Raw genomic sequence first — 114738 nt, 5'->3', positions numbered from 1 at the left:
TGAACGACCTCAACAGCGAACGGAGCTACGGCCGCTGGCAGGCGTACGGCGCCTCGAAGACGGCCAACCTGCTCTTCGTCCGCGAACTCGCCCGCCGCGCCGACGCCAAGGGCCTCGACCTGCGGGCCACCGCGGCACACCCCGGCTACTCCTCGACCGAGCTCCAGACCAAGGGGCCCCGCCTGGAGGGCCGCCGCGGCAGCGAGCGGTTCATGCGGCTGGGCAACGCGCTGGTCGGCTCCTCCCCCGAACTCGGCGCGGCCCCCGTGCTGTACGCGGCGACGGCGGCCGGGGCGCGCAGCGACTCCTTCTCCGGGCCGCGCATCCTCGGCGTCCGCGGCGGCCCCGGGCCGTCCTGGCGCGCGCCGTGGACCCGGAACGACGTGGCGGCCGAACGGCTGTGGGGCGCGTCCGAGCATCTGACCGGCATCACCTTCAAGGAGCTCTGACCCTCCCCCGGCGCCCCCGGGCGGCCGTGTCCGCCACGGGCTCCCGGCTGACACCCCGGGGGCGCCCCGGGGTCCGGCCCCCGGGAGACGTGGGTCATAGTGGGTTCACCCGTTCCCCCGCCCCGTTACCGCCGGACACCCAGAGGAAGGCAGAGGCAGACGTGATCCGTGTTCTCGTCGTCGACGACGACTTCATGGTCGCCCGTCTGCACAGCACGCTGGTGGAACGCGTCCCCGGCTTCACCGTCGCGGGCGTCGCGCACAACGGCACCGAGGCGCTGGCCGCGGTACGGGAGCTGGCGCCCGACCTCGTCCTGCTGGACATCTACCTGCCGGACATTCCGGGCATCGAGGTGCTGCGCGAACTGCGCGGCGGCGCCACGGCGGAGGGCGGCGGGCCCGACGTCCTCGTCGTCACGGCCGCACGGGACACCGAGACGGTGCGGGGCGCGCAGCGCGGCGGCGCGGTGCAGTACATCATCAAGCCCTTCGAGGGGCAGCTGCTCCAGGACCGGCTGCGACGGTACGCGGAGGAGCGGCGCGAGCTGGACTCCCTGACGGCGCCGGACCAGGACGACGTCGACCGTCTCTTCGGCGGCACCCGCGAACCCGGGACCGCCGCGCAGCCCACCACCGCCCCCGAGAGCGCGGCCCTCCCCAAAGGGCTCACGCCGCAGACGGCCGCGCTGGTGCGGGGCACCCTGGAGCGCAGCGAGGACGGCGAGGGGCTCTCGGCCTCCGAGTGCGCGGAGCGCAGCGGCATCTCCCGGGTGAGCGCCCGGCGTTACCTGGAGTACTTCGTCAGCCGGGGCAGCGCCCGGGTCACCCTGCGGTACGGCACCACGGGCCGGCCGGAGCGCCGCTACCACCCGGTGACCGCGACCGGGGACGCCTGACATGCCCGTTTTCGCATGAATTGCTGACGCCCTCACCAGGCGCCGCACGGCGACCAGTTGACAGGCTCACGACGGGCACGGGTGTCTGACGATGCTCCAACTCGCGCTCACGGCGACCACTTAGGGAAAAGTGGATCAGCGCAGTGGATCAATGAACGGGAATTCGATCTTCCCGAATCGCGTGAGTCACGACACAGGAATTCCGTGAGCGGCGTCACAGAGAAATGAGCGGCCCGGATGACGCCATATCAGATTGCCTGTTCAGCGGCCTTGTTTGAGTATTCATTCCGTTACCCGCATGTCCCGGTGTGATCTCTGCCAATCGGTCATACCCACCTTTTCTTTGTCCTCCGGATTTCCTTCTGATTAGTGTGCACTCGCCACCGCGGCGCCCCGCGGAGGTCCACTGCCGGGACGCCGAGTCCTGCCGCCCGGCCAGCGGAAAACACGAATCCCGTACGGCAGGAGTGGGGGAACCAGGTACGTGCCGTGCCCTGCGTCACACGCAGGAAGCGGCTTGGGGTGAAGCCATCCCGGACGCGGCGCAATTCGCGCCGCCAGGAATGGCCGGGCATCTCCAGCCCGAATCCGACAGCTCACCTCGCAGGCGTAGGAGAGGAAGACAGCTTTATGTCCCGACTCGGGCAGCAGCGCCGTCACGCCAACAACCGCACCGCACGCCGCATTTCGCGCGCCTCCCTCGTCCTGACCGTCGGCGGCGCGGGCATCGCCCTGCCGCTGATGGGCGCGGGCAGCGCCCAGGCGGCCTCCGTCGACACCTGGGACAAGGTCGCCCAGTGCGAGTCCGGCGGCGACTGGTCCATCAACACCGGCAACGGATTCTCCGGTGGCCTCCAGTTCACCCAGAGCACCTGGGCCGGCCACGGCGGCACCCAGTACGCGCCGAGCGCCGACCAGGCCACGAAGGACCAGCAGATCGCCGTCGCCGAGAAGGTCCTGGCCAGCCAGGGCCCGACCGCGTGGCCGAACTGCGGCCCCAAGGCCGGTCTGACGCAGAACAGCGGCTCGCCCGACGTCAACCCCGACGGCCAGGCGGACTCCGGCGCCCAGCAGGAGCAGGCCCCGGCGCCGAAGAAGGCGGAGCCCGAGCAGAAGCCCGCGCCGAAGCAGCAGGGCGGCACCACCACGTACAAGGTCGTGCGCGGGGACACCCTGGCCAAGATCGCCGACGCGGAGCACGTCGACGGCGGCTGGAAGAAGCTGTACGAGACCAACCGCGACACCGTCGGCGGCAACCCGGACGTCATCATCCCGGGCCAGAAGCTCTCGCTGTCCGCGAAGGCCGAGTCCGGCGTCGCGCCGCAGGGCGGCGCGGAGAAGACCGCGAAGACCGAGAAGCCCGCGAAGAAGGCCGCGCCGCGGCAGGAGAGCAACGCCTCCGGCTTCGTCGCCCCGGTCGACTCCGGCACGAGCACCCCGTACGGCGCCTCCGGCGGCAGCTGGTCCAGCGGCAGCCACACCGGTGTCGACTTCTCCGCCTCCTCCGGCACCCCGGTCAAGGCCGTGACCTCCGGCACCGTCGTCAACGCCGGCGACGGCGGCGCGTACGGCAACCAGGTCGTCATCCGGCACGACGACGGCAAGTTCAGCCAGTACGGCCACCTGACCTCGTCCTCCGTCCAGGTGGGCCAGAAGGTCGACGCCGGCGACCGCATCGGCCTGTCCGGCTCCACCGGCAACAGCACCGGCCCGCACCTGCACTTCGAGATCCGCACCGGCCCCGACTACGGCTCGGACATCGACCCGGTCCAGTACCTGAAGCAGAACGGCGTCGCCCTCTGACGAGGACCCCCGCCCACGCCGATGCCCGGCACCCCCTCGAAGGGGTGCCGGGCATCGGCCGTTCCCACGCCCCCGCGCGGGCCCGCCGGTAGGCGGAGCGGGCCGTCCGTACGCGCGGGGGCGTGGGCGTGTGAAGGGGGCGGCGCCTCCGCACAGGCACCGCCCCCTTTCCGGGATCCCGGACAGCGCCGCCGCCGTGAGGGTAGGGGTGCGGCGGCACGGCCCCGGAGGTGTGCGGCCCGGCCGGGGAGGACGGCCGGACCGGGGACTCAGCCCTGCGGCTTCGCCGCCGCGCGGCCCGACTCCAGCCGGGCGACGGGAATCCGGAACGGCGAGCAGGAGACGTAGTCCAGGCCCGCCTCGTGGAAGAAGTGCACCGAGTCCGGGTCACCGCCGTGCTCGCCGCAGACGCCGAGCTTCAGGTCGGGCCGGGTGGCCCGGCCGGCCTCGACGGCGTTCCGGACGAGCGAGCCGACGCCGTCCTTGTCGATCGTCTCGAACGGGGAGACACCGAAGATGCCCTTCTCCAGGTAGGCCGTGAAGAAGCTGGCCTCCACGTCGTCCCGGGAGAAGCCCCACACCGTCTGGGTGAGGTCGTTGGTGCCGAAGGAGAAGAAGTCGGCGGACTCGGCGATCTGTCCGGCCGTCAGCGCCGCGCGGGGCAGCTCGATCATGGTGCCGAGCGCGAGCTTCAGCTCCACCCCGTGCTGCTTCTCGACCTCCGCGATGACGCCCTCGGCCTCCTCGCGGACGATCTCCAGCTCCTGCACCGTGCCGACCAGCGGAATCATGATCTCGGCACGCGGGTCGCCGCCGGCCGCCTTGCGCTGGGCAGCGGCCTCGGCGATGGCCCGCACCTGCATGGTGAACAGGCCCGGGATGACGAGTCCGAGACGTACGCCGCGGAGGCCGAGCATCGGGTTCTGCTCGTGCAGCCGGTGCACGGCCTGGAGCAGCCGCAGGTCGTTCTCGTTGCCGTCCTTGCGGGACTCGGCGAGCGCGACGCGGACGGACAGCTCGGTGATGTCCGGCAGGAACTCGTGCAGCGGCGGGTCGAGCAGGCGCACCGTGACCGGCAGCCCGTCCATCGACTCGAACAGCTCGACGAAGTCGCCCTGCTGCAGGGGCAGCAGCGCGGACAGCGCCTGCTGCCGCTCCTCGGCGGTGTCGGCCAGGATCAGCCGCTCGACGAGTTCCCTGCGCTCACCCAGGAACATGTGCTCGGTACGGCAGAGGCCGATGCCCTGCGCCCCGAACCGGCGGGCGCGCGCGGCGTCCTCGGCGTTGTCGGCGTTGGCCCGTACGCGCAGGCGGCGCACGCCGTCCGCGTAGGACATGATCCGGTGCACGGCCTGGACCAGCTCGTCGGTCTCCCCGGCCTCGGGGCTCACCCGGCCCTCGAAGTACTCGACGACGGGGGACGGCACGACGGGCACCTCGCCCGCGTAGACCTTGCCGCTGGAGCCGTCGATGGAGACGACGTCGCCCTCCTCGACGACCGTGCCCTCGGAGGTGGTCATCCGGCGGCGCTTGGTGTCGACCTCCAGCTCCTCGGCACCGCACACACAGGTCTTGCCCATGCCGCGGGCGACGACGGCGGCGTGCGAGGTCTTGCCGCCGCGCGAGGTGAGGATGCCCTCGGCGGCGAGCATGCCGTCCAGGTCGTCCGGGTTGGTCTCCCGGCGGATGAGGATGACCTGCTCGCCGGAACGCGACCACTTGATCGCGGTGTACGAGTCGAAGACGGCCTTGCCGACGGCGGCGCCCGGCGAGGCGGCGATGCCCCAGCCGATCTGCGTGACGCCCGCGCCGCCGCCGTTGCTGTCGAAGCGGGGGAACATCAGCTGCGCGAGCTGGTTGCCGTTGACCCGCTGAAGGGCCTCGGCCTCGTCGATCAGCCCCTGGTCGACCAGCTGCGTGGCGATCCGGAAGGCAGCGGCGGCGGTGCGCTTGCCGACGCGAGTCTGCAGCATCCACAGCTTGCCGCGCTCGATGGTGAACTCGATGTCGCACAGGTCCTTGTAGTGCGTCTCAAGAGTTTCCATGATCCGCATCAGCTCGTCGTAGGACTTCTTGTCCAGCGACTCGAGCTCGGCGAGCGGCACGGTGTTGCGGATGCCGGCGACGACGTCCTCGCCCTGCGCGTTCTGCAAGTAGTCGCCGTACACGCCCTGCTGGCCGCTGGCCGGGTCACGGGTGAAGGCCACGCCGGTGCCGGAGTCGGGGCCGAGGTTACCGAAGACCATGGAGCAGATGTTGACCGCGGTGCCCAGGTCGTGCGGGATGCGCTCCTGGCGGCGGTACAGCTTGGCGCGGTCGCCGTTCCACGATTCGAAGACCGCGCGGACGGCGAGGTCCATCTGCTCGCGCGCGTCCTGCGGGAACTCCCGCCCGGTCTCCTTGAGCACCAGGGCCTTGAACTCCTCGACCAGGGAACGCAGATCGGCCGCGTCCAGCTCGACGTCGGTGGTGACGCCCTTGGTCTTCTTCGTCTCCTCTATGGCCTCCTCGAAGGGCTCGCCCTCGATGCCCAGCACGGTCTTGCCGAACATCTGGACCAGGCGGCGGTAGGAGTCCCAGGCGAAGCGCTCGTCACCGGAGATGGCCGCGAGCCCGTGCACGGACTCGTCGGAGAGGCCGATGTTGAGGACGGTGTCCATCATGCCCGGCATCGAGAACTTCGCCCCGGAACGGACGGACACCAGAAGCGGGTCGTCGGCCTGGCCGAGCTTCTTCCCCATCTTCCGCTCCAGCGCGGCGAGATGAGCGCTGACCTCGTCGCGCAGCTCGGCCGGCTCCGAACCGGAGTCGAGGTAGGTCTTGCACGCCTCGGTGGTGATGGTGAAACCGGGAGGAACCGGGAGACCGAGGTTGGTCATCTCGGCAAGGTTCGCGCCCTTGCCTCCCAGGAGATCCTTGAGCTCCTTGTTGCCTTCCGTGAAGTCGTAGACGAACTTCTGCTGTTCTGCGTTCACTGCGTTCTCTGCACGAACCGGCATGGGACTCGGCTCCTCGTGGACGGCTGCCCTGACGGCGGAGAACATACCCAGATCGAAGGGCCGCAGGGAGGTGCAGCAGCACGCCATGAGGCTGCAACCACCCGTCCGCCACGTGATCGAAAGTGACGGCTCCCGCCGCCATCCATGCGGCCCGCATTCAGAAGGCGAACCCAAGATCCGCAACAGTGCCGGGAGTTCGCTAAGAACTCGGACACCTGACACCCGGTGCCTTCGGAAAGTGAATCTAGGCTCGGTAAAGTTGCGCGTTGCTCGTTCGCTGCCCGGAGTTCACATTTGAGCGCTCATCTGAGCACACCTCTGATCAGGGTGGCGAGAATCACGCGCTCAGAATCCGGAGAATCCCAACATGCGGACAGTTGCGTGACGTTGAGGATTTGCGATCTCACTCAGAGTGCGCGATTTCGGCAGAGGCACCGGGTGCCGTGGCTGATACGCACCGGGCTCCCGGCGTCGGCCGCTCATGTGAGCCGGAACCGCCGTCCGGGGGCGCCCTGTTCGCGATCACGGGTGCGGGAGGCGGGCACACGAAACCGGGGCCCGGTGAGACCGGGCCCCGGAGAGGCGTCAGAGGTGCGGGCGCGGGTCAGCCGCGGGCCCTGCCCATGGTTTCGGTGAACTCGGCGGGTGCGACGTCGTATCCGCGGAGCGCGGGCTGGAACTCCCACACGCCGCCCTCGCCCCGCACGAACTCGGCGACGACCGCCGCCGTCGACTCCCCCACGCCGGCGAAGTCGTTCTCGGCCAGCTCGGTGATGCCGTCCAGCACCTTCACGCTGCTGCCCGTCACCTGGCCGAACGTCCGTCGGCCCTCGTCCTGCTGTATGGCGACGCCCACGACCACGCGGGCGTAGGTGTCGGCCAGGCGGTACAGCTCCAGGGTCATGGCCTCGTCGGCGCCGAAGCCCTGGCCGTTGCGGCTGTCCCGGTCGAGGGTGATGGTGCCGTCGGGCGCCCGGTTGTCGAAGTGGACAAGGTAGTCGGGGCTGCCGTACGGGTCGTCGGCGGTGTAGGTGGCGGCGACGATGTCGAGGTCGTTGTCCGGCTCACCGGAGGGACTGGGGTCCCACTTGAGGGTGACCTGGACCTTTTCGAGCCCCTTGGTGAATCCGCTCACGGACGAATCTCCCCCTTCTCGCGGACGTGCCCACGGACGTGGCCACTGGCGTTCCCGCGGCGTTTCCCGCGGGCTGTCCGCGCGCCTTCGTGCTGCTCGCGATTCCCCGCTGCCGGTCAGGCGCACGGTACGTGCGACGCCCAAGTGTACCGGCGCCAGGGCGAGTTGTGCCGGGGCGCGAGGGGCGTACGGGATCATGCGCGTACCCCCGGGCGCACGTTTTCGGCCCCGGCGGCCACCGGTCCGCCGTACCCGTACTTCCGGCGCGATCCGGCCGATTCCGCGCGGACGGGCCCTGTCGTCCTCGCGCCGTGCGGGAAACGGCAGAACAACGATCACGTCACGGTCGATCGGGGTGCGGGGCGGGGCCGTGGCCCGTGTACCCGCGTGACCGGGCCGTTGGCGCGGGGCCGCGCGGGTCCCCTAGGGGAGAGGGGCGTCCAGGGGTGGATGAGGAGCCCCGGCCTCTCCTGGTAAACAAGTGTTCCGCCCACCGCCCGTGGTAGGCAGGGGGACCAAACCACCAGCGAGGAGACGGCAGTTGATCGTCCAGCCCGTGCCCGACCGTACCCCGTGCGAGAACATCGCCGCGCCGGAGCGGAAGCGGGGAGTCCGTTGATGCGTACGCTCCGCAGCCGTCTCACGTCATGGATCGGTGGCGCCTATCTCGCGCGCCGGATGAAGCAGGGTGGCCAGGGCGGGATCGACGCCTCGACGCTCGCGCTGCTGCCCGAGGAGCTCCTCACCCACTTCCGGCGTGACGGCCTCGACCCCGAACCGCTCGGCGAGGACGACCGCGAGGGACCCGGCCTGCGCAAGGTCTCGCTCCCGCTCGGCCTCGACGCCTGGATCGTCACCGGCTACGACGAGGTACGCCAAGTCCTCGGCACCGTCGACGCATTCAGCAACGACTTCACCTCCTTCTCCGGCACGCCCGCCGCGCTGCGCAAGCACAACCCCGGCGGCCTCGGCTTCAGCGACCCGCCCGAGCACACCCGGCTGCGGCGCATCCTCACCCCGGAGTTCACCGTGCGGCGGCTGCGCAGGCTCCAGCCCCGCATCCAGGAGATCATCGACGAGCAGCTCGACGCGATGGAGGCGGCGGCCGACGCCGATCCCACCGCGCACATCGACCTCGTCTCCGCCTTCGCCTGGCCGATACCCTCGCTCACCATCTGCGAGCTGCTCGGCGTCCCGACCGAGGACCGGCACGAGTTCCAGCGGCTCAGCACCGACCGCTTCGACCTGCTCGCCGGGGTGGAGGCCGGGCTCGGCACCGTCTCGGACTCGCTGTCCTACCTGGAGGGCATCGTCGCCGAGCAGCGCCGCGACCCCGGGGACGGGCTGCTCGGCATGATCGTGCGGACGCACGGCGACGAGGTCAGCGACCACGAACTCCTCGGCCTCGCCGACGGCGTGCTCACCGGCGGCCTGGAGACCAGCGCCAGCATGCTCGCGCTCGGCTCCCTGATGCTGCTGCAGAACGGGACGGCGCACGAGCGGATGCGCGACGGGGACGCCGGGGACGTGGACGCCCTGGTGGAGGAGCTGCTGCGGCATCTGTCCGTGGTGCAGATGGCCTTCCCCCGTTTCGCGCGCCGGGACGTCGAGATCGGCGGGCGGCGGATAGCCAGCGGCGACATCGTGCTGTGCTCGCTGCTGCGCGCCGACCGGGACGAGGGCCTGGGCAAGGCGCTCGACGCGTTCGACCCGGAGCGCGGGAAGCTGCCGCACATGGCGTTCGGGCACGGCATCCACCGGTGCGTCGGCGCCGAGCTGGCCCGGATGGAACTGCGCGCGGCCTACCCGTCGTTGCTGCGGCGCTTCCCGGACATCCGGCTGGCCGTGCCGCAGAGCGAACTCTCCTTCCGCAAGCTGTCCATCGTGTACGGCATGGAGTCCATGCCGGTGACGCTCCGCTAGGGCGCGTCCCGCGCGTGGCTGCCCGCGCCCCGGCCGGGGCGCGGTTCACCACTCCGCGTGCGAACCGTCCTCGTGGCGCCAGACCGGGGAGCGCCAGCGGTGGCCCTTCTCGGCGGCGGCCGCGACGGCCTTCTCGTCGATCTCGATGCCGAGGCCGGGGCCGGTGAGCCGGGCCATGTGGCCGTCCCGGAAGTCGAAGACGGAGGCGTCGAGGAGGTAATCCTCCAGGTCGGAGCCGACGTTGTAGTGGATGCCGAGGCTGGTCTCCTGGATGAAGGCGTTCGGGCTGGCCAGGTCGACCTGGAGACAGGCGGCGAGCGCGATCGGGCCGAGCGGGCAGTGCGGCGCGAGGCCGACGCCGTACGTCTCGGCGGCCGCGGCGATGCGGCGGGTCTCGGAGATGCCGCCCGCGTGCGAGAGGTCGGGCTGCGCGACGGCGATGCCGGATTCGAGGACGGGCCGGAAATCCCAGCGGGAGTAGAGCCGTTCGCCGGTGGCGATGGGGACCGTCGTTCCCGAGCAGATGTCACCGAGGCGGTGGGAGAGCTCCGGGAGGACGGGCTCCTCGACGAACAGGGGGTGCAGCGGCTCGAGTTCGCGGCAGAGCTCGCGGGCGAGCGCCGGGGAGACGCGGCCGTGGAAGTCGACGGCGACGTCCCGTTCCGGGCCGATGACCTCGCGCACGGCGGCGACCCGGTCGACCACGGCCTGGACCTCGCGGCGCGATTCGAGCAGCCGCATCCGTCCGCCGACGTTCATCTTGACGGCGGTGTAGCCCTGTTCGAGGCGTGCGGTGGCGTGTTCGCGGGCCTCGCTGGGCTCGTCGCCGGCGATCCAGGCGTACATCCGCATCCGGTCCCGTACGGCGCCGCCCAGCAGGTCGTGCACCGGGACGCCGTGCAGTTTGCCCTTGATGTCCCACAGCGCCTGGTCGATGCCGGAGACGGCGCTGGAGAGGACGGGGCCGCCGCGGTAGAAGCCGCCCTTGGTCATGACCTGCCAGTGGTCCTCGATGCGCAGCGGGTCCTGGCCGACGAGGTGGTCGGCGAGTTCGTCGACGGCGGCGGCGACCGTGTGCGCCCGGCCCTCGACGACGGGCTCGCCCCAGCCGGTGATGCCCTCGTCGGTCTCGACCTTGAGGAACAGCCAGCGCGGCGCGACGAAGTACGTGGTCATCGAGGTGATCTGCAAGATTGCTCCTTCGGTCGGTCCGGCGGGCGGGGGCGGTGCGCGGTCGTTCAGGCGGCGGGTCCGTTCCGCGGTGCGGGGTGCGGGGCGGCGGCGCGGGCGGCGAGGACTTCGGCGAGGCGGTCGACCTGGGCCGGGTCCTCCAGCGCGGAGCCGACGGCGACGACGCGGGCGCCCGCGTCGAGGTAGGCGTCGGCGTTCGCCGCGTCGATGCCGCCGGTGGCGACGAACGGGACCCCGGGGAACGGGCCCTTCATGGCCCGGAACCAGCCGGTGCCGAGGACGGTGGCGGGGAACGCCTTGAGCCAGGTCAGGCCCAGCGCGCGGGCGTGCTGCACCTCGGTCGCGGTGGCCACGCCGGGGAGGTGGGGCATCCCCGCGGCGAGGGAGGCGCGCGCGACCTCCGCGTCGAGCCCCGGCGCGACGGTGAACGCGGCCCCGGCCTCGGCGGCCTGCGCCACCAGCTCGACGGAGGTGATCGTTCCGGCGCCGACGGCCCGGCCGCGCTCCGCGCCGGCCGCCACGACGGCCTCCAGGGAGCGGCGCGAGCGCGCGTCCTGCAACGGGACCTCGACACAGCCGAGCCCGAGATCCCAGGCCCGCCCGGCCAGCCGGACGCTGTGCTCCACCTCCATGCCGCGGAAGATCGCCATCATCGGCGAACCGGCGAACAGCGCGTCGAACGTGGGGTGTTCGGGCCCCTCGTCCTGGCTTCCGGGGTGTCCGGCGGGGGGTGTCAGGGGCGCCATCCCAGCTCCTTCGAGATCGTCGAGGTGGTGGCCAGCAGGTCGTCGAGGACGCCGGTGCGCAGCGCGTCCAGATCGGCCTTGACCTTGAGCGCGGTGACCGAGACGGCGGCGACGACCTCGCCCGTCGCGTCCCGCACGGGCGCGGCGACGCAGTTGACGTAGTCCTCGAACTCGCCGTCGTCCCGGGCCCATCCGCGCTCCAGGGCCTCGTCGAGGACCCTTTCGTACTCGGTGAGCGAGGTGTGGGTGTGTCCGGTGTGCGCGACGAAGTCGCAGTGGCCGAGCAGGCCGCGGGCCCGGTCGCGGTCGAGGTGGGACAGGATCGCCTTGGCCACGCCCGCCGTGTGCAGGGTGACGGGGCGGCCGATCTGCGAGTACAGCCGGACGGTGCCGACCGGCTCGACCTTGTCCGCGTACACGATGGAGTCGTCCTCCAGCACCGCCAGGTGCACGGTGTGCCCGCAGCTCTCGCCGAGCGCGCGCAGATGCGGGCTCGCGACCTCGCGCAGCCCGAACTGCTCGCGGGCCAGCTGGGCCATCCCGGCCAGCCGGTGGCCGAGCGCGTACTTGCCGTCCGGCAGCCGCCGGGCCAGGCCGCCCTCGACCAGCGGTTCCAGCAGGCGCAGCGCGGTGGAGCGGTGCACCCCGAGGTGTTCCCCGAGCTCCATCTGGCTGCGCGGGGCCTGGCTGAGGTGTTCGAGGATCTCGACAGCCCGGCGCACGGTCTGGGACATGGTCAGTGTTCTCCCGTCGGAGGTTCGTCGCGGTGCGGCGGCGGGCCCCGCTCCGCGGCGGGGACCGGGACGTAGTCGTCCAGGCTCCGCAGCGTACGGGCCGCCAGCCGGTGCCCGAGGAGCAGCCGTTCGCGGGAGGGCAGGCCGCGCAGCGCCCCCGAGAGATACCCGGCGGCGAACGCGTCCCCCGCGCCGACGGGTTCGACGACGTCCACGGCGGGCGCGGGCACGAAGACGGGCTCCGACGCGGAGGCGGGCACGGGGAACTCCGTGGCGCCGACCGCCCCGTCCTTGACGACGAGGGTGCCGCGCGGGCCGAGGTGTTCGCGCACCGCCTCGGCCGTCGTCGTGCCCCACAGCTCCTCGGCCTCGTCCCGGCCGACGAGCACCGTGTCGGCGCGCGCGGCGAGTTCGCGGAGCACCGGCGCGGCGCGGCCCGGTTCCCACAGCGCCGCGCGGTGGTTGACGTCGAAGGAGACGGGCACGCCGGCCTCGGCGGCGCGGGTGAGGAGGGTGTCGACCAGCTCGGCGCAACTGGCGGACAGGGCCGGGGTGATGCCGGTGAGGTGCAGCAGGCGCACGCCGTCCAGGGGCAGGGCGCGCGCGTCGGCGGCGGACATCCGGGAAGCGGCCGAGCCGCGCCGGTAGTAGTGCACCCGGGAGCCCTCGGGTGCGGGGTCCTTGAAGTAGCAGCCGGTGGGGGCCTGTTCGTCGTAGCCGACGAGGGTGGTGTCGACGCCGCTGCCGGCGAGCGCGGCGGCGACGCGGGCGCCGAACGGATCCCGGCCCAGCCTGCTCGCCCAGGCGGTGCGGTGCCCGAGGTCGCTCAGATACTGCGCGACCGTCGACTCGGCGCCGGCGACCCGCAGCCGCAGCAGCTCGGCCCGGGCCAGCGGGCCGCCGGACTCGGGCGCCATGAGCGCCATCGTCTCGCCGAGACAGATCACTTCAGGCGGCACGTCGCCCTCCTCGCGGCGGTGGAAACCGGTGTCGTCCGAACCGTTGACATCCGGATGCTCCGGCTGAAAGAACGGTAGCACATGCGCAACACGCGTGCGCATGTTGCAACACGCCATCGCTACGCCCTCCCGCCCGGTCCGCCCCACGAGGAGCCCGATGAGCCCAGCGGCGAGCACGCCCCCGTCCCCCGGTCCGCCCGCACATCCGGAATCGCAGCACCCCGCGCCCGCCCCGCCGATGAGCAGACGCAGCAGGCAGCGGCGTACCGCCGCGGCGAGCGTCGTCGGCTCGGTCCTGGAGTGGTACGACTTCTTCCTCTTCGGCGCCTCGGCCGCGATCGTCTTCCACAAGGTGTTCTTCCCGGACGTCTCCCAACTGGCCGGAACCCTCGCCTCGTTCGCCACCTTCGGCCTCGGCTTCGCCGTCCGCCCCATCGGCGGCCTGCTGCTCGCCCACCTCGGCGACAGGATCGGCCGCCGCCCCGTCCTGATCCTGACCGTGGTCCTGATGGGCGTCGGCACGCTGCTGATCGGCTTCCTGCCGACCTACGGGCAGATAGGCATCTGGGCGCCCGTGCTGCTGGTGTGCTGCCGGCTGCTCCAGGGGTTCGGCGTCGGCGCCGAACTCGGCGGCGCGTACGTGATGTCCAGCGAGGCGGCGGAGCCACGCAGACGCGGGTTCTACGCGGCGCTGCCCGGCGCGGGCGAGTTCATCGGCGTCGTCATCGCCTCCGGCGCCGTCGCCGCCGTCTCCTCGCTGCCCGAGGAGGACTTCCTCGGCTGGGGCTGGCGCATCCCGTTCCTGGCCAGCTTCCTCGTCGTGGTCGCGGCGCTGCTGATCCGGCGCGCGGCCCCGGAGACCGAGCAGTTCGAGGCCACCCGGGCCGGCGGGAAGCGGGAGAGGATGCCGGTGTGGACGGCGATCAGGAGCCGCCCGAGGACGATCTGCCTGCTCATCGGCACCGGCTGCGCGACGGCCATCGCCTCGTACTCGATCCAGGGCTATCTGCCGAGCTATCTCACCAACCAGCTGGACATGCCCGCCAACACCTCGGTGCTGGGCATCACCCTCGCGTCCGGTGTCTCGATCCTGACGATCCCGCTCGCGGGCGCGCTGTCCGACCGGATCGGGCGCCGGCCGGTGATGATCGGCGGCGGGGTGGCGATCGCGCTGTTCGCGTACCCGTTCTTCCTGCTCATCGACACGCGCCAGCCGTGGATCATCTATCTGGCGATCACCGTCGGCTTCGCCTTCATGCTCAACTCGGTGTTCGCGGTGACGGGTTCCTTCTACGCCGAGTCGCTGCCGACCGAAGTGCGGTACAGCGGGCTGGTGTTCGTCCGCGAGATCAACGGCGTGATCTTCGCGGGCACCGCGCCGTTCGTGGCGACCCTGCTGGTGAACGCGGGCGGCGACCGGCCCTGGTACCTGGCGGGTTACATGGCGCTCGCGGGCCTCGCCACCGCCGTGTGCACCTGGCTGCTCCCCGAGACCGCCCCGGCCAGAACGGGCACGGCGGACGAGGAGATATGAGCCGGCCGCCCGCTCAGCCGCCCGAGGTGTCCAGCTCCGCGTCGGCGCCGACGCCCGCGAAGTCGTACGGGTCGTCCAGCCAGCCGTCCGGCAGGACGACGCGGTCGCGCCCGGAGGTGCGGCCGCGCGGGCCGTCGGCGCCCTCGGGCCAGGGCTGGTCCAGGTCGAGCCCGTCCAGCAGCTCCGACAGCTCCGCCAGCGAGGACGAGACGGCCAGCCGCTTGCGCATCTCGGAGCCGACCGAGAAGCCCTTGGTGTACCAGGCCACATGCTTGCGGAAGTCGATGACGCCCCGCGCCTCGTCGCCCAGCCACTCCCCGAGCAGCGTCGCGTGCCGCACCATCGTGCGGGCGACCTCGCGCAGCGTCGGCCTGGCCCGCTCCTCGGAGCCCTCGAACGCCGCCACCAGATCGGCGAACAGCCACGGGCGGCCCAGGCAGCCGCGCCCGACGACGACGCCGTCGCAGCCGGTCTCGCGGACCATCCGCACCGCGTCGTCGGCGGACCAGATGTCGCCGTTGCCCAGCACCGGGATCTCCGGGACGGCCTCCTTCAGCCGCGCGATGGAGTCCCAGTCGGCCGTGCCGCTGTAGTGCTGCGCCGCGGTGCGCCCGTGCAGCGCGACGGCCGTGACCCCCTCGTCGACCGCGATCCGGCCGGCGTCCAGGAAGGTCTGGTGGTCGTCGTCGATGCCCTTGCGCATCTTGATCGTGACGGGCAGTCCGCCCGCGTTGCCCACGGCCTCGTGCAGGATCGCGCGCAGCAGCGGCCGCTTGTACGGCAGGGCCGAACCGCCGCCCTTGCGCGTCACCTTGGGCACGGGGCAGCCGAAGTTGAGGTCGATGTGGTCGGCGAGATCCTCGTCGACGATCATGCGGACGGCCTTGCCGACGGTGACCGGGTCGACGCCGTACAGCTGGATCGAGCGCGGGCGCTCCGTCTCGTCGAAGTGCACGAGCTGCATGGTCTTCTCGTTGCGCTCGACCAGGGCGCGCGTGGTGATCATCTCGCTGACGAACAGCCCCTTGCCGCCGGAGAACTCCCGGCACAGGGTCCGGAACGGGGCGTTGGTGATCCCCGCCATCGGTGCCAGGACCACGGGCGGCGTCACGGCGTGGGGTCCGATGGGCAGCGGACCGCCGGGGAGCAGTCGCGTCATGAGCGAGGCGTCCTCACAAGTCGTACGGGAAGGGGCGACTCCCCATTGTCCCCCATCGCCGCGCGCCCCCGACTCCCCTGTGGACAAGCTCTCACCGTCCGCGAAACCGCAGGTCAGCTGCGGGCGCCGTCGAAGAGGGCGGGGAGCGTGGGCCCGGCGGACAGCTTCGTCAGGAGCCGGTGGAGGGTCTTCCGCTCGGCCGGCGTGAGGTCCGCGAGGGCGCGGCCGTCGAGCTCGTCGAGCGTCCCGTTGACCCTGCTCAGCGCCTCGCGGCCGGCCGCCGTCGCATCGACGACGTAGCGGCGGCGGTCCTGCGGATCGCGCTCCCGGGCCGCGAGGCCCGCGCGCTCCAGGTCGTCCAGGCTGCTGACCATGGTGGCCGGGTCGATGCGGAGGAAGGCGCCGAGCGCGAGCTGCGACATGGCGCCGTTGTCGGCGAGCGCCTGGAGGATGCTGTAGTGCCGTACGCGCAGCCCCTCGTCGACGAGTTCGGCCTCCGACAGCCGGAAGACGACCTGTCCGAGCTTGAGCAGCAGGCAGCTCGCGTGCTCGCCCACCGTCCCCGGGACCAACGGCACATCCGACACTGTTCGCCCTGCCCATCATTAGCGCTGCGTACGGTCGCAGCAGCGTACAGCAGCCGCCGGCGGCGGGGCATTGCGCGATCGCATCCGTACGTGCAGCATATCGTTCGCACCACAAATCATTTGCGGTACTGCGCGTACCTCCGCGCGGGCCGCCCACCTGGGAGGTCGACCGATGGCCGGAGTGCTCGCGAACCGCACGATCGTGATGTCGGGAGGGAGCCGCGGCATCGGACTGGCGATCGCGCTCCGCGCCGCCAGGGACGGAGCGAACGTCGTCCTCCTCGCCAAGACCGGCACCCCGCACCCGAAGCTCGACGGCACCGTCCACACCGCCGCCGAACAGATCGAGGCGGCCGGCGGCAAGGCCCTGCCCGTGGTGGGCGACGTCCGCGAGGAGAAGGACGTACGCTCCGCCGTCGACCAGGCCGTCGAACGCTTCGGCGGCATCGACGTCGTGGTGAACAACGCGAGCGCGATCGACCTCTCCGGCACCGAGCAACTCGACATGAAGCGCTACGACTTGATGCAGGACATCAACACCCGCGGCACCTTCCTGCTCAGCAAGACCGCGCTCCCCCACCTGCGCTCCGGCACCAACCCGCACATCCTCACGCTCTCGCCGCCGCTCAACCTCGCCCCGCACTGGATCGGCAAGCACATCGGCTACACCCTCGCCAAGTACGGCATGAGCCTGTGCACCGTCGGCCTCGCCGAGGAGCTCGCCGGGGACGGCATCGCCGCCAACTCCCTCTGGCCGCGCACCCTCATCGACACCGCCGCCGTACGCAACGTGGTCGGCGGCGCCGACCGCGCCCGCACGCCGGAGATCGTCGCCGACGCCGCCCACGCGATCCTCACCCGCCCCTCCCGCGAGTGCACCGGCAACCACTTCATCGACGACGAGGTCCTCGCCACCGAGGGCGTCACCGACCTCAGCCCGTACCGCCCCACCGGCGCCACCGGGCCCCTGGAACAGGACATCTTCCTCGATCCGGCGTGACCCGGGGCGACCCGCGGAACACGACGAGGCCCCCGGGACGGAGATCCGTCCCGGGGGCCTCGCTTGTGCGAACTCCTCGGCCGCAGGCGTCAGTCGCGCCCGGTCAGCACCCGATCAGGCGCGACGCGAGGTAGCCCTCGATCTGGTCGAGGGAGACGCGCTCCTGCTTCATGGTGTCGCGCTCGCGGACCGTCACGGCGTTGTCGTCGAGGGTGTCGAAGTCGACGGTGACGCAGAACGGGGTGCCGATCTCGTCCTGGCGGCGGTAGCGGCGGCCGATGGCGCCCGCGTCGTCGAAGTCGATGTTCCAGTGCTTGCGCAGCGTCTCCGAGAGGCCGCGGGCCTTCGGGGAGAGGCGCTCGTTGCGCGAGAGCGGGAGGACGGCGACCTTGATCGGCGACAGGCGCGGGTCGAGGCGCATCACCGTGCGCTTCTCCATCTTGCCCTTGGCGTTGGGCGCCTCGTCCTCGACGTACGCGTCGAGCATGAAGGCCAGCATGGCGCGGTTGACACCGGCCGCGGGCTCGATGACGTACGGCACCCAGCGCTCGCCGGCCTCCTGGTCGAAGTAGGAGAGGTCCTGACCGGAGGCCTTGCTGTGCGCGGTGAGGTCGAAGTCGGTGCGGTTGGCCACGCCTTCGAGCTCGGAGAACTCGGTGCCGCCGAAGTTGAAGCGGTACTCGATGTCGGCGGTGCGCTTCGAGTAGTGCGAGAGCTTCTCCGCCGGGTGATCGTACCAGCGGATGTTCTCCTCGCGGATGCCCAGGTCGCGGTACCAGGACCAGCGCTGCTCCATCCAGTACTGGTGCCACTGCTCGTCCTCGCCCGGCTTGACGAAGAACTCCATCTCCATCTGCTCGAACTCACGGGTCCGGAAGATGAAGTTGCCCGGAGTGATCTCGTTCCGGAAGGACTTGCCCATCTGCGCGATGCCGAAGGGAGGCTTCTTCCGCGAAGTCTGCTGCACCTGGGCGAAGTTGGTGAAGATGCCCTGGGCGGTCTCGGGGCGCAGGTACGCGACCGAGCCCGCGTCCTGGGTCGGGCCCAGGTGCGTGGAGAGCAGGCCGGAGAACTGCTTGGGCTCGGTGAAGCCGCCCTTGTTGCCGCAGTGCGGGCAGTTGATGTCGGCCAGGCCGTTGGCGGGCAGCCGGCCGTGCTTCGCCTCGTACGCCTCCTCCAGGTGGTCCGCGCGGAAGCGCTTGTGGCAGGAGGTGCACTCGGTGAGCGGGTCGGTGAACGTGGCGACGTGTCCCGAGGCCTCCCAGACCTGGGGGGCCAGGATCACCGACGAGTCGATCCCGACCACGTCGTCGCGCGAGGTGACCATGGAGCGCCACCACTGACGCTTGATGTTCTCCTTGAGCTCAACGCCGAGCGGCCCGTAGTCCCACGCGGCCCGCTGGCCTCCGTAGATCTCGCTGCACGGGTAAACAAAGCCTCGGCGCTTGCTCAGGCTGACGATGCTGTCGATCTTGTCGGCGGCCACGGTGCTCTCTTCATCAACGACGACGGAATACCTCAGATTACCGGCGACAGAGGGGGCCATATCAAATCGGTTGGCGTGATGGGGCCCGTATGACGAGGAGATGGCCGGGAGACGCGGGGAAGGAGTCGACACCTCCGGACATCCCGGGCGCCGACCCCGTGCTCGTCGGCCACGGACCACCGGTGGACCGCACGCAGGTGACCATTTGACAATCGTTTCCATCTAGTCTGAAAATGACTGTCATGAACGCTCTGCGACGCTCTCCCCTCAGGTCTCGACGACTCATACGCTCGACCGCCGCCCTCGGCGCCCTCGGTCTGGGCGCGGTCGCGCTCACGGCCTGCGGCGGGGACGCGGGCGGCGGGGACGACGGCAAGGTCAAGGTCGTCGCGTCGTTCTACCCGATGGAGTTCCTCGCCGAGGAGATCGGCGGCGAGCACGTCGACGTGCAGGGGCTCACCAAGCCCGGCGTGGAGCCGCACGACCTGGAGCTCTCCCCGCAGCAGACCGGCGAGCTGAGCGAGGCCGACCTCGCCGTCTACCTCAAGGGGCTCCAGCCCGCCGTCGACCAGGCGGTCAAGCAGTCCGAGGTGAAGAACGTCGCCGAGGCCACCTCGTACACCTCGCTGGAGAAGCACGGCACCGACGTGCACGGCGAGGAGGGCCACGAGGGCGAGGAGCACGCGGGGCACGGCCACGAGGGCCACGACCACGCCGGTGAGGACCCGCACCTCTGGCTCGACCCCGTGCGGTACGCGCAGGTCGCCGAGGGCGTCGGCAAGGAGCTGGCGAAGGCCGACCCGAAGCACAAGGCCGACTACGAGAAGAACACCGAGAAGCTCGTCGAGCGCCTGGAGGGCCTGGACAAGAAGTTCGAGGACGGGCTGGCGAAGAAGAAGACCGACACCTTCATCACCACGCACGCCGCCTTCGGCTACCTCGCCGAGCGCTACGGCCTGCACGAGGAGGCCATCTCCGGCCTCGACCCCGAGGCCGAGCCGAGCCCGGCCCGGATGAAGGCGCTGCACAAGGTCGCGAAGTCCGACCAGGTCGACACGGTCTTCTTCGAGGACAATGCGAGTGACAAGACGGCGTCGACCCTCGCGAAGGACCTGCGGCTCAAGACCGGCGTCCTCAGCCCGCTGGAGAGCGTCAAGGACCCGGCGAAGCAGGACTACTTCTCCGAGATGGAGAAGAACCTCCAGGCCCTGCAGGACGCGCTCGGCGCCCGCTGACGCCGCGTCCCCCGCTCTCCCGCGCCCGTCCCCCTCTTCTCTCCCCACGAGGAAGGCCCGTCCCATGCCCTCACCGGAGACCGCCACAGCCGAGAAGGCCGCCGCGGCACCCGCGATATCGCTCCGCGGCGCCACCGCGACGCTGGGCGCGCGCCCCGTGCTGCGCGGAATCGACCTGACCGTCGGCCGCGGCGAGGTCGTCGCGCTGCTCGGGGCCAACGGCTCGGGCAAGTCGACGACCATCCGCAGCGTCATCGGGCAGGTGCCGCTGACGGGCGGCGAGCTGGAGATCTTCGGCACCCCGCTGGCGCGCTTCCGGGACTGGAAGCGCGTCGGCTACGTGCCGCAGCGCTCCACCGCGGCCGGCGGCGTCCCGGCGACGGTCCGCGAGATCGTCTCCTCCGGGCGGCTGGCCCGTACGCGGCTGCGTCCGCTCGGCCGGGAGGACAAGGCGGCGGTGAGCCGGGCCCTGGAGGTGGTCGGCCTGGCCGACCGCGCGAAGGACTCCGTCAACGCGCTCTCCGGCGGCCAGCACCAGCGGGTGCTGATCGCCCGCGCCCTCGCCGGTGAGCCCGACCTGCTGATCCTCGACGAGCCGCTCGCCGGGGTCGACCTCGCCAGCCAGGACGTCCTCGCCGAGGCGCTGCGGGAGCAGGTCGCGCGCGGCAGCTCCGTGCTGCTCGTGCTGCACGAACTGGGGCCGCTGGCCCCGCTGATCGACCGCGCCGTCGTGCTCCACGACGGCCTCGTCGAACGCGTCGACCACCCCGAGCGGCTGCACGACCTGGCCTGCCACCCGCACGACACCCCCGAGGCGGAGCCCGCCTCGAAGATCGAGACCGGACTGCTGTCATGACCGACATCCTCGACATGCTCGACTACGCGTTCATGCAGCGCGCCCTGCTGGCCGCGCTGCTGGTGGGCATCGCCGCTCCGGCCGTCGGCATCTACCTCGTCCAGCGCCGCCAGGCGATCATGGGCGACGGCATCGGGCACGTGGCGCTGACCGGCGTCGCGCTCGGCTTCCTGCTGAACGCCAACCCGGTGTGGACGGCGGTGCTGGTCTCGGCCGCGGGCGCCGTCGCGATGGAGCTCATCCGCTGGTACGGCAAGGCACGCGGCGACCTCGCGCTGGCGATGCTGTTCTACGGCGGCATGGCGGGCGGCGTGATGCTGATCAACCTGTCGCCGAACGGCTCCAGCGCGAACCTCACCACGTACCTCTTCGGCTCGATCACCACCGTCTCCGACTCCGACGTGATCGCCATCGTCTGCCTGTCCGCGTTCGTGCTCGCGGTCTCGCTGGGCCTGCGGCGGCAGCTGTTCGCCGTCTGCCAGGACGAGGCCTTCGCGCGGGTGACGGGCCTGCCCGTGCGGCTGCTGAACCTGCTGCTGGCCGTCACCGCCGCGGTGACCGTGACGGTGGCCATGCGCGTGGTCGGCCTGCTGCTGGTCAGCGCGCTGATGGTGATCCCGGTGGCCGCCGCGCAGCAGGTCACCCGCGGGTTCGCGACGACGCTGGGGCTGGCCGTCGGCTTCGGCGTGCTCGTCACCCTCTCCGGCACCACCACCTCGTTCTACGCGGACGTGCCGCCCGGCGCGAGCATCGTCGTGCTGGCCATCGGGCTGTTCGTCCTCGTGACCGCGCTGGCGGCCCCGCTGGCACGGCGCCGGGCCAGGGCTGTCGCTCAGGACGGCGCAGGGGGCACCCTGGAGGCGGGAGAACGCGAAGGCGCCCGGGTGTAATAACCGCTCCCGGCGTGCGCCTGGCACAATGTCCGGGCAGGTCCCGGCGAGCGAGCGGCAGGAGCACGGTTCCATGTCGTCCAGCGAGCAGCGCCGAGGGAGTACGACGAGCGAAGGAGACGGTGTGACGACCGCAGGCCCCCCTGTCCGCGGCCGGTCGACCCGACAGCGCGCCGCCGTATCGGCGGCGCTGGCCGAGGTCGAGGAGTTCCGGAGCGCGCAAGAGCTGCACGACATGCTCAAGCACCGCGGGGACTCGGTGGGTCTGACCACCGTCTACCGCACCCTGCAGTCCCTCGCCGACGCGGGCGAGGTCGACGTGCTGCGCACCGACGAGGGCGAGGCCGTCTACCGCCGCTGCCACAGCGACGACCATCACCACCACCTGGTGTGCCGTCACTGCGGCAAGGCCGTGGAGGTCGAGGGCCCGGCGGTGGAGAAGTGGGCGGAGTCGATCGCGGCGGAGCACGGCTTCGTCGACGTCGGCCACACCATCGAGATCTTCGGCACGTGCGGGGAGTGCGCGCAGGCGCGCGAGAAGAAGTCCTGAACCGCACCGCGGCAGCGCGGAGTCGAGGCCGGGTCCCGTCCACACGGACGGGGCCCGGCCTCGTTTCGTACGGGGTGTGTCAGCCCTGCGGGGGAACGTCCTCGGCCGCCGGGGCCTGCTGGACCGCCGGGGTGTCCTGGGCGCCGCCGAAGCGGCGGTCGCGCTGGGCGTACTCCAGGCACGCCTCCCACAGGTTGCGCCGGTCGAAGTCCGGCCACAGCACGTCCTGGTACACCATCTCCGCGTAAGCGCTCTGCCACACCAGGTAGTTGGAGGTGCGCTGCTCGCCGGAGGGGCGCAGGAACAGGTCGACGTCCGGCATGTCCGGGTAGTACAGGTACTTGGCGAAGGTCTTCTCGCTGACCTTCGACGGGTCCAGCCGGCCGGCCTTCACGTCCTCCGCGACGGCCTGCGCGGCGTCCGCGATCTCGGCCCTGCCGCCGTAGTTGACGCAGAAGTACAGCGTCATCGCGTCGTTGTCCTTCGTCTGCTCCTGGGCGACCTGGAGCTCCTGGACGACGGACTTCCACAGCTTCGGCATCCGCCCGACCCAGCGGATGCGGATGCCCAGTTCGTCCATCTCGTCGCGGCGGCGGCGGATGACGTCCCGGTTGAAGTTCATCAGGAAGCGGACCTCCTCGGGGGAGCGCTTCCAGTTCTCGGTGGAGAAGGCGTACAGCGAGAGGTTCTTGACGCCCATCTCCAGGCAGCCCTTGAGAACGTCCATGACGACGCCCTCGCCGACCTTGTGCCCCTCCGTACGGGCCAGGCCGCGCTCCTTCGCCCAGCGGCCGTTGCCGTCCATGACGACCGCCACATGGCCCGGGATCAGCTCACCCGGGATCTTCGGCGGGCGGGCACCGGAGGGGTGCGGTTCGGGCGTGACGTACTCGCGACGCTGCCGGGACAGCATTCCGCGACGTGCCATGGGTTCAGCTCCATCAGGGACGGGGGCGGGGTCGGTACGGCGAGCGTAGCGGACGCGCACGGGGGCGCTTTCCCGAGGAATCCCCCGAGGGGCGACTACCGGCCGCCCGGCGCCGCGGCGCCGCCGCCGGCCGCCTCCCGCCGCGCCTCCGCCTCGCGGGCGCGGGCGTCCCGTTCGGCCTGCTCGACGTAGCGGAGCGAGCGCAGGCCGCGCTCCAAGTGCCAGTGCAGATAGGCCGAGACGAGCCCGGTGCCCTCGCGCGCGTGCCGGTCCTCCGCCGCGTCGGCCGTCGCCCAGTCGCCGGTGAGCAGGGCGCCCAGCAGCCGCAGCGCCTCCGGTGACGGAACGACGCTGCCCGGTACCCGGCAGTCACCGCAGACGACGCCGCCCGAGCCGACGGAGAAGAACCGGTTGGGGCCCGGCAGCCCGCACTTGGCGCAGTCCGAGAAGCTGGGCGCGTACCCGCCGATGGCGAGGGAGCGCAGCAGGAAGGCGTCGAGCACCAGGCCGGGCGCGTGCTCGCCCGAGGCGAGGGTGCGCAGCCCGCCGACGAGCAGCAGGTACTGCTGGACGTTCGGCTCGCCCTCGTGGTCGGTGAACCGCTCGGCGGTCTCCAGCATCGCCGTACCGGCCGTGTACCGGCTGTAGTCGGTGATGATGCGGCGGCCGTACGGGGCGATGGTCTCCGTCTGGGTGCACAGCGGCAGCCCGCGGCCGACGAGTTCGCTGCCGCGCGCGAAGAACTGCACGTCGACATGGCTGAACGGTTCCAGCCGGGCGCCGAACTTGGACTTGGTGCGCCGCACCCCCCGCGCGACGGCCCGCACCCGGCCGTGCCCGCGGGTGAGGACGGTGATGATCCGGTCGGCCTCCCCCAGCTTCTGGGTGCGCAGCACGATGCCGTCGTCGCGATAGAGGGCCATGGGCCCAGTATCTCAGCCGCGCTCCCGGTGGCTGTGGCGGAGGCCGAGGATCTCCGCGACGGCCTCCAGCCAGCGGGCCACCGTCTCGTCGCCCTCGATGCCGCGGCCGAGCGGGGCCGCGGCCTCCAGCCAGGAACGCACCCGCTCCGCCGCCGCCTCGCCCGGCACCGGCTCGGCCAGCCCGGCGGCGTACCGGACGCCGCCGCGGCGGACCACCTGCGCGAGGAAGGCGACGGCGCGCGGCCGGACGCCCTCGCGGTCGAGGAGCACGGAGGCGCCGACGGCGCCGTCCCCGAAGAGCGCGGTGCGGTGCGGCCCGGCGAAGGAGAGGCCGTAGCGCAGCATGGCCGGGATGTCGGAGCCGGCGAGCTCGTCGTCGGTGCGGGTGGGCCGCCGCGGGTGCGGTGCGGTGCTCATGGCTGCCTCACGGTCACGGTGTAGGTGTGGACGGTGGCGCGCTCGTCCGCCGGTGGCGAGGGACTGCCGCTGGGGACGGGCGAGGCGGTGACGGGCCCGCCCGCGGTACCGCCGCCGGCGCAGGCCCGGTGGGGGCACTGGATGAGGCGGATCTTCGTGGTGCCGGTGCCGACGGCCTTGAAGGTGAAGCGGTGGGTGCCCTTGCCGGCGCCGTCCGCCTCCCCGCTGTCCTCGGCGTCCTCCTCGTCGCCGGTGCCGCGGACGACGGAGGCGTCCGGCTCCGGCGAGGTCGTGGACCAGTGCTCCCCCATCGCGATGTCGACGGGGACGGACAGCGTGAACTCCTCGCCCTCGTCCACCGTCACGGCCTTCTCGCCGAGTGCGTACTCCTCGGGGCCCGAGAGCCCGCAGCCGCTGAGCGCGGCCGCCAGCACGGCGGGGAGGACGAGCCGGGCGGGGACTTGGCGCATGCTGCTGCTCACTTCTCGGTCGGGGGCGGTCAGTCGGCGGGTACGTGGACGGCGTAGGCGTCGGAGAGGCTGCCGCGGGACGCCTTGCCCATCTCGCCGTTGACGAAGTCGTCCTCGCTGACCCAGGTCGTGGTGCCCCAGGGGTTGAAGATCTGGAGCTTGTCGCCCTCCTGGCCGACCACCATCATGGAGTGCCCCACGCGGTCCCCCTCCTCCTGGCCCTCCACGCCGATCGGCACCGGCTTGCCCTCGGCGACGGACCTCTCGATCTCCGGCAGGACGTCCCGGCGGGCGTCCGGGGTGCCGGTCTCCTGGAAGTCGTACTTGCTGCCGGTGTGCGGGCTGACCTCGTCGTTGGCGATCGTGGTCTTGCCGTCGTTGTCCATGCCGTCGGGGGTGTCGGACCACGGTGACGTGTAGTCGCCGTCGCCCGCCTCGTGCATCCGCATCTGCTCGTCGGTGAGGCGCTCGCGGAAGGCGTCGGGGTCGTTCTCCTGGCCGGAGGGCCCGCCCGTCAGCTCCAGCGCGTACACCGGGTCGACGTGCGCGCGGGCGGCCACCACGGTGGACGGCACGCAGGTGTCGCCGTCCTGCGACCACGCCTTGTCGCCGAACTCCTGGTCGTCGGTGTTGACGTTGGAGCCGTCGTCGTTGAGCCCCTCGTTGTTCTTGCTGTCCCCGGCGGTCACGATCGGGGTGAGGTGCTGCTGGAGCCACTCCGGGTCCTTGCCGTGGATCTTCTGACGGAACTCGGCGACCTCGTTCACGTCGTGCCCGGCGGCCAGCGCCTTCACCAGATAGGCCCGTTCCTGCGGTGACTCGGCGTCGGCGAGCATCCGCTCGTAGCGGGCCTGGTCGCGTTCGTTCATCCGCTCCAGGTAACGCCCCGAGCGCTCCAGGTCGTTGGCGCTGAGCAGCTCGTTCTGTTCCCTGGGGCCGCCGTGCACCCCGACGTCGGCGAGGACGAGCCGGTCGGCGGCGGAGATCTCGTCCGTCTTCATCTGCCCGGCGCGCGCCTCGGACGCGTACTTGTTCAGCTCGCGGGCCGCCGCCCGCGCGGCCTCGTCGGCCGTCGAGGCCGCGCTGTAGAGGTAGTTGGCGCCGGTGCCCGCGGTCTCCTGAGCGCGTTTGCGCTCGGCCTCCTCGGCGTCCTTCTCGACCATGTCGTCGAAGAAGCCGTCGTCGCCGCCGAGCATGCTGAGAGCCTTGCGCAGCTGCGTCCGGCCCTCGCTGTCCCGCGACTTGGCCTCGGTCAGCGCGTCGGACAGGTCGTACAGCGCGCCGGACGCCTTGCGGAACGCCTCCTCCATCTGCTCGGCCGCGCGCTTGGCCGCGTTCACCACCTCGGCCGCCTTCGCGCCGGTGCTGCCCACCCAGACGCTCGGCAGCCCCTTCGTGGCGACGTTCCCGACGCGGGTGTGCACGTCCCCTGCCTCGTCCGCCTGTTCCTTGTAACGCTTGGCGATGCCGTCCAGGACGTCGGGCGAGCCCTCGGGCGGCGCGACGCCGAGGAGATTGTTGATCGCCTCGATCACGTCGTTCTTGTTGTCGGCGACGGCGAGGGATTCGGTGTGCCGGTCGATCTGCTGCCTGCGGTCGGTCGTGGATTCCCCTGCGGCCATGAGTGGACCCCCGTCGGTGATCAGTGGTGAAGGCGAACACGCGGGCTCCGCCGCCGAGTCGGGGGCGGCGGGCGGACGCGTCAGTCGAAGTCGGCGAGGCCGGGCGGCGGCGTGCCCGGGGTCGGCCGGGTGCCGACCGGCGGGGTGTCGCCGAGGGCGGCGGGACGCTCGCCCGGGGCGGGCCCCGTGGTGATCCCGGAGCCGGGGCCCGGGCCCGGCGCGGGCATGGTGGTCAGACCGTCACCGGAGGCGGCGCGCAGGCCCGCGCGCGCGTCGTCGTCGGCACCCGCGTAGTTGCGGCTGGAGACGCGGACCTTGTCGGCGAGTTCGTGCAGCGCCGCCTCCAGGGTCCTGGCCTCGGCCTGCCAGGCCGCCGAGAAGCGTTCGTACGCGGGGCCCGAGTCCGGGCCGCCGAGCGTCTCCGGCGTGTAGCACGCCTCGTCCTCCACGGCCTTCCGGATGCGGCCGACGTCGTCGCCTGCCCGGTCGAGGCGGCCCGCCTCCTCGGCCATGCCGCCCTTCTGCACCTCGTACCCGCCCGCTCCAGCACTGGACACGGTCGCTCCTCCCCCGTGAGCCGACAACCGTCGCGCCATGTCTCCCGGCACGCTCCGCTCTCGCACCATACCGTCGAACTGGCATGCACATGAAGCCAGTTGGGCCGCACACAGCACGCTCGCCCACCCGTCTCTCCGATACTGCCCGCGCCCGCGGGGAGACCCACCTCCGACCTCAGTCCACTCCCCTGATCCGCTGCACCAGCAGGGAGCCGAGGAGGACGATCGCGGCGGCGGTGAGATAGAGCGCCGGGTAGCCGCCGACGTGGGTGACGAGGGGGGCCGCGAGGGCCGGGGCGGCCACCTGGGGCAGGGAGTTGGCGATGTTGACCAGGCCGAGATCCTTCCCCCGGTCGGCGGCCGCGGGCAGGACGTCGGCCATCAGCGCGAAGTCGACGGAGGTGAAGACGCCGAAGCCGACGCCCAGCAGCGCCGCCGCGACCACGGCACCGGGCCAGGTCTGCCAGACGGCCAGCAGCGCCGTCGCCGCCGCCATCAGCACACCGGCCCACCGCACGAACGGTTTCCGCGCCCCCGTCCGGTCCGAGAGCACGCCCCCGGCCACCACCGTCGCCAGCAGCAGCGCGCCGTTGACCGCGGTGAGGACGAGCACGCCCCGCTCGGGGTCGGCGGCGCCGAGCGCGTCCCGGAGATAGAACAACAGGTAGAGCAGGGCGAGGGAGTTGCCGAGGTTGACCAGGAACCGCGTGAGCCAGGCCCAGCCGAAGTCCGGGTGGCGGCGCGGGTCGAGCCGGAAGCCCCGGACGAAGGCGCGCACGCCGCCCGCCGGCCGCTGCCGCAGCGGGGCGTCCCGCGCGCACAGGGCGTACGGGAGGACGGCGGTCACGGTGAAGACCGCGCACGCCAGATAGCCGCCCGTGACGCCGCCGGCGAGCGTGGCGAGGCCGGTGCCCAGCAGCACGCCGAGGGTCTGCGCGACGCCGAGCCAGCCGCCGACCGCGGCGCGCTGCCGCACCGGCACCCGGTCGGGTACGGCGGCGACGACGGCGGCGAACGTCGCGTTCAGCGCGAGCTGCACCAGGCACCAGCCCGCCGTCATGGTGGCGAGATCGTCCGCCCCCGAGAGCACCACCAGACCGGCCGCGCCACCCACCGCACCGGCCAGCGCCCACGGCCGGCGGCGGCCGAAGCGGGAGACGGTGCGGTCGGAGAGCGCGCCGCACAGCGGGTTGGCGACGAGAGAGACAGCGGCGCCCGCGCCCGTCACCCACGCGAGGACGGACTCCTTCGCCATTCCGGCGGGCGCCAGTTGGGCCGCCTGGAGGGCGAGCAGCACCTGGAGCGGCCCGTACCAGCCGACCCACACGGCCGACGCGGCCAGCGAGAGCGACGCCGTCCAGTGGCCCGGTACGCGGGCCTCCGGTTCGGCGAGCGCGTCCGCGTGCGGTCCGCCCGGCGAGGTCACCCGCGGGGCCGGCCGGACGGGCGGGCGGCGGCCTGCGCCCGCAGCACCTCGCGCAGCCAGTGGTACGAGGCCTTGGGGGTGCGGCGCTGGGTCTCCCAGTCGACGTGGACGAGGCCGAAGCGCTGGGTGCGGCCCTCCGCCCACTCGAAGTTGTCCAGCAGTGACCAGACGAAGTAGCCGCGCACGTCCGCGCCGTCCCGGGTGACCGCCCCGTGCAGCGCGCGCAGATGGCTCTCCAGGTACGCGATGCGCCGGTGGTCCTCGTGCTCCTCCGGGTAGGCGCAGCCGTTCTCCGTGACGAGCAGCGGCGGCAGCGCCTCGCCGTACCGCTCCCCGAGCACGCGCAGGGTCTCGGGCAGCCCCTCGGGGACGACGGGCCAGCCGAAGCCGGTGCGGGGGACGCCGGGCATCTCGTGGACGGAGAAGGGGAGTTCGGCGGGGAGGGTGACGCCGCCGGTCGTCGTCTCCTCGGCACGGGGCGCGCCGACCAGGGTGGGCTGGTAGTAGTTCACCCCGTACCGGTCCAGTGGCTGAGCCACTTGCGCCAGATCCTCGTGCACCGGGCCCGGCATCAGCTCACCGAAACCGTCCGGGTAGCGGCCGAGGAGCACGGGGTCGGCGAACAGCCGGTTGGTGAGCGTGTCGTACAGTCCGGCCGCCGCCACGTCCTCCTCCCGCTCCGACAACGGGTGCACCGGACCGTGCGAGTTGGCCGTCCCCACCGACCGCGCGCCCCTGGCCCGCAGCACGCCGACGGCGAGCCCGTGGGCGAGCAGCTGGTGGTGCGCGGCGGGCAGTGCGTCGAACAACAGCCGTCTGCCCGGGGCGTGCTGGCCCAGCCCGTACCCGAGGAGGGTCACCTCGGCGGGCTCGTTGAGCGGTATCCAGTGGGCCACCCGGTCGGCCAGCCGCGCGGCCACGGCGTCCGCGTACTCGGCGAACCGCAGCGCCGTCTCCCGCACCAGCCAGCCGCCGCGCTCCTCCAGCGGCAGCGGGGTGTCCCAGTGGTAGAGCGTGACGACGGGGTCGATCCCGGCCGCCACCAGCCGGTCCACGAGCCGGTCGTAGAAGTCCAGGCCCGCCGGGTTGACCCGCCCCTCCCCCTCGGGCACCACGCGCGGCCACGCGACGGAGAACCGGTAGGCGCCGACGCCCAGTTCCCGCATCAGCCCGACGTCCTCCCCCACCCGCCGGTAGTGCCCGCCCGACCCCGCCCCCGTACTCCCGTCCCGCACCCGCCCCGGCTCCCCCGCGAACACGTCCCACCCCGCCGGCCCCCGCCCGTCCACCTCCGCCGCCCCCTCCACCTGGTAGGCGGAGGTGGCCACACCCCAGCTGAACTCATGGGGGAACAGGGGGAGTTGGGGACTCACCGGAATGGAGGGCGTCATGCGCCGGAGCCCAGCAACCCCCTCCACAACTGTCAAGAGAAACCCACCCCCGACCCCGACAGAAACCGACAACCCCACCCCTCCCTCCACCCCGGCCGTCAAGGATTCGTAAAATCTTCGGAGCATCTTGCCCATCAGCACCCAGGGGGGACCGGCCGTGGCCGAGTCGTACACGGACGCGCAGGCGTGATCAAACCGGACCGCACCCGTACCCCCCTCTGGCTGGTGGCCTGGGTGGCGTTGCTGTTGCTGGCGTGTGTGGGGGTCCTCCGGAGTGTCGGGGCCTATCCGCGCTGGGACTTTCTGGGGCTTCTCGCGCTGGCGGGGGCCGGTGCGGTGGCCTGGTGGGTGCGGGTGCGCGGGGGCGGCGTGGGCGCGGGGCGTCCTCGGCGGGGCTGGTGGCCTGCGCGGCGGCAGGCCGTGGCCTACCTCGGGCCAGGGCTGGCCGGTACGGCCGCGCTCGTGCTCACCCTGTCGGTGACCAGCGCCTCGGAGCAGCAACAGGCCATCCTCTCCGAGGGGTTCGAGACGTCACGGGTGCAGATCCTGAGCGTCGAGGACGTCGAGCGGGTCGACTCGAAGCAGCTCACGCGGTATTACTCCAAAGCCACCGTGGCGCTGCCCGAAGGTGAGCAACCTGCCTCGGCAACCGGCGACCTGGTCACGGCCCGGCCTCCCGCCCCCGGCGACACCACCTGGGCCCTGCACGCCCCGGACGACCCGTCCCTGGGCGTCATTCTGGGCAGCCGGTCCGAGGTCGACGCGTTGACGGGCGGTCCGCTCCCGCTGAACGTCCTCTGGACGGTGCTGTTCCCGCTCCTGCTGTTCGCCGGGCTCGGGGTGCACGAGTTCCGGCAGCCCTCCCCGCGCAAGCGCCTCACCGGCTGGTGCGCCTCCGGCGGGTGCGCGTCGGTGCCGCTGCGGGTCGGCTCGGTGAGCGCGGGGCGCTACTGGATCCGGGCGCCCAAGACCCGCTCGGGCTACCGGAGATCGGACGTCCGGCCCGCGCTGGTACTGACCAGCCAGGGCGGCAACCGGGTCTCCTTCTTCGTCGAACGCTGCCTGCCGCCCGACGCCCTCGCCTCCGACCTCGGCGCGGCACCGGGACGGCTGTACTGGCCGACCGGCGAGGCGGACGGCCCGTCCGAACTCGGGGTCCCGGCCGTCCTGCTGCTCGACGACGGGCGCTACCTCTACGGCACGGTCCCGGCCTCCGGGCTCGGCGGCGACCGGGAAGGAGTGGTCCGGCACGAGCACGTGCCGGAGGACATCGACCGCTTCCGGGCCGTCGGCCCGTACACCGTCCACCGGCCCGGGCTGCACAGGCCGGGCGTGGCGGGCGCCGTGCTGGGCTTCGGCTGCGCGGTGCTCCTCGCCACCGGCCTGGGGTCCGGCGGCGCCGACTGGCTGCTGACTCCCCTGCTGGTGCTGCTTTTCGCCGCCCCGGCCACCGGCCAGTGGCTCACGGCGCGCAACCGCACCCGTGCCCTGCACGCGCTGCGGGAGGAGACGGACGGTTTCGATCCGGCCGACCCGGAACGCGTCGCGCGCTGAAAGACACTGGAGGGCAACGGAGTTGAGACACCGGGACGCGGGCTTCGTCGGTGCCGCCGTCGTCGGCTGGGCGGCCGTGTGCTGGCTGACGGTACGGCTGGTGGCCCGGCCGCTGGCCCCGTACCCCCGCTGGGACCTGCTCGTTCCACTCGGACTGGCGGCCGTGGCCGCGGGCGTCTGGGTGTGGCGGGCCGCGGCGGGGCGCCGTCGGCACGTCGTCCCGCCGGCCGACGCGGGCCGGACGCGGGGATGGTGGCCGGCCCGGTCGACCGCGTGGGCCTGCGGCGCCATGGCGGTGCCGCTGGTGCCGCTGTGGCTGCTGATGCAGGCGGCGTGGAACAGCAGCCCCTGGATGGAGTCGGTGCAGGAGGGCGACCCGACGGTGGCGCGGGCCACCGTCCGTCAGGTCCACGGCGTCGAGGAGAAGCACGGCTCCAAGGGCAGCACGTACCACCTCTCCGAGATCACCGCCGCACTGCCGGACGACGGGACGCGCGCGACGTACCGGGTCACGGTCCGGGCGAACGACCCGCTGCGGAAGGGCGGCACGGTCTGGGCCCTGTACGACGGGCAAGCGCCCGACGGCGGGGCCAGGTTCGGCACTGGCGAAGGCGAACTCCGGTCGTTCGTGGGCGAGTCGGCGGCGCCGGGCCAGCTGGCCCTGGTGGTCACGGCCGCGGTGGTCTCCGTCGTCACCGTCACCGGCGCCATCGCGCTGACGGGGCCGACCGGTATCAGCGAGAGCCTCAGGACGGCGCCGCGCGGCGTGCTGCGCAGGCGCGTACGCGTTCTCGGGGCTCCCGGGGAGAACGCAACTCCGGGAACGCTCCGGCTCATCGCGCCGGAGGGCGGCCTCGTCGAACTGACCATGGACCGGGGCCTCGACGCGCACGCCCTGTCCGTGACGCTCGACGGACGGACCGGCCACCTGTACTGGCCGCGCCAGGCGGACGACGAGGCCCCGGACCGCGACGTCACGGCCTTCCTCCTGCTCGACGGCAAGCGCTACCTGCGGGGCACGGCCCCGGCCTCCGCGCTGACGGACGGCGAGGAGGCGTCCGACCCCTTCGCCTCGCCGCACGGCCTGCGCGCGGTGGGACCGTACGTGTCCTGGCGCTGGACGGACCACCGCCCCGCACTGCTCGGCTTCGCGACAGCCGGGGTGTGCGCGCTGCTCCTGGCAACCGGCGCGGGCTCCCCGGCCGGCTACGCCGAGGGAACCGCAGGCTGGCTGGCCGCGGCAGGCGCCTTCGCCGCCCCTGCCGGCGTCATGACAACCCACGTCCGACTGGGCCGCCGCCGCACAGCGGGCCGGAGCACCACGTAGACCTGCGTCCGGCCCCCTCCCCACCTGCGAGCCCCCCACCCCCGTGGTGTGCTCGAAGGGGACGTCGCGAGGATCGGAGGAGCCATGCGAGCCAGGGACATCATGTCTGCTCAGGCGCGGTGTGTCGGGGCGCATTCTTCGTTGCGGGAGGCGGCGAGGTTGATGCGGGATCTGGGGGTGGGGGCGCTTCCGGTGTGCGGGGACAACAACCGTCTGGTGGGGATGGTGACCGACCGCGACATCGTGGTGCTGTGCTGTGCGGAGGGGATCGATCCGGCGAGCGTGCAGGCGGGGACGCTGGAGCGGAAGGTGTACTGGGTGGACGCCGAGGCGGACGCCGGTGAGGTGCTGCGGACCATGGAGGAGCACCGGATCAAGCGGCTCCCGGTGATCGACACCAGGGGCGGGCACCGGCTGATCGGGATGATCACGGAGGCCGATCTGGCCAGGAACCTCGGTGACGCGCAGATCGCCGAGTTCGCCTCCCGGGTCTACGCGGGGGCCTGAGACCCGTACTCGGGCCCGTTCAGGACGGGGTGCGGGCCGCCTCGGTGAGGAGGCGGCCGACGTCGGCGGCGGGGAGGTTCAGGGCGACGCCCGCCGCGCCCAGGACGTCCCGTTCGGCCTCCTGGTAGGGCCCGTCGGCCAGGGCGATCCGGGCACCGGCGAGGAGCAGGCCCTCGCGGCCCTGGCGGGCGAGGTGCGGGGCGAGCGGGGCCAGCGCCTCGTGCAGCTCGATGCCGACCGCGGCGGCCGGCTCGCCGCCGCCCGCGCCGTCGAACCCGTCGCAGCCGCCGAACGCGGCCAGCAGGGCGAGGAGTTGCTCCTCGGAGCAGCCGGGGAAGCCCGCGCCGCGCACGGCGTCCACGGCGGCCTGGCGGGTGGCGGCGGAGGCGGCGCCGTCGATGGCGAGGACGGCGAGGGCGACGGCGTGCACCCCGTCGCGGAGCATGGCCGACAGGCGCCTGCTGGTGGGGTGGTGCTGCGCGTCCGTCGCGAAGTGGCCGCGGCAGGCGGCGCATTCGAGGACCGGGCCGGTGCGGCCGCGGGACATCAGGGGCAGCCCGAGCAGCACGTACCGGCGCTGTCCTTCGCGGCGGCGGTAGTTGCGGTCACCGCCGCAGGCCGGGCAGAAGAACTCGCCGTCCCCCGTGGTGCGCCAACTGGTGCGCGTGCCTGCCACGCGCGCATCGGGGCTCTGACCTCGCCGGTCTCCCCGCCGGGAGCCGTGGGAACGCCTCACGCCGCACCTCCGTCACGATCCGGCAACGCTGCCGGGTGAACGTGATGTTAACCACAGCCGTGACGCCACGTCAGCACCTCTGCCGGGATTCGGCCGGTTCCGCACCGCACCGGCCCGCCACATCGCCCCACCGTTCCGTCCACATGCGGCCGGCCCCCGCCCGCGCGCCCGAAGGCACGGCGGACGGGGGCCGGTTGGGCCTCTCGGACGCGGTCACCCGCGCCGGCGGCCGGGCGCGCGGCTCAGCGCCGGGCGCGGTTCACCGCGGAGATGACGGCCTTGATCGAGGCGCGGACGATGTTCGCGTCGATGCCGACGCCCCACAGCACCTTGCCGTCGATGGCGCACTCGATGTACGCGGCGGCCTGCGATCCGGCGCCCTCGCTCATCGTGTGCTCGACGTAGTCCAGCAGCCGTACGTCCACGTCGACGGCGTGCAGCGCGTCGAAGAAGGCGGCCAGCGGGCCGTTGCCGACGCCCTGGAGCACGGCGTCCTGCCCGTCGACGACGGCCTCGACGGTCAGGGCGTCCTGGCCCGCGCTGGTGGTGGAGGTCTGGGCCGTGCGCAGCGCGATGCGGCCCCAGCTCTTCTCCGGCGTGGGCAGGTACTCGTCCTGGAAGACCTCCCAGATGTCGGCGGGGGTGACCTCGCCGCCCTGGCTGTCCGAGCGCTCCTGGATGATCCTGGAGAACTCGACCTGCATCCGGCGCGGCAGGTCCAGGCTGTGCTCGCCCTTGAGGACGTAGGCGATCCCGCCCTTGCCCGACTGCGAGTTGACGCGGATGACGGCCTCGTAGGAGCGGCCGACGTCCTTGGGGTCGATGGGCAGGTACGGGACGGCCCACTCCAGCTCGTCGACGCTCCGGCCCTGCTCCTCGGCGCGGACCTCCATCGCCTCGAAGCCCTTCTTGATGGCGTCCTGGTGGGAGCCGGAGAAGGCGGTGTAGACCAGGTCGCCCGCGTACGGGTGGCGCGGGTGGACCTCCATCTGGTTGCAGTACTCGTAGGTGCGGCGCACCTCGTCGATCTGCGAGAAGTCGATCATCGGGTCGACGCCCTGGGAGAAGAGGTTCATGCCCAGCGTCACCAGGTCGACGTTGCCGGTGCGCTCGCCCTGGCCGAACAGGCAGCCCTCGACGCGGTCCGCGCCCGCCATGACGGCCAGTTCGGCGGCGGCGACGGCCGTGCCACGGTCATTGTGCGGGTGAACGGACAGGCAGACGTGCTCGCGGCGGGACAGCCTGCGGTGCATCCACTCGAAGCGGTCCGCGTGCGTGGACGGCGTCGAACGCTCCACGGTGGCGGGCAGGTTGAGGATGATCTCGCGCCCGGCCTCCGGCTGCCAGACGTCCATGACGGCCTCGCAGACCTCCAGCGCGAAGTCCAGCTCGGTGTCGGTGAAGATCTCGGGGCTGTACTGGTACCCGAACGCCGTGCGCTCGTCGAGCAGCTTCTCCGCGTACTCCATCACCAGGCGGGTGCCGTCGACGGCGATCTGCTTGACCTGCTCGCGGCTGCCGCGGAAGACGACCTCGCGGAAGACGGGGGCGGTGGCGTTGTAGAGGTGGACGGTGGCGCGGCGGGCGCCCTTCAGCGACTCGACGGTGCGCTCGATCAGTTCCTCGCGGCCCTGCGTCAGCACCGAGATGGTGACGTCCTCGGGGATCGCGTCCTCTTCGATGATGGAACGCACGAAGTCGAAGTCCGTCTGCCCCGAGGAGGGGAAGCCGACCTCGATCTCCTTGTAGCCCATCTTCACCAGCAGATCGAACATCTCCCGCTTGCGCGCGGGCGACATCGGGTCGATCAGGGCCTGGTTGCCGTCCCGCAGGTCCGTGGACAGCCAGCGGGGCGCCTTGGTGATGCGCTGCTCGGGCCAGGTGCGGTCGGGGATGTCCACGGCCTCGTACCGGCCGTACTTGTGGACCGGCATCCCCGAGGGCTGCTGCCGGACGGTGTCGGCGGTGACGGGGGTGGGGCGTCCGATCATGGAGTCGGAGGAAGTCATGATGCGTGGGCTCCTGTGTGCGGAGGGGCTCCGCTGGTGGGCTTCGAGGGCCGACGGTGGCAACACCGGACTCCGCGGGGAGGGGGTCGGCCGAACGACTACAGACCCTCGCCGCGGCAGCTAAGAAGAAGCAGCCCGAAACGCATGATGCCTACACCTTAACCGAGCACCCCCGACTGCCAAGTCCCGTATCACTATGCGGGATCACGGAGGATCCGGCACGCCCGCGAGACTGTGAGATCAACCGTTCCTGCCCCCGCCCCCTTCGAGCCAAATTCCCACAGCGGGGAGTGACAAGGTGCCTACCCAGTGCCACATTGCGGGACATGGACTCACACCGCGCTCACCACCCGGTCTTCTGCACCATCGTTCCGCCCCACATCCTCGACCGGATCGCCCGGTCCGAGGACCCGCTGCTGTACGAGCCCGCCCGCCGCACCCTCGAACGCGACGCCCGCGAGCGCACCCGCCGCCGGATCACCACCGTCCGCATGCCGCTCGGCCCGGCACGCGCCGCGGCCGGCGACGCGGCGGACAAGAAGCCGCAACGCGCCATCCACGACGCGGAGAACACCGAGACGCTGCCCGGCACGAAGGTCCGCGAGGAGGGCGAGGAGCCCGTCGACGACGGCAGCGTCAACCGCGCCTACGCCGGCCTCGGCGCCACCTTCAAGCTGTACCTCGACGTCTACTCGCGCTGGTCCATCGACAACGCGGGCATGCCGCTCGTCGCGACGGTGCACTACGGCGAGAAGTACGGCAACGCCTTCTGGGACGGCGACCAGATGGTCTTCGGCGACGGGGACGGCGAGATCTTCCGCGACTTCACGCTCCCCGTGGACGTCATCGGCCACGAACTGACCCACGGCGTCACCCAGCACACCGCCAACCTCGACTACTTCGGCCAGCCCGGCGCGCTCAACGAGTCCGTCTCCGACGTCTTCGGCTCGCTCATCAAGCAGTACGGGCTCGGCCAGACCGCCGACCAGGCCGACTGGCTGATCGGTGACAGCCTGCTCACCGACCGCGTCCAGGGCGAGGCCCTGCGCTCGATGAAGGCCCCCGGCACCGCCTACGACGACGACCAGCTCGGCAAGGACCCGCAGCCCGCCACCATGGAGGACTACGTCGAGACCGGCTCCGACAACGGCGGCGTGCACATCAACTCGGGCATCCCCAACCACGCCTTCTACCGCCTGGCCACCGCCCTCGGCGGCCACGCCTGGGAGCGCGCCGGACAGATCTGGTACGACGCGCTGACCTCCGAAGCACTCACCAAGGACGCCGACTTCGCGGCCTTCGCCGGCGTCACCCTCGCCCGCGCCGCCGACCGCTACGGGGCGGACAGCGACGAGCACGAGGCCGTCACCAAGTGCTGGTCCCAGGTGGGGGTCACGCCAGCGGAGGCGGCGCACGGGCGGTGACCCGACACTGGTGAGGAGCCCGGTGCCCCGCGTGGGTGACGAGCCGGGGCGCCGGGCCCTTCACTCCGCACCCGCCGCACCTTCAGGATGAGCCCATGCGTATCACCGTGACCCGCACCGGCGGCTTCGGCGGCCTCACCCGCCGCGCCGTCCTCGACACCTCCGGCCGGCCCGACGCCGACGAACTCACCACGCTGGTACGGGACGCGCTCGCGCAGTCCCACGAGGAACGCCCCGTGGGCGTGCCCGACGGCTTCTCCTACGAGATCGAGGCCGACGGCGCCCCCGGCTACTGCGCCGACCCCCGGCTCACCGAGGCCCAGTCCACGCTGATCAGCCGCGTGCTCAAGGAGGGCTCGGCGTAGGCCCGTTCACCCGGCGGAGCCGCGGCGTGACGCTCAGAAACCGAGGCGGCGCAGCTGCTTCGGGTCGCGCTGCCAGTCCTTGGCGACCTTGACGTGCAGGTCCAGGTAGACCGGGGTGCCCAGCAGCGCCTCGATGTGCTTGCGCGAGGTCGAGCCGACCTCCTTCAGGCGCTTGCCCTTCGGGCCGATCACGATGCCCTTCTGGCTGGGGCGCTCCAGGAAGATGTTGGCGTGGATGTCCAGCAGCGGCTTGTCCACCGGCCTGCCCTCGCGCGGCAGCATCTCCTCCACCACCACCGCGATGGAGTGCGGCAGTTCGTCCCGGACGCCCTCCAGCGCGGCCTCCCGGATCAGCTCGCCGACCATGACCTGCTCCGGCTCATCCGTGAGGTCGCCGTCCGGGTACAGCTGCGGGCCCTCGGGGAGCAGCGGGACGAGCAGGTCGGCCAGCAGCCCCACCTGGTCACCGTGGGTCGCGGAGACGGGGATGATCTCGGCCCACTCGATGCCGAGTTCCCTGCCGAGCTGGTCGATCGCCAGCAGCTGCGCCGCCAGCGCCTGCGAGTCGACGAGGTCGGACTTGGTGACGACGGCGACCTTCGGCGTCCGCTTCTTCAGCTGCGCCAGCTCACCCGCGATGAACCGGTCACCGGGGCCGATCTTCTGGTCGGCCGGGAGGCAGAAGCCCACCACGTCGACCTCGGCCCACGTCGTGCGGACCACGTCGTTCAGCCGCTCGCCGAGCAGCGTGCGCGGCTTGTGCAGGCCCGGGGTGTCGACGAGGACGAGCTGCGCCTCCTCGCGGTGCACGATGCCGCGCACCGTGTGCCGGGTGGTCTGCGGGCGGTTGGACGTGATCGCGACCTTCGTGCCCACGAGCGCGTTGGTCAGGGTCGACTTGCCCGCGTTCGGGCGGCCGACGAAGCAGGCGAAACCGGAGCGGTGCGGCCTCTCGTCGGCAGCGGCTTCGGGGGCGGGTGAAGGTGCGTTCATGGCCACCATTGTCCCTGATCCGCGCGGGGCCCCGGACCAGCGTCCCGGGGCCCCGCGCGGGCGGGTACGCGGGTCAGCCCGCGTCGAGCGTGCTGCGGAGGGTGCCGTCGGGGCCCGCGAGCAGTACGGGGGTGCCCGCGCCGCCCAGGTCGCGCACGGCCGCCAGGTCACCGGCGGGCAGTTCCGCGGCCTCGCTGACGACGGCGGCGGCCTCCAGCGACTCGGCTCCGGAGGCGACGGCCATGGCGACGGCGGTCTGGAGCGCGCTCAGCCGGAGCGACTCCAGCGCGACGGTGCCCGCGACGTAGGTGCGCCCCGTCTCGTCCCGCACGGCCGCGCCCTCCGGCACGGAGTTGCGGGCGCGGGCGCTGCGGGCCAGCGTCAGGATCTTGCGGTCTTCGGGGTCAACGGACTCCGGGGCCTGGTCAGTCATGCCAGCGAGCATATGCGGTGCGTCACCGGGGCCCTCAGGCGCGGTCGAGGCGGAGCCGTTCGGTCCGGGGCAGGCCGGCGACGACGAGGTCGTAGGAGTCCTCGATCATGTCGCGGAGCGTCCGGTCGTCGAGGGAGCCGTCGAGGGTGACGGTGTTCCAGTGCCGCTTGTTGAGGTGGTAGCCGGGGACGACGGCCGGGTGCGCCTCGCGCAGCTGCGCCGCCAGCTCGGGCTCGCACTTGAGGCTCACCCGCAGCGGCTCCCCGTCCAGCGCGCTGATCGCGAAGATCTTCCCCCCGACCTTGAAGACGGACATCTCGGGGGTGAACGGGAAGTCCTCGTACGCGCCGTTGAGTTCGAGGCAGCTCGCGCGCAGCTCGTCCGGTGTCATGCCCACAGGATGACACCGGCGGCCCGGGCCGGACGCCCGGGCCGCCGCGCCGGAGAACTCAGGCGCGGGACTCCGGCCCCTCCTCGCCGGGCTCCCGCCGCTCGCCGTCCGGCTCGTCCTCGGGGGAGGCGCGCACCGGCTCGACGAGGACGGTGACGATCCGGTTCCGCCGGCCCGCCGGGGCCTCGGCGGTGAGCCGGAGCGCGGTCAGCGTCGGGTCGGAGCGGTCCTCGGTGACGTCGACCGTGGCCCGCGCGCCCGCGATCGGCACCCGGCCGAGGGACTTCGCGAGCAGCCCGCCGACCGTCTCCACGTCCTCGTCGTCCAGGCCGACCAGGTCGTACAGCTCGCCCAGATCGCCGATGTCGAGGCGGGCGGTGACGCGGTAGCAGCCGTCGCCCAGCTCCTCGACGGGCGGCAGCTCGCGGTCGTACTCGTCGGTGATCTCGCCGACGATCTCCTCCAGGATGTCCTCGATCGTGACGACGCCGGCCGTGCCGCCGTACTCGTCGACGACGACCGCCACGTGGATGCGGTCCTGCTGCATCTCGCGCAGCAGGTCGCCCGCGTTCTTGGTGTCCGGGACGAAGGCGGCGGGGCGCATCGCGGTGGACACCAGCTCGCTCTCGGCGTCCCGGCTGATGTGCACCTTGCGGGCCAGGTCCTTGAGGTAGACGACGCCGACGACGTCGTCCTCGCTCTCGCCCACCACCGGGATGCGGGAGAAGCCGGAGCGCAGGGCCAGCGTCAGTGCCTGGCGGATCGTCTTGAACCGCTCGATGGTGATCAGATCCGTACGCGGGACCATCACCTCGCGCACCAGGGTGTCGCCGAGCTGGAAGACGGAGTGCACCATCTTCCGCTCCTCCGCCTCGATCAGCGACTCCTGCTCGGCGAGGTCGACCATGGCGCGCAGCTCGGCCTCGCTCGCGAACGGGCCCTTGCGGAAGCCCTTGCCGGGCGTGAGCGCGTTGCCCAGCAGGATCAGCAGCTGCGGAACGGGGCCGAGGATGCGGGCCAGCGGCACCAGCACATAACTCGCGGCCGTGGCCGTGTTCAGCGCGTGCTGGCGGCCGATGGTGCGCGGCGAGACGCCGATGGCCACATAGCTGACCAGCACCATCACCGCGATGGCGACCGTCAGCGCCTCCCACGTCTCGGCGAAGACACCCAGGAACGCGTACGTGACGATCGCGCCCGCGGCCACCTCGCAGGCGACCCGGACCAGCAGCGCCAGGTTCAGATAGCGGGTCGGGTCGGCGGCGACGACCGCCAGCCGCTCGGCCCCGCGCCGCCCCTGGCGCACCGCCTCCTCCGCGCGGTAGCTCGTCGTACGGGCCAGGCCCGCCTCCGCGGAGGCGGCGAGCCAGGCCACCACGACCAGCAGGACCGCGGAAGCGATCAGCTGGACGTTCACGAGGTCGTCGTGGGGGCCGGTGACGGACCCTCCAGGCCGTGCTCCGCACGCCAGCCGTCGACGATCGCCGACTGGAGGCCGAACATCTCGGCCTTCTCGCCCGGCTCCTCGTGGTCGTACCCGAGCAGGTGCAGCACGCCGTGCACGGTGAGCAGCTGGAGCTCCTCGTCCATGGAGTGCTGGGTCGGTGCGTCGGCGCCCTGCCGCTCGGCGACCTCGGGGCACAGCACGATGTCGCCGAGCAGGCCCTCGGGCGGCTCGTCCTCGTCCCGCTCGGGCGGGCGGAGCTCGTCCATCGGGAAGGACATGACGTCCGTGGGGCCCGGCAGGTCCATCCACTGGATGTGCAGCTGCTCCATGGCGTCGCTGTCGACGACGATCACCGAGAGCTCGGAGAGCGGGTGGATGCGCATCCGCGTCAGCGCGTAACGGGCGATGTCGAGGATCGCCTGCTCGTCGACCTCGCGGCCGGATTCGTTGTTGACGTCGATCGCCATGATGTTCTTGTCTTCAGCGCTTTCCGTTGCTGGGACCGGCACCGCTGCCGGTTCTCTTGTGGCCGTCGGACCCGGAACCGGCCGGTGCGGCGCCGTTGGACGTGCCGTGGCTGTCGTCGTACCGGTCGTAGGCGTCGACGATACGGCCGACGAGCTTGTGCCGGACGACGTCGGTGCTGGTCAGCTCCGAGAAGTGGACGTCCTCGACGCCCTGCAGGATCTCCCGCACCTGACGCAGGCCGCTCTTGGTGCCGCCCGGCAGGTCGATCTGCGTCACGTCACCGGTGACGACGATCTTCGAGTCGAAGCCGAGCCGGGTGAGGAACATCTTCATCTGCTCGGGGCTGGTGTTCTGCGCCTCGTCGAGAATGATGAACGCGTCATTGAGCGTGCGGCCCCGCATGTACGCCAGCGGCGCCACCTCGATCGTGCCCGCGGCCATCAGGCGCGGGATCGAGTCGGGGTCGAGCATGTCGTGCAGCGCGTCGTAGAGCGGGCGCAGATACGGGTCGATCTTCTCGTAGAGGGTGCCGGGCAGGAAGCCCAGCCGCTCCCCCGCCTCGACCGCGGGGCGGGTCAGGATGATGCGGTTGACCTGCTTCGCCTGGAGGGCCTGCACGGCCTTCGCCATCGCCAGGTACGTCTTGCCCGTACCGGCGGGGCCGATGCCGAAGACGACGGTGTGCTTGTCGATGGCGTCGACATAGCGCTTCTGGTTGAGCGTCTTGGGGCGGATCGTCCGGCCGCGGTTGGACAGGATGTTCTGGGTGAGCACCTCGGCCGGGGTCTCCTGCACGGCACCCGAGCCGCTCTCCTGCTCCCGCAGCATCGCGATGGACCGCTCCACCGCGTCCTCCGACATGGGCTGGCCGGTGCGGAGGACGAGCATCATCTCGTCGAACAGGCGCTGGATGAGGGCCACTTCCCCGGCCTCGCCCGTCGCGCTGATCTCGTTCCCCCGGACGTGGATGTCGGCGCCGGGGAAGGCCCTCTCGATCACGCGCAGGAGAGAGTCTCCGGAACCCAGCACCGTCACCATCGGGTGCTTGGCGGGGACAGTGAAGCGGGCTGTCGCCTGCGGCGATTCCGCCTGGTTCGTCGTTGTCTGCGTCATGGGCGGCCTGAAGGCCCTGCTCATCCCTCTCTCACTCGAGGAGCCGCGTCGCGTTCGGCGCCTGGGCCATCCAGCCTACGACGCGCCTGTGACACAGCAGAACGCAATTCCCGCTCCCCGTATGCCCGCCCGCGCCCGGGCGCACCGGGGAGCGCGGGTCAGGAGTGGCGGAAGCCGATGGTGGGGACGGCCCGGCGGAGCGGCGCGGGGCGGGTGCAGCCCCGCAGGAGCGCGTCGAGGAAGGCGTACCGGGCCCGCTCCCCGGGCGGGAGGCCGCCGCCGCCCTCCCCGGTGCCGTACCACCAGCCCGCGATCTCCGCCCAGCCCGGAGCCGACTGGGAGCCGCCGAACTCCTGCACCGAGAGCGAGGCCGTGAGCCCCGCGAAGGCCAGCCGGTCCGCGAGCGGCCAGCCCGCGAGGGCGCCGGTGACGTAGCCCGCGACGAAGACGTCCCCGGCGCCCGTGGTGTCCAGCGCCTCGACCGGGACGGCGGGGACCTCGGCGCTCTCGCCGGTGCGCCCGTCCACGGCGTAACTGCCGCCCGGGCCGAGGGTGACGACGGCGACGGGGACGTGCCGGGTGAGCGCGTGGGCGGCGGCGCGGGGGCAGTCGGTGCCGGTGTAGCGCATCGCCTCCTCCGCGTTGGGCAGGAAGGCCTCGCAGTGCGCGAGGTCGGGCAGCTCGGCCAGGTCCCAGCGGCCGGTGTCGTCCCAGCCGACGTCGGCGAAGACGCGGCTGCCCCGGCGGGCCGCGGTGGCCACCCACTCCTGGGTGTCGCCGGGGACGAGCGAGGCGACGCAGGCACGGGCCGGCGGCGGGCAGCCGGGGGCCTGCGGGTCATAGGCGGTGGCGGCCTCCCTGGGCGGGGCCGCGTGCCCGTGCGAGACCATGGTGCGCTCGCCCTCGTACGCCATGGAGACGGTGACGGGCGAGTGCCAGCCGGGGACGGTGTGCGAGGCGGCGAGGTCGATGCCCTCGCCGCGGCCGAGCGCCTCGCGGCAGAAGTCGCCGTACATGTCGTCGCCGAAGGCGGCGGCGAGCGAGGTGCGCAGCCCGAGCCGGGAGAGCGCGGCGGCCATGTTGGCGACGCCGCCGGGGCTGGAGCCCATGCCGCGCGCCCAGGACTCGGTGCCGCGTACGGGGGCCGAGTCGAGGCCGGTGAAGATGATGTCGAGGAAGACCGTTCCGGTCAGGTAGACGTCGCAGGCCGGGTCGCCGGGGCCGCGCACGGCGGCGAGCGGGTCGAACCCGGCGTGCGGCGCCCCGCCGCACTCCGGGGAGCCGCCGTCCGTGGGGTTCCCGTCCCGGGGTGTCCTGCCGTTGCCCGTGCTCACCGTGCGCTCCCGTTCCGTGCCACGCCTGGCCGCCACACACCTGGCCGCCACACCTGAGGACAGGTGTACCCCGTCCGGCCACCGGCGGGCCAGCACCGGCCGGGAGCCGGGCCGGTGCCGGGCGGCGGCTCAGCGGGTGGGACGGAGGACGAAGGCGCCCCAGCCGAGGACGTCGCGCCCGTGCGCGAGGTGGGAGGAGCGGGACTGGCGGAGGAAGGTGCGCATGTCGGCGGCGTCGGGCGAGTCCGGGTTGGCGAGCAGCCAGTCGCTGATGGTGCGCCACTGGGAGGCGACGTACCGGTCCCAGCTGTCGCCGTCGGCGAGGACCATCTCGATCAGTTCGAAGCCGGCGGCCTCGAACCGCGCGTCGGTGCCGATCAGGTCCGCGTAGTCGTCGCGCTCCAGGCCGAGGGTCTCGCACGCCTCGTCGGACGGCTCGGCCTTCCAGTAGACCTCGCCGACGACGACTGTCCCGCCTGGGCGGAGGGAGCGGCGCATCAGGTCGAGGGTGCCGCTCAGGCCGCCGCCGATCCAGGTGGCGCCGAGGCAGGTGACCAGGTCGAAGCCGGCGGCGTCCGGGCCGGTGGCCCGGTACTCCCCCGCGTCGCCGCGCTCGAAGGCGAGCCGGCCGGCGACGCCCAGCTCGGCGGCGCGCGCCGCGGCCGCGTCCAGGAACACCTTGCTGATGTCGACGCCGACGCCGCTCGTCCCGTACTCCTGTGCCCAGCGGGCGCCCAACTCGCCCTTCCCGCAGGCCAGATCGAGGTGCCGCTGTCCCTCGCGGGGACGGACGGCCTCGCCGAGGGTCCGCAGCTTGTCCTCGGTGAGCGGGTTGAGCAGACGGCTCCGGGCTTCGGCGATCTCGTGGTGGCGCAGGGACACGCGGGGTTCCTCTCGGCGGCGGACGGAACGGGGCGGACGCGGGCACGCCCCCGCCCACCCCAGCACAGCACGGCGCCCCGGCACGCGGCGGGGCGGCCCGTACCCGACGGACCGCCCCGGTTTCCTGCCGCGCCCGGCTGTCAGTGCCCGCGGTCCAGCCACTCCTGGACGTGCGGGGCCTCGTCCCCGATCGTCGTGGAGTCGCCGTGCCCGGTGCGGACGACCGTCTCGGGCGGGAGGGTGAGCAGCCGTTCGCGGATGGAGCGGACGATGGTCGGGAAGTCCGAGAAGGACCGTCCGGTGGCCCCGGGGCCGCCCTGGAAGAGCGTGTCCCCGGTGAAGACGGTGCCGAGCCCGGGCGCGTAGACGCTGACGGCGCCGGGCGCGTGGCCCGGGGTGTGCAGCACCGAGAGTTCGGTGCCCGCGATGTCGATGACCTGGTCGTCCTCCAGCGAGGCGTCCGGGGAGCGGTCCGGGTGGGTCAGCTTCCACAGCGGCAGGTCGTCGTCGTGCAGCAGGACGGGGGCCCCGGTGCGGTCGGCGAGCGCGGGTGCGGCGTCGATGTGGTCGTCGTGCCCGTGCGTGCACAGGATGGCGCGCAGGGTGCGGCCGTCCAGGGCGCGGTAGATGAGCTCGGCGTCGTGCGCCGCGTCGATGACGATCGCCTCGTCGTCGTTGCCGACGATCCAGACGTTGTTGTCGACCTCCCAGGTGCCCCCGTCGAGGGAGAAGGTGCCGGAGGTGACGAGCTGGTCGATGCGGACGGCCATCAGAGCATCACCACCGAGCGGAGCACGTCGCCCTCGTGCATGCGCGCGAACGCCTTCTCGACGTCCCCGAGACCGATCCGCTCGGTGACGAAGGCGCCCAGGTCCAGGCGTCCCTGGCGGTAGAGGTCGATCAGCATGGGGAAGTCCCGCGAGGGCAGACAGTCGCCGTACCAGGAGGACTTGAGCGCTCCGCCGCGGCCGAAGACGTCCAGCAGCGGCAGTTCGAGCCGCATGTCGGGGGTGGGTACGCCGACGAGGACGACCGTGCCGGCCAAGTCCCGTGCGTAGAAGGCCTGTTCGTAGGTCTCGGGGCGGCCGACCGCCTCGATGACGACGTCCGCGCCGAAGCCCCCGGTCAGCTCCCGGATCGCCGCGACGGCGTCGGTGGCGCGGGAGTTGACGGTGTGGGTGGCGCCGATGGAGGCGGCGGTCTCCAGCTTCCGCTCGTCGATGTCGACGGCGATGACCCGCGCCGCGCCGGCCAGCCTGGCCCCGGCGATCGCCGCGTCGCCGACGCCGCCGCAGCCGATGACGGCGACGGTGTCGCCGCGGCCGACCTCACCGGTGTTGATCGCGGCGCCGATGCCCGCCATCACGCCGCAGCCGAGGAGCCCGGCGACGGCCGGGTCGGCCTCCGGATCGACCTTGGTGCACTGCCCGGCGGCGACCAGCGTCTTCTCCGCGAAGGCGCCGATGCCCAGCGCCGGCGAGAGCGCGGTGCCGTCGGTGAGCGTCATGGGCTGCCGGGCGTTGTGCGTGTCGAAGCAGTACTGCGGGCGGCCGCGGCGGCAGGCGCGGCACTGACCGCACACCGCACGCCAGTTGAGGACGACGAAGTCGCCGGGCGCGACCTCGTCCACGTCCTCGCCCACGGACTCCACGACGCCCGCGGCCTCGTGGCCGAGGAGGAAGGGGAACTCGTCGTTGATCCCGCCCTGCTTGTAGTGCAGGTCGGTGTGGCACACCCCGCACGCCTGGATCTTCACCACGGCCTCGCCCGGCCCCGGGTCGGGGACGACGATCGTCTCGACCCGTACCGGTTCGTCCTTGCCCGGCGCGATGACGCCCCGTACCTGCTGTGCCATTTACGGTCCTCCGTCTTCCGGCTGTACCTGCTGCGATCGCGGGCCGTGCGTCACCCCGCCCGGGCACGGGCCGTGGGTCCGGCGTGCTGCCCGGCGCCGCGGGTTCCGGTCCGGCACGTCCGGAACCCGGCGGCGCTTCGGCGACCAGCGCTTTCGCTGCGACCACTCTGCCGCCCGACGGGCCGTCAGTCGACCGACCTACCGCGAAAGATGACCTTTTGCAGGAAAGTACATCTCCGCGCGTAGACCCCGCTCGTGACCCCTGCTACGTTCCTCGGCGGCGCCCCGCGCCACACGTTCGGAACAGACCGTCTTCCCCGCACAGGAGCGCGCATGTCCCCTCGTACGTCCCGCCGCCCGCTGTCCGCACTGCCCCGCCGCGGCCGGATCGCCGCGGTCGGTGTCGCGGCCGTCCTCGCGGGCGGCGGGCTCTTCGGGGCCGGCCAGGCGACGGCCGGGAACGCCGTACCGGCCACCGACCGCGAGATACCGAACCTCGACACCGTCAAGGACCGCATCGAGGCGTACTACGGGGACGTCGAGACCGGCGACGGCGAGCACCACGCCTCGCCCCGGAGCAACTACGCGAAGCAGGTGCGCGGCATCGCCGACCGGGCGCGTACCGAGCTGGCGGGCGAGCTCGCCGCGCGCGGCGAGAAGCGGGACGACCGTCCCGCGATCGTGCTCGACGTCGACGACACCACGCTGCTCACCTACAACTTCGAGCGCCGCGTCGACTACGCCTTCTCCGACGAGGCCCAGGACGAGTACCTGCGCACCACCGACATGCCCGCCGTCTTCGGGATGCCGGAACTGGTCAACTGGGCGCACGACAAGGGCGTCGAGGTCTTCTTCCTCACCGGCCGCAAGGAGCACCAGCGCGACTGGAGCGTGCGGAACCTGAAGAACGCGGGCTACGAAGTGCCCACCGACCGGGGGCACTTCTTCCTCAAGGACGAGAAGAACCCGCCGCCGTACCTGGAGTGCGGCACGGACTGCACGACCGTCGAGTACAAGTCCGGCACGCGGGCGCACATCGAGTCCGGCGGCTACGACATCGTCGGCAGCTTCGGCGACCAGCACAGCGACCTGCGCGGCGGCCACGCCGAGCGGACGTACAAGCTGCCGAATCCGATGTACTACCTGCCCTGACGTCGGGTGTACTGGGTGCCGCACCTTCCGGCACGGCCCGCCGGGCCGTGCCGGGCACCGCACGTCGGAAGAGATGAAGGAGCACCCCGGCCCATGAGCAGCCCCACGCCTCCGGTCACGCTGGACGACGTCCGCGACGCCGCCGCCCGCCTGAAGGGCGTCGCCCACCGCACCCCGGTTCTCCAGTCCCGCACGCTGGACCGGCTGGTGGGGGCCGAGACGTTCCTGAAGTGCGAGAACTTCCAGCGGGTCGGCGCCTTCAAGTTCCGGGGCGCGTACCACGCCATTTCCCGGCTCTCGCCGCGGGAGCGGGCGCGCGGGGTCGCCACGTACTCCTCGGGGAACCACGCGCAGGCCGTCGCCCTGGCCGCCCGCGAGCTGGGCAGCAAGGCCGTCATCGTGATGCCCGAGGACGCCCCGCAGACGAAGCTCGACGCGACGCGGGGCTACGGCGCCGAGGTCATCACCTACGACCGGTACGCCGAGGACCGGGTCGCCATCGGCGAGCGGATCGCCGGGGAACAGGGCCTCACGGTGATCCCGCCGTACGACGACCCGCACGTCATGGCGGGCCAGGGCACGGTGGCGCTGGAGCTGCTGGAGGAGACGGGCGAACTGGGCGCGGTGCTGGCCCCGGTGGGCGGCGGCGGGCTGCTCGCGGGGACGGCGACGGCGGCGAAGGGCCTGCACCCGGACATCCGGGTGATCGGCGTCGAGCCCGAACTCGGCGACGACACCGCCCGTTCGCTGGCCGCCGGGCACCGCGTCTCGCTCGACGGGGTGCCGAAGACCATCGCGGACGGGCAGGGCGCGCTGACCCCCGGTGCGCTGACGTTCCCGGTCAACCAGCGGCTCGCGGAGGGGATTTCGCTGGTGAGCGACACCGAGATCCTCGCGGCGATGCGGCTGGCCTTCGAGCGGCTGAAGATCGTGATCGAGCCGAGCGGCGCGACCGCGCTGGCCGCCCTCCTCGCCGGCCACATCGACCCGCTCCCCGACCGCGTCGGCGTCATCATCTCCGGCGGCAACATCGGCATGACCCGCTTCACCGAACTGACCGCCTGACGGCGTTCCCCGCGCCCCGCAAAGGGGCGCGGGGAACGGCGCGAACAACCACGGTGCACCCCGCACCCCGCGACGCGCCCCTAGCCGACGACCTCGCGGACGCGCCCCCGCGCCTCGTCCCACGGCAACGGCGCCGCCACCACGCCCCGCAGGGCCCGCGTCACCCGCGGCGGAAGCCCGACGCCGACGACGCCCGTGGCGAGCCCGTCCCGCCCGTGCAGCGCGACCGCCCGGAGCGGGTCCTCGCCGAGCCGGAGCAGCTCGGCCCCGTCCCCGGCCAGCTCCCCGTACGCCTGGATCTTGAGCGCGTACTGGTCGGACCAGAAGTACGGCACGGGTGCGAACTCCCGCCGGGCGCCGAAGCGTTCGCCGTCCAGCTCGGCCAGCAGGTTGCGGGCCGCGGCCATGCCCTGCTCGGTGGCGTTCATCCGGTGCTCGACGCGCAGCGCGCGCCCGTGCACGGGGTGGTGCCAGCGCGCCACGTCGCCCGCCGCGTACAGGCCGGGCGCGGCGGCGCAGTACGCGTCGCAGCCGATGCCGTCGGCGAGGTCGAGGCCGTCCTCGCCGTCGAGCCAGCCGGTGGCGGGTTCGGAGCCGACGGCGACGAGCACGGTTTCGGCCGGCAGCGTCGTGCCGTCGTCCAGCCGCACGCCGGTGGCCCGGCCCCGCTCGGCCAGGACGGCGGCGACGCGACTGCCGGTGTGCAGGGCCACGCCCCGCCGCCGGTGCTCCTCGGCCAGCAGCCGTCCGGTGTCCTCGCCGAGGGTCCGCGCCATCGGGTGCGCGTCGGGCCCGACGAGGGCCACCTCGTGGCCCGACTCCCTTGCCACGGCCGCCGCTTCGGTGCCGAGGACGCCGGTGCCGACGACCACCAGGCGGTGCCCGGGGCCGGCCAGCCGGGCCCGCAGGCCGAGCGCGTCGTCGAGGGTCCGCAGCAGGTGCACGCCCTCGACGTCCGCTTCCCCGTCGCCGGGGAGCGTCCTGGCGCGCACGCCCGTGGCGGCGACGACGCCGGCGCAGTCGAGGACCGTCCCGTCGTCCAGCGCGAGGCGCCAGCCCGCACCGTCCGCGGCGCGGGTCAGGCGTTCGGCCCGGACGCCGAGGCGCAGGTCGAGGTCGAGCGTCCCGAGCTGTTCGGCGGAGCGCAGCGCCGTCCGCTCCGGCTCCCAGGCGCCGGAGAGCACCTGCTTGGACAGCGGCGGCCGGTCGTACGGGAGGTGCCGCTCGTCGCCGACGAGGGTGAGCGCGCCGTCCCAGCCGGTGCGGCGCAGGGTCTCGACGGCGGCGAGCCCGGCGGCCGAGGCGCCGACGACGGCGATCCGGCCCGTGCCGGGAGGCGCAGCCGTCATTCGCGCACCTCGATGACCGCGGCGGGGCAGAGGGCGGCGGCTTCGCGGACGGCGTCGTGCTGCTCGGCCGGCGGGGCGGCGTCGAGCAGTTCCACGACGCCGTCCTCCTCCCGCTGGTCGAAGACCTCGGGGGCGACGAGCACGCACTGACCGGCGGCGCAGCACTTGTCGGCGTCAAGGGTGATCTGCACGGTGAACTTCCTTACGGAATCAGGTGGTTGATGCTTGGACGTGAAGGGTTGTCACCAGGTGACAGGCAGTTCGTGGCAGCCGTAGATCGCCATGTCGGTGCGGAACGGTACTTCCTCCAGCGGGACCGCGGGCCGGAGTCCGGGAAGTCGTCGCAGCAACGTCCCGATGACGACCTGGAGTTCGGCGCGGGCCAGCGCCTGGCCCAGGCACTGGTGTATGCCGTAGCCGAACGCGACGTGGTGCTGCGCGTTGGGGCGGCAGACGTCGAGCCGGTCCGGGTCGGCGAAGGTCTCCCCGTCCCGGTTGGCCGCGGGCACGGCGACGACGACGCCCTCGCCCGCGCGGATCAGCTGCCCGCCCACCTCGACGTCCTCGGTGGCGGCGCGGCGCGGGCCGTTGCGGATGATGCTGTGGAAGCGCAGCAGTTCCTCGACGGCGCCCCGGATCAGCGAGGGATCCTCGCGCAGCCGGTCCGCGGTCTCCCGGTCGAGCATGAGGCTGAGGGCGCTGAGGCCGATCATGTTGGCGGTCGTCTCGTGCCCCGCGATGAGCAGCAGCGCGGCGAAGGAGACGACCTCCTCGTGGCTGAGCCCGCCCTCGTCGTACTGGTCGGTGAGCAGCCGGCTGAGGATGTCGTCGCCGCGCTCGGCCTCCTTGGACTTCACCAACGCACTGAGGTACGCGACGAGTTCACCGCGGGCCGTGGCGCGCTCCTCGTCCGGGACCTCGCGGGAGAGCAGCTTGCCGGTGAGCCGCTGGAACAGCTCGTGGTCCTCGTAGGGGACGCCGAGCAGCAGGCTGATGGCGAGCGAGGGCAGCGGCAGCGCGAGGGCCTCGACGAGGTCGACGGGGCGGTCGGCGGGCGCGGTGCGCTCCATGGCGTCGACCAGTTCGTCGGTGAAGCGCTGGAGCGTGGGGCGCAGCGCCTCGACCTTCTTGACCATGAACTCGCGGGTGACCATCCGGCGCAGCCGGGTGTGCTCCGGCGGGTCCATGCGGATGAAGCCGCGCGCCGCTCCGGAGACGGGCGCTCCGCCGGTCATGCCGCTGAGCGGGTATCCGGGACGGGTGGTGTCGGAGCTGAAGCGCTGGTCGCCGAGGACGGCGCGGGCGTCCGCGTACCGGGTGACGAGCCAGGCCCGGCCGCCGTCGGGCAGCGAGATCCGCGAGACGGGCTGTTCGGCGCGGAGGGCGTCGAGCCCGGCGGGCGGTTCGAAGGGACAGCCGGCCGGAGGCTCCACGGGCAGGGGCGCGGGGGCGAGGGCGTTCATGCCGCTCCTTGCGAGGCGAGGTTGAACTTACAGGCGTTAGCTTACGACTGTATCTGTAGGGCACACGTAAGCGGGGGCGGGTGAACTCCCGCCCCCGGAAAGGGAACAGCGCACGGTGTGCGGACACATCGGGCCGGGCCACACCCGTCCCGGCCGGGCGCTCAGCGCTCCAGCAGCAGGCCCAGCAGCTCGTCGACGTAGCCGTCCAGCCGCCCGGTGTCCTTCTGCCGCGGCATGACCTGCCACAGCGACACCCGCCCGTGCACCCCGGCCCACAGCACGTACGGCGCCTCGGCGCGCGTCCCGCGCACCCGCCAGCCCGCGTCCTCGCAGCGCTCCAGCGCCCGGTGCCAGCCGCGCAGCAGCATCCCCGCCGGGTGGTCGTGCAGCCGCTCGGAGTCGACGGGGGTCTGCCGGGTGTCGAACAGCAGGCGGTACTTCGCCGGGTTCTGCGCCGCGTAACGGCAGTACGTCCGCAGCTGCGCCCGCAGCCGCTCCACGGGCTCCTCCGGCGGCGCCGCGGCGCCGGCCTCCTCCATCGCGGCGGACAGCCGCTCGTAACTCAGCGCGAGCGTGGCCCACACCAGCTCGGTCTTGTCGGAGAAGTGCCGGTAGATGCTGGGCGCGGCGATCCCGACCTCGCGGGCGACCGCGCGGAGGGAGAGCGCGTCCTCGCTGCCGACCTGCTCCAGCAGCCGCTCCGTGGCCTGCAACAGCTCCTCGCGCAGCCGCTCCCCCTGGCCCCGCGGGTTCCTCGTACGCGGGGTCAGGGACGCGCCGTCCCCCTTCGGGGAGACCCGTCTGGTGCGCGGGGCGCCGGCGGCTTGTGTACGCTCGGTCACTCCCTCTCCTCCTCTCGCTCCGCGTCCACCGTATCCGCAGGCCGCGCGGGGTCCCGAGGCGTGCGGACGGCTCGGCCCAGGAACCCGGCGACGGCGCGGGCGACGCCGTCCGGGTCGTCGTCGTGCAGCCAGTGCCCGGCCCCCGGGAACTCCACGAGCCGGGTGCCCGGCCTGCGTCCGGCCATCTCCCGGGCCAGCGGCGCGGGCAGCAGCGTGCTCCGCCCGCCGCGCAGCACCAGCGCCGGGCAGCGCGAGCCGAGCCAGTCCGCCCACCAGTCACCGACGCCGCCCGCCTGCACCGCCGTCATCTCGTCCCAGTCGAACAGCAGCCGCACCCCGCCGGTGGCCTCGTCCCGGACCGCGCTCAGCAGGAAGTACCCGGCGTCCGGCACACCCCGCTCCGCCAGCGCCCCGGCGAGCGCCTCCCGCGAGGCGGCGGTACGGGGCCAGCCGCGGACGTCGAGCACCGGGTGCGCGATCTCCGGGCGGCGCATGACGGGGCCGACGTCCTCCACCACCAGCGCCGCGACCAGCTCCGGGTGCCGGGCGGCCAGCTGGTAGGCCGTGATGCCGCCCAGCGAGTGGCCCAGCACCGGCAGCGCCGCCCCGCCCGCCAGGTGCCGGAGCAGCGCGGCGGCGTCCGCCACGAAGGCGTCCCGCCCGAAGTCCCCGGCCGGTGCGCTCTCGCCGTGGCCGCGCTGGTCCGGGGCGAGGAAGCGGACGCGGCCGGCGAGCCGGCGCGCGAGCCCGTCGAAGACGGCGCCGCGGCCGAACGTGCCGTGCAGCGCGAGCAGCGGCACCCCCGCGCCGCCCGAGTCGTGCCAGACGAACCGGCGGCCGCCGATCCGCGCCTCGTTCCGGCCGGGTACGGAGGTGAGCGCGGGACCCATGGGGACGACCGTAACTCCCCCGGCGTCAGCGGCGCTTGGGCACCGGGACGCGCATCAGGTCCTCCGCGACGGTCAGTTCGCCCTCGAACCCGGCCTCGCGCGCCTGCGCGGCGAAGACGGCCATGTCGGAGTAACGCTGCGAGAAGTGCGTCAGCACCAGGCTCCGCACCCCCGACTCGGCCGCCACCCGCCCGGCCTGACCGGCCGTCAGGTGCCCGTACTCGCGGGCCAGCGGCTCGTCCTCGTCGGTGAACGTCGACTCGATGACGAGCATGTCGCAGCCCTCGGCCAGCGCGTACACCCCGTCGCACAGCCGGGTGTCCATCACGAACGCGAACCGCTGCCCCCGACGCGGCTCGCTGACCTCCTCCAGCCGCACGCCCCGCAGTTCGCCCTCGCGCTGGATGCGGGAGATGTCGGGCCCTGTGATGCCGCGCGCGGCCAGCTCCCCGGGCAGCATCCGGCGCGCGTCGGGCTCGGCCAGCCGGTAGCCGAACGCCTCGACGGGGTGCGAGAGCCGCTCGGCGGAGAGCGTGAACGGCGGCGCCTCCGGCTGCCCCGGGGAGGCCAGCACGCCGGGGGCGGCGACCGGTTCCTCCCGGATGTCGGCCGTCTCCCGGTAGGCCGTCGAATAGCGCAGCCGGTCGAAGAAGCGCTGACCGCTCGCCGGGTAGTGCGCGCGGACCGGATGCGGCACCCGGTCCAGGTTGATCCGCTGGACGACGCCCGCGAGCCCGAGCGAGTGGTCGCCGTGGAAGTGCGTGACGCAGATCCGCGTCAGGTCGTGCGCGGCGATACCCGCACGCATCATCTGCCGCTGCGTCCCCTCGCCGGGGTCGAAGAGCAGCCCCTGGCCGTCCCAGAGCAGCACGTAGCCGTTGTGGTTGCGGCGCCGGGTCGGGACCTGGCTCGCGGTGCCGAGGACGGCCAGTTCGCGTACGGACACAGGCTCAACCCGCTCAGCCGGGAGGCCAGTTGAGGCCGCGGCCGCCGAGCACGTGCGCGTGCACATGGAAGACGGTCTGGCCCACACCGGCGCCGGTGTTGAAGACGACGCGGTAGCCCGTACCGGGGTTGCCGTCCGCCGGGTCGAGCTTCTCGTCGTCCGCGACGTGGCCCGCCTCGCGCAGTATGTCGGCCATCAGCTGCGGGTCGGCGGCGGCCAGCGACGCCGCGTCCCGGTGGTGCGCCTTCGGGATCACCAGGACGTGGGTGGGCGCCTGGGGGTTGATGTCGCGGAACGCGACCGTCGTCTCCGTCTCCCGGACGACCGTCGCCGGGACCTCACCCGCGACGATCTTGCAGAACAGGCAGTCGGCCTGCGGTTCTCCAGCCATGCAGGGGATGCTACCCGCCGCTCTCCGACGGGCCGTTGCCGCACCGGGCCCGCGCGCCAGGGCCGCGGCCCGTCAGTTCCAGCGGCCCGTGCGCCCCAGCAGCAGGGCCGCGGCCGCGGTGCCCGCCGTGGACGTCCGCAGCACGCTCGGGCCCAGCCGGTACGGGCGTGCCCCGGCCTCGGCGAAGGCGTCCAGCTCCTGCGGCGCGACCCCGCCCTCGGGGCCGACGACGAGCACGATCCCGCCCTCGGCCGGGAGTTCGGCGGTGGCCAGCGGCTCGCTGCCCTCCTCGTGCAGCACGGCGGCGAGGCGGGCGCCGGACAGCAGCTCGGCCACGTCCTTGGTGGAGGCCGGTTCCGCGACCTCGGGGAAGCGCAGCCGACGCGCCTGCTTGCCCGCCTCCCGCGCCGTCGCGCGCCATTTGGCAAGGGACTTGAGCGCCCGCTCGCCCTTCCACTGCGTCACACAGCGGGACGCCTGCCACGGCACGATCGCGTCGACGCCCGTCTCCGTCATCGTCTCGACGGCCAGCTCGCCCCGGTCCCCCTTCGGCAGCGCCTGGACGACCGTGATGCGCGGGCGGGCCTCCGGCTCGCTCAGCAGCTCGGAGACCTCGACCTCCATCCGGTCCTTCCCGGAGACCGCCGCGACGGTGCCCCGCGCGCCCGCGCCCGCGCCGTCGGTGAGGACGACCTCCTCGCCCGCGCGCAGCCGCCGCACCGAGACCGCGTGCCGCCCCTCGGGGCCGTCCACCAGCACGGCGCCCAGGGCCAGTTGATCCGTACCGACGAGGAAGACCGGCGCCGTCACAGCGGGCCCCCGGCCGACATCGTCTTGCGCGCCACGGCCAGCTCGGCCACCAGCACCTCCATCAGCTGCCCGGCGGGCAGCTCCCTGGCCAGCCGGTGGCCCTGGCCCGCCCACAGCGCCATCGCCTGCGGGTCGCCGGCCTTCGCCGCGGCCTTGCGCAGCCCGCTCGTCAGGTAGTGCACCTGCGGGTACGCGACCGGGGCGTACGGGCCGTGCTCGCGGAGGAAGCGGTTGACCAGGCCGCGCGCGGGACGCCCGGAGAAGGCCCGGGTCAACTCCGTGCGGGTGTAGAGCGGGTCGGTCATCGCGCGCTTGTGCAGCGCGTTCGCCTTGGACTCGGGGCAGACCAGGAACGCGGTGCCCAGCTGGGCCGCGTCGGCGCCCGCGGCCAGCACCGCCGCGATCTGCCCGCCGCGCATCAGCCCGCCCGCCGCGATGATCGGCAGCTGCACGGCCTCCTTGACCTGGGTGACCAGCGACAGCAGACCGATGCCGCTGCCCGGGCCCTCGGTGTTCGGGTCGTTGCGGTGCGTGCCCTGGTGTCCGCCGGCCTCGACGCCCTGCACACAGACCGCGTCCGCGCCGACGAACTGCGCCGACTCCGCCTCGGCGACCGAGGTGACCGTCACGACCGTGTACGTGCCCAGCTCGCGGAAGCGGTCCAGCACCCCGGGCTCCGGCAGGCCGAAGGTGAAGGAGACGGCCGGGACCGGGTCGTCGTACAGGATGGCGAGCTTCGCCTCGTACGCGTCGTCCAGCGAGCCCTCGGTGTCCCCCAGCTCCGTCTCGTACCAGGCGGCCTCGCCGGCGAGCTGCTCGCGATAGACCTCGACGGCGGAGGGGTCGGCGGTGGGGGCCTGCGGCATGAAGAGGTTCACGCCGAACGGCCGGTCCGTCAGCCGCCGCACGGCCTTGATCTCCTCGTACATGGCCTCCGGCGTTTTGTACCCGGCGGCGAGGAAACCGAGGCCGCCCGACTCGCTCACGACGGCGGCCAGCTCGGGACAGGAGGCCCCGCCCGCCATGGGGGCCTGGACGACGGGGTGCTCGGCGAGCGCGGAGAGCCCGGAATACGGGGTAGACGCGGGAGACGGGGAGGACATGACCACATCCTGTCACGGTTCACTGACAGCGGGCCGCACGGCCCCGGGCCCCTCGGCCACATCCCACCGGACCGTTCCCGGACCTGTACGGGACGCGCACACGGCGGCCGGCGGCGCCCCCGCGGCCCGCACACGACGACGCCCGCAACAGCCGCCGCGAGGCGGGCCGTTGCGGGCGTGACGACCGTGGAAGGCGGCCGCTCAGCGGCCGTTGAAGGCGTCCTTCAGCCGGGAGAACAGGCCCTGCTGACCGGGCTGGAACTGGCCGGTGGGCCGCTCCTCGCCGCGCAACTGCGCGAGCTTGCGGAGCAGTTCCTCCTGCTCGGGCTCCAGCTTCGAGGGCGTGAGCACCTCGACGTGCACGATCAGCTGGCCGCGGCCGCCGCCGCGCAGATGCGTGACACCGCGGTCGTGCAGCGGGATCGACTGGCCGGACTGGGTACCGGGCCGGATGTCGACCTCCTCGGTGCCGTCCAGCGTCTCCAGCGGCACCTTGGTGCCGAGCGCCGCCGCCGTCATCGGGATGGTGACCGTGCAGTGCAGGTCGTCGCCGCGGCGCTGGAAGGTCGAGTGCGCCTTCTCGTGGATCTCGACGTACAGATCGCCCGCGGGGCCGCCGCCGGGGCCGACCTCGCCCTCGCCGGAGAGCTGGATGCGGGTGCCGTTGTCGACACCGGCCGGGATCTTCACCGTCAGGGTGCGGCGGGAGCGGATGCGGCCGTCGCCCGCGCACTCCGGGCACGGGGTCGGGACGACCGTGCCGAAGCCCTGGCACTGCGGGCAGGGGCGGGAGGTCATGACCTGACCCAGGAAGGACCGCGTCACCTGGGAGACCTCACCGCGGCCGCGGCACATGTCACAGGTCTGGGCCGAGGTGCCGGGGGCCGCGCCCTCACCGGTGCAGGTGTTGCACACGATGGCGGTGTCGACCTGGATCTCCTTCGTGGTGCCGAAGGCGGCTTCCTCGAGGTCGATCTCCAGTCGGATCATGGCGTCCTGGCCCCGGCGCGTACGCGAGCGCGGTCCGCGCTGCGAGGCGGTGCCGAAGAAGGCGTCCATGATGTCGGAGAAGTTGCCGAAGCCGCCCGCGCCGCCGAAGCCGCCGGCCCCGCCGCCCGCGGCACCCGAGTTGGGGTCGCCGCCGAGGTCGTAGACCTGCTTCTTCTGCGGGTCCGAGAGCACCTCGTAAGCGGTGTTGATCTCCTTGAACCGCTCCTGGGTCTTCGGATCCGGATTGACGTCCGGGTGCAGTTCGCGCGCCAGCCTGCGGAAGGCCTTCTTGATCTCGTCCTGCGAGGCGTCGCGCTGCACGCCGAGGACCGAGTAGTAATCCGTCGCCACTTACGACTCCGCGAGGATCTGTCCGACGTACCGTGCCACTGCGCGTACAGCTCCCATCGTTCCGGGGTAATCCATGCGGGTCGGTCCGACCACACCGAGTTTGGCGACTGCCTCGTCGCCTGAACCGTAGCCGACCGACACGACCGATGTGGAACTCAGCCCCTCGTGGGCATTCTCATGCCCGATCCGTACCGTCATGCCCGAATCCGTCGCCTCGCCGAGCAGCCGCAGCAGGACGACCTGCTCCTCCAGCGCCTCCAGCACCGGGCGGATGGTCAGCGGGAAGTCGTGTCCGAAGCGGGTCAGATTGGCCGTGCCGCCGATCATCAGCCGCTCCTCGGTCTCCTCGACCAGGGTCTCCAGGAGCGTCGCCAGCACCGCCGAGACGGAGCCGCGGTCGTCGGACTCGAAGGACTCGGGCAGGTCCTGCACCAGTGAGGGGACCTCGGTGAAACGCTGGCCCACGACCCGGCTGTTCAGCCGCGCCCGCAGGTCGGCCAGGGTGGCCTCGCCCATCGTCGTGGGCAGGTCGATCAGCCGCTGCTCGACGCGTCCGGTGTCCGTGATCAGCACCAGCATCAGCCGGGCCGGCGCCATCGACAGCAGCTCCACGTGCCGCACCGTCGACCGCGTCAGCGACGGGTACTGGACGACGGCGACCTGCCGGGTCAGCTGCGCCAGCAGCCGGACCGTACGGCCGACCACGTCGTCCAGATCGACCGCGCCCTCCAGGAAGTTGCTGATCGCGCGGCGCTCCGGCGAGGACAGCGGCTTCACTCCGGCGAGCTTGTCGACGAAGAGGCGGTACCCCTTGTCAGTCGGGATGCGGCCCGCGCTGGTGTGCGGCTGGGCGATGAACCCGTCCTCCTCCAGCGCCGCCATGTCGTTACGGACCGTGGCCGGCGACACCTTGAGGTTGTGCCGCTCGGTCAGCGCCTTGGAGCCCACCGGCTCCTCGGTGCCCACGTAGTCCTGGACGATGGCGCGCAGCACTTCGAGGCGTCGTTCGTTGAGCACGGGCGCACCTCCTGTCCGTCTGTTCACCGCCGTCCGTGAGGACCGCCGGGGCTGGTTCTCCCTGGCACTCTCACCGAGTGAGTGCCAAATCGCTTGTGCCAGTGTACGGCCGGTGACCACCACCGAGGCAAGGGCGGTGCCCGTCCGGCACCGCAGCGGGCGGGCACGCGCGCGGCGGGACGGGGCCCGTTAGCGTCGAGACATGCAGGCACATCACGCGGGTCCCGGCCCGTCCCACCGGTGGGAGCGGCTCGCTCCCGGAGTCGTCCGCCGCAGGCTGCCGCAGTGGGACGCGACGGTCGGCGCCGTCGGCGGCACCGAGGGCGTGTTGCTGATCGACACCGGCTCCACCCTCGCCGAGGGCGCGGGCATCCGCTCCGAGCTGCGCGAACTGTTCGGCCGGGCGGTGACGCACGTGGCCCTCACCCACCCGCACTTCGACCACGTCCTGGGCACGGCCGCCTTCTCCGGGGTGCAGGTCTACGGTGCCGTCGGCGCGGCCGAGGTGCTGGAGCACTCCCGGGACACGCTGCGCGCCGACGCGGTGACGCACGGCGTCGCGCCGGACGCCGCCGCCGAGGCCGTCGACGTGCTCGTCCGGCCGCGGCACCCCGTCTCCGGCGAGATCACGCTCTCGCTCGGCGGCGGACGGCGGGCCACCCTGGCGAACGTGGGCCCCGGCCACACCGGGCACGACCTGGCCGTCCTGGTGCCGGGCGGCGCGGAGGACCCGGCGGGGCCGGCGCCCGACGTGGTCTTCTGCGGCGACCTGGTCGAGGAGTCCGGCGAACCGCAGGCCGGCCCCGACGCGCACACCGCCCGCTGGCCCGACGCGCTGGACCGGCTGCTGGCGCTCGGCGGCGAGGACGCGCTCTACGTGCCGGGGCACGGCGCGGTCGTCGACGCGGACTTCCTGCGGGCCCAACGCGACACGCTGGCCCGCCGGTTCACCCTGTCCTGAGCGGTCCGGTACGGGCCCGCGCGGGTGCGCCGTGAAGAATGGGCGCATGCGCAGCCGCCGATACGACAGCGATCTCACGCCGCCCTGGAAGAAGCCCACGGCCGTCCCCGAGGTCCCCGCCGACCCGGATCTGGTCGTGGAGGAGGTCACCACCGGTTTCTGCGGTGCCGTGATCCGCTGCGAGAAGACCACGATCGGGCCGACGGTCACCCTGGAGGACCGCTTCGGCAAGCACCGGGTGTTCCCCATGGAGCCGCGCGGCTTCCTGCTGGAGGGCCGCGTCGTCACCCTCGTCCGCCCCGCGGCCCCGGCGCCCGGCGCGGGTGCCGGGGCAGGCGCCGCGGGGAGCGGGCAGCGGCTGACGGCGTCCGGCTCGGTCGCCGTCCCCGGGGCGCGGGCGCGGGTCGCCCGCGCGGGGCGGCTGTACGTGGAGGGGCGGCACGACGCGGAGCTGGTCGAGAAGGTGTGGGGCGACGACCTGCGCATCGAGGGCGTCGTCGTGGAGTACCTGGGCGGGGTCGACGATCTCCCGGCCGTGGTGCGGGAGTTCGGCCCGGCGCCGGACGCGCGGCTCGGCGTCCTCGTCGACCACCTCGTCCCCGGCTCGAAGGAGTCCCGGATCGCGGCCGAGGTCGGCGCGGCGCACGAGGGGGACGTGCTGGTCGTCGGGCACCCCTACGTCGACGTCTGGGAGGCGGTCAAGCCCTCCTCGCTCGGCATCGACGCCTGGCCCTCCGTACCGCGCGGCCAGGACTGGAAGACGGGCGTCTGCCGGGCCCTCGGCTGGGAGGAGAACACCGGCGCCGCCTGGCAGCGCATCCTCGCCGCCGTCCACTCCTACAAGGACCTCCAGCCCCAGCTCCTGGGCCGCGTCGAGGAACTCATCGACTTCGTGACGGCTCCGGGGGAGTGATACGGAGGTCAGGTCAGCGTCGGGAAGTCGGTGGTGTCCAGCGTGATCCCGAGCGACTCCAGCGGCACCGGCAGCCCGAAGGCGCTGGTGCGCTCGACTCGGTAGTCGGCCCGCTCCCCCGCGCCAGAGGGTTCGGTCAGCAGCACGCAGACGGCGGCCAGCGGATCCACGATCAGGTATGCGGGAATCTGCCCCGCCGCGTAGACCGACCGCTTGACCAGACGGTCACGATGGACGCTGCTCTTGGACACAACCTCGACGACGAGGGACAGCGCCGGCGACGGAATGAGCCGCCCACGCCCCTGAAACGCCTCCGGTTCGAGCACCACGAGGTCGGGCTGGGGCTCGCTGGCCTCCCCCGGGACGGCGATGTCCTGGGCCTGGAGCCGGTCCCAGCGGGACGGGATCCGGTCCGACACGGACCTGGCGATCCCGTTGTGGACCCGGTCGGCCTCCGCCGTGATCCGGATTTCCCCGCGCAGGAGTTCGGCCCTGAACCCCTCTGGCACCGCAAGCTGCCCGAAGACCGTCACGGTCCGATCGTCGACGGCCGTCATGGTCACCCCCTCCATCGACTCCGGCCACCCAGCGTAGTCACCCCGCACCCCCGCCGAAGGGGCGCACAGGGGTGCGGCCGGAGGGTGCGGCAGCGTGCCGGACAATGGGGGTATGCCCTCCGCCCTCCCCGATGGTGAACCCGTGCCCGACGACGGTGCTCTGCCCGCGCATGCGCTGCGTGAGCGGGACGGTCGTCCGCTGGGGTTCTATCTGCACGTTCCCTACTGCGCGTCACGCTGCGGCTACTGCGACTTCAACACCTACACGGCGAGCGAGCTGCGCGGCCGCGGCGGGGCGCTGGCCTCGCGGGAGAACTACGCGCGCACCCTGGCCGAGGAGGTGCGGCTGGCGCGGAAGGTGCTGGACGGGGACGGGCGCCGGGTGGAGACGGTGTTCGTCGGCGGCGGCACCCCGACCCTGCTGCCCGCGGCGGACCTGGGGCACATGCTGTCCGTGATCCGCGAGGAGTTCGGACTGGCCGAGGACGCGGAGATCACCACCGAGGCGAACCCGGAGTCCGTGGACCCGGCGTACCTCGCCGAACTGCGCGAGGCCGGGTTCAACCGGATCTCGTTCGGCATGCAGAGCGCCCGGCAGCACGTCCTGCGGGTGCTGGAGCGCTCGCACACCCCGGGCCGCCCGGAGGCGTGCGTGGCGCAGGCGCGCGCCGCCGGTTTCGAGCACGTCAACCTCGACCTGATCTACGGCACCCCGGGCGAGTCCGACGACGACTGGCGGGCCACCCTGGAGGCGGCCCTCGGCGCACGCCCCGACCACATCTCGGCGTACGCGCTGATCGTCGAGGAGGGCACCGCGCTGGCCCGCCGGATCACCCGCGGCGAGATCCCGATGACCGACGACGACGCGCACGCCGACCGCTACCTGATCGCCGACGAGCTGCTCACGGCCGCCGGGATGTCCTGGTACGAGGTGTCCAACTGGGCCACGGCGGGCGTGGATTCGGCCCGCTGCCGGCACAACGAGCTGTACTGGAAGGGCGCCGACTGGTGGGGTGCCGGGCCCGGCGCGCACAGCCACGTCGGCGGGGTCCGCTGGTGGAACGTCAAGCATCCCGCCGCCTACGCGCAGGCGCTGGCCGAGGGCCGCTCCCCCGGCGCGGGCCGGGAGGTGCTCGCCGGCGAGGACCGTCGGGTCGAGCGCATCCTGCTCGAACTCCGGCTCGCCGAGGGCTGCCCGCTCGGCCTGCTCGCGCCCGAGGGGGCGCGGGCGGCCGAACGCGCCCTGGCGGACGGGCTGTTGGAGCCCGGCCCGTACGAGGCGGGCCGGGCCGTGCTGACGCTGCGCGGGCGGCTGCTCGCCGACGCCGTCGTCCGCGACCTGGTGGACTGAGGCGGCCGACGGGCGGCCCGCGGGCTCAGGCCTCGCGGGACCCCGCGTACATCTCCTCGATGAGGTGGCCGAACTCGCGCTCCACGACGGGGCGCTTGAGCTTGAGGCTCGGCGTCAGCTCGCCGTGCTCGATGTCGAGGTCGCGGGGCAGCACCCGGAACTTCTTCACCGTCTGCCAGCGCTGGAGCCCGGAGTTGAGCTCCTCGACGTACCCGTCGATCAGCTTCCGGGTCTCCTCGGAGGCGACGACCTCCTCGTACGGCCTGCCCTTGAGCGTCTCCTGCTCCTCGGCCCAGCCCATGAGGGCGGGCTCGTCGAGGGCGATCAGCGCGGTGCAGTAGTTCCGGTCGGCGCCGTGCACCAGGATGTTGGAGACGTACGGGCAGAGCGCCTTGAACTGGCCCTCGACCTCGGCGGGGGCGATGTACTTGCCGCCGGAGGTCTTGATCAGGTCCTTCTTGCGGTCGGTGATGCGCAGGTAGCCGTCGTCGGAGAGCTCGCCGATGTCGCCGGTGTGGAACCAGCCGTCGTCCTCCAGGACTTCGGCCGTCTTGTCCGGCAGGCCGTGGTAGCCCTGCATGATGCCGGGGCCGCGCAGCAGGATCTCGCCGTCCTCCGCGATGCGCACCTCGGTGCCGGGCAGCGGCTTGCCGACGGTGCCGGTGCGGTACGCCTCGCCGGGGTTGACGAAGCTGGCCGCGGAGGACTCGGTCAGCCCGTAGCCCTCCAGGACGTGGATGCCGGCGCCCGCGAAGAAGTAGCCGATCTCGGGCGCGAGCGCCGCCGAGCCGGAGACGCAGGCGCGGAGCCTGCCGCCGAACGCCTCGCGCAGCTTGGCGTAGACGAGCCGGTCGGCGACGGCGTGCTTGGCCTTGAGCCCGGCGGGCGCGGCCGCGTTGCCGGTGCGCCGGAAGTTGTCCTGGGTGACCTTGGCGTACTCGCGGGCCACCCCGGCCGCCCACTGGAAGATCTTGTACTTGGCGCTGCCGCCCGCCTTCGCCTTGGCGGCGACGCCGTTGTAGACCTTCTCGAAGATCCGCGGGACGGCGGCCATGTAGGTCGGCTGCACCACCGGCAGGTTCTCGATGATCTTGTCGACGCGGCCGTCGACGGCGGTGACGTGCCCGACCTCGATCTGTCCCGCGGTGAGCACCTTGCCGAAGACGTGCGCCAGCGGCAGCCACAGGTACTGCACGTCCTCGCTGGTCACCAGCCCGGTCTGGGCGATGGCGCGGGCCATGTAGGACCAGGCGTCGTGCGGCAGCCGCACGCCCTTGGGGCGGCCCGTGGTGCCCGAGGTGTAGATCAGCGTGGCCAGCTGGTCGGAGCGCAGCGCGGCCACCGTCCCGCGGACGCTGTCCGGGTGCTTCTCCAGGTACGCGGCGCCGCGCCGCTCCAGCTCGGCGAGGCCGAGCACCCAGCCCTCGGGGTCGCCCTCGGCCGGGGCGGCGGCGGCCTCGTCCATCACCACCACGTGTGCCAGCTGCGGCAGTTCGGCCCGCCGCTCGCGCACCTTGGCGAGCTGTTCGGCGTCCTCGGCGATCAGCACCCGGCTCTCGGAGTCGGCGAGGATGAACGTCGTCTCCTCGGTGTTGGTGCTGGGGTAGACGGTCGTGGTGGCGGCGCCGGCGCAGAGGATGCCGGTGTCGGCGAGGATCCACTCGACGCGGGTGCCGGAGGCGATCGCGACCCGCTCCTCGGGGCGGACGCCGAGGTCCATCAGCCCGGCGGCGATGCCGAAGACGCGGGTGGCGGCCTCGCTCCAGGTGTAGGACCGCCATTCGTCCGGGCCTTCGCCGGAGGCGGGCGGAACGGGGTAGCGGTAGGCCTCCGCACGGGGAGTCGCCTCGACCCGCTCCAGGAAGAGCGTCGCCACGGAGGGCGGCCGATTCTCGATCAGGGACTGTGTGTCGCTCACGACATCCTCCGGGGCCCGCACATTGCTTGTTGACTCACGAGTAACCATCGAGCAGCGATCAGCCTAAGGGCCGGGGCGCGGCTACGTAAGGGGGTTGCAGCGCCCGGGAGGCGTTCGCCCCGGGTTCGTCACACGCCGCCGCTCACCGGCGCCGTTCCCCGGCCGCCGCCCCGCGAACAGCGAAGAGGCGGCCGGGGAACGGCTGTTTCCAGCCGTCCCGGCCGCCTCCCGGCACCGGATTCGGGTGCGCTACTTCTTCTTCGCGGAGTCGCCGCCGCCGTCGTCCGTCGACAGGACCGCGATGAACGCCTCCTGCGGGACCTCGACCGAGCCGACGGCCTTCATCCGCTTCTTGCCTTCCTTCTGCTTCTCCAGCAGCTTCCGCTTACGGGAGATGTCACCGCCGTAGCACTTGGCGAGGACGTCCTTGCGGATGGCGCGGACCGTCTCCCGGGCGATGACCCGGGCACCGACGGCGGCCTGGATCGGCACCTCGAACTGCTGCCGCGGGATGAGCTCGCGCAGCTTGTTCGCCATCCGCGTGCCGTACGCGTACGCCTTCTCCTTGTGCACGATGGCGGAGAACGCGTCGACCTTGTCGCCCCGGAGCAGGATGTCGACCCGGACGAGGTCGGACGCCTGCTCGCCGGTGGGCTCGTAGTCGAGCGAGGCGTAGCCGCGGGTCTTGGACTTCAGCGCGTCGAAGAAGTCGAAGACGATCTCCGCGAGCGGCAGCGTGTACCGCAGCTCCACACGGTCCTCGGACAGGTAGTCCATGCCCTGCATGCTGCCGCGCCGGGACTGGCACAGCTCCATGATCGCGCCGACGTACTCGCTGGGCGCGATCAGCGTCGCGCGCACCACCGGCTCGTGGACGATGTCGACCTTGCCCTCGGGGAACTCGCTCGGGTTGGTGACGACGTGCTCGCTGCCGTCCTCCATCACGACGCGGTAGATCACGTTCGGCGCCGTGGCGATCAGGTCGAGCCCGAACTCCCGCTCCAGCCGCTCCCGGATCACCTCCAGGTGCAGCAGGCCGAGGAAGCCGACGCGGAAACCGAAGCCCAGCGCGGCCGAGGTCTCCGGCTCGTACGTCAGCGCCGCGTCGTTGAGCAGCAGCTTGTCGAGGGCGTCGCGCAGCTCCGGGTAGTCGGAGCCGTCCATCGGGTACAGGCCGGAGAACACCATCGGCTTCGGGTCCTTGTACCCGGCCAGCGGCTCCTCGGCGCCCTTGGACAGCGCGGTGACGGTGTCGCCGACCTTGGACTGGCGGACGTCCTTCACACCGGTGATCAGATAGCCGACCTCGCCGACGGCGAGCCCGTCGGCCGCCGTCATCTCCGGCGAGTTGGTGCCGATCTCCAGCAGCTCGTGGGTGGCGCCGGTGGACATCATCCGGATCCGCTCACGCTTGTTGAGCTTGCCGTCCACGACCTTCACGTACGTGACGACGCCGCGGTACGCGTCGTACACCGAGTCGAAGATCATCGCGCGCGCCGGCGCTTCCTGGACGCCGACCGGCGACGGGACCTGCCGCACGACCTCGTCCAGCAGCGTGTCCACGCCCTCGCCGGTCTTGGCCGAGACCTTCAGCACGTCCTCCGGCTCGCAGCCGATGAGGTGCGCGAGCTCGGCGGCGAACTTCTCGGGCTGCGCGGCGGGCAGGTCGATCTTGTTCAGCACCGGGATGATCTGGAGGTCGTGCTCCATCGCCAGGTACAGGTTGGCGAGCGTCTGCGCCTCGATGCCCTGCGCCGCGTCGACCAGCAGGATGCAGCCCTCGCAGGCCGCGAGGGACCGGGAGACCTCGTAGGTGAAGTCGACGTGGCCCGGGGTGTCGATCATGTTGAGGACGTGCGGGGACTTCCGGTCCTCGGCCGGTGCCCAGGGCATGCGCACGGCCTGGGACTTGATCGTGATGCCCCTCTCCCGCTCGATGTCCATGCGGTCGAGGTACTGGGCGCGCATCTGCCGGTCCTCGACGATGCCGGTCAGCTGAAGCATCCGGTCGGCGAGCGTCGACTTGCCGTGGTCGATGTGCGCGATGATGCAGAAGTTACGGATCAGCGCCGGGTCGGTACGGCTCGGCTCCGGCACGTTCGAGGGGGTCGCGGGCACGCAGGGTCCTGTCGGGTCTGTCGGATGGAAGCTCTCGGTCGATCTGGTACCCCATGGTCCCATGAGCCCGGGCCAGGACCGGATCGGGAGGGGCCGCCGGGACGCGATTGGGAGGGCGTCGAGCCCCGCTGGTAGGCTGGCTCACTGTGCCTGATGCACCTGCGCCCGCCGGAGCGCGGCCCCCTTCACCGGGTCCCCCTCCCGCAGCGGCCGTACGGAGCGGCTCGGGCACGGAACGGAAAATCATCGAACCGTAAAGGCTCTTTCGTGGCGAACATCAAGTCCCAGATGAAGCGGATCAAGACCAACGAGAAGGCGCGCCAGCGCAACAAGGCGGTCAAGTCCGACCTCAAGACCGCGATCCGTCGCGCCCGCGAGGCCGTGGCCGCCGGTGACGCCGCCAAGGCCGTCGAGGCCCAGCGCGTCGCCGCCCAGAAGCTGGACAAGGCCGTCAGCAAGGGTGTTCTGCACAAGAACAACGCGGCCAACAAGAAGGCTGCCCTCGCGCAGAAGGTCGCCTCCGTCCAGGGCTGACGCTCCGCTTCACAGCCGGTACACCCGCAGCGGGCCCTCTCTCTCCGCTGACGTACCGGCCGAGTGACACCACGCGTTGTACGCGTTGATGCGCCGCACGCGGCCTGCGTTCGCCACGCGGGTGCGGCGCGAGTGACCGCCTCGCGGTCATGGACCACCAGCGGCCCCGTCACACACTTCCCCAGGTGTGACGGGGCCGCTGCCGTTTTGAGGGTCAGTACGCGGTGCGGGAGCGGGCCGCGCGGGAGATGGTGATGACGGCCTGCTCCAGCGCGTACTCCGGATCGTCCCCGCCGCCCTTGACGGCGGCGTCGGCCTCGGCGACGGCGCGGAGCGCGGCCGCGACGCCGTCCGCCGACCAGCCGCGCATCTGGCGCCGCACCCGGTCGATCTTCCAGGGCGGCATGCCGAGTTCCCGCGCGAGGTCGCCGGGGCGCATGCCGCCCGGCGCGGAGGCGAGCTTGCCGATCGCGCGGACACCCTGCGAGAGCGCGCTCGTGACGAGGACCGGCGCGACGCCGGTGGCCAGCGCCCAGCGGAGCGTCTCCAGCGCCTCGGCCGCGCGGCCCTCGACCGCGCAGTCCGCGACCGTGAAGCTGGACGCCTCGGCGCGGCCCGTGTAGTAGCGGGCGACGACGGACTCGTCGACCGTGCCCTCGATGTCGGCCGTCAACTGCTTGCAGGCGGAGGCCAGCTCGCGCAGATCGCTGCCGATCGCGTCCACCAGGGCCTGGCACGCCTCCGGCGTCGCCTTGCGGCCCAGGGTGCGGAACTCGCCGCGCACGAAGGCGAGACGGTCCGCCGGCTTGGTCATCTTCGGGCAGTCGACCTCGCGGGCGCCGGACTTGCGGGCCGCGTCCAGCAGGCCCTTGCCCTTGGCGCCGCCGGCGTGCAGCAGGACGAGGGTGATCTCCTCGGCCGGGTCGGCGAAGTACGCCTTGACGTCCTTGACGCTGTCCGCCGAGAGATCCTGCGCGTTCCGCACGACGACGACCTTGCGCTCCGCGAAGAGCGAGGGGCTGGTCAACTCCGCGAGGGTGCCCGGCTGGAGATCACTGGAGGCGAGATCGCGGACGTCCGTCTCCGGGTCGGCCGCGCGGGCCGCGGCCACGACCTCCTGCACGGCCCGCTCCAGCAGCAGCTCCTCCTGCCCCACGGCGAGGGTGAAGGGCGCCAGCGGGTCGCCCGCGGAATTCTCGGATGTCTTCTTACGCGTACCGGCCATCGCTCACCAGCATCCCATGTGCCGCCGACAGTCCCGCACGGAGACAATGGCGGGGTGAGCGAGACGAACCATCCGACCGCGGCCGGCCAGACGCCCGGCCCCCTTGTCCTGGTACTCCCCGACCGCGAGGCCGCCGAGGAGGTCGCCGAGGAGCTGGCCGAGACCTACGCCCTGGCGCGGGAACCGCAGCTGGTGCGCGAGGCGCTGGCCGGTGAGGACGACGCCGAGGACGCGCAGTGGCTGGTGGTGCTGGAGGACCCGGCGCTGCCCGGCGACGAGGCCACGGCGGCGGCGCTGGACTCCCTCGCCGCCGAGCACGAGGGCTGGCTGGAACGCTCCTGAACCGGACGCGGCGGCCGCCGACGCGCCTGCCCCGCACGGCTGTTGAGCGGGCGGGGGCCGTACCGCCGCGGAACCGGGCGGTATCGCTTCAGGACTAAGATTTCCGTGACCGTCGACGTACGAACGGCGGGGGCCGCCGTGTGCGGCGCACCGTTCGCAGGGAGGAACGCCGTCATGCCCCAGAAGCGCACCCCGGCAGCGCGCCGCGATGCCGTCACGTCCATCGTCGAGGACTGGCGGAGGGAACGCCCGGAGCTGGACACCTCCCCGCTGGAGGTCTTCGCGCGGCTGCACCGGACGTTCCTGCGCTACCAGTCGCAGATATCCCGGCCGCTGGAGAGCTACGGCATCTCGATGGCCGGGTTCGACGTGCTGACCGCGCTGCGCCGGGCCGGCGCCCCGTACCGGCGGACGGCGGGTGAGCTGGCGGACTCCGGGCTGATCTCCTCGGCCGGGGTGACGCTCCGCATCGACCGGCTGGAGAAGGACGGCCTGATCGTGCGCGAGCGCGGGCCGGAGGACCGGCGGGTGGTGCACTCCCGGCTGAGCGAGGAAGGGCTCCAGCGGATCGACGAGCTCTTCGCCGAACACCTGGAGAACGAGCGGCGGATGCTGAGCGGGCTCAGCCCCGCCGAGTGCCGCCAGCTGGCCCGGCTGCTGGCCAAGCTGGAACGCTCGGTGGAGGCGGCCGAGCAGGAGGACGCCAAGGAGGACGCCGAAGCGGAGAGCGGGGCCGGCGGCGCGGACTGATCCGCGCCGCCGCTCCCTCCCCCGTGCGGGCGTCAGGCGTGCAGGGCCGCGGCCTGGCGTTCCGCCTCGGCCCGGTAGAGCCGCCGCAGCCGGACGACGCCCAGGTCGTGCTGGTACAGGTTCTCCGCCTGGTCGGCGTCGCGGGGCATGCCCTCCAGCATCACGCGGTCCTGCTCCAGCACTGCCCAGTGCCGTTTCTCGATCAGCGTCCGGTAGAGGAAGCGCCAGCTGTCCCGCTCCCAGCCCTGCACCCGGCGGTAGCGCCAGAAGAAGACGCCGCTGCGCTCCGCGTCGACGGGGCAGACCATCCCGACGATGCCGAACGGACCGCCGGGCCCGGCCGACGGCGGGTACGGGATGGACAGGTCGACCCAGTCCACGCCGGTGCGGCACAGCTCGACCCAGTCGAAGTTCACCCCGCGCTGGTCGGTCTTCTCGAAGAAGTAGCCGCGCTCCGTCTCCCGGATGCGGAACTTGGCGGTGGTGTCCCCGTCGTACATGGTGTGCGACTCGTGGTGCAGGAAGGCGCCGTGCATGGGGTCCAGCAGGTTCTCCATGCCGTACCGCCAGGGCGCCTGCCACTCCGCGTAGCACAGGAACGCGTCCACGTCCGGGTCGGTGAGCGGCTCGGGGAGCGTCAACTCGCAGGGCTCCGGGTGCTGTTCGTCGCCGAAATAGGCGAGGATCGCGCCAGAGACCTCGCGCACGGGGAGGCTGCTGACGAGCCGCTTGCCCTCCAGGTTGCAGCCCGGCAGGCCCGGGACGGAGGTGACGGTTCCGCCACCGTCGACCTCGACCCCGTGGTACCAGCAGGCGATCCGGTCGCCCAGGTGCTTGCCCAGCGACAGGGGCGCGCCGCGGTGCGGGCAGCGGTCGGCGAGCATGTGCAGGGTGCCGTCGGCGCGGCGGAACAGCAGCCACTGCTCGCCGAGCGCCATCACCTTGCGCATGCCGCCGGGGGCGACGAAGTGCGAGGGGACGACGGGGTGCCACTGGTTGCGCAGGCCGGTGGCGTAGAGGTGCGCCGCGTGCTCGGCGACGGTGGTCGTCGTGGTGGTGGTCACTGGTCTCACGCTCCCAGGCGGTGCATCTCGTCGCGGAACGACTCTTCGGTCCAGGGCTGCCCGTCGGGGGCGTGCACCTGGCGGGAGTTGAGCCCGGCCACGACGGCGGCCAGGTCGTGCCCCTCCTGGGTGAACACCTCCTCCAGGGTGGCGGCGAGCTTGTACTCGTACGCCGTCGGCTCGTGGGTGCGGGACTGGTGCACCTCGAGGTACGGCTGCTGCTGCGTCATGGCGGCTCCAGGTGGATCAGCGGTGGTTGCGGGCCCGAGGGGGCGTGCTCACAGGTCGAGGACGAGACGCTTCGAGGAACAGCGCGAGACGCAGACCATCATCGTGGCGTTCTGCGCGTGTTCGGCCTCGCTGAGCACGAAGTCCCGGTGCTCCGGCGTGCCTTCGAGGACGCGGGTCTCGCAGGTGCCGCAGATCCCGTCCCGGCAGGAGCTGGGCACCTGGATGCCGGCGCCGTCCAGCGCGTCGATGACGCTGGTGCCGGCGTCCACCAGGACGGTGCTGCCCGAGCGGCGGCACTCGACCTCGAACGCCGTGTCGTCACCGGCGCGTTCGACCACGGGCGCGGCGAACCGTTCGACGTGCAGCCGCTCGCCGAGGCCGAGCTCGGCGCAGCGCTCCTCCACGGCGGCGAGCAGCGGCTCGGGGCCGCAGCAGTAGACGTGGGTGCCGGCGTCCAGCCCCGACAGCGCGTCGTCCAGGTCGATGTGCCCGAGGCGGTCCTGCGGGTGCAGCACCACCTCGCCGGAGGCGGCGCCCGACAGGCCGGTGAGCCCGGTGAGTTCGGCGAGTTCGGTGCCGAAGGCCATCGCGGCGCGGTGCCGGCCGCCGTGCACCAGCCGCCAGGGCATGCCCCGGCGGGCGGCCTCGCGGGCCATCGGCAGCAGCGGGGTGATGCCGATGCCGCCCGCGACGAACACATAGCCCTCGGCCTCGACCAGCCGGAACGCGTTGCGCGGGCCCTGCACGGTGACCCGTGCGCCGGGCCGCAGCGCGGTGTGCACGTACCGGGAACCGCCGCGCGAGGCGGGCTCGTTGAGGACGCCGACGCGGTAGCGGCCGCTGTCGGCCGGGTCGCCGCACAGCGAGTACTGCCGTACGTGGCCGCCGACGTGCAGATCGAGGTGGGCGCCCGGCTCCCAGGCGGGCAGCGGCTTGCCCTCCGGGTGCACCAGGTCGACGGAGAGGACGCCCTCGGCCTCCCAGGTCATCCGGTGGACGAGCAGGTCGAGGCGGGCCTCGGCCTCCGTGCCGTCACTCTCCGGCGCGGGCACGCGCGGGCTGGTGGTGCGGTGGTCGGTCATCGCGTCCTCCTCACTGGGCGGGCAGCTTGACGGGCGGGGTGAACGGGTTCTTCATCGGGCCGAGCGCGGCCAGGTCGACCTCGACCAGCGTCGGCCCGTCCGCGGCGCAGGCCCGGGCCAGCGCGGGCCCGGCCTCCTCCTCGGCGGCGACCCGCGCGTAGTCCAGTCCGCAGGCGCGGGCCAGCAGCGCGAAGTCCGGGGTGGCCAGGTCGACTCCGGAACGGCGCGCGAAGTGCGCGTCCTGGGTGTTGCGGAGGACGCCGTAGCCGCCGTCGTTGAAGACGACGAGGGTGAGGCGGGGCCGCTCCTGGGCGAGGGTGAGGAGTTCGCCGAGGTGCACGGCGAGCCCGCCGTCCCCGGCGAGCACGACGACCGGCTCCTCGGGACGGCCCAGCGCGGCGCCGATGCCCATGCCGAGCCCCTGGCCGATGCCGCCGCCGCGCGGGAAGACGTTGTCCCGCGGGTCGTACAGCTCCAGCAGCCGGTTGCCCCAGCTGCTCGACGGGATGGTGACGTCCCGGGCGACGACGGCCCGGCGCGGCAGCGCGGCCCGGATCGCGTCGCACACCGCGGCCTGCGGGCCGACGGACTCCCGCAGCCGCTCCCGCACTTCGGCCCGTACGGCGGTGACGCGCTCCGTCCAGCCCGGCTCGCAGGTGGCCGCTCCCGCTCCCCCGCTCTCCAGGCGGGTGAGGAGTTCACCGAGGACGGCGGGGGCGTGGCCGTGCAGGGTGTGCGCGGCGGGGTAGACGCGGCCGAGCGCGGCGGCGTCGATGTCGGTCTGGATGTGCGCGGCGGGGAGGGCCAGTTCGTAGTCGGCCGTCTCGTTCGAGCGGAAGTGGGTGCCGACCGACAGCAGGACGTCCGCCTCGGCCAGCAGCGCGCGGCCGCCCGGGCTGGTGGCGAAGTTGCCGACCACGCCGGGGTGGTCCTCGGGGACGCCGCCGCGGCCCGAGTTGCTGGTCAGCAGCCCGGCGCCGGTGCGCTCCAGCAGCGCGGCCAGCTCGCCGCGCGCCCGGTTGGCGCCGCCGCCCGCCCAGATCAGCGGGCGGCGCGCGGAGGCCAGGAGCGCGGCGGCGGCGTCGAGTTCGGCGCTCGCGGGGTGCGGGAGGGCCGGCTGCTCCGGCAGCGGCTCCCCGGCCGGCCGCTGGGCCGCGTACTGGAGGTCGACGGGCCACTCGACGCTGGCGGGGCCGCCCGGGTCGGTCAGCGCGTGCCGCGCCGCCTCGCGCAGCAGCCGGCCGGCGTCGCCGGCGCTGGTGACGGTCTCCGCGTAGGAGGAGACGGCGCGCAGCATGCCGAGCTGGTCCTTCGTCTCGTGGATGAAACCGCGCCCCCGGCCCAGGTGTTCGCTGTCGATCTGGCCGGTGACGTGCAGCACCGAACTGCCCGCGGCGAGCGACTCGATCAGCGAGCCCGCCGCGTTGCCCGCACCGGTGCCGGTGCTGGTCAGAGCGCAGCCGATGCCGCCCCGGGCGCGCCCGTAGGCGTCCGCCGCGTTGACGGCGCTCGCCTCGTGCCGCACGGGCACGAAACGCAGGTCGCGGTCGACGGCCTCGACCAGCGGCAGGTTGTGGACGCTGACGATGCCGAAGACGACGTCGACGCCGAGTTCACGGAGAACGGCGACGAGGAGGTCACCGCCGTTGGGCGGGGCGCCTGTCGGGGGCTGGGTCATGAGGTGAGCTCCGGTTCGGGCGGAAGAACGGATCGGGGAAGAGCGGGAGTCGCGCGCGGATCAGGCGATGCCGCGGCCGACTCCGCCGCAGACGTCGACGCTGGTGCCGGTGATGTAGGAGGCGCGGGGCGAGAGCAGCGTCGTCACGGCGTAGGCGACCTCCTCGGGGCGGCCCAGCCTGCCGAGCGCGATGCCCCGGTCGGCGGCGAGCTCCGCCTGCCACTCGGGGTAGCCGCGGGGCGCGTCGGACTCCTCGGCGTACCGCGTGTACCGGCGCTCCCACTGGCCCGTGTCGACCAGGCCGAGGCAGACGGAGTTGACGCGGATGCCGTCGGGGGCCAGCTCGTCGGCGAGGGACTTGGAGAGGTTGAGGATGCCGGCGCGGGCGGCGCTGGTGGTGATCAGCCGCGGCTCGGGCTGCTTGGCCAGCACCGCGTTGACGTTGACGACGGAAGCGGATTCTTCGGGGGTGGCCGCCGCGCGGAGCAGGGGAAGTGCGGCGCCGAGCGGGTTGAGGACCCCGGCGAACTTCAGCTCCAGCTCGTCGCGCCAGTCCTCGGGCACCGTCTCGGGGTAGCGCTTCATCCGGGACTGGCCCGCGTTGTTGACCAGCCCGTCCAGCCGCCCGAAACGCTCGCCGGCCCGCCGCACGAACGCACCCACCGCCGCCGCGTCCCGCACATCGCACACCCCCGTCAGCAGCCGGTCCTCGCCGGCGCCGAGCCGCTTCGCGGCGGCCGCGAGCCGGTCGGCGTCGCGGCCGCAGGTGGCGACCTTGGCGCCCTCGTCGAGGAGCAGCCGGACCGTGGCCAGGCCGACGCCCGAGCTGCCGCCGGTGACGAGTACGGTGCGGTCGGCCAGGCCGAGGTCCATGGGAACTCCTGAGTGAGACACGTGCGGGATACGGGGGTGTGCGGTGGGCGGGCGGACGGTCAGTGCATCGTGAACCCGCCGTTGACGGCGATCACTTGGCCCGTGACGTAGCGGGACTCCTCGCTCAGCAGGTAGGCGATGATCCCCGTCAGGTCGTCGGGCCGCTGGGGGCGGGAGATGGCCCGGTTCAGCCGGTACAGCTCGTGCCGTTCGGCCGGGACGCGCTCGGTGGACTCGCCCTCGGTGATGCCGGGCGCCACCGCGTTGACCGTCACCCCGTGGTCGCCGGTCTCCCGGGCCATCGCCCTGGTCAGCGCGATGACGGCGCCCTTCGAGGCGATGTAGTGGGCCAGCCGCGGGGAACCGTAGAGCGCCGCGTCCGAGGCGAGGTTGACGACGCGCCCGCCGCCGGAGGCGATGAGCTGCGGCAGCAGGGCCCGCGCCACGAGCCACGGCCCGCGCGCGTTGACCGCCATGATGCGGTCCCACTCCGCGACGTCGATCTCGTGGAACTCCTTGCCGCCCACCGCGTCCGCCAGCCCCGCGTTGTTGACCAGCCCGTGCAGCGGGCCGAGCGCGGCCACCTCACGGGCCATGGCGGTCACGGAACCGGGGTCGGCGACGTCGGCGCGTACCGCGTGCGCGTCGAGGCCCTCGGCGCGCAGCCCGGCCGCGGCCTTCTCCCCGCGCTCGGCGTCCAGTTCGGCCACGACCACGCGGTAGCCGTCCTCCCCGGCCCGGCGGGCCGTGGCCAGTCCGAGGCCACGGCCGGCGCCGGTGACGACGACGGTGCGCGTCCCGGCTGCCGTGCTGCCGCGGGGCGCCATCAGTCGCGGGTCACGCCGTGCATCGGCGAGTGCTCGGGGTAGGTGGGGACCTGCGGCTTCTGCGTGCCGATGACGACGCAGAACAGGGCGTCCGTGTCGCCCTCGTTCTTCAGGCTGCGGGCCACACCGGCCGGGACCACGATCATGTCGCGGTAGCCCAGCGTCCGGTACTCGGCCTCCCCGTCACCCCGGTGGATGCCGACGCGGACCTCGCCCTCCAGGACGAAGAACGCCTCCTCGACGTCGTGGTGGGTGTGCTCGGGGCCCTCGGCGCCGGGCGGCAGCAGCATGTTGGAGAAGGTGAAGCCGCCCGAGGGCAGGACCCGGCTGTCGCCCTCGTGGTTGCCCGTCGCGCCGGAGCCGACGTAGCGGATCTGCGCGCGGCGGTACTGGTCACCGGCCTTGGCCTGGAAGGCGAGCGTGTCCCAGTCGGGCTTGCGGGAGTCCCTCGTCGCGATCAGCGAGTCGGTGTACGAGGCGAGGTCGCCGCCGTTGTCGTACTCGGTGGTGGTGAGAGGCATGCCAAACGCTCCTTCTCCGGGACGGGGCCCGGGAGTTGGGGATCGGGGGGTTGCTGGGGTGTGCGGCCCGCTACTCCGGGATGCGGGCCGTGATGCGCAGGTGGGACAGCACCCACGCGTTGAAGGCCGCGGGCCGCTCCTGGTTCGCGAGGTGACCGGCGCCGTTGACGATCACGAACACGGACTTGTGGAGCGGGCCCGCGAGCGACTGGCTCGCCTCGACGCCCGTCACGGTGTCCCGGTCACCACAGAGCACGAGCGTCGGCGCGGTGACGGACGGCAGTTCGGGTCCGAGGTCGGTGTCCGCCATCGAGGCGGCCGCGTACCCGTACCCGGGCAGCCGTACCGAGTCCGCCATGGTGTCGGTGACCCGCCGGACCAGCTCCGGCGGCGCCTCCGGGGACACCAGCCGCGGACCGCGGCGTTCCGCGAACGCGCGCGGCCCCGACGCGGCCAGCTCGTCCGCGCGTTCCCGCATCGCGGCCGCCTTCGCCGCGTCCGTGCCCGAGCCGCGGCTGCTGTCGGCGACGACCAGGCCGTCGACCAGATCCGGGTGCCGGGCGGCGAGCCGGAGCGCGATCACGCCGCCCCAGGACACCCCGAGCACGTGCGCCCGGCCGCCGTGCGCCCGGATCAGCGCGGCCGCGGTGTCCGCGTAGCCGTCCAGGTCCAGCGGGGCCTCCGGGTCGGCGGACCGGCCGTATCCCGGCGCGTCCCAGGCGAGCAGGCGCACCCGCGCGGACAGCTCGGCGAACTGCGGCGCGAACGCCGCCGAGGACGAGCCGATGCCGTGCAGACAGAGCAGCAACGGGCCCTCGTCACCGGCCTGTTCGACGTGCAGCTTGCCGAGGTCGAACGGGGCGGCCGTCACAGGATCTGCCCCGTCCGCCCCGCGAGGGCGCCGAGGCTGCGGAGCACCGCGTACGGGACGACCTGGCTCGTCGCCGGGTTCGCCGCGTCCGGCAGGTGCCGCACCTCGAAGCGGTACGCGCCGTGCGCGCCGGACGCCTCGACGGCGTGCCGGGTGTGCGTGGCGTCCGGGTCGGCGACGACGCTGACCCGCACCAGATCCGGGTCACCCACCGCCAGCGCGACGGACGCCGCCACGTTCGTCGACCTCGGGAACCGGACGGGGACGTCCCGCGCGGTGCCGCTCATCACCTCCACAGGCCCGGTCGCCGTACGCATCCGGTGCAGCAACTCCTCGTCCATCCAGGGCTGTTCGAGGGTCGAGGGCAGCTTGGTGGTGGTCAGGCGGACCTCGGTGAGCGGGCCCAGCGCCGTCACGGCCTGCAACAGGTCGAGGCCGCCGACCGCGCCGCCCGTGAAGTAGACCCGGCCCGGGCCGGTCTCGCGGAGGGTGCGGGCGAGCGCGTCGTCGGTGAGGGCACCGGTCGAGGCGATCAGCAGATCGGTGCCGGAGCGGAGAATCCGCTCACCCCACTCGCGCACCACGCCCTGACCCGCGGCCTCCACCAGCAGATCGCAGCGCTCCAGCGCGTCCTCCAGGGCGAGCTGCGGCGCCGGGGTGCCGGTGCCCAGGTCGCGGTTCTCGACCACGCAGGCCAACTCGGCCCCGGGCACCCGCCCTTCGGCCACGGCCAGCCCGACGACGCGCCCGATGGCGCCCCAGCCGATCAGCCCGACCCGCCGGGGTGCGCGCTCCCGCGTACCGGCAACGGTCTCCGCGGTGACGGGTTCTGTCATGGTCCGGGCGGTCATCGTGCTGCCTCCTCGGGCTGCGGTTTCGTCGCCTGCACGGCTTCCTGCGGGGATGCGTCCGGGGCTCCGGCTGCCAGCGGGCCCGGGTCCGGTTCGCCCGCCATGTGGCAGCGGATGGTCTGCGAGGGCGGGCCCGCCGTCCCCCACAGGTCGGACAGCTCGGGAACACGGCGCCACACGCGGGCGATCCACTGGTCCTCGACGATCTGCGCGACCTCGGAGGTGTACTCGCACACCAGCCCCGCCGGGTCGGTGAAGTACGAGAAGGTGTTGTTGCCGGGCCCGTGCCTGCCGGGCCCCCACTGCGGGACGACGCCGTGGTGCCGGAGCCTGCCGAGCCCCCGCATGAAGTGGTCCACGGAGGTCATCTCGTACGCGACGTGGTTCAGCGAGGCCCACTCCGCCTGGTTGAAGGCGATGCAGTGGTGGTCGGCGTTGCAGCGCAGGAAGGCCATCTGGTGCTCGGACCAGTCGGAGACCCGCAGGCCCAGCACCTCGCAGTAGAAGGCCACCAGCGCGTCGATGTCGGTGGTGTTGAGGACGGCGTGCGTGACGCCCACGGGCACGGCCGCGTCCCGGCCGCGCGGCGGCACCGCCTCCACCTGGGCGCTCAGCTCGATCAGCCGGCCCTCGGGGTCGGTGAAGCGGAGCCCGTACCCGCCGCCGACCTGGTCCAGCGGGCCCGGCCCCGCGACGGGCTCGATGCCCCGCGCGAGCAGCGCCCCGGCCGCCTGGTCGATCTCCGCCGGGGTGCCGACGGCGAAGCTGATCCGGCCGAGCCCGTTCCGCTCGGCCCGGCTCAGGGACAGCACGTGGTGCTCCTCGCCCGTACCGCGCAACCAGCTGCCGTGCGTGTCCCGTTCGACGACTTCGAGGCCCCAGACCTCGGCGTAGAAGTCGGCCGCGCGGGTGAGTTCGGGGGTACGGAGTTCGACGGACCGCAGGGCGCGCAGCCGGGCCACGGGGCCCGCCTGGTGGTGCGGGGCGACGGCGTTCGTCGGCATCGGATGCTCCAGCTTCCTCGCTGCGTGGGCGGATGGGGTGGCCGGGGTTCCCCGGCGATCTCGTGCGTACGGTCCGGCGGGCGGGTCAGCCGGCCCAGGGCAGGGGGCTGTCGTCGGTGCCCCAGTAGAGGGACTTCTGGCGCTGGTAGCCGCGGATCGCGTCGCGCCCCTTCTCCCGGCCGAGGCCGCTGTCCTTCATCCCGCCGAAGGGCGTGGCGATGCTGAACTGCTTGTAGGTGTTGATCCAGACGGTGCCCGCCTCGACGCGGCGGGCGAACCGCCAGGCCCTGCGGTGGTCCCGGGTCCAGATCCCGCAGGCGAGCCCGTACACGCTGTCGTTGGCCTGGGCGACGAGATCGTCCTCGTCGTCGAAGGGCAGCGCGACGAGGACGGGGCCGAAGATCTCCTCGCGGCAGACGCGGGCCGAACCGGGCAGCCCGTCCAGGACGGTCGGCAGGTAGTACGCGCCGTCCCGGTACTCCTCGCCCTCCGGCGCCGCGCCGCCGCACCGCACCCGCGCGCCCTCGCTCCTGGCGAGGTCCACGTAGGCGGCGACCGCGTCCCGGTGGCGGTGGTGGACCAGCGGCGCGACCTGCGTGTGCGGGTCCGTCCCGGGGCCGATCCGCAGCTTGCGGGTACGGGCGACGAGTTCGCCGAGGAACTCCTCGTACCGGGAGCGCGCGACGAACAGGCGCGAGCCCGCGATGCAGGACTGGCCGCTGGAGGAGAAGATCCCGAACAGCACGCCGGCCAGGGCCTGTTCGACGTCGGCGTCCTCGAAGACGACGGTCGGCGACTTGCCGCCCAGCTCCAGCGAGACCGGCATGATCTTCTCCGCCGCGGCCCGGCCGATGGTCCGCCCGGTGGCGGTGCCGCCGGTGAACGTGACCTTGCCGACCCGCGGATGCCGCACGATCGCGTCCCCGACGACGGAGCCCGCGCCGGGCAGCACCGAGAGCAGCCCCGCCGGGAGCCCCGCCTCCGCGAGGGCCCGGCTCACCAGCCGGCCGAGCGCGAGCGCGACCAGCGGTGTCCACTCGGCGGGCTTGAGCAGGACGGCGTTGCCCGCGGCGAGGGCCGGCGCGATCTTCTGCGCGTCGCTGGCGATCGGCGAGTTCCAGGGCGTGATGGCCCCGACGACGCCGACGGGCTCGTACACGCTCATCGTCACGTACGCGCCCCGCGACGGGGTGACCGTCTCCTCCGCCGTCTCCAGCGCGGCGGCGGTGTACCGGAAGGTGCCCGCGGCGCTGTGCACGAGGGCGAGCGTCTCGGTGCGGCACTTGCCGGTGTCGGCGGTCTGGAGGGCCGACAGGTTCTCGGCTTCCGTCTCGATCAGTTCGGCGACGCGGTGGAGCAGCCGGGCCCGCCGGTGGGCGGGCAGTTCGCGCCAGGCCGGGTCGGCGGCGGCGCGGGAGGCGCGTTCGGCGGCCTCGTCGACCTCGTCGGCCGTGACGGCGTGAACGGTGGTCAGCGTATGGCCCGTCGCCGGGTCGACGGTGTCGGCCGCCGGGCCCGCCCCGCGCCGCCACTCACCCGCGATCAGCGCCTCGTCGAGGGGGAGTTGAAGCATCCGAGGACCTCCGTCCGGTTGCCGGCTTGAGCAAGTGGCAAAAATCTAAGGGCTTAAGTTTTTCTCCGCAAGACCCCTGGGCGAGGGAAGTGATCGGGGGTGAAAGCCGCGCGGGGGCACGGGGGTTGCGGGGATTCCCCGGCGGGACGGGGGCTCCGGATCCGGGACCTCGCGGGCCCGGGGCGGCCTCGGGCGCGGGCCCGTCGTCCGGTTCGCACGTACTTCCCGCGCGGCACCCCCGCGTGGAGTTCCTGCGCTCCACCTCTTGACGGGGACCACCCCGCAGTCGATAGAACTTAAGCGCTAAGACACTTGGCCCTTACGCACACTCCGGAGCCACCTCCCCCACGGTCCGCTCCACGCCCTCCCCTGCCCGCCCCGCGCGCCGCGGCACCCCGGGACGCCAACCGCCCGGGGCGGCCACGTTCAGCAAACCCGCACGTTCCGCAGCACCCCCTTCAGCACGAAATCGGCTTCGCCGTACCTACCGCCTCGCTCCGAGCGTTGCGCTTTCTGCGTTTTTCCCTCTCCCCCCTTCCCCCCCGGGGGCCCTCCCCCCTCCCCACCCGCCCCACTCCACCCACCCCCGACCTGCCCCGAACCCGCCCCGCGCCCGCCCGGCGTGGAGCCGGAGGACACCTGGATGACTGTCGACACCTCCCCGGGCCATGCCGCCCGGGCCGATATCGCCGCCAGATTCGAGCGGCTGCCGGTCTCCCGCTGGCATGTCACCGTGCGTCTCGTCGTCGGCGTCGTGACCTTCTTCGAAGCCTTCGACCAGCTCCTGATCGCCTACGCGCTGCCCGAACTGCGCCAGGAATGGCACCTGTCCGACACGGACACCACGACAGTCCTCACCATCGGCTCCCTCGGCATGCTCGTGGGCGCCCTCCTCTCCGGGCGGCTCGCCGACCGGATCGGCCGGGTCAAGGTCATCGCGCTGTGCGTGGGCATTTCCGGACTCTCCAGCCTCGCCCTCGCCGCCTGCGAAACCGTCACACCGTTCATGGCGCTGCGTTTCGTGCAGGGCCTGGCGATCGGCGGTGAAGTGCCCGTCGCCGCCACGTTCATCAGCGAGATCACCCGCAGCTTCAAACGCGGGCGCTTCGTCCTCCTCTACGAGCTCGTCTTCCCCGCCGGCCTCACCGTCGGGGCCGTCGTCGCGGCCTGGGTCGTGCCCGCGCTGGGCTGGCGCTGGATGTTCGTCATCGCCGCCGTGCCCGGCCTGCTGTGCTACCTCGTGCAGCGCACCGTCCCCGAGTCACCCCGCTGGCTCGCCGAACACGGCCGGGAGACGGAAGCCGCCGCCGTCATGGCCGACATCGAGGCCAAGGTCGAGCGCAGCACCGGCCGCCCCCTTCCCCCGGTGCCACCCCCTGCGGCACCGGCCACCCCGCACGTTCCCGAGCAGGCCCGCGACGAGTCGGCACCACCCAAGGCGTCCTCGCCGGCCACGGAGGCCGAACTGGCCGCCACCGGGCTGCGCGCCCTGTTCACCGGCCGCTACCGGCGGCGCACGCTGATGGTCTGCGCCCTGTGGTTCACCGGCTATTTCGTGAACTACGGCATCACCTCCTGGCTGCCGACCATCTACGAGAACCACTACAAGCTGTCCCTCTCCGACGCCCTGCTGTACTCGACCGTCACCTCCAGTGCCGGACTCGTCGGCTGCGTGATCGTCGCGCTGACGGTGGACCGGCTCGGGCGCCGCGCCACCGTGTCCGTCTTCCTCGGCGGCGCCGCCGCGATGCTGGTGACGCTGGCCCTCCTCGGCGCCAACACCCCCGTGCAGGTACTGGTGTGGAGCTCGCTGGCCGCCATGTTCAACTTCGGCGCCAACATCTGCCTGTACCTGTACACACCCGAGCTGTACCCCACCCGGAGCCGGGCGCTGGGCAGCAGCATCGGCGGTGCCCTGAACCGGCTCGGCATCATCCTCGGCCCCCTGTTCGTCGGCATGGTCTACGCGAGCGGCAGCATCCCGTGGGTCTTCGCGATGCTGAGCGGGGTCGCCCTGGCCGGCTCGGTGGTGGCCGCACTCTTCGCCGTGGAGACCGCGAACCGCCCGCTGGAGGAAATCTCCCCCTGAGCCGCACTCCCGGCCCGACCCTCCGGGCCGGCCGTCTCGCCCCCGACGACGTCCCGCGTTCCGCCACGACGGCGGCCGGGGCGTCGTCCGGTTCTCCCGGGCCGGAGGGGCGCGCCGCGCCGCGTCCCGGTACGACGGCGAGCGCGCCCTGCCGGTCCGTCCGTGCGACGGCGGCGCCCGCGTCGCGGAACGCCGTGACCGTGCGCGGGGCCGGGTGGCCGTACGGGTTGCCGGCGCCGGACGAGATCAGCGCGACCCGGGGCCGCAACTGCCGGAGCAGGCGCGGGTACTGGTACGCCGAGCCGTGGTGTGCGACCTTCAGTACGTCCACCCGCGGCAGCTCCGGGTACGCCGTCAACAGGCGGCGCTGCGACTCCGGTTCGAGGTCGCCGGGCAGGAACAGGCTCAGTCCCGAGCTGCGGACCAGGAGGGTCACGCTCGCGTCGTTCGCCCCGGACGGCGGGACCGGTGCGCCGTCCGGGGCCGGGGGCCACAGCACCTCCCAGGACAGTCCGCCGCTGCGCTGCCGCTCCCCCGCGACCGCTTCGGCCACCGGTACGCCGGCGGCCCGTGCGGTCCGGCGGACGAACTCCGCCTGCCCCGGCGGTTCGTCGAGCGTCGTCGTCCGTACCTCCGCGACCGTACGGCCCTTCAACACCCCTGGCAGGCCCGTCACATGGTCCGCGTGGAAGTGGGTGAGCACCAGCACCGGCACGGCGGTGACGCCCAGTCTCCGCAGGCACCCGTCCACGGCCTCCGGTTCCGGTCCCGCGTCGACGACGACCGCCTCGCCCTTGCGCCCGGTGGCCAGCACCGTCGCGTCCCCCTGGCCCACGTCGCAGACGACGGCCCGCCACCCGGCAGGCGGCCACCCCGTCAGCGGGCGTACCAGTGGCACGGGCCGCGCCAGTGCCACGAGCAGCAGCGAGGCGCACAGCGCGCACCACCACGGGTGGCACAGCAGGCGCACCCGTACGGCCAGGTACAGCGTGAGCGCGGTGAGCAGGGCGAGCAGCAGTGCCCCCGTCCAGCTCCCCGGCCAGGCGACCTCCGATCCGGGGAGGGCCGCGCCCGTGCGGGCGATGCCCGCGACGCCGCTGACCGGCCAACTCGCCAGCCGGGCAAGCCACTCGGCGGGCGCGGCGGCCAGCGGCGCGACGGCGAGCGCGGCGAAGCCGAGCACCGTCGCCGGGGCGACCACGAGTTCGGCGAGCAGGTTGCACGGGACGGCGACCAGGCTCACGTGTGCCGCGAGGACCGCGACCACCGGCGCGCACACCGCCTGCGCCGCGGCGGCCGCCGCCAGCAGTTCGGCGAGCCGCCCGGGCACGCCGCGGCGCCGCAGCGTACGGCTCCAGCGGGGAGCGAGCGTCAGCAGCGATCCGGTGGCGAGCACGGACAGCAGGAACCCGAAGTCGGCGGCGAGCCACGGGTCGTACAGGACGAGGGCGAGGACGGCCGCCGCCAGCGCGGGCAGCAGGGAACGCCGTCTCCCGGTGGCGATGGCGAGGACCGTGACCAGGCCGCAGGCGGCGGCCCGCAGCACGCTCGCGTCCGGGCGGCAGACCAGCACGAAGCCCAGCGTGAGCAGCGCGGCCAGCACGGCCGTGGTCCGCAGCGAGAGCCCCAGCCTGGGCGCGAGGCCGCGCCGTTCGACGAGCTGTGCCCTGCCGGGCGGGCCGATCAGCAGCACCAGCAGAATCATCAGGTTGGAGCCGCTGACGGCGAGCAGGTGCGTCATGTCGGTGGCCCGGAAGGCCGCTTCGAGGTCGGCGGGGACGCGGGAGGTGTCGCCGACGACGAGCCCGGGGAGCAGGCCGCGTTCGTCCCGGCCCAGCCCGTCGGACGCGTCCCGCAGCCCCGCGCGGAGTTTCCCCGCGGTCCGCTGCGCGGCGGACGGTTCCCGCACCAGGTGCGGGGCGCCCTCGCCGCGTACGCGGAGGAGCGCGGCGATGTCCCGTACGGGTCCCCCGCCTGCGGGCGGGGCCGGCTCGGCGCGGACGCGCAGCCGCGTGGACGGCAGCAGCCCCCGCCACGCCGCGGAGTCCCCCGTCTCCTGCCGGACGACCAGTACCGGGGTCCGCACACGGTGCGTGACGCGGCCCCCGCCTTCTCCCGGTCCGGTCACGCGCGTCGCCTCCGCGCGGAACATGACGGCCCCGGGCGTCTGTTGGGACCCGTGCACGGCGCCACGCGTACGGAACGGATCTCCGGTCACCGTCAGCTCGACCGTCACCGAAGCGCCCCGCGCGGCCAGCTCCGGGACCGGGCCACGGCGCACATCCGCCGCGTGCAGCCCCGCCGCCCCACCGGCGAAGGACCCCGCCAACAGCGCCGCCGCAGCGGTGACGGCCAACGGCCGCCGTCCCGACCGCCACCCGTGGCCGGCCCCTCGTACGAGGACGACCAGCACCGCAGCGGCCAACCCACAGCTCACGGAACCCGCGACCGCCACCCACCCCGACACGCACAGTCCCAGCGCCGCCGCGCCCCACGCGCTCAACGCCACGGCCACCAGCCGCAGATCGGACGGCCGTCCCGGCCCGCTGCCCGCACCGGTACGGCCCCACGGGCGTCGCTGCTTTCGGGGGCGGTTCGGGCGGGGGCTTGCTTGCGCGTCCGTTGATGCGGTCTCGCTCGGGCCGGGTGTTCTTGTCCCGGGGTTTCGCGACGGCTCCCGGGGGCTCAACCCTCCCTGGGTTCGGGCCAATTCCTGACTCCTCGCCGCCCCTCCCCTCTCGGGGCTTCCCACCTCTGCCCGGTTCCTGACGCGCCTCTGCCTCATCCCGTCCCGTCGGTTGTTCACGGGCGGACCACCGGCTGAAGGTCGGCGAACCGGCGCTCGCCGATCCCGTTCACGTCGCGCAGCTGATCGACCGAGCTGAACCCGCCGTTCTTGTCCCGGAACTCGGTGATCGCCCGCGCCAGTGCGGGCCCCACACCCGGCAGCGTCTCCAACTGCTCGGCCGTGGCCGTACTGAGGCTCACCGGAGCCCCACCGCCCGGGCCTGCCGTCCCACCCGCCCCTGCTGGCGGAGATCCGCCCGTGGACGTGGCCCCGGGGCCCGGGGCTGCCGGGACTCCCGCCAGGATCTGCTCACCGTCCGTCAACAGGCGTGCCCGGTTGAGCCCTTGGAGGTCGGTACCGGGACGGACGCCCCCGGCCTTCTTCAACGCGTCCGCGACCCGCGCCCCCGAGGGCAGCCGGTACACACCGGGCTTGCGCACCTTCCCCGCGACGTCCACCACGAGCCGCTTCCCGCCGCCCGCATCCGGCGGCCCCGCACGGGAGGGAGCAACAGGCCCACCGGACGACCGCCCGCCCGAGCCCGGCCGCGCGTCCGCCGCATCGGGCACGGGAGCGCGTACCGGCTGCGGACGGCCGGACCAGAAGTGCTGCACCGCCAGCCCGAGAGCGACCAGAAGCACGACGGACAGCGCCAGCACCGTACGCAGCTCCATCCCGCAACGCACCTGAACCCACAGCGGCAACCGCTCGCACAACGCAGCCCGCCACCGCGAACCCCTCGCACCGCCACGGGCCCGGCGGCCGTCCGCCTCCTCGCCCTCGACCGGCCCCGAAGCAACGGACGTCGGCCACGCGGACCCCTCCCCGTCGGGCACACTCCGCCCCTCAGCCCCCGGCCCCCACCGTTCAGCACGTCCCTCCGGAAACGCCTCCGCCACAGTCCGGCCGACGGGCCCTCTCCCCGCCTCACCCCCAGACGCCACCGGCTCGTCCCCGACGGCCGGCCCGGCCCCGGACCCCGCAGAAGCAGACCCGAGCTCCCGCGCCCAAGGCCGAACCCGCCGCGCACGGCTCCGCCGAACAGCAGCCCGGGCAACGGCGAGAGCCTCCTCGCGCCGCATCACCCCGCCCCGCTCAGCCCCATCACGCAGATCCCGGACCGCACCACCGGCACCGGACACCCCGCCCGCCCCGGGAACCAGCGCCGAGCCGGACCCAACCCCCGAACGAACAACACGAGTTGGCAAGCGGCCGGACCCCTCACCCGAAACAGCCCCAGCCCCGTCCCCCGAACCCGACGCAGGCCCAGCGGCCCCGAACCGTCCGTCCGCACCCACCGGCCGGAACAGCCCCGCGGCCCGCTCCGCAAGCCCCGGAACCACCACCCCCTCGACCACTCCCCCGGAAACCAAGCCGGAAGCCGACCGCGCGTCCCCCACCCCGTGCGACGAACCCACCGGCGCCCGAGCCCGCCCCCCGAACCGGAACGGCGAACCACCCCGCGACCGCCCCCGCACACGCGCCCGCCCCGCCCCCGCACCGGACTCACGCCCGAAGGCCGGCGCAGCCCCACGACGCCGCGACCGCACCCCGGACACCCGGCCCTTGGGCCGCGACGCGGAAACCCGGCGCCCGGAAGCCACACCGGGCCTGACACGAAGGGATCGGCTACTCATGCCCGCGACGCTAGAGCTCCCCGCCCGCGCTCAGGGATCTTGCTCAATATCCGTGGAAAACCGGAGAGTTGTGGAAAACCTGGCCACCTGCGCGAGTGAGCACACACCCACGCACCTCACCCCGAAGAGACCACAACCCCCAACAACCCCGGCCCCGTGTGCGCACCGATCACCGCGCCGACCTCGCTGACGTGCAGTTCACCCAGGGCGGGGACGCGGTCGCGTAGCCGGGTGGCCAGTTGCTCGGCGCGTTCGGGGGCGGCGAGGTGGTGGACGGCGAGGTCGACGGGGCCGTCGCCCGCGCGTTCCACCGCGATCTCCTCCAGGCGGGCGATGGCGCGGGAGGCGGTGCGGACCTTCTCCCGGAAGCCGATGGAGCCCTCGGAGAGTTCCAGCAGGGGTTTCACGGCGAGTGCCGAGCCGAGCAGTGCCTGGGCGGCCCCGATCCGGCCGCCGCGGCGCAGGTAGTCGAGGGTGTCGACGTAGAAGTAGGCGGCCGTGCCCTCGGCCCGTTTCTCGGCGGCGGAGACGGCGTCGTCCAGGGAGCCGCCCGCCTCGACGGCACCGGCGGCGGCCAGGGCGCAGAAGCCCAGCGCCATCGCCACCACTCCGGTGTCGACGACCCGTACGGGCACGGGCGCGTCCCGCGCGGCGAGCAGGGCCGCGTCGTAGGTGCCGGAGAACTCCGAGGAGAGGTGCAGGGAGACGATGCCGTCCGCGCCGGCTTCGGCCGCCGCCCGGTAGGTCTCGGCGAAGACCTCGGGGCTGGGCCGGGAGGTCGTGACGGCGCGCCGCTCGCGCAGCGCCTCGGCGAGGGAGCGGGCGGAGATCTCCGTGCCCTCCTCCAGTGCCTCGTCGCCGAGCACCACGGTCAGCGGGACGGCCCGGATTCTGTGCCGCTCCAGCTCCGCCTGGGGGAGGTAGGCCGTGGAGTCCGTGACGATCGCGACCTGCTGGGACGTGGAACCGGACGACGTGGTGCGCATGCTCAGGAGGCTACCGCCGTCCCGCGCCGTACTCATCGGACCGCCCGGCGGAGAGGGCCCGCGGGCTCAAGGCGCGTTCTGCGGGCGCTCCTTGTGCAGGTCGTGCCGCTGCCCGCCGGGCATCCACGACGCCTGCTCGCCCGTGCGTCCCTTCTCCAGCGCGGCCGGTCCGCCGGCGTCACCGGAGCCGCCCGAAGCGCCGTGCTGGTCCTGCCCGCCGGGAGCCGCCGTGCCCTCCCGTTCCCAGTGGCGCAGCGCGCCGGACTCGATCTCGATCTGGTCCCGCAGCGCGTCCAGGCTGTCCGCGCTGTTCCGGCGGGCCCGGTCCTGTGCGGCGAAGCGGAGCGAGTCGGCGGATTCCTTGATCCGCGCCACCCGCTCGCGCGCCTCCGGCAGCTGCTGCGCGACGCGTGCCTTGTCCGGCTCGCGTTCCATCAGCTGCCGCAGTTCGCCGTCGAGCTCGCGGGCGTGCTCGTGCAGCCGGTCCAGGAGGCCGAGGGATTCCTGGAGCGAGGGGTCGGTCGAGGCGCCGGCCTCCAGCGCACGCCGGGTGCTGTCGATGGAGGTGCGCAGCTCCAGCCGCGTCCGCGCCAGCTCGCCGACCGGGCCGGCCTGGAATCCGCGCGCGCGGAGACTGGTCTCCTCGACGGTCTGGCGCACCTCCGTGCCCGTGCGCTCCACGCCGCGCTTCACCGCGCGCACCGTCTTGACCGTGACGAAGGCGCCCACGCTCACGAACAGCACGAAGAACAGGGCCAGTACGCCGATGATGGCCTCTTCCACGGGCGCACTCCTAGGACGGTCCGACAGTTCCTCTTCGTCCACAGTAAACGGCGTGGCACGGCAGGTGGTTCCACAGCGTCCCGGAGACGTCCCCGACCCGTCCCCCACCGCACCCCGAAACACCCCGGAACGAAGCGGCCCCGCCCCGTCACCCGAGGGTTGACGGCGGCGGGGCCGCTTCCGGAACGCTCCGTTACGCGGGAACGATGTTGACCAGCTTCGGGGCCCGCACGATGACCTTGCGGACCTCGGCGCCGTTCAGCGCCTTGACGACGCCGGGCTCGGCCAGCGCCGCGGCCTCCAGGTCGGCGTCGGTCACCGAGGGCGACACCTCCAGCCGGGCCTTCACCTTGCCCTTGACCTGGACGACGCAGGTCACCGTCTCGTCCACCAGGTACGCCGGGTCGGCGACCGGGAACGCGTGGTGCACCAGGCTCTCCTCGTGGCCCAGCCGGTGCCACAGCTCCTCGGCGGTGTGCGGGGCCAGCGGCGCGATCAGCAGCAGCAGCTGCTCGGCCACCGGGCGGGGCACCTCGTCCAGCTTGGTGAGGTGGTTGTTCAGCTCGGTGATCTTCGCGATGGCGGTGTTGAAGCGCATCGCGGCCATGTCCTGGGTGACGCCGTCGATCGCCTTGTGCAGCGCACGCAGCGTCTCCTCGCCGGCCTCCGCCTCGACGACGGTGATCTCACCGGTGGCCTCGTCCACGACGTTCCGCCACAGCCGCTGCAGCAGCCGGTACTGGCCGACGACGGCGCGGGTGTCCCAGGGGCGGGAGACGTCCAGCGGGCCCATCGCCATCTCGTACAGGCGGAGGGTGTCGGCGCCGTACTCGGCGCAGATCTCGTCCGGGGTGACGGCGTTCCGCAGCGACTTGCCCATCTTGCCGAGCAGCCGCGTGACCTTCTCGCCGTTGTAGTAGTAGGCGCCGTCGCGCTCCTCCACCTCGGCTGCCGGGACGGCGATGCCGCGGGCGTCGCGGTAGACGAACGCCTGGATCATGCCCTGGTTGTACAGCTTGTGGAACGGCTCGCAGGAGCTGATGTGCCCCAGGTCGTGGAGGACCTTCGACCAGAAGCGCGCGTACAGCAGGTGCAGGACGGCGTGCTCGGCGCCGCCGACGTACAGGTCGACGCCGCCGCAGCGCTGGTCCTCGCGCGGGCCCATCCAGTACTGCTCGGCCTCCGGGTCGACCAGCCGCTCGCTGTTGTGCGGGTCCAGGTAGCGCAGCTCGTACCAGCACGAACCCGCCCAGTTGGGCATGGTGTTGGTCTCGCGGCGGAAGCGGCGCGGGCCCTTGCCGTCACCCAGGTCCAGCGTGACGTTGACCCACTCCTCGTTCCGCGACAGCGGCGTCTCGGGGCGGGAGTCGGCGTCGTCCGGGTCGAAGGTGCGGGGCGAGTAGTCCTCGACCTCGGGCAGCTCCAGCGGCAGCATCGACTCGGGCAGCGGGTGCGCGACGCCGTCCTCGTCGTACACGATCGGGAAGGGCTCGCCCCAGTAGCGCTGGCGGCTGAACAGCCAGTCGCGCAGCCGGTAGTTGACGGTGCCCTCGCCGATGCCGCGCTCGGCCAGCCAGTCCGTCATCCGCGCCTTGGCCGCGGTGACGTCCAGGCCGTCGAGCGAGATGGTGTCGTCCGAGGAGTTGGTGATCGTCGCCTCGTAGGAGACGAAGGCGTCGTCCCACTGACCCGGGTCGGTGCCGGAGATGCCCTCGGGGGCGCCGCCGGGGGCGGTGGCCGGGTCGACGACGCAGCGCATCGGCAGCTCGAAGGCGCGCGCGAAGGCGAAGTCCCGGTGGTCGTGCGCCGGGACGGCCATGATCGCGCCGGTGCCGTAGCCCATCAGCACGTAGTCGGCGATGAAGACCGGCACCGCGTCCCCGCTGACGGGGTTCGTCGCGTACGCGCCGGTGAACACGCCGGTCTTGTCCTTGGCCTCGGCCTGACGCTCGACGTCCGACTTCCCCGCGGCCTGCGCGCGGTACGCGGTGACCGCCTCGGACGGGGTGCCGTACCCGCCCGTCCACACCTCGTGGGTGCCCTCCGGCCAGGCGGCGGGCACGACCTCGTCGACCAGCGGGTGTTCGGGCGCCAGCACCATGTACGTGGCGCCGAACAGGGTGTCCTGGCGGGTGGTGAAGACCTCCACCTTCCGCTCGCCCAGCGGGAAGCGGATGCGGGCGCCCTCGCTGCGGCCGATCCAGTTGCGCTGCTGCAGCTTGATGGCCTCGGGCCAGTCGACCGCGTCCAGGTCCTCCAGCAGACGGTCGGCGTACGCCGTGATCCGCATGTTCCACTGGCGCAGTTCGGCCTTGAAGACGGGGAAGTTGCCGCGCTCGGAGCGGCCGTCCGCGGTGACCTCCTCGTTGGCCAGCACGGTGCCCAGGCCGGGGCTCCAGTTGACCGGCGCGTCCGAGGCGTACGCCAGGCGGTACTCCCCCAGCACCTCGGCCCGCTCGGCCTCGCTCAGTCCGGCCCAGGGGCCGAAGCCCTCGGGCGTCTCGCGGGTGCCGGCGGCGAACTGCTCGACCAGCTCACCGATCGGACGGGCGCGGCGCGCCTCGTCGTCGTACCAGGAGTTGAAGATCTGCAGGAAGATCCACTGGGTCCACTTGTAGTAGTCCGGGTCGATCGTCGCGAAGGAGCGGCGCTCGTCGTGGCCCAGGCCCAGCCTGCGCAGCTGGGCCTTCATCTGCGTGATGTTGGACTCGGTGGAGGTGCGCGGGTGGGTGCCCGTCTGCACGGCGTACTGCTCGGCGGGCAGGCCGAAGGCGTCGAAGCCCAGGGTGTGCAGGACGTTGTAGCCCTGCATGCGGTGGAAGCGGGCGAAGACGTCGGTGGCGATGTAGCCCAGCGGGTGGCCGACGTGCAGACCCGCACCGGAGGGGTACGGGAACATGTCCATCAGGAACTTCTTGGGCTTGGCGGCCTCCTCCGGGTCGCCGCCCAGTTCGCCGTCCCCGGGGTTCGGCGCCTCGTAGACGCCGTGCTTCTGCCAGAAATCCTGCCAGCGTGCCTCGATGTCGGCGGCCAGCGCCGCCGTGTAGCGATGGGGGGCCGCGGTCTCGGCGGCGGTCGTGGTCTCGCTCATCGTCCTCAAAGCTCCATCGGTCGTCTCTGCTCAGCACAAATGAAAAAGCCCCTCGCACAGGAGGGGACGCCGCGCTGATTCCGGGCGGGGCGGCGGGCTGTCCGGTCGGACACCGCCGCGTGGCCGGTTCTTGTCAGCGCGGCTCGCTAAGCAGAAGGCGTACGGCACGCATGGGCTCAGGGTACCGCAAGCCCCCGGGGGCCCCTTTGGGGGTTCCGGGGAGCGGACGGGAGGTGGGTTACAACGAAGAAGCGGGCCGCCCTTCCGGACGGCCCGCTTTTCTCACTGTGGAGCTAAGGAGAATCGAACTCCTGACCTCTTGCATGCCATGCAAGCGCTCTACCAACTGAGCTATAGCCCCGTGTTCTGGTCCGCCGGGGTTTTCCCCGCGGCGGCATCGCCAACATTACACGGACCATCCCCCGTTCTGCCAAATCCGTTCCCCGGCCCCCTCTTCCACGGCCTCCGACGCCCTTCCGCGCCTCCCGTGGCCACTGCCTGACCGGGGCCGGCGCCGGGTACTGTCGGCGGCCTGTGCCTGTCGACACCGACACTGGAGCCGCACGCCGTGAGCACGCTGCAGCAGGCCGCCGACGAACGGCCGTTCACGACCGTCAAGACGTATCTGCTGCGCCGCCCCACGCTCCTCGCCGCCGCCTGCTGTCTGCTGTCGTTCGCCGCGTTCTGGGCGGCGCAGCGTGCGGCCGGGGTCTCGATGATCGACCTCATGGTCTACCGCGCGGAGGGCGAGGCCGTGCGCGACGGCGAGGACCTGTACGCGATGCGGGCCACCGAGGCATCGCTGCCCACCACCTACCCGCCCTTCGCCGCGCTGCTGTTCCTGCCGCTGACGCTGATCGACGTGCCGGGCATGCGCACGGTGGCCACGCTCACGAACCTCGCGCTGCTCGCCGTCCTCGTCCACCTCGCCCTGCGGCTCACCGGCCGCCCGCTCCGCGCCCCGCGCCCCGCCGTCGCCCTGGCCCTGGCCGCGCTCGCCGTCTGGTGCGAGCCGGTGTGGACGACGCTGCGGTACGGGCAGATCAACCTGCTGCTCGCGGTGCTCGTCCTGTGGGACCTGACGCGGCGCCCCGGGCACCGCTGGGCGGGCGCCGGCACCGGCCTCGCCGCCGGCATCAAGCTCACGCCCGCGCTCTTCGCCGTCTTCCTGCTGGCGTACGGGCTGGCGCGGGGCCTGCTGCGGCTGCGGCGCGGCGGCCGGGCCGCGGACCTGTGGAACGCGCAGGTGCGCCAAGCGGCCCTCGCCACGGGCACGTTCCTCGGTACGGCACTGTTCGCGGCCGTCCTGCTGCCGCGCGATACGCGGACGTTCTGGACGGACGCGGTCTTCCGTTCGGACCGGGTCGGCGACGCCGTGATCACGGACAACCAGTCGCTGCGCGGCGTCCTCGCCCGGCTGCTGCACACCTCGGACCCCGGACTGCCGTGGCTCCTGCTCGCCCTCGCGGTCGCCGCGTTCGGGCTGGCCACGGCGGTGGCGGCGGCGCTCGCCGGGTCGCGCAGGCTGCCATACGCGCCCGCGTGGGCGGCGCTCGCGTGCGCCGTGACGGCGCTGCTCGTCAGCCCCGTCTCCTGGTCGCACCACTGGGTGTGGTGCGTGCCGCTGGTGGTGCTGCTCGGCGCCGAGGCGCTGCGGACGCGGCGGGCGGGGTCGTGGCTGGTCTGCGGCGGGACGGCGCTCGTGTTCTGCTCGTACGCCCTGTGGTGGGTGCCGCACGACCCGGATGCGGCCGTGCCGCCCGAACTGGGCCAGGGCGCGGGCCAGATGGCGCTCTCGGCCGGCTATCCGCTGGCCGCGCTCGGCTTCCTCGCCCTGGCCGCGCTGCGCTCCGCGCGCGCCCTGCGCAGACCCGCACCGTACGAACCGGAGGGCGCGGGCGCGGTGTTGGGCGGGCCGTACGCGGCGGAACGGGCAACTGTCCGGCCCCGGGGGCGGATCGGGCGCCGTCAGGCCGTGACGAAGGAGTAGAAGCGCTTGAGGGTGCAGTGCTCGTCGAGCAGCCGCCCGTAGATCGGTTCGCCGTCGAGTTCGCGGTACGTCTCGATGGGATCGCCTTTTATCACCAGCGCCCTGGCGCAGTCCTCGCACCAGTACTGGTAGGCGGAGTTGACGGGCTCCATGTCACGCACGACAGGCGTACCGCAACCGCACCAGTCGCACTTCCGGCTGTGGGCACCCATCAGTCATCAGCTCCAGCTGTGGCCGCAAGCCGTGCACACGTAGGAAACGCCTCCATTGTCGCCGAGCATTTGAGCGACGTTCGATGATCCGCAGGCCGGGCACTGCAACGCCCTCGGGGAAACGGGCCGGTTCCGGCGCCGTGGTGCGCTCCGCCCGGTCGGCTGCTCGTCCTCGCCGAGGACCCTGGTCGGCATCGCACACGCCCTCCCCTCGGACCGTCCCCCTTCCGGCCACCACGATTCTGCCACGTTCTTCCCTCTCCCAGGAGTCCCGGTCAGTGATCCGGGAGCGGACCCGCCGCCCCCGCCGACCGCGCGCACGCCCCTGCGGACCCCCGTTCCACCTGCGCGGATGTGCGTGTACCCGCGGGGGCTGCGGATACACGAAAAGACCCGCCCCCTCGTCGAGGGGGCGGGTCCGGGATGTGGAGCTAAGGAGAATCGAACTCCTGACCTCTTGCATGCCATGCAAGCGCTCTACCAACTGAGCTATAGCCCCGCCGTTCGCTGCGCTTCCCGCGCCGTGAACGAGTAGAACTCTAACCGGTGACCAGGCCGGATGGGAAATCCGGCCCCGGACTCCGCTCCCCGGGGCCCGGTGCCGGTCCTTCCCGCGTCAGTCGTCGTCGCCGAGGACGGGCTCGGGGAGGGTGCCCGCGTTGTGCTCCAACAGGCGCCAGCCCCTGGCGCCTTCGCCCAGCACGGACCAGCAGCAGTTGGACAGCCCGCCGAGGGACTCCCAGGTGGCCGGATCCAGCCCCAGCAGCCGCCCGATGGTGGTGCGGATCGTGCCGCCGTGGCTGACGACGACGAGGGTGCCACCGCGCGGCAGCTTCTCCACGTTCGCCTCGACGACGGGCGCCGCGCGGTCGGCGACCTCCGTCTCCAGCTCGCCGCCGCCGCGCCGTACCGGCTCGCCGCGCTTCCAGGCGCTGTACTGCTCGCCGTAGCGCTCCACGATCTCGTCGTGCGTGAGCCCCTGCCAGGCGCCGGCGTACGTCTCGCGCAGCGCCTCGTACGGGACGGCCTCCAGGCCGGTGAGCGCGGAGAGTTCGGCGGCGGTGGTGGCCGTGCGCTTGAGGTCGGAGGCGATGATCGCGTCCGGGCGCAGCGCGGCGAGCAGCCGGGCCGCGCGGCGGGCCTGGCCGACGCCGGTCTCGGTCAGCTCGATGTCCGTGGAGCCCTGGAAGCGGCGCTCCAGGTTCCAGGACGTCTGGCCGTGCCGCCACAGGACGATCCGGCGGTCGGTGCGGGCGGCTCCCGTGCTCGCGGGGGCCGGGGACTGTGCGGGGTCGGCGGGGCCTCCCGTCACCGGGCACCACCGCTCTCGCCCGGTCCGGCCAGGCCGGTCTGCTCGGCGTGCTCGGCCGCCTTGCCCGCCGTGGCCTTGGCGTCCTCGGGGAGGTCGATCTCCGGGCAGTCCTTCCACAGCCGCTCCAGGGCGTAGAACACCCGCTCCTCGCTGTGCTGGACGTGCACGACGACGTCGACGTAGTCCAGCAGCACCCAGCGGCCGTCGCGCTCGCCCTCGCGGCGCACCGGCTTGGCGCCGCGCTCCTTCAGCAGGCGCTCCTCGATCTCGTCGACGATGCCCTTGACCTGGCGGTCACTGGGCGCGGAGGCCAGCAGGAAGGCGTCGGTGATGGTGAGGACGTCGCTGACGTCGTAGGCGACGATGTCGTGCGCGAGCTTGTCGGCGGCCGCCTGGGCCGCGGTGGTGATGAGCTCGAGGGAACGGTCCGTAGCGGTCACAAGCCAAGCTTTCGGGTCAGGGGACACAGCGGTCAGGTGTGCGTATCGGATCCAGGATCTCACGCCCGACCGCCGCGCCTCACCCCTTGTAGTCGCTGCCCAGGACGACCGTCACGTCGGCGTTCGCGGCGCTCTCGCCCTCGCGTACGGCGCTCGCGGGAAGACCGAGGGTGGTGGCGACCTCGGCCGCCTTCGCCTTCTGCTTCGCGTCGCCGTACGTCACGACCGAGCGTGACCGTGCCGCTCCCGCGGGTGCCGCGTCGACGACGGTGTAGCCGCCGTTGACGAGCGCGGCCGAGGCGGTGTCGTCGGCGCCGCGCTGCCCGCTGGCGTTGCTGACCTTCACCCGCGGCGCCGAGCCGGGGTCGGAGTTCTTGACCGTGCCGCCGAGCACGTCCTTGACCAGGCCCTCGCTGGTGCCGCGGCTGAGGGTGCCGTTGGCGAGGACGGGCAGGGTGCGGGTGTCGTACGAGCCGTTCTTGGCCTGCTCGGCGAGCTTCGCCAGGGTGGCGCCCAGCTCGGACTCGGACAGGGACGGGTCGGGCACCTGGCCGAGCGACTGCACGGTGCGGGTCGCCGCGTCCGGGTCGCTGGACAGCTTCCGCAGGGTCTGCTGCATGACGTCGCCGAAGCGCTTGAGCTGAGGGGCCTGGGTCTCGCCCGGGGCGCGGTAGGTCGCGTAGGCGACGGCGGCGCGGCCGTCCAGCTCACGCGCGGGGCCGCGGCGCACCTGCGGCTTGTCGCCCTTCTTCTCCCCGGGGACGGTGACGTCCGCGTCGACGGTGACGGTGCCGACCAGTTCGACGAGGTTCTCCAGGTACGGGGTGTCCAGCCGCCAGGTGCCCTTGATGTCGGCGCCGAGGAGGCTGCCCAGGCCCTCGCGGGTGGGCGAGGCGCCCTCGTCCTCGACGGACCTGGCGAGCGTGGTCGCGCTGCCGTCCTCGCCGGTGAGGGCAAGGGAGTTGGGCAGCAGGACGGTGGTGCCGCGGCCCGCGCCCGCGTTGTCGACGAGCAGCGCGGTGGAGCTGCTGCCGTCCTCGGTGGAGCGCAGGTGGACGACGATGACGTCGCGCTGCTGGCCGGCGGCCGAGGTGCTGCCTCCGCTCTTGCCGCCGACGCCGGGGAGCTTGCCCGCGTACCAGGCCCAGCCGGTGCCGCCCAGTGCCGCGAGCACGAGGACGACGACGAGCGCGGTGATCCGGTTCCGGCCGCGGCGCTTGGCCTCCTCGCGGCGCTCGGTGCGGCTCTCGGTGAACTTCAGCCAGTCGATGACGTCCTCGGAGGAGTCGGCGGACTCCTCGACGAAGGCGAACTGCTCGGCGTCGTAGTCCACTTCATCTGCGCCGTCCGGACGCCCCCGCTCCGGGGGAGCCTCCTGCGCGCCGTCCGCCGGCCGCGGGTACCGCTCCTGCTCGGAGGGCTGCGCCTGGCGGGGAATCCACTCCTGCTGGACCTGCTGCGTCTGCTGGGCGTGCTGGGCGTGCTGCGGGGCCGACGTGCCGGACTCCTGCGGGCCGTACGGGTCCTGGACCGGGTACCCGCCCTGCGCCCCGTACGGATCGTGGCCGCCGTACGGGTCCTGGAGCGGGTGCGTGCCGTACGGGTCCTGGCCGCCGTAGCCGCCGTACTGGCCCTGCGGGGCGGGCTGTTCGGGCGCCGCGCCGCCCTGTGCCGGGTACGGATCGTGGCCCTGGCCGCCCTGCGCGGGCGGCTGTTCGTACACCGGCCGGCCGTACTCGTCGTAGCCGAGCAGCCGCGGCTGCTGCCCGTAGGGGTCGTATCCGTACTGTCCCGTCACACCGACGGCCCCGCTTCCTGGTCTCCCCGGTCCCGCCGCGCGCGCTCGCCCCGGTACAGCTGCTCGTCCGGCTCGCCGCGGTACAGCTGGCGCTTGTTGATGTACCGGACGACGCCGTCCGGTACGAGGTACCAGACCGGGTCGCCGCGCTCCACGCGGGACCGGCAGTCCGTCGAGGAGATGGCCAGGGCCGGGACCTCCACCAGGGAGACGCCGCCGTCGGGCAGGCCCGGGTCGGCCAGTGCGTGGCCGGGGCGGGTGACGCCGATGAAGTGGGCGAGGGAGAACAGTTCCTCGGCGTCCCGCCAGCCGAGGATCTGGCTCAGCGCGTCGGCGCCGGTGATGAAGAAGAGATCGGCCTCCGGATCGCTCGCGCGCAGGTCCCGGAGGGTGTCGATGGTGTAGGTCTTGCCGCCGCGGTCGATGTCGATGCGGCTGACCGAGAACTGGGGGTTGGAGGCGGTCGCGATGACCGTCATCAAATAGCGGTCCTCGGCGGGCGAGACCCGTTTGTGGGACTTCTGCCACGGCTGCCCGGTCGGCACGAACACCACCTCGTCGAGGTGGAACCGCGCGGCCACCTCACTGGCGGCGACGAGGTGACCGTGGTGGATGGGGTCGAAGGTCCCACCCATCACGCCGAGGCGCCGCTTGCCGGAGCCGGGCACTATCTGCTCTCCCATGCGTGCGGAGCCTATCCTCTGTGCCTCTCACCCATCACGCGGTGCGCGACGGCGGGAAGGACGGGACGCCGGGGCGCCGCCGCACCGCGTACGGACGGCGGGGGTCCCGGCGGGGTCAGCGGTCGCGGTTGAAGCGGGTCGTGATCCAGAGCAGCAGCATGAGGGCGGCCAGCGCGCCGATGCCCGTGATGTACGGCGTGTAGTTCGCGGACTCCTCGTGACCGCCCTCGGCACCGGAAGCGAGGGTGACGAGTGCGCTGTGTGCGGTGCTGGGCAGAGTCATCGTCGGCAGACCTATCCACGTGTGGGTCGGGCAGTTGGCTGTGCTGCGCACCCCGCTCACCGGACGCGGCGGGACGGGCCGTACGCGCGCGGTGGGACGCGAAGTGTGCAGGCACATCGTAAGCGTGGGCCGTGCGCGCGCTCACGCCGACTCAGCCTTCCCGGTGCCCGGACGCCGGGACGCGGCGCCGAACAGGCGTCCGGGCGGGGAGAGTCCGGGAACCGCCGCGCCGGTCTGCTCCGTCCCCAGTGCGAGACCGCTCCCGGGGCCCGGCCGAGGCCGCCGGGCCCGCACCGCGAACGTCTAGGCTGGAATGACGAGGCCGAAGGGCGACGAGGGGGAGAGCATGACCGACAGCACAGGCGGCACGGACGGCGAGGACCGGCTGCCCGGCCGCGACAGGCGCCGTTTCCCGGGGATCTCCTCCCGGACGTACGAACACCCGGCGGACCGTTCGGCGCTGGTGGCGCTGCGGAAGCTCAGCGGGTTCGACACCGTTTTCAAGGCACTGAGCGGGCTGCTGCCCGAGCGCAGCCTGCGGCTGCTGTTCCTGTCCGATTCAGTGCGGGTGAGCGACCAGCAGTTCACGCACCTCCATGCGATGCTGCGGGACGCCTGCTACATCCTGGACCTGGAAAAGGTCCCGCCGATGTACGTCAACCAGGACCCGCAGCCGAACGCGATGTGCATCGGGCTGGACGAGCCGATCATCGTGGTCACCACCGGGCTGGTCGAGCTGCTCGACGAGGAGGAGATGCGCGCGGTCATCGGCCACGAGGTCGGTCACGCGCTGTCCGGGCACGCGGTGTACCGCACGATCCTGCTGTTCCTCACCAACTTCGCGCAGAAGGTGGCCTGGATCCCGCTCGGGAACGTCGCGGTGATGGCGATCGTGACGGCGCTGCGCGAGTGGTTCCGCAAGTCCGAACTCTCCGCCGACCGCGCCGGGCTGCTCGTCGGCCAGGATCTGCGCGCCTCCATGCGCGGGCTGATGAAGCTCGCCGGCGGCAACCACCTGCACGAGATGAACGTCGACGCGTTCCTGGCGCAGGCCGAGGAGTACGAGGCGGGCGGCGACCTCCGGGACTCCGTGCTCAAGATCATGAACGTGCTGCCGCGCAGCCACCCGTTCACGACGGTCCGCGCCGCCGAGCTGAAGAAGTGGGCCGAGAGCCGCACCTACCAGCGCATCATGGACGGCCACTACGAGAAGCGGGAGGACGACAAGGAGACCTCCGTCGGCGACTCCTTCCGCGAATCGGCAGGGCACTACACGGAGTCCATGAAGAACAGCAAGGACCCGCTGGTCGGCCTGGTCCGCGACATCGCGGGCGGCGCGGGCGACCTCGGCGGCCGGCTGCGCGACACCTTCACCGGCCGCTCGGGTTCCGGCCGCAACGGCGGCGGCGAGGGCGACGGCGGGTCTACCGGGGAGGCCGGCCCAGGTCCGGCTGGGCGCTCGTAGCGAGCACCCCGCACATCGAGGCGGAGGACTGGCCCCGCGCGTAGGGGTCGGTCCCCGCCTGCCCGTCGTCCTTGGCCCGCTCCCCGGCGAGCAGCGGCCTGAGCACGTCGGAGGCGTTCGCCGAACAGGGCAGCGGGCCGGCCCGCATCGCGACCTGTTCCAGGCCGAGTTGCTGGTGCCGCAGGTCCTCGTGGTCCAGGCGGAAGCGCACCTCGCGCCGGACGGTGAACAGCGAGGAGTCCCCCCGCTTGCCGTCCTCGGCCTTCTCGCCGTCCTTGTGGGAACCGGCCGGGCGTACCGCGTAGACGAACACGTGGTCCGCGGTGACCTCCAGGGCGTTGCCCGCCACCTCGCGCACGCTGAGGGTGCCGTTGACCCGCACCCGCGGGTCCGCCAGCGTCACCTGGCGCGGGTCGAAGCGGATCATCCAGCCGGTGGCCGCCTGCCTGCCGTTCTCCCGCGGGGCCTCCATGCTCCGGTCGAACTGCTCCTGCTGCTCCGGGTCGACGAGCACCCGGACCGGCCGGACGGCGCCGCCCTTGAGCACGTTCGGGTCGACGGAGCTCCCGACGACGTACTCCTTCGCCAGCGTCAGCGCCGAGAGGACCTGGCTGGTGGAGAAGTGCGCGGTGCGCCGTGCGGGCGGCAGGGTCACGCCCTCCGCGCCGGTGCGGAACTGCGCGGCCGGGCTGTGCGCGTACAGCTCCCCCGGCTGCCCTCCGGGTACGGCGTCGCGCGGGGCGAGCGGCAGCAGCGTGATCCGCAGCGGCTGGACGGGCGCCTTCGGCGGGCCCTGGTACGGGTTGCGGATGCCCATGTAGATCGCGGTGCCGAAGGCGAGCGCGATCAGCAGCACCAGCACGATGCCCTGCTTGGAGGCGGTCAGCCCGCCCTTCGTCCCGCCGTGGCCCGGGTACGGCCCGGTGGCCGTGCCGGACGCGTCGAAGCCGGCCGCCGCCGGGCCGGGATCGCCGAAGAAGGCGTCACCGCGCTCGGCGCCGTACGGGCCGTCGTGCTGCGCGCCGCGCGGCCGGACGGCCGTGTGCCCCTCGTCCTCGATCCGCTCCTGCGCGCTGTACTCCTGGATGCGCGCGGCCTCGACGAACGCCTCGTCGAAGACCGTCGGACGGTACTCGCCGGGGAAGTCGTCGTCGCCCCCGGGCGCACCGGGCGCTCCCTCGGGAGGATCTCCTCGACCAGCCATAGGAACAGAGTAGGACCGCCCGCCCGGAGGTGAACGCCCCGGTGCGTGACAAGTGCGTATCTCTCGGGACACACGCGCACCACAGCGCCGTCACCGCCTCTGCGGACGCTTCAGCCGCGGCCGCTTCCGGCCGGTGCGGCCGGGGCGCCGGGCACGTGCGCCACCGCCTCGTCCCCCTCGGACGGGGCCGTCGGATAGGGGGCCTCGGTGACGACCGGGGAGACCAGCTCGCCGGAGGGCGGGCCCGCCGGGAGGTCCCCCTCCGCGCCCGTGCCCTGCGAGGCGTCGGTGTCGGCCGTCGACGGCGGCGGGGCCGGGTCCTGGCGCTGGCCCGCGCCGCCCCGGTAGACGGCGCCGAGCGCGAGCGCGACCATCCCGATGCCCATCACGACGGCGAGCACCCAGGCGACCGGCCGCTGCCAGCGCACGGAAGCACCACGCGGCGGCGCCGCGCCCTCGCGCGCCCCGAACCGCCTGCCCCGGCGCGGGGCGGACGGCCGGTGGCCCCGGCGGCGCTGCCCGTACCGGTGGTCGGCGCCGTGCTCGGCGTCCCCGGCGTCCGCCAGGCCGTCGCGCCCGTACAGCTCGTTGCCGTGGCCGCCGTAGCGGCCGTGGCCGCTGGGGTGCCCGGCCGCGTACGGGAGCCCGGCGCCGGCCGACGGCGGTCCGGGACGCGCGGGCGGGAAGGGGCGGCCGAAGGCCGGGTCCCCGGTGGGGCCCAGCATGTCCGGCGGGCCGAACGGGCCCGAGGGGCCGAAGGTGCCGTAGCCGTGCGGGTATCCGCGCGGATCGCCGCCGCCGTCCAGGCCGGGGTACCTGCGGCGGTAGTCGCGGTACTCCCAGAACTCGCCGTCGTCCTCGCCGTCGCGGAGCTCCGGCCCGTCGAAGAAGCCGTCGTCCTCGTGCAGGCCGTCGGCATGCAGGACGTCCTCGGGGTCGTCCTCGTCGAACTCATCGTCGGAATCCGGGTGTTCGCGACGGCCGTGGCCCTCGTCGGGCCGACGGCGTTCCGCCTCGGCGCGGGACTGCGCCGCGGCCGCCGTCCGTTCGGCCGCCGTCGGTTCGTGCACCACGGCGGCACGGACGAAGTCCTCGTCGAACACCACGGAGGCGAACGCGTCGTCCGCGCCCGTGTGATGGCTGTACTCGGGCTCCTCGCCGTCCGGGAACGGCTGGCCCCCCACGTCGTCCGGCACGTGGCCCAGCCTAGTGGGGGGCTTCCGGTTTGGGCAGGGACTGCGGGGATTCAGCCGCGGGTGTGACCGTCACCGGTGACGACGTACTTGGTGGACGTCAGTTCCGGCAGGCCCATCGGGCCGCGGGCGTGCAGTTTCTGGGTGGAGATGCCGATCTCGGCGCCGAAGCCGAACTGCCCGCCGTCGGTGAAGCGGGTGGAAGCGTTGACCATCACGGCCGTCGAGTCGACGAGGGAGGTGAAACGCCGCGTCGCGGAGGCGTCGGCGCTGACGATCGCCTCGGTGTGCCCCGAGGTCCAGGTGCGGATGTGGGACACGGCCGCGTCCAGCGAGGGGACGACGGCGGCGGCGATGTCGTAGCTGAGGTACTCGGTGCCCCAGTCCTCCTCCGTCGCCGGGACGACGGCGGCGCCCTCGGCGCCCGCGTGCCGCTGCCAGGCCGCGTCGCCGTGCACGGTGACCCCGGCCGCGCCGAGCGCCGCCAGGGCGCGCGGGATGAACGCGTCGGCGACGGCCTCGTGCACCAGCACCGTCTCGGCCGAGTTGCACACGCTGGGCCTGCTCGCCTTGGCGTCGACGAGGATGTTCACGGCCGTCTCGACGTCGGCCGCGGCGTCCACGTACACGTGGCAGTTGCCGACGCCGGTCTCGATCACCGGGACGGTGGACTCCTCGACCACCGTCCTGATCAGCGAGGCGCCGCCGCGCGGGATGAGGACGTCGACGAGGCCGCGGGCCCGCATCAGCTCCTTCACGCTGTCCCGGCTCTCGCCGGGGACGAGCTGCACGGCGTCGGCGGGCAGCCCGGCACCGGCGACGGCGTCCCGCAGCACGGCGACGAGCGCGGTGTTGGAGGCGTAGGCGGAGGAGGAGCCGCGCAGCAGCACCGCGTTCCCCGACTTGAGGCAGAGCGCCGCGGCGTCGACGGTGACGTTCGGCCGGGCCTCGTAGATGATGCCGACGACGCCGAGCGGGACGCGGACCTGGCGCAGCTCCAGGCCGTTCGGCAGCGTGGACCCGCGCAGCACCTCGCCGACCGGGTCGGGCAGCGCCACGACGTCGCGGACGTCGGAGGCGATGGCGGCGACCCGCTCGGGGGTGAGCGTCAGCCGGTCGACGATCGAGTCCGGGGTGCCGGCGGCGCGGGCCTTCGCGATGTCCTCGGCGTTCGCGGCGACGATCTCGTCCGTGCGGGAGACGAGCGCCTCGGCGATGGCGAGCAGCGCGGCGTCCCGGGCGGTGCGGGGCAGCGGGGCCAGGACGGCGGCCGCCTCCTTGGCCCGGCGGGCGGTCTCGGTGACGGTCGGTTGCGTCGAGGTCTGCGGTGCTCGGCTCATGCCGGGAAGCTTAGTCGCGCACGGTGAACCGCCGCCGGGCCGTCCGGGCTCCGGGACGGGGCCGCCGGTGCGGGTGCGGTGGCCCCGGCGTCAGAAGGGGTGGACGCCCATCGGGCTGGCGGGCGGCGGCCCGTACCCCTCGGCGATGCGCTGGTGGTACGTCTCCCGGCCGACGACCTCCAGGCCGACGATCTCCCACGGCGGGAGCTTCGCGGAGGCGCGGTGCTCGCCCCACAGGCGGAGGGCGACGGCGGCGGCGTCGTGCAGGTCCCGCGCCTCCTCCCAGTACCGGATCTCCGCGTGGTCGTTCGCGTAGCGGCTGGTGAGGAGGAAGGGGTGGTCGTGCGCGAGCTGCTCCAGTCCGCGGCGGACCTCCTTGAGCGGCGCAGCGGCGCCCGCGACGCTGAGGGTGATGTGCCACAGACGGGATGCCGTGCACACGTCCTTCTCCGGCTCGGCCCGCTCTTCCGTGCCGACGCTGGCCAGTCGTCTCACAGACGGCCTCCTGGTGTGGTGCGAAGTCGTGCTGGTTGCCGGGCGGATGCTGCGCCTGGGGGCGCGGGCGGCGTACGCCCGCGGCCCCGCAGCAAAGTTGACCAGTCCGCGGCCCGCCGCGTGGGCACTTTCCCCAAGCTGTCCGCGGAAAGACTGGACTTTGTCCGATCTCTTACGCGTATGACGGCCCCCGTTGCCGCACAGCGGCGCGGCCGGAGCACGCCTGTCAGGCGAACACAGGTCCACCCGGCGGGAGTTGTGCCGCGCGCGGCCGCGTCACGAGTCCAGGAGTACCAGGTCGTCGCGGTGCACGACCTCCCGTTCGTAGGCCGGGCCGAGATCGCGGGCGAGGTCGTGGGTGGAGCGGCCGAGCAGCTTGGGGATCTCCTTGGCGTCGAAGTTCACCAGGCCCCGCGCGACGGGGCGGCCCCGCGCGTCCCGCAGCTCCACCGGCTCGCCCGCGGAGAAGTCGCCCTCCACCTCGACCACCCCGGCGGGCAGCAGCGAGGTGCGGCGGTCGACGACGGCCGCGACGGCGCCGTCGTCGAGGGTGAGCGCGCCGACCGGCGTGGAGGCGTGCGCGAGCCACAGCAGGCGGCCCGCCGAGCGGCGGCCGGTGCGGTGGAAGAGGGTGCCGGTGGAGCGTCCGGCCAGCGCGTCGGCGGCGTGTATCGCCGAGGTGAGGACGACGGGCACGCCGGCGCCCGCGGCGATCCGCGCGGCCTCGACCTTGGTGACCATGCCGCCGGTGCCGACGCCCGCGCTGCCCGCGCTGCCGATCTCGATCCCGTCCAGCTCCTTCGGGCCGCGCACCTCCTCGATGCGGGAGGTGCCGGGGGTGGCCGGGTTGCCGTCGTAGAGGCCGTCCACGTCGGAGAGCAGGACGAGCAGGTCGGCCCGTACGAGGTGGGCGACGAGGGCGGCGAGGCGGTCGTTGTCGCCGAAGCGGATCTCGTCGGTGGCGACGGTGTCGTTCTCGTTGACGATCGGCACCGCGCCCATCGACAGCAGCTGCTCCAGCGTCCGGTACGCGTTCCGGTAGTGCGCGCGGCGGCTGGTGTCGTCGGAGGTGAGCAGCACCTGCCCGACGCGGTGGCCGTAGCGCGCGAAGGACGCGGTGTAGCGGGCGACGAGCAGGCCCTGGCCGACGCTGGCCGCGGCCTGCTGGCGGGCCAGGTCGCGGGGCCGCTTGGCGAGGCCGAGCGGGGCGAGACCTGCGGCGATGGCGCCGGAGGAGACCAGCACGATCTCCTTGCCGCCCTCGCCGGTGTGCTTGGCCAGGGCGTCGACGAGGGCGTCCACCCGGTCCGCGTCCAGCCCGCCGGCCGCCGTGGTGAGGGAGGAGGAGCCGACCTTGACGACGATCCGCCGGGCCTGGGTGACGTCGGCGCGCAGCCGGTCACCGGCCGGCGCGTGGTGCGGGGGGCGCGGCCGGGGGGCGTCGCCGGTGCGCGGTGCGGGTGACTGTCCGTCACAGCCCGCGCCGTCCGTGTGCACCTCGTTCCGGGGTGCGCGATCCGGCTCCGGAGAGCCCGTCGCCCCGGTTCGTCCTGTTGCCCCTGTCACGTCCGCACAGTCCTTTGCGCTCGCCCCACCTGCCCGGCCGACCGCCCGGCGGCCGCCCGGTCTTCCGCAAGCAATCTACGTCAGCGCAGGTCCGGGGCGCGCACCGGTTCCGGTCGGCGGACAGCGGGGAATACCACACTTCGCCCCTCTTCCGACGTGGTGGTGACGCCGAAGATTGTGCCCGGGGCCGGGACCGTCATACGGTCAGTGGTCGACTGCGGCCCCCTCAGCGGCCGTTTCCCCAGTCCGCATGCAGCCCGGAGGTCTCTCCGGCTGCCACTCGACCTCCTGCCAGGAGCCCAGCCCGTGCCCTCTGCCGGTCTCTCATCCCGACGCGCCGTCCAGCTGGCGGCGCTTCTCGCGCTGCTGGTGTTCTACGCCGCGCAGCTCGCGGGTGCGCTGCTACCGAACGTGCCCGTCTTCGTCACCGCCTCCCTGGCGGGGATCGCGCTCGACCTCTATCTCACGCACAAACAGCCCCGCCTGCTGGCCCTCCTGGGCAAGGTCCGCTTCGACGTCACCACGCGCCAGCTGCTGCGCGACATGCTGATCGTCATCGGGCTGGTGCGTCTGCCGGACGTCCCCCCGGACATCGAGCGCCCGCTCACCCTGCTCCTGCTGGCCGCGTACGCCGCGCACTTCCTGTGCCAGTCCGTCGCCCAGCTGGTGCGCCGCAGCCGCACGCTGCCGATCGTCACCCGCAACATCGACGCCTCGGGCCTGGGGCTGTCCACCGCTCCCCCGAAGCTGCTGGCCCGCCAGCCCAGCCGCCGCCTGCTGCGCTTCTCCATCCCCGGCACGGTCGGTCTGATGCTGAGCGCCATGCTGTCCTCGTCCGTCTGGGGCCTGGTCGGCGTCAGCGTCAGCTTCCTGCTGTCCCTCGGCAGCGCCGTGCACCTGGGCACCTGGCTCCTGCCCAAGAAGCGGCACGCGAACGAGCAGCGCGTCCTGCAGTGGCTGGACGACTGGCTGGCCGAGTACCGGCCGACCGTCGGCATGTACTTCTCCGGCGGCACCAGCTCCGCCTACCAGGCCAACATGTGGCTCTCCACGCTCGCCAAGCTCGACGGCAACCCCGTCATCGTGCTCCGCGAGCGCTTCATGGTGCAGAAGATCGACGCGACGGACATCCCGATCGTCTGTATCCCGAAGGTCGCCCACCTGATGCACCTGGAGCACTCCACGCTCAAGATGCTGCTGCACCCGGCCAACTCCGGCAAGACCTCCCAGGTGCTGCGCATCCCCACGATCAAGCACGCCTTCATCAACCACGGCGAGAGCGACAAGCTCTCCTCCTGCAACCCCTACGCCAAGGCGTACGACGAGATCTGGGTCGCCGGCCCGGCCGCGCGCGAGCGCTACCAGCTCGCCGACATCGGCGTGGACGACAAGGACGTCGTCGAGGTCGGCCGCCCGCAGCTGTCCCCGATCGAGCCCTACGCGGGCCCGCCGCAGGGCCGGTACACCACGGTGCTGTACGCGCCGACGTGGGAGGGCTGGACGAACGACCCGGGCAACACCTCGGTGATCCTCGCGGGCGAGAACATCGTCCGTGCGCTGCTCGCCGACCCCTCCGTCCGGCTGCACTACAAGCCGCACCCGATGACCGGCTCCGTCGACCCGCGCGCGGGCGCCGCGAACCAGCGCATCCAGGCCATGATCGCCGAGGCGAACGCGCAGCGCGCCGGTGAGCGTCCCGGCCCCGGGGCCGCCGAGGCGCTGGCCCGTGCCACGGAGGAGCTCCAGGCGCTGACCAGCACCAAGTTCCGCAAGGGCGCCGACGAGGGCGAGCGGATGATGCTCCAGGCGCAGCCCGACGGCGACCGCGCGGCCCGCGTCGAGGCCGCCACCGCCGCCTGGCAGGAGGCGTTCTGGAACTCGCTGCCCGAGTGGGAGCACCAGATCATCACCGGCCCCCGCCCGGCGATCTACTCCTGCTTCAACCAGGCCGACCTGCTGATCTCCGACGTCTCCTCGGTCGTCTCCGACTACCTGTCGAGCGAGAAGCCGTACGCGGTGGCCAACACCAGCGGCCTGTCCGAGGACGACTTCCGCACCGGTTTCCCGACGGTGCGGGCCGCGACGATCCTCTCGCCCGAGGCGACGGAGATCCCGGCCCTGCTGGAGTCCGTCCGCTCGCCGGAGAAGGACGCCCTGGCCGACGCCCGCCAGGAGCTGAAGGTGCACCTGCTCGGGCCCTCGGACCCGCCGTCCCTGGCCCGCTTCAACCAGGCGGCGCTCGACCTGTGCGGCGAGGCGGAGGCCCGGGCCGAGCGGGTCGCGCAGCGCGCGGCCGACATCCCCGGCCAGCGCGAGTCGCACGCCCAGACGGAGGCCGAAGAGGCCGCCGAGGAACGGGAGTTGGACCCGCACGGCGCCGAGCCCCCGGCCGACGGCGGCGAGTCGGAGGGCGCCGACAGCGTGAACGTCTGACGCACGCGGACGCATGACGAGGGCCCCGGAGCGGATTTCCGCTCCGGGGCCCTCTGCGTGCCGTGCGACCGGGGGCGAGCCCCGCCGGCTCAGCCCTCGTAGGGGTCGAAGTCCTCGTACTCGCCGAGCGCTTCGTCGCGCTCCGCCTGCCGGTCGCGGCGGCGCTGCGCGGCCGGACGCGGGGCGGCGTCGAGCCGGTGGTCCTCGCCGCGGCGGCCGAGCATCTCGGCGCCCGCGACCACCAGCGGCTCCCAGTCGAAGACGACGGCGTTCTCCTCGGGGCCGATGGCCACGCCGTCGCCCGCGCGGGCGCCCGCCTTGTGCAGCTCGGCCTCGACGCCGAGGCGGTTGAGCCGGTCCGCGAGGTAGCCGACGGCCTCCTCGTTGTTGAAGTCGGTCTGGCGGACCCAGCGTTCGGGCTTCTCGCCCCGGACGCGGAAGAACGCCTCGTCCTCCTTCGTCACCGTGAACCCGGCGTCGTCGACGGCCTTCGGGCGGATGACGACGCGGGTCGCCTCCTGCTCCGGCTCCGCCGCGCGTGCCTCCTCGATGATCTTCCCGAGGGCGTAGCTCAGCTCCTTGAGGCCCTGCCGCGAGACGGCCGAGACCTCCAGCACCGGGAAGCCGCGGGCCTCCAGGTCGGGCCGGATCATGTCGGCGAGGTCCTTGCCGTCCGGGATGTCGACCTTGTTGAGCACGACGAGGCGCGGACGGTCGTCCAGGCCGCCGTACTGGGCCAGCTCCTCCTCGATGATGTCCAGGTCGCTGACCGGGTCGCGGTCGTTCTCCAGCGTCGCGCAGTCCAGCACGTGGACGAGGACGGAGCAGCGCTCGACGTGCCGGAGGAACTCCAGGCCGAGCCCGCGGCCCTCGCTCGCGCCGGGGATCAGCCCGGGCACGTCGGCCATGGTGAAGACGGTCGAACCGGCCGTGACGACACCGAGGTTGGGCACCAGGGTCGTGAACGGGTAGTCGGCGATCTTCGGCTTGGCCGCCGAGAGCACCGAGATCAGCGAGGACTTGCCGGCCGAGGGGTAGCCGACGAGCGCGACGTCCGCGACCGTCTTGAGCTCCAGCACGACGTCCTGCGTCTCGCCCGGCTCACCGAGCAGCGCGAACCCGGGGGCCTTGCGGCGGGCCGAGGCCAGCGCCGCGTTCCCCAGGCCGCCGCGGCCGCCCGGCGCGGCGACGAAGGTGGTGCCCTTGCCGACCATGTCGGCGAGCACGTTGCCCTGCTTGTCGAGGACGACGGTGCCGTCGGGCACGGGCAGGACCAGCGTCCGGCCGTCGGCGCCCGAGCGGTGCCCGCCCTCGCCCGGCTTGCCGTTGGTGGCCTTGCGGTGCGGGCTGTGGTGGTAGTCGAGGAGCGTCGTCACGTCCGGGTCGACGACGAGGACGACGTCACCGCCGCGGCCGCCGTTGCCCCCGTCCGGGCCGCCGAGCGGCTTGAACTTCTCGCGGTGCACGGACGCGCAGCCGTGGCCACCGTTACCCGCGGCGACATGCAGCTCGACGCGGTCCACGAAGGTGGTCATGAGGGAGCCTCCCGGCGTACGCAGTCTGTGATCAGGAATGTCTGTGGGTGCCCGGCGGTACGTCGGATGACTGCCTGGGCCGTGCGGCCCGCGGCGTACCCGCCGTGCACTCCATGGTGGGCGAACGGCCCAGGTTCCGGCCGCTCACAGCACCGAGGGCGGACCTCGCTCCCCGGGCGCACGGTGTCCGTACGCAGGAAGGGGAGGCGGTCCGCCCTCGGATCAGGCTCTGTGTCGAACCCGGCTGAAGAGAAGCTGATTACTCAGCGGCCGGGACGATGTTCACGACCTTGCGGCCGCGGAAGGTGCCGAACTGCACGGCACCCTGGTCGAGCGCGAACAGCGTGTCGTCGCCGCCACGGCCGACGCCCTTGCCCGGGTGGAAGTGCGTGCCACGCTGGCGGACCAGGATCTCACCTGCGTTGACGCGCTGACCGCCGAAGCGCTTCACGCCGAGATACTGCGGGTTGGAATCGCGACCGTTCCGAGTGGACGATGCGCCCTTCTTGTGTGCCATGTCTCCTCAGTCCTTACTTCTTGGCCGGGGCGGGGATGCCGGTGATCTTCAGCGCGGTGTGCAGCTGACGGTGACCGATCCGCTTCTTGTAACCAGTCTTGTTCTTGTACTTCTGGATACGGATCTTGTCGCCCTTGTGGTGGTCCACCACCTCGGCGGAGACCTTCACACCGTCCAGAACCCACGGGTCGCTGGTGACGGCGTCGCCGTCGACCACGAGCAGGGTCGAGAGCTCGACGTTGTCGCCGACCTTGCTCTCGGAAATCCGGTCAACCTCGATGACGTCGCCCACAGAAACCTTCTGCTGGCGGCCGCCGGTGCGCACGATCGCGTACACGCTAGCTCTCTCTCGCTCGCTTCGGGACTCCTGACGCCAGCCGCCCGCCGCAGCCAGGACACGGAGAACCGTTCCTCGCCCACGGGCTGATCCGGAAGGATTGAGCGGCCTCTCCCGGGCCTCGGACGAGCCTCGGGAGGGAGTTGCTCAGGAGCGCGGCATACCTGTCCGATATGCCGACGGTCAAGGCTACGGGGCGCCGACTCGCAGGTCAAACCGGGTGGTAGACGCCCCGGAGCAGCTGTGCGGGGCACGGGGAAGCCCCCGCCCGGGTGACGGACGGGGGCTTCCTGGCTCCGCGCACGGACCGGCGGTCAGTCCTCGGCGGGTGCCGAGACCGAAGGCGCCTGCTCCTCGGCCGCCGCGGTCTTCTTCGCGGCGGTCTTCTTGGCAGCCGTCTTCTTCGCCGGGGCCTTCTTCGCCGCCGTCTTCTTGGCGGCCGACTTCTTGGCCGGAGCCTTCTTCGCCGGGGCCGGCTCGGACGCCTCGGCCTGCTCCGCCGGGGCCTCGGCCTCGGCGGTCTTCTTGGCCGCGGCCTTCTTCGCCGTGCTCTTCTTCGCCGCCGTGGACTTCGCCGCGGCCTTCTTGGCGGGCGCCTTCTTGGCCGCCGCCTTCTTCGCCGGGGCCTTCTTCGCGGCCTTCTTGGCGGGCGCGGCCTCCTCGGCCGTCGCCTCGCCCGGCTCCTCGGCCGGGACGACCGTGACGGCGCCCTCCTCCGAGGACGCGGGCGAACCGGCCGGAGCCGACACCTTCCGCGTCACCCGGCGACGGGACCGCGCCGGAGCGGCGGCCTCCGCCGGGACCTCGGCCTCGACGACGGGAGCGGCCTCGGCCACCGGCTCGGGAGAGACGGCGGGCGCGGCCGGGACCACGATCGACCCCGCGGCCTCGGACTCCGTCGGCGAACCCGCGGGCGCGCTCACCTTCCGGCTGGCCCGGCGCCGCGCACGGGGCGCGGGCTGCTCGGCCGGAGCCTCGGCCACCGCCGGAGCGGCGGCCTGCACCGGCTCGGCGGCAGGCGCCTGCGCACCCTCGTCCGAAGCCGAAGCCGAAGCCGAAGCCGGCTCCGGCTCCGTGGCCGGCTCCGCAGCGGACGGCGACCCCGCCGGCGCGCTCGCCTTGCGCGAGGCGCGGCGCCGCGACCGGGCCGGACGCGCCGCCTCCGGCTCCGCCGTACCGGCCTGCGCGGCCGGGGCCCCGGCCGCCGGCTCCTCAGCCGCGGCCGCGCCACCACTCACGGAGCCGCTCTCCGAGGGAACGGCCGGCACGGGGCCGCCGTCCTTTCCCGGCTCGGCCACCGGCTGCGGCGAACCCGCGGGCGCGCTCGCCTTGCGCGCGCCGCGACGGCGCGAGCGGCCACCGCCGCGCGAGGCCGCGGCCTCCGCCTCGGCGGCGCTGCTGTACAGCTCCTCGTCCGGGACGAAGTCCGGCTCGGGAAGCGCCTTCGGCTCCTCCTCGGCGGCCGCGGCGTCCCGCTGCCTGCCGCGCTTCTCGCCCTTCTCAGGCTTCTCCTCGGAAACCGCGGGCTGCTCCTGCGCCTCGGCCTCCTGGCCGGAGGGCCGGTCGCCGCCGCCCTTGCCCTTCTTCTTGCCCTTCTTGCCGCCGGCGGCACCGCCGCCGCCCGCCGAGGAGGGCTGCTCCATGTGCACGATCACGCCGCGGCCGTTGCAGTGCACGCAGGACTCGGAGAAGGACTCCAGCAGGCCCTGGCCGACGCGCTTCCGCGTCATCTGCACCAGACCCAGCGAGGTCACCTCGGCCACCTGGTGCTTCGTACGGTCCCGGCCCAGGCACTCCAGCAGGCGCCGCAGCACCAGGTCCCGGTTGGACTCCAGCACCATGTCGATGAAGTCGATGACGATGATGCCGCCGAGGTCCCGCAGCCGCAGCTGGCGGACGATCTCCTCGGCCGCCTCCAGGTTGTTCCTGGTGACGGTCTCCTCGAGATTGCCGCCCTGGCCGGTGAACTTGCCGGTGTTGACGTCGACGACGACCATCGCCTCGGTCCGGTCGATCACCAGCGAACCGCCGCTCGGCAGCCACACCTTGCGGTCCAGCGCCTTCATCAGCTGCTCGTCGATCCGGTACGTCGCGAAGACGTCGACGTCCGAGGTCCACTTCTGGAGCCGGTCGGACAGGTCGGGCGCGACGTGCGAGACGTACCCGTGGATCGTCTCCCACGCCTTGTCGCCGCTGACGATGACCTTGGAGAAGTCCTCGTTGAAGATGTCGCGCACGACGCGGACGGTCATGTCCGGCTCGCCGTAGAGCAGCGTCGGGCCGCTGGCCTTCTGCTGCGACTTGCGCTGGATGTCCTCCCACTGCGCCTGCAGCCGCTCGACGTCCCGGCGCAGCTCGTCCTCGCTGGCGCCCTCGGCCGCCGTACGGACGATGACGCCCGCGTTCTCCGGGACGACCTTCTTCAGGATCTGCTTCAGCCGCGAACGCTCGGTGTCCGGCAGCTTCCGGCTGATACCCGTCATCGAGCCCTCGGGCACGTACACCAGGTAGCGGCCGGGCAGCGAGACCTGGCTGGTCAGACGCGCGCCCTTGTGCCCGATCGGGTCCTTGGTGACCTGGACGAGCACGGACTGGCCGGACTTCAGCGCGGACTCGATGCGGCGCGGGCCGTTGCCCATGCCGAGCGCCTCGAAGTTGACCTCGCCCGCGTACAGCACGGCGTTGCGGCCCTTGCCGATGTCGACGAAGGCGGCCTCCATCGACGGCAGGACGTTCTGCACCTTGCCGAGGTAGACGTTGCCGACGTAGCTCGTCGACTGCTCCTTGTTGACGAAGTGCTCCACCAGCACGTCGTCCTCGAGGATGCCGATCTGCGTCCGCTCGCCGCTCTGCCGGACGATCATCTCCCGCTTGACCGACTCACGGCGGGCCAGGAACTCGGCCTCGGTGATGATCGGCACCCGGCGACGCCCCTGCTCACGCCCCTCACGGCGGCGCTGCTTCTTCGCCTCAAGCCGGGTCGAGCCCTTGATCGCCTGGACCTCGTCGACCGGCTCGTCCTTCTTCTTCCGCGGCTCGCGGACCTTGACGACGGTGCGCTCCGGGTCGTCGCCCTCGGCGGGCGCCGCGCCCTCGCCCTCACCGGAGTCCCCGCTGCGGCGGCGACGACGGCGACGACGGCGCGAGCTGCTGGACGAGGACGGGCCCTCGCTCTCCTGCTCGCCCTCGCCCTCACGGCCGCTCTCCTCGGAGGCGGACTCCTCGCGGGCCTCGCCCGAACCGGCGGACTCGGCACCGGCGCCCTGCGCCTCGCCGGACTCCCGCTCGGACTCGTCCGACGCGTTCTCCGCTGCCTCACCGCGACGGCGACGACGGCCGCCCCGGCGACGACGGCGCGCCGGCCGCTCCTGCTCCTCGCCCGCCTCGGCACCGGCGGCGGACTCCTCCTCGGTCTCCGCCTCCTCGGCTTCCGCTTCCTCGGCCTCGGCCTTCGGCTGCTCCTGCTCACGGCCCTCGCGGCGGCGGCCGCGCCCGGCCTCCGGCTCGGCACCGTCCGCGCGACGGCGGCGACGGCGACGGCCCGGCTCCTCGGCCGGGGCCTGGGCCTGCTCGGCCTCCGCCTCCTCGGCGTCCTCGGTCTCGTCGGTGCGGGCGCTCTCGGCGGCGGCAGCGGCGGCGGCGCTCTGCGGCGTCTGGAACGCGGGCTCGGTGAACACCGGCGCCTGGAACATCGCCATCGGCGGCACCGAACGCCGCTTGCGCGGTGCCGGGGCGGCGCCGGACTCCTCGGTGTCCGCGGACACGGCGGCGGCCTCGGCCGCCGGGGCACGCTTCTCCCCCTCGCCGCTCTTGGCGGCGGCCGTCTTACGCGTCGCGCGGCGACGGGTACGTCCGCCCGCCTCCGCTTCCTCGCCCTTGCCGTCCCCGGCCTCGGGCTTCTCGTCCCGCGGCTGCTCGGCGGCGGCCGCCTCCGGCTCCTCACCGGCGGCGGACTTGCCCTTCCGGGCGCCCTTCGCGGCCTTCGCCTTGCCGCCGCTGCGGCCCTTGCCCTTGGGCTCGTCCGCGCTCTCGGCCTCTGCGGGCTGCTCCGTCTCCGGGGCGGCCGCCTCGGTGCTCACGGCACCGCTCGCCCGCGTCGCCCGGCGACGGGTCCTGGCCGGACGCGCGGCCTGCGCCGCGCCCTCGCCGGACTCGGCACCGGCGGCGGGCTCGCCGGCGGCGGTCTCGGTGGCGGCGGTCTCGGTGGCGGCGGCCGGAGCGGTCACGCTCTCGGCCGCGGCGGC

Annotated in this window: 101 protein-coding genes, 2 tRNA genes, 3 pseudogenes and 1 riboswitch (1 of these 107 only partly in view); of the genes and pseudogenes, 27 read left to right on the top strand and 79 right to left on the bottom strand. The window is 73.0% G+C overall.

The window, feature by feature from the left end; translation table 11 throughout:
* The 3 genes from HCC30_RS18315 to HCC30_RS18305 form a co-directional block, all read left to right on the top strand.
* On the top strand, window positions 1-449 hold the final stretch of the coding sequence (locus HCC30_RS18315) for an oxidoreductase (RefSeq protein ID WP_169443667.1). Its footprint begins 469 nt before the window's first position; 449 of the gene's 918 nt are visible here — the last part of the coding sequence; the start codon falls outside the window, past its left edge; it ends in the stop codon at window positions 447-449.
* Between the two features lie 161 nt (window positions 450-610).
* The gene (locus HCC30_RS18310) at window positions 611-1345 is read left to right on the top strand and encodes a response regulator (RefSeq protein ID WP_169443666.1); all 735 of its coding nucleotides are present in this window, start codon (window positions 611-613) and stop codon (window positions 1343-1345) included.
* Between the two features lie 436 nt (window positions 1346-1781).
* Window positions 1782-1968: riboswitch (cyclic di-AMP (ydaO/yuaA leader) on the top strand.
* Between the two features lie 7 nt (window positions 1969-1975).
* Window positions 1976-3148 carry a transglycosylase family protein gene (locus HCC30_RS18305; RefSeq protein ID WP_169443665.1) on the top strand — a complete coding sequence of 391 codons (1173 nt, stop codon included), beginning with the start codon at window positions 1976-1978 and terminating at the stop codon, window positions 3146-3148.
* Between the two features lie 269 nt (window positions 3149-3417).
* Here HCC30_RS18305 and ppdK read toward each other — a convergent pair whose 3' ends face one another.
* Window positions 3418-6147 (bottom strand): pyruvate, phosphate dikinase, encoded by a 2730-nt coding sequence (ppdK, locus tag HCC30_RS18300; protein ID WP_169443664.1) that lies wholly within the window; start codon window positions 6145-6147, stop codon window positions 3418-3420.
* A gap of 604 nt (window positions 6148-6751) precedes the next feature.
* Window positions 6752-7480 (bottom strand): TerD family protein, encoded by a 729-nt coding sequence (locus HCC30_RS18295; RefSeq protein WP_206323991.1) that lies wholly within the window; start codon window positions 7478-7480, stop codon window positions 6752-6754.
* Between the two features lie 420 nt (window positions 7481-7900).
* Here HCC30_RS18295 and HCC30_RS18290 point away from each other — a divergent pair, with 420 nt between their 5' ends.
* Window positions 7901-9205: a cytochrome P450 gene (locus HCC30_RS18290; protein ID WP_169443662.1), complete on the top strand. Its 1305-nt coding sequence runs from the start codon at window positions 7901-7903 to the stop codon at window positions 9203-9205.
* Between the two features lie 45 nt (window positions 9206-9250).
* On the opposite strand, the gene dgoD is transcribed toward HCC30_RS18290, so the two are convergent.
* From dgoD to HCC30_RS18270, 4 genes are read right to left on the bottom strand one after another with little or no spacing between them, the layout of a single operon-like run.
* Window positions 9251-10396, bottom strand: coding sequence for a galactonate dehydratase (gene dgoD / locus HCC30_RS18285; protein ID WP_169443661.1), 1146 nt, complete (start codon window positions 10394-10396; stop codon window positions 9251-9253).
* A gap of 47 nt (window positions 10397-10443) precedes the next feature.
* The gene (locus HCC30_RS18280) at window positions 10444-11142 is read right to left on the bottom strand and encodes a bifunctional 4-hydroxy-2-oxoglutarate aldolase/2-dehydro-3-deoxy-phosphogluconate aldolase (RefSeq protein WP_169443660.1); all 699 of its coding nucleotides are present in this window, start codon (window positions 11140-11142) and stop codon (window positions 10444-10446) included.
* Window positions 11130-11876 (bottom strand): IclR family transcriptional regulator, encoded by a 747-nt coding sequence (locus HCC30_RS18275; RefSeq protein ID WP_169443659.1) that lies wholly within the window; start codon window positions 11874-11876, stop codon window positions 11130-11132. The genes HCC30_RS18280 and HCC30_RS18275 overlap by 13 nt, the downstream gene beginning before the upstream one ends.
* Window positions 11877-11878: 2 nt before the next feature.
* Window positions 11879-12835 (bottom strand): sugar kinase, encoded by a 957-nt coding sequence (locus tag HCC30_RS18270; RefSeq protein ID WP_346776680.1) that lies wholly within the window; start codon window positions 12833-12835, stop codon window positions 11879-11881.
* A gap of 238 nt (window positions 12836-13073) precedes the next feature.
* On the opposite strand from HCC30_RS18270, the gene HCC30_RS18265 reads away from it, so the two are divergent.
* Window positions 13074-14369, top strand: a complete 1296-nt coding sequence (locus HCC30_RS18265) for an MFS transporter (RefSeq protein ID WP_169443657.1) — start codon at window positions 13074-13076, stop codon at window positions 14367-14369.
* A 13-nt stretch (window positions 14370-14382) separates the two neighbouring features.
* Here HCC30_RS18265 and dusB read toward each other — a convergent pair whose 3' ends face one another.
* A complete protein-coding gene (dusB, locus tag HCC30_RS18260; protein ID WP_169443656.1) occupies window positions 14383-15528 on the bottom strand; it encodes a tRNA dihydrouridine synthase DusB in 1146 nt (381 codons plus the stop codon).
* Between the two features lie 113 nt (window positions 15529-15641).
* Window positions 15642-16106, bottom strand: coding sequence for a MarR family winged helix-turn-helix transcriptional regulator (locus HCC30_RS18255; protein WP_169443655.1), 465 nt, complete (start codon window positions 16104-16106; stop codon window positions 15642-15644).
* Between the two features lie 181 nt (window positions 16107-16287).
* Here HCC30_RS18255 and HCC30_RS18250 point away from each other — a divergent pair, with 181 nt between their 5' ends.
* Window positions 16288-17115: an NAD(P)-dependent oxidoreductase gene (locus HCC30_RS18250; RefSeq protein WP_169443654.1), complete on the top strand. Its 828-nt coding sequence runs from the start codon at window positions 16288-16290 to the stop codon at window positions 17113-17115.
* 103 nt (window positions 17116-17218) lie between these two features.
* Here HCC30_RS18250 and HCC30_RS18245 read toward each other — a convergent pair whose 3' ends face one another.
* Entirely contained in the window at window positions 17219-18601 is a 1383-nt protein-coding gene (locus HCC30_RS18245) for a glycine--tRNA ligase (RefSeq protein ID WP_169443653.1), read from the bottom strand.
* Window positions 18602-18834: 233 nt separating this feature from the next.
* On the opposite strand from HCC30_RS18245, the gene HCC30_RS18240 reads away from it, so the two are divergent.
* From HCC30_RS18240 to HCC30_RS18225, 4 genes are all read left to right on the top strand, one after another.
* Window positions 18835-19836, top strand: a complete 1002-nt coding sequence (locus HCC30_RS18240; RefSeq protein WP_169443652.1) for a metal ABC transporter substrate-binding protein — start codon at window positions 18835-18837, stop codon at window positions 19834-19836.
* 64 nt (window positions 19837-19900) lie between these two features.
* Window positions 19901-20692 (top strand): metal ABC transporter ATP-binding protein, encoded by a 792-nt coding sequence (locus HCC30_RS18235; protein WP_169443651.1) that lies wholly within the window; start codon window positions 19901-19903, stop codon window positions 20690-20692.
* A gap of 5 nt (window positions 20693-20697) precedes the next feature.
* Window positions 20698-21582, top strand: coding sequence for a metal ABC transporter permease (locus HCC30_RS18230; protein ID WP_169443767.1), 885 nt, complete (start codon window positions 20698-20700; stop codon window positions 21580-21582).
* A gap of 124 nt (window positions 21583-21706) precedes the next feature.
* A complete protein-coding gene (locus HCC30_RS18225; protein WP_169443650.1) occupies window positions 21707-22132 on the top strand; it encodes a transcriptional repressor in 426 nt (141 codons plus the stop codon).
* A gap of 79 nt (window positions 22133-22211) precedes the next feature.
* Here HCC30_RS18225 and HCC30_RS18220 read toward each other — a convergent pair whose 3' ends face one another.
* The 8 genes from HCC30_RS18220 to HCC30_RS18185 all read right to left on the bottom strand — a co-directional run bounded on the left by HCC30_RS18220 (window position 22212) and on the right by HCC30_RS18185 (window position 29866).
* Window positions 22212-23060 carry an isoprenyl transferase gene (locus tag HCC30_RS18220; protein WP_169443649.1) on the bottom strand — a complete coding sequence of 283 codons (849 nt, stop codon included), beginning with the start codon at window positions 23058-23060 and terminating at the stop codon, window positions 22212-22214.
* 95 nt (window positions 23061-23155) lie between these two features.
* Window positions 23156-23983: a DNA repair protein RecO gene (recO, locus tag HCC30_RS18215; RefSeq protein ID WP_240979690.1), complete on the bottom strand. Its 828-nt coding sequence runs from the start codon at window positions 23981-23983 to the stop codon at window positions 23156-23158.
* A 12-nt stretch (window positions 23984-23995) separates the two neighbouring features.
* A complete protein-coding gene (locus tag HCC30_RS18210; protein WP_169443648.1) occupies window positions 23996-24400 on the bottom strand; it encodes a hypothetical protein in 405 nt (134 codons plus the stop codon).
* Window positions 24397-24870 (bottom strand): protease inhibitor I42 family protein, encoded by a 474-nt coding sequence (locus HCC30_RS18205; protein ID WP_169443647.1) that lies wholly within the window; start codon window positions 24868-24870, stop codon window positions 24397-24399. Before HCC30_RS18205 ends, HCC30_RS18210 begins: the two co-directional genes overlap by 4 nt.
* Before the next feature lie 29 nt (window positions 24871-24899).
* Complete coding sequence (locus tag HCC30_RS18200) at window positions 24900-26492, bottom strand: WXG100 family type VII secretion target (RefSeq protein ID WP_169443646.1); 1593 nt, start codon at window positions 26490-26492, stop codon at window positions 24900-24902.
* 80 nt (window positions 26493-26572) lie between these two features.
* Window positions 26573-27049, bottom strand: coding sequence for a type VII secretion target (locus tag HCC30_RS18195; protein WP_169443645.1), 477 nt, complete (start codon window positions 27047-27049; stop codon window positions 26573-26575).
* A gap of 175 nt (window positions 27050-27224) precedes the next feature.
* Window positions 27225-28475 (bottom strand): MFS transporter, encoded by a 1251-nt coding sequence (locus HCC30_RS18190; protein WP_169443644.1) that lies wholly within the window; start codon window positions 28473-28475, stop codon window positions 27225-27227.
* Window positions 28472-29866, bottom strand: coding sequence for a GH1 family beta-glucosidase (locus tag HCC30_RS18185; RefSeq protein ID WP_169443643.1), 1395 nt, complete (start codon window positions 29864-29866; stop codon window positions 28472-28474). Before HCC30_RS18185 ends, HCC30_RS18190 begins: the two co-directional genes overlap by 4 nt.
* Window positions 29867-30052: 186 nt before the next feature.
* Between HCC30_RS18185 and HCC30_RS18180 the strand changes: the two genes are divergently transcribed.
* The 3 genes from HCC30_RS18180 (at window position 30053) to HCC30_RS18170 (ending at window position 33254) form a co-directional block, all read left to right on the top strand.
* Window positions 30053-31420: a hypothetical protein gene (locus HCC30_RS18180; RefSeq protein ID WP_169443642.1), complete on the top strand. Its 1368-nt coding sequence runs from the start codon at window positions 30053-30055 to the stop codon at window positions 31418-31420.
* Window positions 31421-31442: 22 nt separating this feature from the next.
* Window positions 31443-32747 (top strand): hypothetical protein, encoded by a 1305-nt coding sequence (locus HCC30_RS18175; RefSeq protein WP_169443641.1) that lies wholly within the window; start codon window positions 31443-31445, stop codon window positions 32745-32747.
* A gap of 72 nt (window positions 32748-32819) precedes the next feature.
* A complete protein-coding gene (locus tag HCC30_RS18170; protein WP_346776690.1) occupies window positions 32820-33254 on the top strand; it encodes a CBS domain-containing protein in 435 nt (144 codons plus the stop codon).
* Between the two features lie 19 nt (window positions 33255-33273).
* Here the strand turns inward: HCC30_RS18170 and HCC30_RS18165 are convergent, their stop codons facing one another.
* Together HCC30_RS18165 and leuA are read right to left on the bottom strand one after the other, a co-directional pair.
* Window positions 33274-33930, bottom strand: a complete 657-nt coding sequence (locus HCC30_RS18165) for a TerB family tellurite resistance protein (protein ID WP_346776679.1) — start codon at window positions 33928-33930, stop codon at window positions 33274-33276.
* Window positions 33931-34232: 302 nt separating this feature from the next.
* Window positions 34233-35999 carry a 2-isopropylmalate synthase gene (gene leuA, locus HCC30_RS18160; protein WP_169443638.1) on the bottom strand — a complete coding sequence of 589 codons (1767 nt, stop codon included), beginning with the start codon at window positions 35997-35999 and terminating at the stop codon, window positions 34233-34235.
* A gap of 326 nt (window positions 36000-36325) precedes the next feature.
* On the opposite strand from leuA, the gene HCC30_RS18155 reads away from it, so the two are divergent.
* Both HCC30_RS18155 and HCC30_RS18150 read left to right on the top strand, forming a co-directional pair.
* Entirely contained in the window at window positions 36326-37423 is a 1098-nt protein-coding gene (locus HCC30_RS18155) for a M4 family metallopeptidase (RefSeq protein ID WP_169443637.1), read from the top strand.
* A gap of 95 nt (window positions 37424-37518) precedes the next feature.
* Window positions 37519-37788 (top strand): protealysin inhibitor emfourin, encoded by a 270-nt coding sequence (locus HCC30_RS18150; protein WP_169443636.1) that lies wholly within the window; start codon window positions 37519-37521, stop codon window positions 37786-37788.
* Between the two features lie 33 nt (window positions 37789-37821).
* On the opposite strand, the gene era is transcribed toward HCC30_RS18150, so the two are convergent.
* The 10 genes from era to HCC30_RS18100 form a co-directional block, all read right to left on the bottom strand.
* Window positions 37822-38790, bottom strand: coding sequence for a GTPase Era (era, locus tag HCC30_RS18145; protein ID WP_206323987.1), 969 nt, complete (start codon window positions 38788-38790; stop codon window positions 37822-37824).
* A gap of 64 nt (window positions 38791-38854) precedes the next feature.
* A complete protein-coding gene (locus HCC30_RS18140; RefSeq protein ID WP_169443634.1) occupies window positions 38855-39226 on the bottom strand; it encodes a cytidine deaminase in 372 nt (123 codons plus the stop codon).
* A 22-nt stretch (window positions 39227-39248) separates the two neighbouring features.
* Window positions 39249-39605, bottom strand: coding sequence for an MmcQ/YjbR family DNA-binding protein (locus HCC30_RS18135; protein WP_169443633.1), 357 nt, complete (start codon window positions 39603-39605; stop codon window positions 39249-39251).
* Window positions 39606-39663: 58 nt separating this feature from the next.
* Window positions 39664-41022, bottom strand: a complete 1359-nt coding sequence (locus HCC30_RS18130; RefSeq protein WP_169443632.1) for a hemolysin family protein — start codon at window positions 41020-41022, stop codon at window positions 39664-39666.
* Window positions 41019-41519 (bottom strand): rRNA maturation RNase YbeY, encoded by a 501-nt coding sequence (gene ybeY / locus HCC30_RS18125; RefSeq protein WP_169443631.1) that lies wholly within the window; start codon window positions 41517-41519, stop codon window positions 41019-41021. The genes HCC30_RS18130 and ybeY overlap by 4 nt, the downstream gene beginning before the upstream one ends.
* A gap of 13 nt (window positions 41520-41532) precedes the next feature.
* Complete coding sequence (locus HCC30_RS18120) at window positions 41533-42633, bottom strand: PhoH family protein (protein ID WP_240979689.1); 1101 nt, start codon at window positions 42631-42633, stop codon at window positions 41533-41535.
* A 158-nt stretch (window positions 42634-42791) separates the two neighbouring features.
* Window positions 42792-43862, bottom strand: a complete 1071-nt coding sequence (locus HCC30_RS18115; RefSeq protein WP_346776689.1) for a PfkB family carbohydrate kinase — start codon at window positions 43860-43862, stop codon at window positions 42792-42794.
* 234 nt (window positions 43863-44096) lie between these two features.
* Window positions 44097-44849 (bottom strand): methyltransferase domain-containing protein, encoded by a 753-nt coding sequence (locus HCC30_RS18110; RefSeq protein WP_169443629.1) that lies wholly within the window; start codon window positions 44847-44849, stop codon window positions 44097-44099.
* Window positions 44850-44989: 140 nt separating this feature from the next.
* The gene (locus HCC30_RS18105; RefSeq protein ID WP_169443628.1) at window positions 44990-45619 is read right to left on the bottom strand and encodes an MBL fold metallo-hydrolase; all 630 of its coding nucleotides are present in this window, start codon (window positions 45617-45619) and stop codon (window positions 44990-44992) included.
* Window positions 45619-46704, bottom strand: coding sequence for an S-(hydroxymethyl)mycothiol dehydrogenase (locus HCC30_RS18100; RefSeq protein WP_169443627.1), 1086 nt, complete (start codon window positions 46702-46704; stop codon window positions 45619-45621). Before HCC30_RS18100 ends, HCC30_RS18105 begins: the two co-directional genes overlap by 1 nt.
* A 333-nt stretch (window positions 46705-47037) precedes the next feature.
* Here HCC30_RS18100 and HCC30_RS18095 point away from each other — a divergent pair, with 333 nt between their 5' ends.
* A complete protein-coding gene (locus HCC30_RS18095) occupies window positions 47038-47856 on the top strand; it encodes an HAD family acid phosphatase (RefSeq protein WP_169443626.1) in 819 nt (272 codons plus the stop codon).
* Window positions 47857-47949: 93 nt separating this feature from the next.
* On the top strand, window positions 47950-48921 hold the full coding sequence (locus HCC30_RS18090; protein WP_169443625.1) for a pyridoxal-phosphate dependent enzyme: 972 nt from the start codon (window positions 47950-47952) through the stop codon (window positions 48919-48921).
* Between the two features lie 80 nt (window positions 48922-49001).
* Here HCC30_RS18090 and HCC30_RS18085 read toward each other — a convergent pair whose 3' ends face one another.
* From HCC30_RS18085 to hrcA, 11 genes are all read right to left on the bottom strand, one after another.
* The gene (locus HCC30_RS18085; protein WP_169443624.1) at window positions 49002-50270 is read right to left on the bottom strand and encodes an FAD-dependent oxidoreductase; all 1269 of its coding nucleotides are present in this window, start codon (window positions 50268-50270) and stop codon (window positions 49002-49004) included.
* A complete protein-coding gene (locus HCC30_RS18080; RefSeq protein WP_169443623.1) occupies window positions 50267-50461 on the bottom strand; it encodes a ferredoxin in 195 nt (64 codons plus the stop codon). The genes HCC30_RS18085 and HCC30_RS18080 overlap by 4 nt, the downstream gene beginning before the upstream one ends.
* Before the next feature lie 51 nt (window positions 50462-50512).
* Complete coding sequence (locus tag HCC30_RS18075; protein ID WP_169443622.1) at window positions 50513-51733, bottom strand: cytochrome P450; 1221 nt, start codon at window positions 51731-51733, stop codon at window positions 50513-50515.
* Between the two features lie 161 nt (window positions 51734-51894).
* Window positions 51895-52575: a TetR/AcrR family transcriptional regulator gene (locus HCC30_RS18070; RefSeq protein ID WP_346776678.1), complete on the bottom strand. Its 681-nt coding sequence runs from the start codon at window positions 52573-52575 to the stop codon at window positions 51895-51897.
* Entirely contained in the window at window positions 52572-53465 is an 894-nt protein-coding gene (locus HCC30_RS18065; RefSeq protein WP_169443621.1) for an alpha/beta hydrolase, read from the bottom strand. The genes HCC30_RS18070 and HCC30_RS18065 overlap by 4 nt, the downstream gene beginning before the upstream one ends.
* A 25-nt stretch (window positions 53466-53490) precedes the next feature.
* A complete protein-coding gene (locus HCC30_RS18060) occupies window positions 53491-54411 on the bottom strand; it encodes a ribonuclease Z (protein ID WP_169443620.1) in 921 nt (306 codons plus the stop codon).
* A gap of 13 nt (window positions 54412-54424) precedes the next feature.
* Complete coding sequence (locus HCC30_RS18055; RefSeq protein ID WP_169443619.1) at window positions 54425-54802, bottom strand: histidine triad nucleotide-binding protein; 378 nt, start codon at window positions 54800-54802, stop codon at window positions 54425-54427.
* Window positions 54803-54874: 72 nt separating this feature from the next.
* On the bottom strand, window positions 54875-55612 hold the full coding sequence (locus tag HCC30_RS28715; RefSeq protein WP_169443618.1) for a 16S rRNA (uracil(1498)-N(3))-methyltransferase: 738 nt from the start codon (window positions 55610-55612) through the stop codon (window positions 54875-54877).
* The gene (locus tag HCC30_RS28710) at window positions 55609-56715 is read right to left on the bottom strand and encodes a nitronate monooxygenase (RefSeq protein ID WP_169443617.1); all 1107 of its coding nucleotides are present in this window, start codon (window positions 56713-56715) and stop codon (window positions 55609-55611) included. The genes HCC30_RS28715 and HCC30_RS28710 overlap by 4 nt, the downstream gene beginning before the upstream one ends.
* Before the next feature lie 201 nt (window positions 56716-56916).
* Window positions 56917-58056: a molecular chaperone DnaJ gene (gene dnaJ / locus HCC30_RS18040; protein ID WP_169443616.1), complete on the bottom strand. Its 1140-nt coding sequence runs from the start codon at window positions 58054-58056 to the stop codon at window positions 56917-56919.
* Window positions 58057-59073: a heat-inducible transcriptional repressor HrcA gene (gene hrcA / locus HCC30_RS18035; RefSeq protein WP_169443615.1), complete on the bottom strand. Its 1017-nt coding sequence runs from the start codon at window positions 59071-59073 to the stop codon at window positions 58057-58059. It lies immediately after the preceding gene.
* A gap of 202 nt (window positions 59074-59275) precedes the next feature.
* On the opposite strand from hrcA, the gene HCC30_RS18030 reads away from it, so the two are divergent.
* Together HCC30_RS18030 and HCC30_RS18025 are read left to right on the top strand one after the other, a co-directional pair.
* On the top strand, window positions 59276-60034 hold the full coding sequence (locus HCC30_RS18030) for an MBL fold metallo-hydrolase (protein WP_169443614.1): 759 nt from the start codon (window positions 59276-59278) through the stop codon (window positions 60032-60034).
* Window positions 60035-60080: 46 nt separating this feature from the next.
* Entirely contained in the window at window positions 60081-60947 is an 867-nt protein-coding gene (locus HCC30_RS18025; RefSeq protein WP_169443613.1) for a DUF3097 domain-containing protein, read from the top strand.
* Between the two features lie 8 nt (window positions 60948-60955).
* On the opposite strand, the gene HCC30_RS18020 is transcribed toward HCC30_RS18025, so the two are convergent.
* A complete protein-coding gene (locus HCC30_RS18020) occupies window positions 60956-61504 on the bottom strand; it encodes a Uma2 family endonuclease (RefSeq protein ID WP_169443612.1) in 549 nt (182 codons plus the stop codon).
* 112 nt (window positions 61505-61616) lie between these two features.
* Between HCC30_RS18020 and hemW the strand changes: the two genes are divergently transcribed.
* Window positions 61617-62855, top strand: a complete 1239-nt coding sequence (hemW, locus tag HCC30_RS18015) for a radical SAM family heme chaperone HemW (RefSeq protein WP_169443611.1) — start codon at window positions 61617-61619, stop codon at window positions 62853-62855.
* A 25-nt stretch (window positions 62856-62880) separates the two neighbouring features.
* On the opposite strand, the gene HCC30_RS18010 is transcribed toward hemW, so the two are convergent.
* Together HCC30_RS18010 and lepA are read right to left on the bottom strand one after the other, a co-directional pair.
* Window positions 62881-64773: an AMP-dependent synthetase/ligase gene (locus HCC30_RS18010; protein WP_169443610.1), complete on the bottom strand. Its 1893-nt coding sequence runs from the start codon at window positions 64771-64773 to the stop codon at window positions 62881-62883.
* Between the two features lie 249 nt (window positions 64774-65022).
* Window positions 65023-66891, bottom strand: coding sequence for a translation elongation factor 4 (gene lepA / locus HCC30_RS18005; protein WP_169443609.1), 1869 nt, complete (start codon window positions 66889-66891; stop codon window positions 65023-65025).
* A 267-nt stretch (window positions 66892-67158) separates the two neighbouring features.
* Between lepA and rpsT the strand changes: the two genes are divergently transcribed.
* Window positions 67159-67425 (top strand): 30S ribosomal protein S20, encoded by a 267-nt coding sequence (gene rpsT / locus HCC30_RS28705; RefSeq protein WP_169443608.1) that lies wholly within the window; start codon window positions 67159-67161, stop codon window positions 67423-67425.
* 214 nt (window positions 67426-67639) lie between these two features.
* On the opposite strand, the gene holA is transcribed toward rpsT, so the two are convergent.
* The gene (holA, locus tag HCC30_RS17995) at window positions 67640-68650 is read right to left on the bottom strand and encodes a DNA polymerase III subunit delta (protein ID WP_169443607.1); all 1011 of its coding nucleotides are present in this window, start codon (window positions 68648-68650) and stop codon (window positions 67640-67642) included.
* Between the two features lie 54 nt (window positions 68651-68704).
* Between holA and HCC30_RS17990 the strand changes: the two genes are divergently transcribed.
* A complete protein-coding gene (locus HCC30_RS17990; protein WP_169443606.1) occupies window positions 68705-68992 on the top strand; it encodes a hypothetical protein in 288 nt (95 codons plus the stop codon).
* Window positions 68993-69166: 174 nt separating this feature from the next.
* Window positions 69167-69742, top strand: a complete 576-nt coding sequence (locus HCC30_RS17985) for a MarR family transcriptional regulator (protein WP_169443605.1) — start codon at window positions 69167-69169, stop codon at window positions 69740-69742.
* 32 nt (window positions 69743-69774) lie between these two features.
* Here HCC30_RS17985 and HCC30_RS17980 read toward each other — a convergent pair whose 3' ends face one another.
* The 11 genes from HCC30_RS17980 to HCC30_RS17930 all read right to left on the bottom strand — a co-directional run bounded on the left by HCC30_RS17980 (window position 69775) and on the right by HCC30_RS17930 (window position 80317).
* Window positions 69775-70806 (bottom strand): aromatic ring-hydroxylating dioxygenase subunit alpha, encoded by a 1032-nt coding sequence (locus HCC30_RS17980; RefSeq protein WP_346776677.1) that lies wholly within the window; start codon window positions 70804-70806, stop codon window positions 69775-69777.
* A gap of 5 nt (window positions 70807-70811) precedes the next feature.
* Window positions 70812-71036 (bottom strand): recombinase-like helix-turn-helix domain-containing protein, encoded by a 225-nt coding sequence (locus HCC30_RS17975; protein ID WP_169443603.1) that lies wholly within the window; start codon window positions 71034-71036, stop codon window positions 70812-70814.
* A 48-nt stretch (window positions 71037-71084) separates the two neighbouring features.
* Window positions 71085-72026 (bottom strand): PDR/VanB family oxidoreductase, encoded by a 942-nt coding sequence (locus tag HCC30_RS17970; protein WP_240979699.1) that lies wholly within the window; start codon window positions 72024-72026, stop codon window positions 71085-71087.
* A gap of 103 nt (window positions 72027-72129) precedes the next feature.
* On the bottom strand, window positions 72130-73797 hold the full coding sequence (locus HCC30_RS17965; RefSeq protein WP_169443601.1) for a thiamine pyrophosphate-binding protein: 1668 nt from the start codon (window positions 73795-73797) through the stop codon (window positions 72130-72132).
* 60 nt (window positions 73798-73857) lie between these two features.
* Window positions 73858-74670: an SDR family oxidoreductase gene (locus HCC30_RS17960; RefSeq protein ID WP_169443600.1), complete on the bottom strand. Its 813-nt coding sequence runs from the start codon at window positions 74668-74670 to the stop codon at window positions 73858-73860.
* Between the two features lie 59 nt (window positions 74671-74729).
* Window positions 74730-75497: an SDR family oxidoreductase gene (locus tag HCC30_RS17955; protein WP_169443599.1), complete on the bottom strand. Its 768-nt coding sequence runs from the start codon at window positions 75495-75497 to the stop codon at window positions 74730-74732.
* A complete protein-coding gene (locus HCC30_RS17950) occupies window positions 75497-76018 on the bottom strand; it encodes a cupin domain-containing protein (protein WP_169443598.1) in 522 nt (173 codons plus the stop codon). Before HCC30_RS17950 ends, HCC30_RS17955 begins: the two co-directional genes overlap by 1 nt.
* A 70-nt stretch (window positions 76019-76088) precedes the next feature.
* Window positions 76089-76889, bottom strand: a complete 801-nt coding sequence (locus HCC30_RS17945) for an alpha/beta hydrolase (protein WP_169443597.1) — start codon at window positions 76887-76889, stop codon at window positions 76089-76091.
* Window positions 76886-77725, bottom strand: a complete 840-nt coding sequence (locus HCC30_RS17940) for an aspartate dehydrogenase domain-containing protein (RefSeq protein WP_169443765.1) — start codon at window positions 77723-77725, stop codon at window positions 76886-76888. Before HCC30_RS17940 ends, HCC30_RS17945 begins: the two co-directional genes overlap by 4 nt.
* Window positions 77726-77736: 11 nt before the next feature.
* A complete protein-coding gene (locus HCC30_RS17935; RefSeq protein ID WP_169443596.1) occupies window positions 77737-78744 on the bottom strand; it encodes a VOC family protein in 1008 nt (335 codons plus the stop codon).
* Window positions 78745-78829: 85 nt separating this feature from the next.
* On the bottom strand, window positions 78830-80317 hold the full coding sequence (locus tag HCC30_RS17930) for an aldehyde dehydrogenase (RefSeq protein WP_169443595.1): 1488 nt from the start codon (window positions 80315-80317) through the stop codon (window positions 78830-78832).
* Window positions 80318-80960: 643 nt separating this feature from the next.
* Between HCC30_RS17930 and HCC30_RS17925 the strand changes: the two are divergent.
* Window positions 80961-82340: pseudogene (locus HCC30_RS17925) on the top strand (MFS transporter); the annotation flags it as partial.
* Here HCC30_RS17925 and HCC30_RS17920 read toward each other — a convergent pair.
* The 7 genes and pseudogenes from HCC30_RS17920 to HCC30_RS17895 all read right to left on the bottom strand — a co-directional run bounded on the left by HCC30_RS17920 (window position 82249) and on the right by HCC30_RS17895 (window position 92052).
* Window positions 82249-84930 carry a ComEC/Rec2 family competence protein gene (locus tag HCC30_RS17920; protein ID WP_240979698.1) on the bottom strand — a complete coding sequence of 894 codons (2682 nt, stop codon included), beginning with the start codon at window positions 84928-84930 and terminating at the stop codon, window positions 82249-82251. The pseudogene HCC30_RS17925 and the gene HCC30_RS17920 overlap by 92 nt on opposite strands.
* 278 nt (window positions 84931-85208) lie before the next feature.
* Window positions 85209-85394, bottom strand: a complete 186-nt coding sequence (locus tag HCC30_RS29210; RefSeq protein WP_346776688.1) for a ComEA family DNA-binding protein — start codon at window positions 85392-85394, stop codon at window positions 85209-85211.
* Between the two features lie 117 nt (window positions 85395-85511).
* A pseudogene (locus HCC30_RS29205) lies at window positions 85512-85868 on the bottom strand (SLBB domain-containing protein); the annotation flags it as partial.
* Between the two features lie 1079 nt (window positions 85869-86947).
* A complete protein-coding gene (locus tag HCC30_RS17910) occupies window positions 86948-87817 on the bottom strand; it encodes a DegV family protein (protein WP_169443592.1) in 870 nt (289 codons plus the stop codon).
* Between the two features lie 66 nt (window positions 87818-87883).
* Entirely contained in the window at window positions 87884-88600 is a 717-nt protein-coding gene (locus tag HCC30_RS17905; RefSeq protein WP_169443591.1) for a hypothetical protein, read from the bottom strand.
* A 193-nt stretch (window positions 88601-88793) separates the two neighbouring features.
* The gene (gene leuS, locus HCC30_RS17900) at window positions 88794-91691 is read right to left on the bottom strand and encodes a leucine--tRNA ligase (protein ID WP_169443590.1); all 2898 of its coding nucleotides are present in this window, start codon (window positions 91689-91691) and stop codon (window positions 88794-88796) included.
* Window positions 91692-91979: 288 nt separating this feature from the next.
* Window positions 91980-92052: transfer RNA gene (locus HCC30_RS17895), tRNA-Ala, on the bottom strand.
* A gap of 216 nt (window positions 92053-92268) precedes the next feature.
* Here HCC30_RS17895 and HCC30_RS17890 point away from each other — a divergent pair.
* The gene (locus tag HCC30_RS17890) at window positions 92269-93681 is read left to right on the top strand and encodes a glycosyltransferase 87 family protein (protein ID WP_346776687.1); all 1413 of its coding nucleotides are present in this window, start codon (window positions 92269-92271) and stop codon (window positions 93679-93681) included.
* Here HCC30_RS17890 and HCC30_RS17885 read toward each other — a convergent pair.
* From HCC30_RS17885 to HCC30_RS17850, 8 genes are all read right to left on the bottom strand, one after another.
* Complete coding sequence (locus HCC30_RS17885) at window positions 93660-93893, bottom strand: hypothetical protein (RefSeq protein WP_169443589.1); 234 nt, start codon at window positions 93891-93893, stop codon at window positions 93660-93662. The two genes, HCC30_RS17890 and HCC30_RS17885, sit on opposite strands and share 22 nt — an antisense overlap.
* A 6-nt stretch (window positions 93894-93899) precedes the next feature.
* Window positions 93900-94088: a hypothetical protein gene (locus HCC30_RS28700; RefSeq protein WP_169443588.1), complete on the bottom strand. Its 189-nt coding sequence runs from the start codon at window positions 94086-94088 to the stop codon at window positions 93900-93902.
* Between the two features lie 231 nt (window positions 94089-94319).
* A tRNA-Ala gene (locus tag HCC30_RS17875) sits at window positions 94320-94392 on the bottom strand.
* 117 nt (window positions 94393-94509) lie between these two features.
* Window positions 94510-95130, bottom strand: a complete 621-nt coding sequence (locus HCC30_RS17870) for a histidine phosphatase family protein (RefSeq protein ID WP_346776686.1) — start codon at window positions 95128-95130, stop codon at window positions 94510-94512.
* Window positions 95131-95201: 71 nt separating this feature from the next.
* Window positions 95202-95645: a ribosome silencing factor gene (rsfS, locus tag HCC30_RS17865; RefSeq protein WP_169443586.1), complete on the bottom strand. Its 444-nt coding sequence runs from the start codon at window positions 95643-95645 to the stop codon at window positions 95202-95204.
* Window positions 95646-95724: 79 nt separating this feature from the next.
* On the bottom strand, window positions 95725-97443 hold the full coding sequence (locus HCC30_RS17860; protein ID WP_169443585.1) for an LCP family protein: 1719 nt from the start codon (window positions 97441-97443) through the stop codon (window positions 95725-95727).
* Window positions 97440-98126 carry a nicotinate-nucleotide adenylyltransferase gene (gene nadD, locus HCC30_RS17855; RefSeq protein ID WP_240979688.1) on the bottom strand — a complete coding sequence of 229 codons (687 nt, stop codon included), beginning with the start codon at window positions 98124-98126 and terminating at the stop codon, window positions 97440-97442. Before nadD ends, HCC30_RS17860 begins: the two co-directional genes overlap by 4 nt.
* Before the next feature lie 115 nt (window positions 98127-98241).
* A complete protein-coding gene (locus HCC30_RS17850; RefSeq protein ID WP_169443584.1) occupies window positions 98242-98409 on the bottom strand; it encodes a hypothetical protein in 168 nt (55 codons plus the stop codon).
* Between the two features lie 346 nt (window positions 98410-98755).
* Between HCC30_RS17850 and HCC30_RS17845 the strand changes: the two genes are divergently transcribed.
* On the top strand, window positions 98756-99874 hold the full coding sequence (locus tag HCC30_RS17845) for a M48 family metallopeptidase (RefSeq protein ID WP_169443583.1): 1119 nt from the start codon (window positions 98756-98758) through the stop codon (window positions 99872-99874).
* Here HCC30_RS17845 and HCC30_RS17840 read toward each other — a convergent pair.
* From HCC30_RS17840 to proB, 5 genes and pseudogenes are all read right to left on the bottom strand, one after another.
* Complete coding sequence (locus tag HCC30_RS17840) at window positions 99834-101078, bottom strand: hypothetical protein (protein WP_169443582.1); 1245 nt, start codon at window positions 101076-101078, stop codon at window positions 99834-99836. The two genes, HCC30_RS17845 and HCC30_RS17840, sit on opposite strands and share 41 nt — an antisense overlap.
* Before the next feature lie 110 nt (window positions 101079-101188).
* Window positions 101189-101503, bottom strand: a pseudogene (locus HCC30_RS28695) (hypothetical protein); the annotation flags it as partial.
* Between the two features lie 821 nt (window positions 101504-102324).
* On the bottom strand, window positions 102325-103611 hold the full coding sequence (locus HCC30_RS17830; RefSeq protein WP_169443581.1) for a glutamate-5-semialdehyde dehydrogenase: 1287 nt from the start codon (window positions 103609-103611) through the stop codon (window positions 102325-102327).
* Window positions 103612-103701: 90 nt separating this feature from the next.
* Complete coding sequence (locus tag HCC30_RS17825) at window positions 103702-104097, bottom strand: hypothetical protein (protein ID WP_206323997.1); 396 nt, start codon at window positions 104095-104097, stop codon at window positions 103702-103704.
* A 285-nt stretch (window positions 104098-104382) separates the two neighbouring features.
* On the bottom strand, window positions 104383-105501 hold the full coding sequence (gene proB, locus HCC30_RS17820) for a glutamate 5-kinase (protein ID WP_169443763.1): 1119 nt from the start codon (window positions 105499-105501) through the stop codon (window positions 104383-104385).
* Between the two features lie 477 nt (window positions 105502-105978).
* Between proB and HCC30_RS17815 the strand changes: the two genes are divergently transcribed.
* Window positions 105979-108105, top strand: a complete 2127-nt coding sequence (locus HCC30_RS17815) for a hypothetical protein (protein ID WP_346776676.1) — start codon at window positions 105979-105981, stop codon at window positions 108103-108105.
* A gap of 89 nt (window positions 108106-108194) precedes the next feature.
* Here HCC30_RS17815 and obgE read toward each other — a convergent pair whose 3' ends face one another.
* The 4 genes from obgE to HCC30_RS17795 form a co-directional block, all read right to left on the bottom strand.
* Window positions 108195-109640, bottom strand: a complete 1446-nt coding sequence (obgE, locus tag HCC30_RS17810; RefSeq protein ID WP_169443579.1) for a GTPase ObgE — start codon at window positions 109638-109640, stop codon at window positions 108195-108197.
* A gap of 259 nt (window positions 109641-109899) precedes the next feature.
* Complete coding sequence (gene rpmA, locus HCC30_RS17805; RefSeq protein WP_169443578.1) at window positions 109900-110157, bottom strand: 50S ribosomal protein L27; 258 nt, start codon at window positions 110155-110157, stop codon at window positions 109900-109902.
* Between the two features lie 13 nt (window positions 110158-110170).
* Window positions 110171-110494 carry a 50S ribosomal protein L21 gene (gene rplU, locus HCC30_RS17800; protein ID WP_169443577.1) on the bottom strand — a complete coding sequence of 108 codons (324 nt, stop codon included), beginning with the start codon at window positions 110492-110494 and terminating at the stop codon, window positions 110171-110173.
* Window positions 110495-110808: 314 nt separating this feature from the next.
* The coding region (locus tag HCC30_RS17795) for an Rne/Rng family ribonuclease (protein WP_240979687.1) at window positions 110809-114738 on the bottom strand (3930 nt) is incomplete at its 5' end.

This window comes from Streptomyces sp. HNM0574, from assembly GCF_012726235.1.
GTDB lineage: Bacteria > Actinomycetota > Actinomycetes > Streptomycetales > Streptomycetaceae > Streptomyces.
The sequence above is the reverse complement of the archived record's forward strand: the minus strand, read 5'-3'. Positions and strand labels throughout refer to the sequence as shown.

Bases quoted from the DNA above. Each gene is read 5' to 3' on its own strand.
- HCC30_RS18305 (WP_169443665.1), top strand. From the start codon at position 1,976: ATGTCCCGACTCGGGCAGCAGCGCCGTCACGCCAACAACCGCACCGCA.
- ppdK (WP_169443664.1), bottom strand. From the start codon at position 6,147: ATGCCGGTTCGTGCAGAGAACGCAGTGAACGCAGAACAGCAGAAGTTC.
- HCC30_RS18295 (WP_206323991.1), bottom strand. From the start codon at position 7,480: ATGATCCCGTACGCCCCTCGCGCCCCGGCACAACTCGCCCTGGCGCCG.
- HCC30_RS18290 (WP_169443662.1), top strand. From the start codon at position 7,901: ATGCGTACGCTCCGCAGCCGTCTCACGTCATGGATCGGTGGCGCCTAT.
- HCC30_RS18280 (WP_169443660.1), bottom strand. From the start codon at position 11,142: ATGGCGCCCCTGACACCCCCCGCCGGACACCCCGGAAGCCAGGACGAG.
- HCC30_RS18275 (WP_169443659.1), bottom strand. From the start codon at position 11,876: ATGTCCCAGACCGTGCGCCGGGCTGTCGAGATCCTCGAACACCTCAGC.
- HCC30_RS18265 (WP_169443657.1), top strand. From the start codon at position 13,074: ATGAGCAGACGCAGCAGGCAGCGGCGTACCGCCGCGGCGAGCGTCGTC.
- dusB (WP_169443656.1), bottom strand. From the start codon at position 15,528: ATGACGCGACTGCTCCCCGGCGGTCCGCTGCCCATCGGACCCCACGCC.
- HCC30_RS18250 (WP_169443654.1), top strand. From the start codon at position 16,288: ATGGCCGGAGTGCTCGCGAACCGCACGATCGTGATGTCGGGAGGGAGC.
- HCC30_RS18240 (WP_169443652.1), top strand. From the start codon at position 18,835: ATGACTGTCATGAACGCTCTGCGACGCTCTCCCCTCAGGTCTCGACGA.
- HCC30_RS18235 (WP_169443651.1), top strand. From the start codon at position 19,901: ATGCCCTCACCGGAGACCGCCACAGCCGAGAAGGCCGCCGCGGCACCC.
- HCC30_RS18220 (WP_169443649.1), bottom strand. From the start codon at position 23,060: ATGGCACGTCGCGGAATGCTGTCCCGGCAGCGTCGCGAGTACGTCACG.
- recO (WP_240979690.1), bottom strand. From the start codon at position 23,983: ATGGCCCTCTATCGCGACGACGGCATCGTGCTGCGCACCCAGAAGCTG.
- HCC30_RS18210 (WP_169443648.1), bottom strand. From the start codon at position 24,400: ATGAGCACCGCACCGCACCCGCGGCGGCCCACCCGCACCGACGACGAG.
- HCC30_RS18205 (WP_169443647.1), bottom strand. From the start codon at position 24,870: ATGCGCCAAGTCCCCGCCCGGCTCGTCCTCCCCGCCGTGCTGGCGGCC.
- HCC30_RS18200 (WP_169443646.1), bottom strand. From the start codon at position 26,492: ATGGCCGCAGGGGAATCCACGACCGACCGCAGGCAGCAGATCGACCGG.
- HCC30_RS18185 (WP_169443643.1), bottom strand. From the start codon at position 29,866: ATGACGCCCTCCATTCCGGTGAGTCCCCAACTCCCCCTGTTCCCCCAT.
- leuA (WP_169443638.1), bottom strand. From the start codon at position 35,999: ATGACTTCCTCCGACTCCATGATCGGACGCCCCACCCCCGTCACCGCC.
- HCC30_RS18155 (WP_169443637.1), top strand. From the start codon at position 36,326: ATGGACTCACACCGCGCTCACCACCCGGTCTTCTGCACCATCGTTCCG.
- HCC30_RS18150 (WP_169443636.1), top strand. From the start codon at position 37,519: ATGCGTATCACCGTGACCCGCACCGGCGGCTTCGGCGGCCTCACCCGC.
- era (WP_206323987.1), bottom strand. From the start codon at position 38,790: ATGGTGGCCATGAACGCACCTTCACCCGCCCCCGAAGCCGCTGCCGAC.
- HCC30_RS18140 (WP_169443634.1), bottom strand. From the start codon at position 39,226: ATGCTCGCTGGCATGACTGACCAGGCCCCGGAGTCCGTTGACCCCGAA.
- HCC30_RS18135 (WP_169443633.1), bottom strand. From the start codon at position 39,605: ATGACACCGGACGAGCTGCGCGCGAGCTGCCTCGAACTCAACGGCGCG.
- ybeY (WP_169443631.1), bottom strand. From the start codon at position 41,519: ATGGCGATCGACGTCAACAACGAATCCGGCCGCGAGGTCGACGAGCAG.
- HCC30_RS18120 (WP_240979689.1), bottom strand. From the start codon at position 42,633: ATGACGCAGACAACGACGAACCAGGCGGAATCGCCGCAGGCGACAGCC.
- HCC30_RS18105 (WP_169443628.1), bottom strand. From the start codon at position 45,619: ATGGCCGTCCGCATCGACCAGCTCGTCACCTCCGGCACCTTCTCCCTC.
- HCC30_RS18100 (WP_169443627.1), bottom strand. From the start codon at position 46,704: ATGGCACAGCAGGTACGGGGCGTCATCGCGCCGGGCAAGGACGAACCG.
- HCC30_RS18095 (WP_169443626.1), top strand. From the start codon at position 47,038: ATGTCCCCTCGTACGTCCCGCCGCCCGCTGTCCGCACTGCCCCGCCGC.
- HCC30_RS18090 (WP_169443625.1), top strand. From the start codon at position 47,950: ATGAGCAGCCCCACGCCTCCGGTCACGCTGGACGACGTCCGCGACGCC.
- HCC30_RS18085 (WP_169443624.1), bottom strand. From the start codon at position 50,270: ATGACGGCTGCGCCTCCCGGCACGGGCCGGATCGCCGTCGTCGGCGCC.
- HCC30_RS18075 (WP_169443622.1), bottom strand. From the start codon at position 51,733: ATGAACGCCCTCGCCCCCGCGCCCCTGCCCGTGGAGCCTCCGGCCGGC.
- HCC30_RS18065 (WP_169443621.1), bottom strand. From the start codon at position 53,465: ATGGGTCCCGCGCTCACCTCCGTACCCGGCCGGAACGAGGCGCGGATC.
- HCC30_RS18055 (WP_169443619.1), bottom strand. From the start codon at position 54,802: ATGGCTGGAGAACCGCAGGCCGACTGCCTGTTCTGCAAGATCGTCGCG.
- HCC30_RS28710 (WP_169443617.1), bottom strand. From the start codon at position 56,715: ATGTCCTCCCCGTCTCCCGCGTCTACCCCGTATTCCGGGCTCTCCGCG.
- HCC30_RS18030 (WP_169443614.1), top strand. From the start codon at position 59,276: ATGCAGGCACATCACGCGGGTCCCGGCCCGTCCCACCGGTGGGAGCGG.
- HCC30_RS18025 (WP_169443613.1), top strand. From the start codon at position 60,081: ATGCGCAGCCGCCGATACGACAGCGATCTCACGCCGCCCTGGAAGAAG.
- HCC30_RS18020 (WP_169443612.1), bottom strand. From the start codon at position 61,504: ATGACGGCCGTCGACGATCGGACCGTGACGGTCTTCGGGCAGCTTGCG.
- hemW (WP_169443611.1), top strand. From the start codon at position 61,617: ATGCCCTCCGCCCTCCCCGATGGTGAACCCGTGCCCGACGACGGTGCT.
- holA (WP_169443607.1), bottom strand. From the start codon at position 68,650: ATGGCCGGTACGCGTAAGAAGACATCCGAGAATTCCGCGGGCGACCCG.
- HCC30_RS17985 (WP_169443605.1), top strand. From the start codon at position 69,167: ATGCCCCAGAAGCGCACCCCGGCAGCGCGCCGCGATGCCGTCACGTCC.
- HCC30_RS17975 (WP_169443603.1), bottom strand. From the start codon at position 71,036: ATGACGCAGCAGCAGCCGTACCTCGAGGTGCACCAGTCCCGCACCCAC.
- HCC30_RS17970 (WP_240979699.1), bottom strand. From the start codon at position 72,026: ATGACCTGGGAGGCCGAGGGCGTCCTCTCCGTCGACCTGGTGCACCCG.
- HCC30_RS17965 (WP_169443601.1), bottom strand. From the start codon at position 73,797: ATGACCCAGCCCCCGACAGGCGCCCCGCCCAACGGCGGTGACCTCCTC.
- HCC30_RS17960 (WP_169443600.1), bottom strand. From the start codon at position 74,670: ATGGACCTCGGCCTGGCCGACCGCACCGTACTCGTCACCGGCGGCAGC.
- HCC30_RS17955 (WP_169443599.1), bottom strand. From the start codon at position 75,497: ATGGCGCCCCGCGGCAGCACGGCAGCCGGGACGCGCACCGTCGTCGTC.
- HCC30_RS17950 (WP_169443598.1), bottom strand. From the start codon at position 76,018: ATGCCTCTCACCACCACCGAGTACGACAACGGCGGCGACCTCGCCTCG.
- HCC30_RS17940 (WP_169443765.1), bottom strand. From the start codon at position 77,725: ATGACAGAACCCGTCACCGCGGAGACCGTTGCCGGTACGCGGGAGCGC.
- HCC30_RS17935 (WP_169443596.1), bottom strand. From the start codon at position 78,744: ATGCCGACGAACGCCGTCGCCCCGCACCACCAGGCGGGCCCCGTGGCC.
- HCC30_RS17930 (WP_169443595.1), bottom strand. From the start codon at position 80,317: ATGCTTCAACTCCCCCTCGACGAGGCGCTGATCGCGGGTGAGTGGCGG.
- HCC30_RS17910 (WP_169443592.1), bottom strand. From the start codon at position 87,817: ATGCGCACCACGTCGTCCGGTTCCACGTCCCAGCAGGTCGCGATCGTC.
- leuS (WP_169443590.1), bottom strand. From the start codon at position 91,691: ATGAGCGAGACCACGACCGCCGCCGAGACCGCGGCCCCCCATCGCTAC.
- HCC30_RS17885 (WP_169443589.1), bottom strand. From the start codon at position 93,893: ATGGGTGCCCACAGCCGGAAGTGCGACTGGTGCGGTTGCGGTACGCCT.
- HCC30_RS28700 (WP_169443588.1), bottom strand. From the start codon at position 94,088: ATGCCGACCAGGGTCCTCGGCGAGGACGAGCAGCCGACCGGGCGGAGC.
- nadD (WP_240979688.1), bottom strand. From the start codon at position 98,126: ATGGGAGAGCAGATAGTGCCCGGCTCCGGCAAGCGGCGCCTCGGCGTG.
- HCC30_RS17850 (WP_169443584.1), bottom strand. From the start codon at position 98,409: ATGACTCTGCCCAGCACCGCACACAGCGCACTCGTCACCCTCGCTTCC.
- HCC30_RS17845 (WP_169443583.1), top strand. From the start codon at position 98,756: ATGACCGACAGCACAGGCGGCACGGACGGCGAGGACCGGCTGCCCGGC.
- HCC30_RS17840 (WP_169443582.1), bottom strand. From the start codon at position 101,078: ATGGCTGGTCGAGGAGATCCTCCCGAGGGAGCGCCCGGTGCGCCCGGG.
- HCC30_RS17830 (WP_169443581.1), bottom strand. From the start codon at position 103,611: ATGAGCCGAGCACCGCAGACCTCGACGCAACCGACCGTCACCGAGACC.
- obgE (WP_169443579.1), bottom strand. From the start codon at position 109,640: ATGACCACCTTCGTGGACCGCGTCGAGCTGCATGTCGCCGCGGGTAAC.
- rpmA (WP_169443578.1), bottom strand. From the start codon at position 110,157: ATGGCACACAAGAAGGGCGCATCGTCCACTCGGAACGGTCGCGATTCC.